108 protein-coding genes, 2 tRNA genes and 1 other RNA gene (1 of these 111 cut by a window edge) are annotated in these 115,343 nt (G+C 48.1%); 74 read left to right on the top strand and 37 right to left on the bottom strand.

Features of this window, described 5'->3' with window-relative positions; all coding sequences use genetic code 11:
- Nucleotides 1-1,427 carry the 3' portion of a 4-hydroxy-3-polyprenylbenzoate decarboxylase gene (gene ubiD / locus Q7T66_RS04215; RefSeq protein WP_304932046.1) on the top strand. It extends 58 nt beyond the left edge of the window, so only the last 1,427 of its 1,485 coding nucleotides appear in the window; its start codon lies off the left edge, out of view; the stop codon is at nt 1,425-1,427.
- A gap of 171 nt (nt 1,428-1,598) precedes the next feature.
- Nucleotides 1,599-1,697, top strand: an RNA gene (gene ffs, locus Q7T66_RS04210) — signal recognition particle sRNA small type.
- Between the two features lie 155 nt (nt 1,698-1,852).
- Here ffs and Q7T66_RS04205 read toward each other — a convergent pair.
- On the bottom strand, nt 1,853-2,308 hold the full coding sequence (locus Q7T66_RS04205) for a MarR family winged helix-turn-helix transcriptional regulator (protein ID WP_304932045.1): 456 nt from the start codon (nt 2,306-2,308) through the stop codon (nt 1,853-1,855).
- Between the two features lie 155 nt (nt 2,309-2,463).
- On the opposite strand from Q7T66_RS04205, the gene Q7T66_RS04200 reads away from it, so the two are divergent.
- The 6 genes from Q7T66_RS04200 to Q7T66_RS04175 all read left to right on the top strand — a co-directional run bounded on the left by Q7T66_RS04200 (nt 2,464) and on the right by Q7T66_RS04175 (nt 11,511).
- A complete protein-coding gene (locus Q7T66_RS04200) occupies nt 2,464-3,606 on the top strand; it encodes an efflux RND transporter periplasmic adaptor subunit (protein WP_304932044.1) in 1,143 nt (380 codons plus the stop codon).
- A gap of 113 nt (nt 3,607-3,719) precedes the next feature.
- Nucleotides 3,720-6,821, top strand: coding sequence for an efflux RND transporter permease subunit (locus Q7T66_RS04195; protein ID WP_304932043.1), 3,102 nt, complete (start codon nt 3,720-3,722; stop codon nt 6,819-6,821).
- A 250-nt stretch (nt 6,822-7,071) separates the two neighbouring features.
- Entirely contained in the window at nt 7,072-9,135 is a 2,064-nt protein-coding gene (locus Q7T66_RS04190; RefSeq protein ID WP_304932042.1) for a DNA polymerase III subunit gamma/tau, read from the top strand.
- Nucleotides 9,136-9,218: 83 nt separating this feature from the next.
- A complete protein-coding gene (locus Q7T66_RS04185; protein ID WP_304932041.1) occupies nt 9,219-9,545 on the top strand; it encodes a YbaB/EbfC family nucleoid-associated protein in 327 nt (108 codons plus the stop codon).
- Nucleotides 9,546-9,585: 40 nt separating this feature from the next.
- The gene (gene recR, locus Q7T66_RS04180; RefSeq protein WP_304932040.1) at nt 9,586-10,182 is read left to right on the top strand and encodes a recombination mediator RecR; all 597 of its coding nucleotides are present in this window, start codon (nt 9,586-9,588) and stop codon (nt 10,180-10,182) included.
- An 84-nt stretch (nt 10,183-10,266) separates the two neighbouring features.
- Nucleotides 10,267-11,511 carry a CaiB/BaiF CoA-transferase family protein gene (locus Q7T66_RS04175; RefSeq protein ID WP_304932039.1) on the top strand — a complete coding sequence of 415 codons (1,245 nt, stop codon included), beginning with the start codon at nt 10,267-10,269 and terminating at the stop codon, nt 11,509-11,511.
- Nucleotides 11,512-11,738: 227 nt separating this feature from the next.
- Here Q7T66_RS04175 and Q7T66_RS04170 read toward each other — a convergent pair whose 3' ends face one another.
- The gene (locus Q7T66_RS04170; protein WP_304932038.1) at nt 11,739-12,302 is read right to left on the bottom strand and encodes a sn-glycerol-3-phosphate transporter; all 564 of its coding nucleotides are present in this window, start codon (nt 12,300-12,302) and stop codon (nt 11,739-11,741) included.
- A 113-nt stretch (nt 12,303-12,415) separates the two neighbouring features.
- Entirely contained in the window at nt 12,416-12,676 is a 261-nt protein-coding gene (locus tag Q7T66_RS04165; protein ID WP_304932037.1) for a DUF2798 domain-containing protein, read from the bottom strand.
- Nucleotides 12,677-12,809: 133 nt separating this feature from the next.
- On the opposite strand from Q7T66_RS04165, the gene Q7T66_RS04160 reads away from it, so the two are divergent.
- Nucleotides 12,810-13,769: a LysR family transcriptional regulator gene (locus tag Q7T66_RS04160; RefSeq protein ID WP_304932036.1), complete on the top strand. Its 960-nt coding sequence runs from the start codon at nt 12,810-12,812 to the stop codon at nt 13,767-13,769.
- A gap of 59 nt (nt 13,770-13,828) precedes the next feature.
- Here Q7T66_RS04160 and tal read toward each other — a convergent pair whose 3' ends face one another.
- The 4 genes from tal to pgi form a co-directional block, all read right to left on the bottom strand.
- Complete coding sequence (tal, locus tag Q7T66_RS04155) at nt 13,829-14,767, bottom strand: transaldolase (RefSeq protein WP_304932035.1); 939 nt, start codon at nt 14,765-14,767, stop codon at nt 13,829-13,831.
- 162 nt (nt 14,768-14,929) lie between these two features.
- The gene (locus Q7T66_RS04150; protein ID WP_304932034.1) at nt 14,930-15,781 is read right to left on the bottom strand and encodes a MurR/RpiR family transcriptional regulator; all 852 of its coding nucleotides are present in this window, start codon (nt 15,779-15,781) and stop codon (nt 14,930-14,932) included.
- Nucleotides 15,782-15,793: 12 nt separating this feature from the next.
- Nucleotides 15,794-17,263, bottom strand: coding sequence for a glucose-6-phosphate dehydrogenase (gene zwf, locus Q7T66_RS04145; RefSeq protein ID WP_304932033.1), 1,470 nt, complete (start codon nt 17,261-17,263; stop codon nt 15,794-15,796).
- Between the two features lie 101 nt (nt 17,264-17,364).
- A complete protein-coding gene (pgi, locus tag Q7T66_RS04140; RefSeq protein WP_304932032.1) occupies nt 17,365-19,020 on the bottom strand; it encodes a glucose-6-phosphate isomerase in 1,656 nt (551 codons plus the stop codon).
- A 314-nt stretch (nt 19,021-19,334) separates the two neighbouring features.
- Here pgi and edd point away from each other — a divergent pair, with 314 nt between their 5' ends.
- From edd to rpiA, 5 genes are all read left to right on the top strand, one after another.
- Nucleotides 19,335-21,248, top strand: a complete 1,914-nt coding sequence (gene edd / locus Q7T66_RS04135) for a phosphogluconate dehydratase (RefSeq protein WP_304932031.1) — start codon at nt 19,335-19,337, stop codon at nt 21,246-21,248.
- Between the two features lie 20 nt (nt 21,249-21,268).
- Nucleotides 21,269-21,889 (top strand): bifunctional 4-hydroxy-2-oxoglutarate aldolase/2-dehydro-3-deoxy-phosphogluconate aldolase, encoded by a 621-nt coding sequence (gene eda, locus Q7T66_RS04130; protein ID WP_304932030.1) that lies wholly within the window; start codon nt 21,269-21,271, stop codon nt 21,887-21,889.
- A 223-nt stretch (nt 21,890-22,112) separates the two neighbouring features.
- Entirely contained in the window at nt 22,113-22,349 is a 237-nt protein-coding gene (locus tag Q7T66_RS04125) for a hypothetical protein (protein WP_304932029.1), read from the top strand.
- Between the two features lie 324 nt (nt 22,350-22,673).
- Nucleotides 22,674-24,512 (top strand): cation:proton antiporter, encoded by a 1,839-nt coding sequence (locus Q7T66_RS04120; RefSeq protein ID WP_304932028.1) that lies wholly within the window; start codon nt 22,674-22,676, stop codon nt 24,510-24,512.
- A 98-nt stretch (nt 24,513-24,610) separates the two neighbouring features.
- The gene (rpiA, locus tag Q7T66_RS04115; RefSeq protein WP_304932027.1) at nt 24,611-25,282 is read left to right on the top strand and encodes a ribose-5-phosphate isomerase RpiA; all 672 of its coding nucleotides are present in this window, start codon (nt 24,611-24,613) and stop codon (nt 25,280-25,282) included.
- Between the two features lie 54 nt (nt 25,283-25,336).
- On the opposite strand, the gene Q7T66_RS04110 is transcribed toward rpiA, so the two are convergent.
- The 3 genes from Q7T66_RS04110 to Q7T66_RS04100 form a co-directional block, all read right to left on the bottom strand.
- Nucleotides 25,337-27,439, bottom strand: a complete 2,103-nt coding sequence (locus Q7T66_RS04110) for a bifunctional diguanylate cyclase/phosphodiesterase (RefSeq protein WP_304932026.1) — start codon at nt 27,437-27,439, stop codon at nt 25,337-25,339.
- A 448-nt stretch (nt 27,440-27,887) separates the two neighbouring features.
- Nucleotides 27,888-28,058 (bottom strand): hypothetical protein, encoded by a 171-nt coding sequence (locus Q7T66_RS04105; RefSeq protein ID WP_304932024.1) that lies wholly within the window; start codon nt 28,056-28,058, stop codon nt 27,888-27,890.
- Nucleotides 28,059-28,153: 95 nt separating this feature from the next.
- Nucleotides 28,154-28,483, bottom strand: a complete 330-nt coding sequence (locus tag Q7T66_RS04100; protein WP_304932023.1) for a putative quinol monooxygenase — start codon at nt 28,481-28,483, stop codon at nt 28,154-28,156.
- Nucleotides 28,484-28,726: 243 nt separating this feature from the next.
- On the opposite strand from Q7T66_RS04100, the gene Q7T66_RS04095 reads away from it, so the two are divergent.
- The 3 genes from Q7T66_RS04095 (at nt 28,727) to Q7T66_RS04085 (ending at nt 32,515) form a co-directional block, all read left to right on the top strand.
- Nucleotides 28,727-29,977 carry an Hsp70 family protein gene (locus Q7T66_RS04095; RefSeq protein ID WP_304932022.1) on the top strand — a complete coding sequence of 417 codons (1,251 nt, stop codon included), beginning with the start codon at nt 28,727-28,729 and terminating at the stop codon, nt 29,975-29,977.
- Nucleotides 29,978-30,290: 313 nt separating this feature from the next.
- Nucleotides 30,291-31,748, top strand: a complete 1,458-nt coding sequence (locus Q7T66_RS04090; RefSeq protein WP_304932021.1) for a Ppx/GppA phosphatase family protein — start codon at nt 30,291-30,293, stop codon at nt 31,746-31,748.
- A gap of 167 nt (nt 31,749-31,915) precedes the next feature.
- Entirely contained in the window at nt 31,916-32,515 is a 600-nt protein-coding gene (locus Q7T66_RS04085; RefSeq protein ID WP_304932020.1) for a DedA family protein, read from the top strand.
- 18 nt (nt 32,516-32,533) lie between these two features.
- On the opposite strand, the gene Q7T66_RS04080 is transcribed toward Q7T66_RS04085, so the two are convergent.
- Nucleotides 32,534-33,610 (bottom strand): ABC transporter substrate-binding protein, encoded by a 1,077-nt coding sequence (locus tag Q7T66_RS04080; RefSeq protein ID WP_304932019.1) that lies wholly within the window; start codon nt 33,608-33,610, stop codon nt 32,534-32,536.
- 275 nt (nt 33,611-33,885) lie between these two features.
- Between Q7T66_RS04080 and Q7T66_RS04075 the strand changes: the two genes are divergently transcribed.
- From Q7T66_RS04075 to Q7T66_RS04060, 4 genes are all read left to right on the top strand, one after another.
- Entirely contained in the window at nt 33,886-34,575 is a 690-nt protein-coding gene (locus tag Q7T66_RS04075; protein ID WP_370691610.1) for a hypothetical protein, read from the top strand.
- Nucleotides 34,576-34,795: 220 nt separating this feature from the next.
- Nucleotides 34,796-35,587, top strand: coding sequence for a GNAT family N-acetyltransferase (locus Q7T66_RS04070; RefSeq protein ID WP_304932018.1), 792 nt, complete (start codon nt 34,796-34,798; stop codon nt 35,585-35,587).
- Nucleotides 35,584-36,468: a UDP-2,3-diacylglucosamine diphosphatase gene (locus tag Q7T66_RS04065; protein ID WP_304932017.1), complete on the top strand. Its 885-nt coding sequence runs from the start codon at nt 35,584-35,586 to the stop codon at nt 36,466-36,468. Before Q7T66_RS04070 ends, Q7T66_RS04065 begins: the two co-directional genes overlap by 4 nt.
- Nucleotides 36,450-37,487 carry a glycosyltransferase family 1 protein gene (locus Q7T66_RS04060; RefSeq protein ID WP_304932016.1) on the top strand — a complete coding sequence of 346 codons (1,038 nt, stop codon included), beginning with the start codon at nt 36,450-36,452 and terminating at the stop codon, nt 37,485-37,487. The genes Q7T66_RS04065 and Q7T66_RS04060 overlap by 19 nt, the downstream gene beginning before the upstream one ends.
- 81 nt (nt 37,488-37,568) lie before the next feature.
- Here Q7T66_RS04060 and sixA read toward each other — a convergent pair whose 3' ends face one another.
- The gene (gene sixA / locus Q7T66_RS04055) at nt 37,569-38,027 is read right to left on the bottom strand and encodes a phosphohistidine phosphatase SixA (RefSeq protein ID WP_304932015.1); all 459 of its coding nucleotides are present in this window, start codon (nt 38,025-38,027) and stop codon (nt 37,569-37,571) included.
- A 4-nt stretch (nt 38,028-38,031) separates the two neighbouring features.
- On the bottom strand, nt 38,032-40,131 hold the full coding sequence (gene ppk1, locus Q7T66_RS04050) for a polyphosphate kinase 1 (protein WP_304932327.1): 2,100 nt from the start codon (nt 40,129-40,131) through the stop codon (nt 38,032-38,034).
- Nucleotides 40,132-40,309: 178 nt separating this feature from the next.
- On the opposite strand from ppk1, the gene pstS reads away from it, so the two are divergent.
- The 7 genes from pstS (at nt 40,310) to phoR (ending at nt 46,973) form a co-directional block, all read left to right on the top strand.
- Complete coding sequence (gene pstS / locus Q7T66_RS04045; protein WP_304932014.1) at nt 40,310-41,353, top strand: phosphate ABC transporter substrate-binding protein PstS; 1,044 nt, start codon at nt 40,310-40,312, stop codon at nt 41,351-41,353.
- A gap of 113 nt (nt 41,354-41,466) precedes the next feature.
- On the top strand, nt 41,467-42,459 hold the full coding sequence (pstC, locus tag Q7T66_RS04040) for a phosphate ABC transporter permease subunit PstC (protein ID WP_304932326.1): 993 nt from the start codon (nt 41,467-41,469) through the stop codon (nt 42,457-42,459).
- Nucleotides 42,456-43,340: a phosphate ABC transporter permease PstA gene (gene pstA / locus Q7T66_RS04035; protein ID WP_304932013.1), complete on the top strand. Its 885-nt coding sequence runs from the start codon at nt 42,456-42,458 to the stop codon at nt 43,338-43,340. The genes pstC and pstA overlap by 4 nt, the downstream gene beginning before the upstream one ends.
- A gap of 19 nt (nt 43,341-43,359) precedes the next feature.
- Nucleotides 43,360-44,145, top strand: a complete 786-nt coding sequence (pstB, locus tag Q7T66_RS04030; RefSeq protein ID WP_304932012.1) for a phosphate ABC transporter ATP-binding protein PstB — start codon at nt 43,360-43,362, stop codon at nt 44,143-44,145.
- A gap of 107 nt (nt 44,146-44,252) precedes the next feature.
- Nucleotides 44,253-44,963, top strand: coding sequence for a phosphate signaling complex protein PhoU (gene phoU, locus Q7T66_RS04025; RefSeq protein ID WP_304932011.1), 711 nt, complete (start codon nt 44,253-44,255; stop codon nt 44,961-44,963).
- Nucleotides 44,964-44,967: 4 nt separating this feature from the next.
- The gene (gene phoB, locus Q7T66_RS04020; protein ID WP_304932010.1) at nt 44,968-45,657 is read left to right on the top strand and encodes a phosphate regulon transcriptional regulator PhoB; all 690 of its coding nucleotides are present in this window, start codon (nt 44,968-44,970) and stop codon (nt 45,655-45,657) included.
- A 17-nt stretch (nt 45,658-45,674) separates the two neighbouring features.
- Nucleotides 45,675-46,973 carry a phosphate regulon sensor histidine kinase PhoR gene (gene phoR, locus Q7T66_RS04015; protein ID WP_304932009.1) on the top strand — a complete coding sequence of 433 codons (1,299 nt, stop codon included), beginning with the start codon at nt 45,675-45,677 and terminating at the stop codon, nt 46,971-46,973.
- Nucleotides 46,974-46,999: 26 nt separating this feature from the next.
- Here the strand turns inward: phoR and rffA are convergent, their stop codons facing one another.
- The 14 genes from rffA to Q7T66_RS03945 form a co-directional block, all read right to left on the bottom strand.
- Nucleotides 47,000-48,142: a dTDP-4-amino-4,6-dideoxygalactose transaminase gene (gene rffA / locus Q7T66_RS04010; protein ID WP_304932325.1), complete on the bottom strand. Its 1,143-nt coding sequence runs from the start codon at nt 48,140-48,142 to the stop codon at nt 47,000-47,002.
- Nucleotides 48,143-48,220: 78 nt separating this feature from the next.
- Complete coding sequence (locus tag Q7T66_RS04005) at nt 48,221-49,087, bottom strand: trans-aconitate 2-methyltransferase (protein ID WP_304932008.1); 867 nt, start codon at nt 49,085-49,087, stop codon at nt 48,221-48,223.
- Nucleotides 49,084-49,506: a GtrA family protein gene (locus Q7T66_RS04000; protein WP_304932007.1), complete on the bottom strand. Its 423-nt coding sequence runs from the start codon at nt 49,504-49,506 to the stop codon at nt 49,084-49,086. Before Q7T66_RS04000 ends, Q7T66_RS04005 begins: the two co-directional genes overlap by 4 nt.
- Entirely contained in the window at nt 49,503-51,053 is a 1,551-nt protein-coding gene (locus Q7T66_RS03995) for an amino acid adenylation domain-containing protein (protein ID WP_304932006.1), read from the bottom strand. The genes Q7T66_RS04000 and Q7T66_RS03995 overlap by 4 nt, the downstream gene beginning before the upstream one ends.
- Nucleotide 51,054: 1 nt before the next feature.
- Nucleotides 51,055-51,930, bottom strand: a complete 876-nt coding sequence (locus Q7T66_RS03990; protein ID WP_304932005.1) for a formyltransferase family protein — start codon at nt 51,928-51,930, stop codon at nt 51,055-51,057.
- Nucleotides 51,930-52,670, bottom strand: coding sequence for an SDR family NAD(P)-dependent oxidoreductase (locus Q7T66_RS03985; RefSeq protein ID WP_304932004.1), 741 nt, complete (start codon nt 52,668-52,670; stop codon nt 51,930-51,932). Before Q7T66_RS03985 ends, Q7T66_RS03990 begins: the two co-directional genes overlap by 1 nt.
- Nucleotides 52,660-52,899: an acyl carrier protein gene (locus Q7T66_RS03980; RefSeq protein ID WP_304932003.1), complete on the bottom strand. Its 240-nt coding sequence runs from the start codon at nt 52,897-52,899 to the stop codon at nt 52,660-52,662. Before Q7T66_RS03980 ends, Q7T66_RS03985 begins: the two co-directional genes overlap by 11 nt.
- A 1-nt stretch (nt 52,900) precedes the next feature.
- Nucleotides 52,901-53,572: an acetyltransferase gene (locus Q7T66_RS03975; protein ID WP_304932002.1), complete on the bottom strand. Its 672-nt coding sequence runs from the start codon at nt 53,570-53,572 to the stop codon at nt 52,901-52,903.
- Nucleotides 53,569-54,516 carry a hypothetical protein gene (locus Q7T66_RS03970; RefSeq protein WP_304932001.1) on the bottom strand — a complete coding sequence of 316 codons (948 nt, stop codon included), beginning with the start codon at nt 54,514-54,516 and terminating at the stop codon, nt 53,569-53,571. Before Q7T66_RS03970 ends, Q7T66_RS03975 begins: the two co-directional genes overlap by 4 nt.
- Nucleotides 54,517-54,556: 40 nt before the next feature.
- The gene (locus Q7T66_RS03965; RefSeq protein ID WP_304932000.1) at nt 54,557-55,522 is read right to left on the bottom strand and encodes a class I SAM-dependent methyltransferase; all 966 of its coding nucleotides are present in this window, start codon (nt 55,520-55,522) and stop codon (nt 54,557-54,559) included.
- Between the two features lie 7 nt (nt 55,523-55,529).
- Nucleotides 55,530-56,225, bottom strand: a complete 696-nt coding sequence (locus Q7T66_RS03960) for a class I SAM-dependent methyltransferase (protein WP_304931999.1) — start codon at nt 56,223-56,225, stop codon at nt 55,530-55,532.
- Complete coding sequence (locus Q7T66_RS03955; protein ID WP_304931998.1) at nt 56,200-57,135, bottom strand: glycosyltransferase family 2 protein; 936 nt, start codon at nt 57,133-57,135, stop codon at nt 56,200-56,202. The genes Q7T66_RS03960 and Q7T66_RS03955 overlap by 26 nt, the downstream gene beginning before the upstream one ends.
- Nucleotides 57,132-57,851, bottom strand: coding sequence for a WbqC family protein (locus Q7T66_RS03950; protein ID WP_370691613.1), 720 nt, complete (start codon nt 57,849-57,851; stop codon nt 57,132-57,134). The genes Q7T66_RS03955 and Q7T66_RS03950 overlap by 4 nt, the downstream gene beginning before the upstream one ends.
- 48 nt (nt 57,852-57,899) lie before the next feature.
- Nucleotides 57,900-59,339: a hypothetical protein gene (locus Q7T66_RS03945; RefSeq protein WP_304931996.1), complete on the bottom strand. Its 1,440-nt coding sequence runs from the start codon at nt 59,337-59,339 to the stop codon at nt 57,900-57,902.
- 389 nt (nt 59,340-59,728) lie between these two features.
- Here Q7T66_RS03945 and Q7T66_RS03940 point away from each other — a divergent pair, with 389 nt between their 5' ends.
- The 31 genes from Q7T66_RS03940 (at nt 59,729) to rfbD (ending at nt 92,089) form a co-directional block, all read left to right on the top strand.
- A complete protein-coding gene (locus tag Q7T66_RS03940; protein ID WP_304931995.1) occupies nt 59,729-61,102 on the top strand; it encodes a UDP-glucose/GDP-mannose dehydrogenase family protein in 1,374 nt (457 codons plus the stop codon).
- Nucleotides 61,103-61,120: 18 nt separating this feature from the next.
- On the top strand, nt 61,121-62,179 hold the full coding sequence (locus Q7T66_RS03935; RefSeq protein WP_304931994.1) for a Gfo/Idh/MocA family protein: 1,059 nt from the start codon (nt 61,121-61,123) through the stop codon (nt 62,177-62,179).
- Nucleotides 62,179-62,646 (top strand): DapH/DapD/GlmU-related protein, encoded by a 468-nt coding sequence (locus Q7T66_RS03930; RefSeq protein ID WP_304931993.1) that lies wholly within the window; start codon nt 62,179-62,181, stop codon nt 62,644-62,646. Before Q7T66_RS03935 ends, Q7T66_RS03930 begins: the two co-directional genes overlap by 1 nt.
- A complete protein-coding gene (locus tag Q7T66_RS03925) occupies nt 62,643-63,743 on the top strand; it encodes a DegT/DnrJ/EryC1/StrS aminotransferase family protein (protein ID WP_304931992.1) in 1,101 nt (366 codons plus the stop codon). The genes Q7T66_RS03930 and Q7T66_RS03925 overlap by 4 nt, the downstream gene beginning before the upstream one ends.
- Complete coding sequence (locus Q7T66_RS03920; RefSeq protein WP_304931991.1) at nt 63,740-65,002, top strand: lipopolysaccharide biosynthesis protein; 1,263 nt, start codon at nt 63,740-63,742, stop codon at nt 65,000-65,002. Before Q7T66_RS03925 ends, Q7T66_RS03920 begins: the two co-directional genes overlap by 4 nt.
- On the top strand, nt 64,999-66,456 hold the full coding sequence (locus Q7T66_RS03915) for a hypothetical protein (protein WP_304931990.1): 1,458 nt from the start codon (nt 64,999-65,001) through the stop codon (nt 66,454-66,456). The genes Q7T66_RS03920 and Q7T66_RS03915 overlap by 4 nt, the downstream gene beginning before the upstream one ends.
- Nucleotides 66,457-66,462: 6 nt before the next feature.
- Entirely contained in the window at nt 66,463-67,077 is a 615-nt protein-coding gene (hisH, locus tag Q7T66_RS03910) for an imidazole glycerol phosphate synthase subunit HisH (protein ID WP_304931989.1), read from the top strand.
- A gap of 1 nt (nt 67,078) precedes the next feature.
- Nucleotides 67,079-67,846 carry an AglZ/HisF2 family acetamidino modification protein gene (locus tag Q7T66_RS03905; protein WP_304931988.1) on the top strand — a complete coding sequence of 256 codons (768 nt, stop codon included), beginning with the start codon at nt 67,079-67,081 and terminating at the stop codon, nt 67,844-67,846.
- On the top strand, nt 67,839-69,128 hold the full coding sequence (locus tag Q7T66_RS03900) for an O-antigen ligase family protein (protein WP_304931987.1): 1,290 nt from the start codon (nt 67,839-67,841) through the stop codon (nt 69,126-69,128). The genes Q7T66_RS03905 and Q7T66_RS03900 overlap by 8 nt, the downstream gene beginning before the upstream one ends.
- Before the next feature lie 8 nt (nt 69,129-69,136).
- On the top strand, nt 69,137-70,249 hold the full coding sequence (locus Q7T66_RS03895) for an N-acetyl sugar amidotransferase (protein ID WP_304931986.1): 1,113 nt from the start codon (nt 69,137-69,139) through the stop codon (nt 70,247-70,249).
- Nucleotides 70,249-71,472, top strand: coding sequence for a glycosyltransferase family 4 protein (locus Q7T66_RS03890; RefSeq protein ID WP_304931985.1), 1,224 nt, complete (start codon nt 70,249-70,251; stop codon nt 71,470-71,472). The genes Q7T66_RS03895 and Q7T66_RS03890 overlap by 1 nt, the downstream gene beginning before the upstream one ends.
- A gap of 56 nt (nt 71,473-71,528) precedes the next feature.
- The gene (locus Q7T66_RS03885) at nt 71,529-72,563 is read left to right on the top strand and encodes a polysaccharide biosynthesis protein (protein WP_304931984.1); all 1,035 of its coding nucleotides are present in this window, start codon (nt 71,529-71,531) and stop codon (nt 72,561-72,563) included.
- A 2-nt stretch (nt 72,564-72,565) separates the two neighbouring features.
- Nucleotides 72,566-73,687, top strand: coding sequence for an NAD-dependent epimerase/dehydratase family protein (locus Q7T66_RS03880; RefSeq protein WP_304931983.1), 1,122 nt, complete (start codon nt 72,566-72,568; stop codon nt 73,685-73,687).
- Complete coding sequence (gene wecB / locus Q7T66_RS03875) at nt 73,674-74,798, top strand: non-hydrolyzing UDP-N-acetylglucosamine 2-epimerase (RefSeq protein ID WP_304931982.1); 1,125 nt, start codon at nt 73,674-73,676, stop codon at nt 74,796-74,798. The genes Q7T66_RS03880 and wecB overlap by 14 nt, the downstream gene beginning before the upstream one ends.
- The gene (locus tag Q7T66_RS03870; RefSeq protein ID WP_304931981.1) at nt 74,783-76,033 is read left to right on the top strand and encodes a glycosyltransferase family 4 protein; all 1,251 of its coding nucleotides are present in this window, start codon (nt 74,783-74,785) and stop codon (nt 76,031-76,033) included. Before wecB ends, Q7T66_RS03870 begins: the two co-directional genes overlap by 16 nt.
- The gene (locus tag Q7T66_RS03865; RefSeq protein ID WP_370691609.1) at nt 75,999-76,988 is read left to right on the top strand and encodes a UDP-glucose 4-epimerase family protein; all 990 of its coding nucleotides are present in this window, start codon (nt 75,999-76,001) and stop codon (nt 76,986-76,988) included. The genes Q7T66_RS03870 and Q7T66_RS03865 overlap by 35 nt, the downstream gene beginning before the upstream one ends.
- A 136-nt stretch (nt 76,989-77,124) precedes the next feature.
- On the top strand, nt 77,125-78,441 hold the full coding sequence (locus Q7T66_RS03860) for an N-acetyl sugar amidotransferase (RefSeq protein WP_304931980.1): 1,317 nt from the start codon (nt 77,125-77,127) through the stop codon (nt 78,439-78,441).
- Complete coding sequence (hisF, locus tag Q7T66_RS03855; RefSeq protein ID WP_304931979.1) at nt 78,434-79,201, top strand: imidazole glycerol phosphate synthase subunit HisF; 768 nt, start codon at nt 78,434-78,436, stop codon at nt 79,199-79,201. The genes Q7T66_RS03860 and hisF overlap by 8 nt, the downstream gene beginning before the upstream one ends.
- Nucleotides 79,194-79,841: an imidazole glycerol phosphate synthase subunit HisH gene (gene hisH, locus Q7T66_RS03850; protein ID WP_304931978.1), complete on the top strand. Its 648-nt coding sequence runs from the start codon at nt 79,194-79,196 to the stop codon at nt 79,839-79,841. The genes hisF and hisH (Q7T66_RS03850) overlap by 8 nt, the downstream gene beginning before the upstream one ends.
- Complete coding sequence (locus Q7T66_RS03845) at nt 79,841-80,542, top strand: cytidylyltransferase domain-containing protein (protein WP_304931977.1); 702 nt, start codon at nt 79,841-79,843, stop codon at nt 80,540-80,542. The genes hisH (Q7T66_RS03850) and Q7T66_RS03845 overlap by 1 nt, the downstream gene beginning before the upstream one ends.
- On the top strand, nt 80,539-81,570 hold the full coding sequence (gene neuB / locus Q7T66_RS03840) for an N-acetylneuraminate synthase (RefSeq protein ID WP_304931976.1): 1,032 nt from the start codon (nt 80,539-80,541) through the stop codon (nt 81,568-81,570). The genes Q7T66_RS03845 and neuB overlap by 4 nt, the downstream gene beginning before the upstream one ends.
- Entirely contained in the window at nt 81,552-82,700 is a 1,149-nt protein-coding gene (gene neuC, locus Q7T66_RS03835) for a UDP-N-acetylglucosamine 2-epimerase (protein WP_370691608.1), read from the top strand. Before neuB ends, neuC begins: the two co-directional genes overlap by 19 nt.
- Complete coding sequence (locus tag Q7T66_RS03830; protein ID WP_304931974.1) at nt 82,690-83,322, top strand: acetyltransferase; 633 nt, start codon at nt 82,690-82,692, stop codon at nt 83,320-83,322. Before neuC ends, Q7T66_RS03830 begins: the two co-directional genes overlap by 11 nt.
- Nucleotide 83,323: 1 nt before the next feature.
- The gene (locus Q7T66_RS03825; protein ID WP_304931973.1) at nt 83,324-84,796 is read left to right on the top strand and encodes an aminotransferase class I/II-fold pyridoxal phosphate-dependent enzyme; all 1,473 of its coding nucleotides are present in this window, start codon (nt 83,324-83,326) and stop codon (nt 84,794-84,796) included.
- Between the two features lie 61 nt (nt 84,797-84,857).
- Nucleotides 84,858-85,418 carry a sugar transferase gene (locus tag Q7T66_RS03820; protein ID WP_304931972.1) on the top strand — a complete coding sequence of 187 codons (561 nt, stop codon included), beginning with the start codon at nt 84,858-84,860 and terminating at the stop codon, nt 85,416-85,418.
- 77 nt (nt 85,419-85,495) lie between these two features.
- The gene (locus Q7T66_RS03815) at nt 85,496-86,602 is read left to right on the top strand and encodes a hypothetical protein (RefSeq protein ID WP_304931971.1); all 1,107 of its coding nucleotides are present in this window, start codon (nt 85,496-85,498) and stop codon (nt 86,600-86,602) included.
- 85 nt (nt 86,603-86,687) lie between these two features.
- Nucleotides 86,688-88,613 (top strand): nucleoside-diphosphate sugar epimerase/dehydratase, encoded by a 1,926-nt coding sequence (locus Q7T66_RS03810; RefSeq protein WP_304931970.1) that lies wholly within the window; start codon nt 86,688-86,690, stop codon nt 88,611-88,613.
- Nucleotides 88,614-88,675: 62 nt separating this feature from the next.
- Nucleotides 88,676-89,764, top strand: coding sequence for a dTDP-glucose 4,6-dehydratase (rfbB, locus tag Q7T66_RS03805; RefSeq protein WP_304931969.1), 1,089 nt, complete (start codon nt 88,676-88,678; stop codon nt 89,762-89,764).
- Complete coding sequence (gene rfbA / locus Q7T66_RS03800) at nt 89,761-90,663, top strand: glucose-1-phosphate thymidylyltransferase RfbA (protein ID WP_304931968.1); 903 nt, start codon at nt 89,761-89,763, stop codon at nt 90,661-90,663. Before rfbB ends, rfbA begins: the two co-directional genes overlap by 4 nt.
- Before the next feature lie 2 nt (nt 90,664-90,665).
- Complete coding sequence (rfbC, locus tag Q7T66_RS03795; protein WP_304931967.1) at nt 90,666-91,211, top strand: dTDP-4-dehydrorhamnose 3,5-epimerase; 546 nt, start codon at nt 90,666-90,668, stop codon at nt 91,209-91,211.
- Nucleotides 91,208-92,089 carry a dTDP-4-dehydrorhamnose reductase gene (gene rfbD / locus Q7T66_RS03790; RefSeq protein ID WP_304931966.1) on the top strand — a complete coding sequence of 294 codons (882 nt, stop codon included), beginning with the start codon at nt 91,208-91,210 and terminating at the stop codon, nt 92,087-92,089. Before rfbC ends, rfbD begins: the two co-directional genes overlap by 4 nt.
- 122 nt (nt 92,090-92,211) lie before the next feature.
- On the opposite strand, the gene Q7T66_RS03785 is transcribed toward rfbD, so the two are convergent.
- A complete protein-coding gene (locus Q7T66_RS03785; protein WP_370691607.1) occupies nt 92,212-93,252 on the bottom strand; it encodes an extracellular solute-binding protein in 1,041 nt (346 codons plus the stop codon).
- Nucleotides 93,253-93,403: 151 nt separating this feature from the next.
- On the opposite strand from Q7T66_RS03785, the gene Q7T66_RS03780 reads away from it, so the two are divergent.
- Nucleotides 93,404-94,324 (top strand): patatin-like phospholipase family protein, encoded by a 921-nt coding sequence (locus tag Q7T66_RS03780; RefSeq protein WP_304931965.1) that lies wholly within the window; start codon nt 93,404-93,406, stop codon nt 94,322-94,324.
- Between the two features lie 63 nt (nt 94,325-94,387).
- Here Q7T66_RS03780 and Q7T66_RS03775 read toward each other — a convergent pair whose 3' ends face one another.
- Nucleotides 94,388-94,927: a C40 family peptidase gene (locus tag Q7T66_RS03775; RefSeq protein WP_304931964.1), complete on the bottom strand. Its 540-nt coding sequence runs from the start codon at nt 94,925-94,927 to the stop codon at nt 94,388-94,390.
- Nucleotides 94,928-95,037: 110 nt separating this feature from the next.
- Between Q7T66_RS03775 and Q7T66_RS03770 the strand changes: the two genes are divergently transcribed.
- Complete coding sequence (locus tag Q7T66_RS03770; RefSeq protein ID WP_304931963.1) at nt 95,038-96,219, top strand: response regulator; 1,182 nt, start codon at nt 95,038-95,040, stop codon at nt 96,217-96,219.
- Between the two features lie 105 nt (nt 96,220-96,324).
- Here the strand turns inward: Q7T66_RS03770 and Q7T66_RS03765 are convergent, their stop codons facing one another.
- Nucleotides 96,325-96,633 (bottom strand): hypothetical protein, encoded by a 309-nt coding sequence (locus Q7T66_RS03765; RefSeq protein ID WP_304931962.1) that lies wholly within the window; start codon nt 96,631-96,633, stop codon nt 96,325-96,327.
- Between the two features lie 366 nt (nt 96,634-96,999).
- On the opposite strand from Q7T66_RS03765, the gene Q7T66_RS03760 reads away from it, so the two are divergent.
- The 5 genes from Q7T66_RS03760 to Q7T66_RS03740 all read left to right on the top strand — a co-directional run bounded on the left by Q7T66_RS03760 (nt 97,000) and on the right by Q7T66_RS03740 (nt 103,119).
- Entirely contained in the window at nt 97,000-97,407 is a 408-nt protein-coding gene (locus tag Q7T66_RS03760) for a heme-binding protein (protein WP_304931961.1), read from the top strand.
- 305 nt (nt 97,408-97,712) lie between these two features.
- Nucleotides 97,713-98,867 (top strand): glutamine-hydrolyzing carbamoyl-phosphate synthase small subunit, encoded by a 1,155-nt coding sequence (gene carA / locus Q7T66_RS03755; RefSeq protein WP_304931960.1) that lies wholly within the window; start codon nt 97,713-97,715, stop codon nt 98,865-98,867.
- Nucleotides 98,860-102,090 carry a carbamoyl-phosphate synthase large subunit gene (carB, locus tag Q7T66_RS03750; protein WP_304931959.1) on the top strand — a complete coding sequence of 1,077 codons (3,231 nt, stop codon included), beginning with the start codon at nt 98,860-98,862 and terminating at the stop codon, nt 102,088-102,090. Before carA ends, carB begins: the two co-directional genes overlap by 8 nt.
- 97 nt (nt 102,091-102,187) lie before the next feature.
- A complete protein-coding gene (greA, locus tag Q7T66_RS03745) occupies nt 102,188-102,661 on the top strand; it encodes a transcription elongation factor GreA (protein WP_304931957.1) in 474 nt (157 codons plus the stop codon).
- 8 nt (nt 102,662-102,669) lie between these two features.
- Nucleotides 102,670-103,119 (top strand): DUF4149 domain-containing protein, encoded by a 450-nt coding sequence (locus Q7T66_RS03740; protein ID WP_370691606.1) that lies wholly within the window; start codon nt 102,670-102,672, stop codon nt 103,117-103,119.
- Nucleotides 103,120-103,136: 17 nt separating this feature from the next.
- Here the strand turns inward: Q7T66_RS03740 and Q7T66_RS03735 are convergent, their stop codons facing one another.
- Complete coding sequence (locus Q7T66_RS03735; RefSeq protein ID WP_304931954.1) at nt 103,137-103,607, bottom strand: YhbY family RNA-binding protein; 471 nt, start codon at nt 103,605-103,607, stop codon at nt 103,137-103,139.
- A 95-nt stretch (nt 103,608-103,702) separates the two neighbouring features.
- On the opposite strand from Q7T66_RS03735, the gene Q7T66_RS03730 reads away from it, so the two are divergent.
- The 7 genes from Q7T66_RS03730 (at nt 103,703) to Q7T66_RS03700 (ending at nt 109,628) form a co-directional block, all read left to right on the top strand.
- A complete protein-coding gene (locus Q7T66_RS03730; RefSeq protein WP_304931953.1) occupies nt 103,703-104,347 on the top strand; it encodes an RlmE family RNA methyltransferase in 645 nt (214 codons plus the stop codon).
- Nucleotides 104,348-104,472: 125 nt separating this feature from the next.
- Nucleotides 104,473-106,383 carry an ATP-dependent zinc metalloprotease FtsH gene (ftsH, locus tag Q7T66_RS03725; protein ID WP_304931952.1) on the top strand — a complete coding sequence of 637 codons (1,911 nt, stop codon included), beginning with the start codon at nt 104,473-104,475 and terminating at the stop codon, nt 106,381-106,383.
- 85 nt (nt 106,384-106,468) lie between these two features.
- The gene (gene folP, locus Q7T66_RS03720) at nt 106,469-107,308 is read left to right on the top strand and encodes a dihydropteroate synthase (RefSeq protein WP_304931951.1); all 840 of its coding nucleotides are present in this window, start codon (nt 106,469-106,471) and stop codon (nt 107,306-107,308) included.
- 38 nt (nt 107,309-107,346) lie between these two features.
- Nucleotides 107,347-108,693: a phosphoglucosamine mutase gene (glmM, locus tag Q7T66_RS03715; protein ID WP_304931950.1), complete on the top strand. Its 1,347-nt coding sequence runs from the start codon at nt 107,347-107,349 to the stop codon at nt 108,691-108,693.
- A gap of 76 nt (nt 108,694-108,769) precedes the next feature.
- Nucleotides 108,770-108,846, top strand: a tRNA-Pro gene (locus tag Q7T66_RS03710).
- Nucleotides 108,847-109,118: 272 nt separating this feature from the next.
- On the top strand, nt 109,119-109,310 hold the full coding sequence (locus tag Q7T66_RS03705; protein WP_304931949.1) for a hypothetical protein: 192 nt from the start codon (nt 109,119-109,121) through the stop codon (nt 109,308-109,310).
- 66 nt (nt 109,311-109,376) lie between these two features.
- The gene (locus tag Q7T66_RS03700; RefSeq protein ID WP_304931948.1) at nt 109,377-109,628 is read left to right on the top strand and encodes a hypothetical protein; all 252 of its coding nucleotides are present in this window, start codon (nt 109,377-109,379) and stop codon (nt 109,626-109,628) included.
- A 109-nt stretch (nt 109,629-109,737) separates the two neighbouring features.
- Here Q7T66_RS03700 and Q7T66_RS03695 read toward each other — a convergent pair.
- A tRNA-Arg gene (locus Q7T66_RS03695) sits at nt 109,738-109,814 on the bottom strand.
- Between the two features lie 47 nt (nt 109,815-109,861).
- Here Q7T66_RS03695 and Q7T66_RS03690 point away from each other — a divergent pair.
- Nucleotides 109,862-110,035: a hypothetical protein gene (locus Q7T66_RS03690; RefSeq protein ID WP_304931947.1), complete on the top strand. Its 174-nt coding sequence runs from the start codon at nt 109,862-109,864 to the stop codon at nt 110,033-110,035.
- A gap of 50 nt (nt 110,036-110,085) precedes the next feature.
- Here the strand turns inward: Q7T66_RS03690 and Q7T66_RS03685 are convergent, their stop codons facing one another.
- The 5 genes from Q7T66_RS03685 to Q7T66_RS03665 form a co-directional block, all read right to left on the bottom strand.
- Entirely contained in the window at nt 110,086-110,682 is a 597-nt protein-coding gene (locus Q7T66_RS03685; RefSeq protein ID WP_304931946.1) for an urea carboxylase-associated family protein, read from the bottom strand.
- Nucleotides 110,675-111,631: a guanitoxin biosynthesis heme-dependent pre-guanitoxin N-hydroxylase GntA gene (gntA, locus tag Q7T66_RS03680; protein ID WP_304931945.1), complete on the bottom strand. Its 957-nt coding sequence runs from the start codon at nt 111,629-111,631 to the stop codon at nt 110,675-110,677. The genes Q7T66_RS03685 and gntA overlap by 8 nt, the downstream gene beginning before the upstream one ends.
- Nucleotides 111,632-111,762: 131 nt before the next feature.
- Nucleotides 111,763-113,142: an MFS transporter gene (locus tag Q7T66_RS03675; RefSeq protein WP_304931944.1), complete on the bottom strand. Its 1,380-nt coding sequence runs from the start codon at nt 113,140-113,142 to the stop codon at nt 111,763-111,765.
- Between the two features lie 164 nt (nt 113,143-113,306).
- Nucleotides 113,307-114,548 (bottom strand): iron-containing alcohol dehydrogenase, encoded by a 1,242-nt coding sequence (locus tag Q7T66_RS03670; protein WP_304931943.1) that lies wholly within the window; start codon nt 114,546-114,548, stop codon nt 113,307-113,309.
- Nucleotides 114,535-115,290 (bottom strand): alpha/beta fold hydrolase, encoded by a 756-nt coding sequence (locus Q7T66_RS03665; protein ID WP_304931942.1) that lies wholly within the window; start codon nt 115,288-115,290, stop codon nt 114,535-114,537. Before Q7T66_RS03665 ends, Q7T66_RS03670 begins: the two co-directional genes overlap by 14 nt.
- Between the last annotated feature and the right edge of the window lie 53 nt (nt 115,291-115,343).

Here is a 115,343-nt window from a genome sequence, read left to right as displayed (position 1 = left end):
AGCGCATAAACATGCCAGTTTCGCCGTATTTAGAGATGACGGAGATCTGCGATCGCACTCTGCGTGCCCAAGGCCCGGCACTTTTGTTTGAGCAGCCTACCGGCCATAAAATTCCCGTACTCGGCAATCTTTTCGGTACGCCGCAGCGTGTTGCCCTCGGAATGGGGGCGACCAACGTCAGCGAATTACGCAAGATCGGTCATGTGCTGGCGATGCTGAAAGAGCCGGAACCACCGAAGGGATTCAAGGATATGTTGGGTCTTGGATCATTGGTGAAGTCGTTGTGGGATATGGCTCCCAAAGAACGTAGCAGCGGTCCATGCCAAGAAATCGTATGGGAAGGCAATGACGTTGATCTGGCGCGACTGCCAATTCAGCATTGTTGGCCCGGCGATATCGCGCCTCTTATTACATGGGGTTTGGTGATTACCAAAGGTCCGCACAAGAAGCGTCAAAATCTGGGTATATATAGACAGCAGATTATTGGCCGCAATAAAGTCATCATGCGCTGGCTGGCGCAACGCGGTGGCGCGCTGGATTTTCGCGAGCACAGTATTGTTAATCGCGGTCAGCCTTATCCGATCGCGGTCGCTCTCGGTGCCGACCCCGCTACTATATTAGGAGCAGTCACGCCGGTGCCTGACAGTTTGTCGGAATATCAATTCGCCGGTTTGCTGCGAGGCAGCCGGACCGAACTGGTCAAGGCGATTGGTAGCGAATTGCGCGTGCCAGCCACAGCAGAAATCGTGCTGGAAGGGCATATCTATCCAGATGAATCGCATCCGTCCGGCTACGAGCATGCGCTGGAAGGTCCGTATGGCGATCACACCGGCTATTACAACGAGCAGGATTCTTTCCCTGTCTTCACGATCGACCGCATCACGATGCGGCGCGATCCGATTTATCACTCTACGTATACAGGCAAGCCGCCGGATGAGCCGGCCGTATTGGGCGTGGCGCTGAATGAAGTCTTCATTCCGCTACTGCAAAAGCAGTTTTCAGAAATCCTGGATTTTTATCTGCCACCTGAAGGGTGCAGCTACCGGATGGCGGTGGTGCAGATCAAGAAAGCCTATCCCGGCCATGCCAAGCGCGTCATGTTTGGCGTCTGGAGTTTCTTACGTCAGTTCATGTACACCAAGTTCATCATCGTGGTCGATGAAGACGTGAATATCCGTGACTGGAAGGAAGTGATCTGGGCGATTACCACCCGCGTCGATCCAACTCGCGATACGACGCTGGTTGATAACACGCCTATTGATTATCTGGATTTTGCTTCGCCAGTCAGTGGCTTGGGTAGCAAGATGGGTATCGATGCAACGAATAAATGGCCGGGCGAAACCAGTCGCGAGTGGGGCACCACGATACAGATGACTGATGAGGTCAAGAAGCGCGTTGATCAGATCTGGCAAGAACTGGGAATTTAAGCGGCGATTTAATCAATGCAGTAGTAGGGCATTGTTGAAATGCCGACGAACTAAAGGGCCGCTTGAAAGAGCGGCCCTTTATATATGAATTAGTATTTTTCTGAAAAATTGCAGTGATGCAGCAGCACATTCCTGCAGCGCGCTTCTTTCTTTGCTGTTAAAATTCGTCTCGGCGGGCCCCTGCGCATTGCGGCATGGCCAACCTGGTCAGGTCGGGAACGAAGCAGCCACAGTCATTTCCTGCAAGTGCCGCAGATCAGGCTCGCCTCTTATCTTTTATATGTATAGCCAGACATCTCGTTGCTATACATTTCAAATTTCTTCTCAAAGTAACGTCTATATAGACAGTCACAAGAGTTGAGTTTTTCCAAGCTAAATGATTTAGTCGGCTCTGTGATTCTCTAATTTATACAATTCAGCTTGTACTAATCCGGCAGTAAATTACTTTTCATTCTGCGCATCACCTGCGTACTGCTTTCGATCTCGCTAATCGACAAGCCTTGCATCATCTCCGCCCGTAGTTCTTTCGATAATTTCTCGATAATTTTCAATTGCTCGTTGGCCTTGGGCGTCAATACCGCGTATTTACGTCGCTTGTCGTCGCTCGATGCGGTGCGCTGTATCCATTCTTTATCTTCCAATATGTCGAGCAGGCGAACCAGTGTAGGGCTTTCGATCCCGAGCTTGCGCGCAAGATCTCGTTGCATCAAACCTTCTGGATGTCTATGCAACTGTAATAGGACTTGGCGTGTCGAAAGGTTCAGGCCGAACGGTTTGAGGCGCTGGTTCATCTGATAACGCCAGGCGCGCGAGATGTCGCCTATGGTTTGTCCGAGTTCGGTTTGGTAATCGGTCAGATCGGCTTGAGTGTTTGCTGTCATTTGCGTCAGCCTGTTGCGATGAATGATAATTGGCATGTTAAGCTAGCAGTTAGTATAGCTAACGAATTGATGCTTGGTAACGTTGGCACTTGCGCTTATTTTCATGAATTGCTTTTTGTGCAGTTCATTTCACCTGATCACACTAAATAGTCAGCATGCAACAAACGAAAAAATATCTTTTGATAGGCTTGGCAGTCGTGGTGCTTGGTGGCGCTGCTTATCTGTCTTTGCGCGGTCCCGCAGAGAATGGCAAAAAATCTGATAACGTGCAAATCGTCAAAACGGCGATCGCCGAACAAAAGACGATTCCGATCAAGGTTTTGGCAAACGGTTATGTGACAGCGATTAATACAGTCGACGTGCGGCCTAAAGTACAGAACATCGTGCGCACCATCCACGTCAAGGAAGGGCAGTTCGTCAAAGCCGGCCAATTGCTGTTTACTCTGGATGAACGCAGCGATAAATCGAATGTGGCAAAAGCACGCGCCGAACTCGCCGCCGGCCAATCGGATTTGGCCGATGCCGAGCTGACGCTGAAACGGAATGAAGATCTGCTCGCGCGCAATTTTGTTTCCAAGGCAGTGGTTGATACTTCGCGCAACAAGGTTGAATCCTTGCGTAGCGCCGTCAAGGCAAATCAGGCAATTACAGAATCCAGCAATATCGCGCTAAGCGATAATCGCATTGAAGCGAGTATTTCTGGCCGCATCGGGATTATCAGTGTGCATCCAGGCAGTCTGGCGCAGCCTTCCGGCGAAGCGATGGTGACGATTTCTCAGCTTGATCCGATTGCTGTGAGTTTTACTTTGCCTGAGCGTGAGTTGGCCAATATCACTGCGACTTATCCGCAAGGGAATGCACCCGTTAAAGTACAAATACAGGGGCAGCCGGAAATAACCGGCAAGTTGATCTTTATCGATAACACTGCAGATACCCAAAGCGGCACGATCCGCATGAAGGCGCAATTCGATAACGCATCGCAAAAATTATGGCCGGGCACTTTCGTCGCTGTGAATATGGTTTCGCGCAATGTGACGGATGCCGTGCTGGTGCCAGCGCAAGCGGTAGTCACCGGGCCGGAATATAAATTCATCTACGTGGTGCAGCCAGATGAAACGGTCAAGGAACAAAAGATTGAAGTCGTGGCGATTGAAGATGGGCAAGCCGCGGTCCTTGGTCTGGCTGCCAATGCGCGGGTTGTGGTTGAAGGATCGCAAAATCTGCGCGCTGGTGGAAAAATCAGCGAGGCCAAAGATAAATCACCTGCTGCTGCAAACTCGTCGGTTCCAGTTCATTAATATGTCGCATCCCAAGTTCGCAGCTTGCGCCAACATTTTCTAAATGCTGGCGCATGTTTTTTACCTGCACCTTAAATTGATCAACACAGTGTTATTGCCCGGCTGATTATCCAGTGAACATTTCCGAACTTTGTATACGTCGGCCGGTCATGACCGTGCTCTTATCGATCGCAGTAGTGGTGATCGGTATCTTTTGTTATTTCAAGCTGCCGATTGCGGCCTTGCCTAGTTACGACACGCCGATTATTAACGTCACGGCATCCTTGCCCGGTGCCAGTCCGGAAGTCATGGCGTCGTCTGTCGCCACGCCGCTGGAAAAACAATTTTCCACTATTGCCGGCGTTGCCACCATCAGTTCCAGTAGCACTCTCGGCAATACGTCCATCGTGTTGGAGTTCGATCAAAATCGTGACATTGATGCCGCTGCAGTAGATGTGCAAGCAGCATTGCTGCGTGCCCAACGCAGCTTGCCGGACGAGATGAATGACTTGCCGGCATACCGCAAAGTCAATCCCGCCGATGCGGCAATTTTGTTGCTGTCGCTGACGTCGCCATCGATTTCTTTATCCGATCTGAACGACTATGCAGAAAACCTGATTTCGCCATCCTTGTCGACGATTGAAGGTGTGGCGCAGGTTCAGGTATACGGTCAACGACGCTATGCAGTGCGTATCAAGGTCAAGCCAAATGAACTTGCCGCGCGCAATATGACGCTGGATGAAATTGCTACATCGTTGCGCGCCTCGAATGCCAATTCGCCAGTCGGTGTACTGGACGGTCCGCGCCAAACGCTGACTCTGCAGGCGAATGAACAACTGAAAAATGCCGAAGCATTTAGCAATCTGGTCATCAGCAGCACTAACGGACAAACCACACGTTTGAAAGATGTCGCGATAGTCGAAGATAGTGTGGAATCGACCAAGAGCGGCAGCTGGGTTAACGGTCAACCTTCGATTGTTCTCGCTGTGCAGCGTCAGCCGAATGCAAATACGGTTGCTGTAGTCGATGGCGTCAAACGCACATTGCCCGCATTCAAATTGCAGATGCCAGCGTCCATCGAATTACAGGTTTTGAATGATCGTTCAGTCTCAATACGCGAGGCGATTCATGACGTCAAACTGACTTTGGTATTGACCATCGCATTGGTGGTGCTCGTGATCTTCCTGTTTTTGAAGCGACTGACCGCGACTCTGATTCCAGTGTTGTCATTACCGATTTCTCTGATCGGTTGTTGCGCGCTGATGTATTGGTTTGGTTACAGCCTCGACAATATCTCACTGCTCGGCATCACGATTGCCGTCGGGCTGGTGGTCGATGACGCGATCGTCATGCTGGAAAACATCGTGCGGCATATAGAAGACGGCATGGATCCTTTGGCCGCAGCATTGAAAGGTTCGCGCGAAGTCAGCTTCACGATTATTTCGATTTCAATTTCTCTGGTCGCCGTCTTTATTCCTATCTTTTTCATGCCGGGCGTAATCGGTTTGTTGTTCCATGAATTTGCCGCCGTGGTGTCATTGGCAGTGATGGTTTCGGCAGTCATGTCATTGACGCTGGTGCCGATGATGTGCAGCCGTTTGCTTAAGCATGAAAAACAGGATGGCACTGGTCACGCACCGGAAAAAGAAAACTGGTTGAGTCGCAATTTCGAGAAGGGCTTCAATCGCGTACTCGACAGCTATACACGTGCGCTTGATTGGTCGCTCGCACATAGAGTCTTCATGTTGTGGGTGGCGGCCGGGACGTTTGTGTTGACCGCGTTTTTATTCATCACGATCCCAAAAGGTTTTTTCCCATCTGAAGATATCGGCCAAATTAGCGTCACGATTGAAGGTCCGCAGGATGCGTCTTATCCGACCATGGTCAAAATAGTGACGGCAGTTTCCGACATCGTTCAAAAAGATCCGAACGTGGCAACCTCGACGGCGCGTGCGCGCGATAGCAATGTCGGCAATATGTTTATCGGCTTGAAACCGCGCTCCGAACGCGCGTCCATGGATAAAGTTTTAAGTGATTTACGTCGCAAGGTGAAAGCGGTGCCAGGCGCGACGGTTTATCTGATGCCGGTGCAGAATTTGCGATTAGGCGGGCGTAGTTCCAAGAGCCAGTTTCAATACGTTTTACAAAGCGTGCGTGCGGAAGAATTGAACACCTGGGCCGACAAAATGCAGGCGCAGATGAAGGCAGATGGTTCTTTCATTGATGTCACCAGCGATTCCCAGTTGAAGGGTTTGCAGGCAGTGGTGGAAATCAATCGCGATCGCGCGAATGAGGCGGGCGTCGGCATCGCCGATATTCGTACCGCGCTTTACAGTGCATACGGTGACCGCCAGGTTTCGACAATTTATACCAGCAGCAATAGTTACTCGGTGATCATGCAGGATGACAGCGCGGGTATGCAGGATGAATCGACGCTGGGTAAGATTTATCTACGCAGCAAAACCGGGGCGCTAGTGCCCTTGTTAAGCGTAGCGACGGTCAAGCGTACTGCGGGTCCAATCTCGGTCAACCATCAAGGCCAATTGCAGGCGATTACGCTGTCTTTCAATCTGGCACCGGGTGTACCACTTGGTGATGCAACCAAGAAGGTGGATCAGATCAAGAATGCGATTGATTTCCCTGCCAGCATTACAACCAACTATGCCGGTGATGCCGCGGTATTCCAGTCTTCACAAAGCAGTCAAATTGCCTTGGTCGTGTTGGCGCTGGTCGTGATCTATATTTTGCTCGGCGTTTTGTATGAAAGCTATATACATCCGGTCACGATTCTTGCAGGTTTGCCTTCTGCTGCAGTTGGCGCCTTGCTGACACTACGCATCTTTGGTTTTGAATTGACGATGATTGCGGTGATCGGGATTTTGCTATTGATCGGTTTGGTGAAAAAGAACGCGATCATGATGATCGACTTTGCACTGGCTGCGCAGCGCGAACAAGGTATGACGCCGGCAGAAGCAATTCGGACCGCGTGTATTTTGCGCTTCCGACCTATCATGATGACGACGCTAGCGGCCGCCGTGGGCGCGTTACCGATTGCTCTGGGTTTAGGTGCTGGCGCAGAGTTGCGTCAGCCTTTAGGTTTGGCTGTGGTTGGTGGCTTGCTGGTATCGCAAGTAATCACGCTGTTGATTACGCCGGTGATTTATCTTTATCTGGATAGATTCAGCGGCGATGGTCCGTTGCAGATTACATCTGAGCAGGAATTGGCCGCACGCTGACTGTTGGTATAAGCAGCGCTTCATACTTTCGTAGATGTGCTGCTTATACCAACGCTCGCCAAATATTTTATACACGTACGGCGAGTATTATTTTTAGTACAAGCAGGCGTGTATTTTTTCTGACTTTCAAGCAATTTTCTGAAGAATTATCAAGCTCTGGGCAAGGAAAACAGCAACACTGTAAATCTGCTGCCTTCGTCAGGTAAAATGCGGTTTGCGTCTTCATTTGCTTTTATCCAGATCGGCCCTCATGTCCTATCAAGTTCTTGCCCGTAAATATCGTCCGAAAAGCTTCGACACGCTAGTCGGGCAGGAGCACGTCGTGCGAGCCTTGACGCATGCGCTGGATAACAAGCGCTTGCACCATGCTTATCTGTTCACCGGTACGCGCGGCGTCGGCAAAACCACCTTGTCGCGGATTCTGGCGAAAGCATTCAATTGCATAGGTCCTGACGGCAACGGTGATATCACGGCGACGCCTTGTGGCGTGTGTGATGCTTGCGTGGCGATCGATGCAGGTCGTTTTGTCGACTATATCGAAATGGATGCTGCATCTAATCGTGGCGTTGATGAAATGGCGCAATTGCTGGAGCAAGCGGTCTACGCGCCATCGAATGCGCGCTTCAAGGTCTACATGATCGATGAGGTGCATATGCTCACCAATCATGCGTTCAACTCGATGTTGAAAACGCTGGAAGAGCCGCCTGAGCACGTCAAATTTATTCTCGCGACTACCGATCCGCAAAAAATTCCCGTCACCGTTTTATCGCGTTGCCTGCAATTCAATCTGAAGCAAATGCCACCCGGCCATATCGTCGCGCATCTGGAGGATATTCTTGGCCAGGAACAAATCGAATTTGAAACACCCGCATTGCGCTTGCTGGCGCAAGGCGCGCACGGCTCCATGCGTGATGCGCTGTCGCTGACTGATCAGGCGATTGCGTACGCCGCCGGCAAAGTCACGCTTGAAGCGGTGCAGGGCATGTTGGGTGCGCTGGATCAATCATTTCTGATTCGCTTGCTGGATGCCTTGGCGCAAAAAGATGGCGCTGGTTTATTGGCAGTGGCCGATGAAATGGCAACGCGTAGCTTGTCGTATAACGCAGCTTTGCAAGACTTGGGTTCGCTCTTGCATCGCGTCGCGCTGGCGCAAACAGTGCCGGCTGCATTGCCGGATGATTTGCCTGAGCGCGAAGATGTATTGCGTTTGGCAGGATTGTTCGATGCCGAAGAAATCCAACTTTTTTATCAAATCGCCGTGCATGGTCGTAATGAATTGGGATTGGCGCCGGATGAATACGCCGGCTTCTCGATGACCTTGTTGCGCATGCTGGCTTTCCGTCCGGGCTTTGGTCCGGCAGAAGCCAAGCCGATGGCACCACCTGCGCAAACAGCGCGCCCGGCCGCATCCGCTGCGATGGCTGCCGCCTCCGCTCCTACGGCTCCGGCCGCGCGTCTAAGTGCAGCACCGCAAGCAGTGACAACCAGTGCGCCGGTAGGACGTCCCGCTGGCGCCATGAGTCCGGCACGCGCCGCTTTGGAAGCAGCACGTTCTGGCATGAAAGTGCCACAGCCTGCAGCTAGTTATACTCTGGCCGCGCCGGCAGTAGCGGCACCTGCTGCTCGTGCTCCAGTTTCTGCACCAGCAGAAAAATCAGTGGCGATAGACATGCCACCTGCGCCGCCGTGGGATGATGAAATGCCGGCAGAACGCGGCAGCGCCAACGACGAATTTTCCAGCCCCGCTCAAAAAAAAACTGAACCGCAATCTGGACGCTCAATAGCGCCTGCGAATACAGCGGCGGCTGTTGCCGATTCAGCTAGCGCAAACTCGGCATCAACTCAGCAGCCAGTTCAGCAACAAGCCGCGGCAGCATCAAGTTCGCCAGTGCGTCCATTTACTTTACATCCAGTCGCGTCCTTGAATTGGGATGGCAACTGGCCTGCACTTGCTGCAATTTTGCCTGTGCGTGGTGTGGCCCAACAATTGGCTTTGCAGAGTGAGTTGCTGAAATGCGGACCAACGGCAGAGAGTGATCAGATTCAATTCGATTTGCTGGTTGCGGTGGATGTCTTGCTGGCCAACGGTAGTGCGGAAAAACTGACTGCCGTTTTGTCAGAACATTTTGGTCAAACCGTGCGTTTGCAAACCAAGATTGGGGCGGTAGAACATACCGCCAGCGCCGCTGCGATGGCTGATCGTGCCGAACGGCAGAGCGAAGCAGAACAATCGATGCACGATGATCCCTTCGTACAAAAATTAATGCGTGAATTTGGCGCAACTATTGTGCCGGGCTCGGTCAAAGCAATCTGACATTGAATATATAAACGCTATAACCGCGCGCAAGCGCAGTAAAAAATATCCATCCATTTAGAATTATTTAAAGGAGCAACATCATGATGAAAAACCAATTGGCTGGCCTGATGAAGCAGGCGCAAGCAATGCAAGACAACATGAAAAAAATGCAGGATCAATTGGCATCGATAGAAGTCGAAGGTCAATCCGGCGCCGGTCTGGTCAAGATCGTCATGTCGTGCAAACACGATGTGAAACGCGTCACCATCGATCCATCCTTGCTGGCTGATGACAAAGACATGTTGGAAGATTTGGTCGCTGCGGCATTTAACGATGCCTTGCGCAAGGCAGAAGAAACTTCGTCAGAAAAAATGGCTGGCGTGACAGCTGGCATGCCGATGCCACCCGGCTTCAAAATGCCGTTCTGATGTCACTGAGTTTGCTGTTACCTGAATTGAAAGTCGTCGTTTGAAATCAACGTCCAGTCTGGATTTTTTGACCGAAGCATTGCGTCGCCTGCCCGGCGTCGGGCCCAAGTCTGCGCAACGCATGGCGTATCACTTGATGCAGCACGACAGAGATGGCGCAGCAATGCTTGGTCGTGCTTTGTCGCAAGCTGTGGATCGCGTGCAGCACTGCGCGATGTGCAATACGTTTACAGAGCATGCAGTGTGCGAAACTTGCCTTGATGCCGAGCGTAATCCCGCTTTGTTATGCGTGGTCGAAACGCCGGGCGATCAATTGATGATCGAGCAGACGCTGACTTTCAAGGGTTTGTACTTCGTGTTGATGGGACGTTTATCGCCGCTGGATGGCATAGGCCCTAAAGATATTCATCTGGAAAAATTAATCGGTCGTGCCACCGACGGCATCGTGCAAGAAGTCGTGTTGGCGACCAACTTCACGAATGAAGGCGAAGCCACTGCGCACTACATCAGCGAAACGCTGAAAGCACGCGGTCTCAAAGTCAGTCGACTTGCACGCGGCGTGCCGGTGGGTGGCGAACTGGAATATGTGGACGCAGGCACCATCGCGCGCGCCATGCTCGATAGACGTACGACCTAAGTTTTATTTCGACTTGAAGAGTTGATCATGCGGCTTACGTTTTTAATCTCTTCCTGATTTCTTCCAAATCCCTTCCATACCGTCATGACTAAATCCACCTCGCCCGGACCGCTGGCCGGCATCAAGGTTCTTGAACTCGGTACATTGATCGCAGGTCCATTTTGCTCACGTATGCTGGCAGAGTTCGGTGCCGAGGTGATCAAGATCGAGTCGCCGGATGGCGGTGATCCGATACGTCAGTGGCGAGTGTTGAAAGACGGCACGTCTTTATGGTGGTCGGTACAGGCACGTAACAAGAAAAGTCTGACGCTGAATCTGAAAGATCCACGCGGTCAACAGATCGCGAAAAAACTCGCGCTCGAAGCAGACATCATCATCGAGAATTATCGTCCTGGCGTACTGGAAAAATGGTCGCTAGGTTACGAACAATTGAAGGCCGAGAATCCTGCCACCATCATGGTGCGCCTGTCCGGCTTTGGCCAGACCGGCCCATTGAAAGATCAACCCGGCTTTGGTGCAATCGGCGAATCGATGGGCGGCATGCGCTACGTGTCAGGTTTCCCTGATCGTCCTCCGCTACGCATAGGTATTTCCATAGGTGATTCGGTCGCGGCGATGCACGGCGTGATAGGCGCCATGATGGCCTTACGGCATCGCGATACAACCGGAGGTCGCTGGAACGGCAAGTCTGGCGATGAACAAATCGCAGGGCAGGGCCAGATGGTCGATGTCGCCTTGTATGAAGCCGTCTTCAACATGATGGAATCACTGGTGCCGGAATACGATTACGCTGGCGTAGTGCGCGAACGCACCGGCGGTGCTTTACCCGGCATCGTGCCTTCGAATACCTATACAACCGGCGACGGCGAAAACATTGTCATTGCCGGTAATGGCGATGCGATTTTCAAACGCCTGATGCTGGCGATGGGGCGCGACGATCTGGCCAATGACGCGCAACTCGCACGCAACGATGGCCGCGTGCCGCGCACCGCAGAAATTGACGAAGCAATCCAGGATTGGTGCGCGACGCAGACCATAGTCAGTGCGATGGAAATTTTGCAGGCTGCTGATGTGCCTGTTGGGAAAATCTATTCAGTGCGCGACATGATGACGGACCCGCAATTTCTCGCGCGGAAAATGTTCGAACAACATACATTCGCTGATGGCACGCCGATCAAACTGCCGGCGATTACACCGAAGTTGTCCGAGACACCAGGCGAAACAAAATGGCTGGGTCCGGCCTTGGGTGAGCATACCGATGATGTATTGAAAACGCTGGGTTATGATGAGGCTGGAATTGCAGAATTGCGGCGCGACGGTGTCGTGTAATCGAAATCGTCGCAATCGTACTAACAAGCAAAATAAAATCGAGGGGACGAAATGAATAAAAATTTCTTCAAGCAGTTTGCCATAGCCTTGGGACTTTTCCTGCTTGGCTACTGGACGTTCAACGGCTTGATCTTTAACTAGCTTCATCTTTAAAATGATAAGCAGGCTAACTAGTAGCCTGCTAAATCATTCAGTCTTCACTCAGTCTTGAGTTGGGCTTCTCTTCATCAGAATCGGACGCCCGCCGTCCACATCGCTCCCGCCGTACCAAATACGATTACTTCCGAGCAGACATGTTTGTAGCAATAACCTACCGCTGGCAAGATCGCTGGCGCAGTTCCGTATTTGTTAAACGGGATGTTGTCCTGGTATTCGCCTTTGTAACCATGGATTAAACCTGCGACGACCTTCACGTATAAATCAGGCGTTGAGTCTAGCGGTCTGAATTTCTTGCCCCAGTAAATCAACTGTGTCGGTTGCCGATACGAGTTGCGAAATGTCGCGCCACCGACGACATAATCTTTTTCATAATTCCATTCCAGATTCAGCAAATGCTGTGTGTTGTTATGGATAGGATCCGGATCGAAATGTCGGGTCGCAATGCTGGTCGCAATAAAAAGATTGTTTGGCGAGTAATCAGTAGCGGAGGAAGCGCTATCTGCTGCGTGTACCGGTAAGGCCAGCAACACAGACAGGCCTATAGTCGAGGCGCATGCCCATGTTTTTGATGAGCGCATAGTCGCCGAGATTGCAGCTGGAATTGTTTTTTTAGTATGTATGGTTTGCGACATGGAACTGAGTGCTTTCAGGAAAGCGTTGTTGACAGACTTTTCAGACTCCAGTTTACGCTATCCGTTCAAGTTTGTTCCCTCAAAGAACCTTAATTAGCTCTGTTCTCTGCAGATTACTGTCGCACCGTAGCGGCAACCAGCTTGACAACAATTGGCCGAACGATCAGCACGCAGACAAACGCAACCGGCATTGCCAGTTTATATGCGCGTAAGACCCGCATTGCGTAGTCGCCTGCCATACCCGTGCTAGCTGCAACGATCACGAGGCACATCAGCATGGCCATAATGGATGACATAAAGAAGGCGAATACAAAAGGGGTAATGCGAACCGGGATACGGATATCGCTCCAAAATGTAGGCTGCAAATTGCGCATTGATTTCTTTCGTATGTTGTTTGAGGTCTCACTATAGCGAGGGCAGTCACAAGGCGGTAGCCGTGAATCGCTAGGTATTTAATTAAGCTAAACTTATGAATGGTAAATTTATTTATAAGTGAAAGCACGGTAGATGGATAGCCTCAAAGGGATAGAAAGTTTTGTGCGAGCCGTGGAAGAGGGCAGTATTGCCGCGGCTGGCCGCAGGCTGGGGATTTCTGCTGCAGCCGTCAGCCAGAACATTGCACGGCTCGAACAGCAGTTAGGCACACGCTTGATGGTTCGTACCACGCGCCGCTTGGCGCTGACGGAAAGCGGGCAAGTGTATTTTCAGCGGGTGCAATCCATCGTTCATGAACTCGAACAGGCGCAAGCGGAATTAACCGACCTGTATGGCGAGCCTCAGGGCAAATTGCGGATTGCCTGTTCTGCGGCATTCGGGCGGACTGTGCTGGCACCGCTGATGCCCGCTTTCGCACGACGGTATCCGCGCCTGGTGGTGGAACTGGTGCTGGCCGATCATTACGTCGATCACATCGCTGAAGACACCGATATCAGCATACGTTTTGCGCAACAGCTGGAGCCGGGTCTGGTTGCAAGGCGCATAGCGCGCGTGCCCCTGCGTTTGTGTGCTGCACCCGCGTATCTGTCGCAGCATGGCACGCCGCAAGATCCTGATGAGCTGCACTTGCATCAATGCTTGCTGTTTCGCTCACCGATGGAGGGCAGATTGCTGGGCTGGGGATTTCTGCGTAATAGCGTGCGTTTCGAGCCGCGTCTCAATCCAACCATGATCAGCAACGATATCGAGACGCTGGCGCGCTTTGCGGTCGATGGAGCAGGGATTGCACGCATAGGTGCATTCATAGCCGATCCATTGATTAGCCAGGGTTTATTGCAGCCACTATTCTTGCCGGAAAGTGCAAGTGGTATGCGCATGGAAGTAGATGTGATTGAAGCAGGAAAGGCGCAAGCCGATATTGAGCCGCTGGATTTCTATGCGTGCTATCAAGATAGGCGAGCTGCGAATGGCAAGCTGCGTTTGTTTCTCGATTACTTGATAGAAAACATACCTACTGCATGGAGCTTGTGAGTGGATATTGAGCGAGCTAAAGACATGCATGCCGCGTGGTAGCGGCATGCAGAACTGATTTATTTCGCGAGAGCTTCGATCAGGCCATCCAGTTTCACTGCATCAACACAGAAAGCGCGTATGCCTTCTGCCAGTTTCTCCGTTGCCATCGCATCGTCGTTCAGCATGAAGCGGAAACTCTTTTCATCCAGATTCAATTTTTCGATTGCTGCAGATTGGGCTTCTTGCGGTGACAGCTTGCGTGCCAATGGGGCATCTGATTCGGCCAGTTTTTGCAAAAGTTCAGGGCTGATTGTCAACAGATCGCAACCTGCGAGTTCGGTGATTTGCGAAGTGTTGCGGAAGCTCGCGCCCATCACTTCTGTCTTGTAGCCGAACTTGCGGTAGTAGGTATAGATACGTTTGACGGATTGCGCGCCCGGATCATCTGCGCCTGTGTAATCAGTGCCGGTAGATTTTTTATACCAATCGTAGATGCGGCCGACAAAAGGTGAGATCAATTGCACGTTGGCCTCTGCGCAAGCAATCGCTTGCGGCAGCGAGAACAACAAGGTCAGGTTGCAATGTATGCCTTCTTTTTCCAGCACTTCAGCTGCGCGTATGCCTTCCCAGGTCGATGCGATCTTGATCAAGATACGGTCGCGTGAAATGCCTGCAGCTTCATAAAGTTTGATCAGTGTGCGACCTTTGGCAATTGAACCTTCGGTATCGAAAGACAGGCGTGCGTCGGTTTCTGTCGAGACGCGGCCAGGTATGACTTTGAGGATTTCGGTACCGAATGCAACCAGCAAATGATCGACGATCTGCTCTGTACTTTTGCCTGCATGTTCGCGCGCGATTTTTTCCATGATCGGGCGGTATTCATCCTTCTGCACGGCCTTCAAAATCAAGGAAGGATTAGTCGTCGCATCTTGCGGTGCAAATGCCTTGATCGACTGAAAATCGCCAGTGTCGGCAACGATGGTGGTGTATTGCTTGAGTTGTTCGAGTTGGTTCATGGCGAGACGTATTCGTGAGAAGGATATTTGGTTTCGATAATCTATTGTACGCAAAGTGCACGCGGTAATGCAGGTGCAAGAATATTCAATAGTTAAGTGGAAATAAATGGCTTAGAGAAATGACTGCATTGATTGAATTAAGTATCACAGGCATTTTTAAAATTAACGCAGGAACGAATCGAATTGCATCTCGATTTTTTCCAGTGCTTTCTGCGCTGTGATCATTTTTTTGCGTCGTTCAGGACTAAGGCGCAAGGCCAAACCAACTGCCAGAATATCGATAACGACAAGATGGGCGAGACGAGCTGAAATCGGCGTATACGGATCTGTATGGAAATGCAGATCAATCGGTATCAGCACTGTCGCCAGTTCCGCCAGCGGCGTGCCGCTAGGAGCAAGGATGACGACATCGGCACCGCAAGAACGAGCCAGTTGTACGCTGCGTATTAAGGCGATGCTATTGCCGCGCTGTGAAATGGCGACCACGGCATCGCCTTTTTTTAGCAGCGATGCGGCAATGCTGTGTATGTGTGGATCAACGTAGGCAACGGTAGGCACACCGGAGCGAAAGAACTTGTGCTGCGCATCGGCGGCGATAATGCCGGACGTGCCTTGTCCATAAAATTCGATTCGGCTGGCGCGCGACAATACTTGCAGGGCCTGTTCGATGGCGTTGGCATCGAGGCTGTTACGTAGATCGAGCAAGGTGTTGATGGAACGGCCGCAAATCTTGTTGACCAGATCTGCTGCCAGATCTTCGGGTGCCGGCGATTCATCTGCACCGGGTGAAAGTGCCAGACCTTGCGCCAATTTCATCTTGAATGCATGCCAACCGTCGAAACCGATGGCGCGGCAAAAGCGCACGACGGTCGGTTCCGATACATCTGCTTTTTTAGCCAATGCTGTGATGTTTTCAGCGATGGCTAATTCTGGTTGATCCAATACGGCAAGCGCGACTTTTTTTTCCGATTTGGAAAGCGAGTCGTACTGTGTGCGTATCGAATCAAGCAGCATCCAAGTTTCCGTTTATTCCGGCAGCGCTTCTTCGCGCCATTGCAAGCCGTCGCGGCCTATCAATGCGCTGGCCGCAGCCGGGCCCCAGGTGCCCGAGGCATAAGGCAAAGGTTCATTGCCTTCCTGTTCCCAGTGACGCAGGACAGGCTCTACCCATTCCCATGCCGCTTCGAGTTCGTCGCTACGCATAAACAGCGTCAGTTGACCGCGCAAAACATCCAGCAATAAACGCTCGTACGCATCCATGCGCGGTGCCTTGAAGGTTTCGGCGAAATCCAGTTCCAGCTCGACGGGCTTCAAGCGCATGCCATCGCCAGGAGTTTTTGCCATCAGATTCAATTGCAAACCATCGTCCGGTTGCAGACGAATCACCAGACAGTTCGGTTGGAAGCTATTGGTTGATTGCGCGAAGATCGAATGCGGGATCGCTTTGAAGCGCACCACGATTTCGGCCAATTGATCGGCCATGCGTTTGCCGGTACGCAGATAGAACGGCACGCCAGCCCAACGCCATGTATCAATTTCGGCTTTGACGGCGACGAAGGTTTCGGTATTCGAATCAGGATCGGCATTTTTTTCCTGACGATATGCCGGGACTGCTTTGCCTTCTACATGGCCGGCGCGATATTGGCCGCGCACGATATTCTTCGCCAAGGTGGTTGGCGTAAATGGTTTCAGCGAACGTAATACTTTCAGCTTCTCGTCGCGCACCGCATCCGGTGTGACGGACAGTGGCGGTTCCATCGCGACGATACACAGCAGTTGCAGCAAATGGTTTTGCATCATGTCGCGCAAGGCGCCAGATGTTTCGTAGTAACCCATGCGATTGCCGACGCCGATTTCTTCCGCGATCGTGATCTGTACGTCAGAAATCCATTCGCGACGCCACAGCGGTTCGAACAGCACATTGCCGAAGCGTAGCGCCAGCAAGTTTTGCACCGCTTCTTTACCGAGGTAATGGTCGATACGGAAGATCTGCGATTCCTTGAAGACTTGACCGACTTCCAGATTGATTTGCTTGGCGCTGGCGAGATCGCGGCCCAGTGGTTTTTCCAGAACGACGCGCGAGTTTTCTGTTGCCAATCCGCGCTCGGACAGGTTGTGGCAAATTTTTGCGAACAAGGTTGGTGGCGTCGCCAGATAAAACACGCGAGTCAACGCAGCATCGTTGCGCAGCACATCAGTCAGTGGCTGATAAGTAGCGGCATCGGTTGCATCCAGCGAAACGTAACGTATGCGTGCGCAAAACTTGTCCCACGATGCCTGCGCAAATACTTTTTCATTAATATGCGGTCGTGAATTTTCATTCAGTGCTTCTACGAATTCAGCATCAGTCCAGCTTTGGCGGCCTATACAGATAATTTGCGCGGTGGCTGGCAAATCCCCGGCGCGGTCGCGCGCATACATTGCAGGGATGAGTTTGCGCATCGACAAATCGCCGCCGCCGCCAAACAGTACGAGATCAAAATCGGTAAGAGCCATGATTATTTTTATTAAGTTTGTTTAGTTTGCTTGCTAAGTTGAGATGCATGCATCTGTGTTCTTCAGAACATCCATAGTAAATGACTTGTTTGACCGCTTGATTACAACGCCGCTTTGGCACGTGCGATCAAACCATTTGTCGAACTATCGTGCTGTGCCGGTTTAGCTTCTTCGCTCAGCTCGACGGCAATGTTTTTCGCCAGAATTTTGCCCAGTTCAACACCCCATTGATCAAAACTGTTGATGCCCCAGATTACGCCTTGTACAAATACTTTATTCTCATACAGCGCGATTAACGCACCAAGTGTGTTCGGGGTTAACGACTCCATCAAAATAGTATTGCTTGGGCGGTTGCCGGGGAAGGTGCGATGCGGCAGCAGTTGTTCGATTTCGTCCGCTGGCAAACCTTGCTTTTGCATATCGGCACGTACTTCTTCTGCATTTTTGCCACGCATGAATGCTTCGGATTGTGCAAAGCAGTTTGCCAGCAACAAAACTTGATGCGATTCGAGTTGATGTGATGGTTTTAATGCAGCGATAAAATCAACCGCCGCTACATCAGTGCCCTGATGCAGTAATTGGAAGTAGGCATGCTGACCATTGGTGCCGACATCGCCCCAGATTACTGGACAGGTTGCGACATCGACTTTAGAACCATCGACCTTGACGCGTTTGCCGTTGCTTTCCATTTCCAACTGTTGCAGGTAGCCGGGGAACAGGCGCAGATCTTGGTGATAAGGCGCGATCGAGATCGAATTGCCACCGACGAAGTTGCGATTCCAGATGCCTATCAAAGCCAGAATCACCGGCAGATTTTTTTCTAATGGCATTTGCTGAAAATGCTGATCCATCGTATGCGCGCCAGCCAGGAATTCCTTGAAGTTGTCTATGCCGATATAAACGACCAAGGCCAAACCGATCGCTGACCAGACTGAATAACGACCGCCCACCCAATCCCAAAACGGGAACATGTTTTCTTCTGCGATACCGAATTGGGTTACCAGATCGACTTGCGTGGACACCGCGACAAAATGTTTTGGCAGTTCTGCTGCGCTGGCACTGCGTAAAAACCATGTGCGCGCCGAACGCGCATTCGTCATCGTTTCCGATGTGCCGAAGGTTTTGGAGGCGATGATGAAAAGAGTTGTTGCCGGATCGATGCGTGATAACAAAGCATCGAGATCATGACCATCAACGTTAGAGACGAAGTGCATCACAAGTCGTGGATGACCGAATGAACGTAGCGCCTGACACGTCATTTTCGGGCCGAGGTAAGACCCGCCTATGCCGATGTTGACGACGTCGGTAATCTCGCGGCCATCGTAGCCACGCCATTCGCCTGACCGTACACGCTCGGAAAATATACCCATCCGATCCAGTACTTCATGGATATCCGGAATGATGTCTTTGCCATCTAGCAGCAACTGATCACTGCGCGGTCTGCGCAAGGCAGTATGCAAAACGGCACGGTGTTCAGTGCGGTTGATTTCCTTGCCGGCAAACATGGCATCGCGTTGTGCTTCCACTTGCGTTTCGCGTGCGAGATCGCACAGCAATTGCATTGTTTTTTCGGTGACACTATTTTTCGAGTAATCGAGAAACAGGCCTGCGCCTTCAACGGATAATTTGGAAAAGCGGGCAGGGTCTTGCGTAAACAAGTCGCGCACCTGCCAGTTCTTTGCCTCAGCGTGATGCTGTTGCAGTGACTGAAAAGCAGGCGTGTCGACGAGTGAGGGTATTGGGTTGGACGTGCGCATGGGCATTTATGCGATAGAAGTTGGATTTAACTATACATCAAATTATGGTAATTTCACTACAAATATATTCCGTGCTGGCAACGCGTTAAATCAAATGCGCGTAACTGCTTATCTGTAGCTTGCTTGTTACGGATACGCTTAAGGGACGAAAGTTCAATCCGCTAGGATGATTTGGCTGGTTTGCAGGATAATGTCGAAGAAGTGAATTTCTTGCGTGATTAAGTGTCTACGAATTTCGTAGGAAAACCAAAAAAGATGTTTGGTTGGCACGTTTTATTGTAGTAAAATTTCAAAATCGTTTTCAAGGATTTAATATGCCGCTCAATCCCGTCGTGTCTGCTGTCACCGAGCGGATCATAGAGCGCAGCCGCCCTTATCGCGCTGCTTACCTGAATCAGCTATCTGATTCCATACAACAAGGCGTGCAACGCAGCACCTTGTCCTGTACTAATCTTGCGCATGGTTTTGCCGCGTTCCCTGCGAACGACAAGCTGGTATTGAAGCAGCAAAAAAATCCATCCGTCGCGATCATCTCTGCTTACAACGATATGTTATCGGCGCATCAGCCTTACGAACATTTTCCCGCAATCATCAAGGATGCCGTGCGTCAGGTCGGTGGCGTGGCGCAATTTGGCGGCGGAGTGCCAGCTATGTGCGACGGTATTACGCAAGGTCAGCCGGGCATGGAGTTGTCGCTGTTTTCACGCGATACGATTGCGATGTCGACGGCGATTGCGTTGTCGCACAATATGTTCGATGCCGCAGTTTATCTCGGCATTTGCGACAAGATCGTGCCGGGCTTGTTGATAGGCGCTTTGCATTTCGGCCATTTGCCGGCGGTGTTTATTCCTAGCGGCCCGATGACGACCGGCATGTCGAATTCTGAAAAATCCAGAATCCGCCAGTTGTACGCGCAAGGCAAGATCGATAGAGACGCGTTGCTGGAAGCAGAATCGAAGTCTTATCACGATGCCGGCACCTGCACTTTTTACGGCACTGCCAACAGCAATCAAATGTTGATGGAAGTCATGGGCTTGCATTTGCCGGGTTCTGCTTTCGTCACGCCGAATACACCTTTGCGCAATGCCTTGACGGTACGTGCAGCACAACGTGCAATAGAAATCAGCGCGCAAGGCCAGACCTTTACGCCGGTCGGTCGTTTGGTCGATGAAAAAACCATCGTCAATGCCATCGTTGCATTACTGACGACAGGTGGTTCGACCAATCACACGATCCATTTAATCGCGATTGCAAAAGCAGCGGGCATCGTCATCGACTGGAATGACTTCGACAAATTGTCGGCGGTCATTCCTTTGCTCACACGCATTTATCCTAACGGTGAAGCCGACGTTAATCACTTCCACGCGGCGGGCGGCACTGGTTTTGTGATTCGCGAATTGCTGGATGCAGGTTTGTTGCATGACGATGTGACGACCATACTTGGCAAGGGCTTGCGTGCGCATTGCACCGAACCTTTCCTCGATGGCGAAAAAGTCGTTTGGAAACCCGCGCCAGAAGTTAGTGCCGATGAAAACGTTTTACGCCCAGCCGACAGACCGTTTGCACCTGACGGTGGTTTGCGTTTATTGACCGGCAATCTCGGTCGCGCCGTCATCAAGATTTCTGCTGTGAAGCCGCAATATCATGTGGTCGAAGCACCAGCGATGGTGTTCACCTCGCAAGAAGATTTCATGCACGCGTATCAAGCTGGCAATCTGAATCAGGACTTCGTTGCAGTTGTGCGTTTTCAAGGACCGAAGGCGAATGGCATGCCTGAGTTGCATGCATTGACACCGGCGTTAGGTAGTTTGCAGGACGCTGGCTTCCATGTTGCGCTGGTGACCGATGGCCGTATGTCTGGCGCATCCGGCAAAGTGCCAGCAGCGATTCACGTTTCGCCTGAGGTATTGGCTGGCGGCCCGTTGGGACGCATACGTGATGGCGACATTATTCGCCTTGATGCCGAGGCTGGCATCTTGCAGGCGTTGGTCGATGAAGCGGAATGGCAGCAACGTCCGCATGCTTCTGCGGATCGTTCATCAAATGTGGTGGGCATGGGTCGCGAGTTGTTTGCGATGTTCCGTTCATCGGTCAGCGTTGCAGAAGATGGCGCAGCAACTTTCGCCTTGCCACGTCTGATTGTGCCATCCGATACCGAAATCAATTTGCCGAAAGGCGACGCGGAGCCATTCAGCGATGAAGACACGCACGTTCAACAATCCATTTAAGTCAAAAGATGAGCCAGCCCATGAATCTGCTTGAAATTATGCGGTGCTCGCCGGTGATCCCGGTGATTGCAATTGACGATCTTGCGCATGCGGTACCTTTGGCGCGCGCCTTGGTAGCTGGCGGGATTCGCGTGCTGGAAGTCACTTTGCGTACCCAGCACGGGCTGGCCGCGATTCGTGCGATTGCCGAGCAAGTGCCGGAAGCGATTCTCGGCGTTGGTACGCTGACGCGACATGAAGATTTTTCTGCGGCACGTGATGCTGGTGCGATTTTTGGTGTGTCGCCAGGGTTGACGCCTGCTTTGATCGAAGGCTCGCGTTCCAGCGGTTTGCCGCTGTTACCTGGTGTGATGACGCCCTCTGAAGTGATGGTTGCGCGTGAAGCTGGCTTTCATCAGGTGAAATTGTTCCCTGCAGTTCCTGCTGGTGGTGTTGGTATGTTGAATGCGATTGCTGGTCCGTTGCCGGATATGTTGTTTTGCCCGACAGGTGGGATTTCTCAGGAGACTGCGGCGCAGTTCTTGGCTTGCAAGAATGTTGCTTGCGTGGGGGGGTCTTGGTTGACGCCTAAAGATGCGCTTGTTGCTGGGGATTGGGCGCGGGTTACCGCTTTGGCTAGAGCGGCTTCGGCGCTTAGATAGCATTTATTAATAACTCGTTTTCTCCGTCGTTGGCTTGCCGGGGGTAGCCCGGCGGCTACTCACTTTTCTTGCTTCGCCAAGAAAAGTAAGCAAAAGAAGGCGACGCAGAAGCCGTTGCCCGCTGCGCGGGTGCCCAAGTCAAACGATCATCAGTCGGGAGCACAAACAAACTCGCTGCGCTCAAACAGGTTTGCACTCTTTATCCGCCTGATGACCGTTTGCCTTGGCAACGTCAGATGCGGTTAAGGTCAACTGCAAAATCAAACCGCAACCGCAACCGCAACCGCAACCGCAACCGCAACCGCAACCGCAACCGCAAGATCAACTACCTACATACTGTTTTATCCTCAAGTTAGCTCGCAACAATGCTACGTCCACCGAACTGCCGTTGAAGTTCAACCGCTCTGACGCTGCCGTTTGTGCGGAGCAGAAAATGGAAAAAGAAGTGAACGTTGTCTGAGCGTAGCGAGTTTCGTTCGCTTCCCATTTTTTGATTTGCACAAACGGGAACCCGAAGGGCAGCGGCTTCGCGGTCGCCTTTCTTTGCCTTCTTTCTTTGGCGAAGCAAAGAAAGAAGGTGGCAGCCGGGCCACCCCCGGCATACCCACTCTCATCGAAGAGATAAACATTTCAAATGCAGCAACCCTGCGCCAACGAGCATAAAAACTCAACTACCTATGTTCGCCACCACATAGACATCCCCCCCATCTATGTGTAAGGTTTAAGCAAGTCCATCACATTCCACATCCGCCCGCATTCTTGTCGCACAACAGGGATCCGTCCTATGCATGGAGCAGAGTTCATTCAAGACCTTGCAGTGATCATGCTGATCGCTGGCTTTGTCACGATTGCTTTCAACTACTTCAAGCAGCCCGTCGTGCTCGGCTACATTCTTGCCGGCGTGATCATCGGGCCGCATACCCCACCTTTTGATTTGATTCAGGATGAGCGCACGATCAAGATCGTGTCTGAGCTCGGCGTGGTATTTCTGATGTTTTCTCTCGGCCTTGAATTCAATTTAAAAAAATTGAGTAGCGTTGGTATCACCGCTTTTATTTCGGCGATGGCAGAGATCACTTTGATGACGTGGATTGGTTACCAGATCGGTTTGTATTTCGAGTGGAATACGATGGATTCGCTGTTCCTTGGCGCGATGCTGGCGATTTCTTCGACGACGATTATCGTCAAGGCGCTGGATGAACTGGGCTTGAAGAACGAGCGCTTCGCGCAATTGATATTCGGCATTTTGATTGTCGAAGATATCCTCGCAATCGGCATGATCGCATTGCTGTCGGGGATCGCGATGAATGGTTCGGTCGATGCGGGTGATGTATTTGTTACGGTAGGCAAGCTGTCGCTTTTCATGATCGTCGCCTTGATACTGGGCTTGTTGATGGTGCCGCGTATTTTGGCGTTTGTCGCCAAATTCAAAAATACCGAAGTGTTTTTGATTACCTTGTTGGGCTTGTGTTTCGGCTTCTGTTTGCTGGTCATGCAATTGGAATACAGCATTGCCTTGGGCGCATTCATGATAGGCGCGATCATGGCGGAGGCGCGGCAACTGCATTTGATCGAAAGACTGATCGCACCTATCCGTGACATGTTCAGCGCACTGTTTTTCGTTGGTGTCGGTTTGTTGTTCAATCCATCTGTATTAATCACTTACGCATGGCCGATTGCAGTCATCACGATCGCTGTTGTGCTTGGCAAAATATTCGCATGTGGAATTGGGACTTTCGTCGCTGGTAACGACGGCAAAACTTCGTTGCGAGTCGGAATGGGACTTTCGCAGATAGGCGAATTTTCTTTCATCATTGCGTCACTCGGTTTGACCTTGCAAGTCACCAGCGAATTTCTATATCCGATCGTGGTGGCGGTATCGGCTGTAACTACTTTATTGACGCCATATTTGATCAAGCTTGCTGATCCGCTGTCGCAGCAAGCGGCAAGCGCGATGCCGTCTGTCATCAGTCGTACCGGCACGCGCTATACAGAATGGCTGCAAAGCGTACAGCTGCAAGGCGATCGCGCGATGCTTGCCAAGATCATCATGAAGATTGTCGTACAGGTCATTGCGAATTGCGCTTTGACGGCGGCGGTTTTCGTCGCCGGTATTTATTTGCTGGGCGCCGTGGAGCAGTTACTGGGGACCTCGTTTGAGGATGAGCGGATACAAAAAACCGTCGTATGGGGCGGTGCCTTGATGTGTTCTTTGCCGTTCCTGATTGCGACTTACAGAAAATTGAAAGCGCTGAGCTTGTTGCTGGCTGAAATTATTACTGGTGAAACCAGTCGACTTGCACATGGTTGGCGCCGTGTGATTGCAGAGACGATTCCGCTGGTTTCGATCGCAGTCATTCTCTTGTTGATAGGTTTGTTAAGCCGCAGCATCTTGCCGCCTTTTGAAATGCTTGCCTTGTTGTTGAGCGCGGCTGCTGTATTAACCGCATTGTCGTGGCGGCCTCTGGTTCGATTTCATACGCATTTGCAGATAGCGCTGTTTGAGACGCTGGATGAAGAGGCGGCAGAGGAGGGTAATGAATTGACTACTGAAAAAACCTTGGAAAAATCAGATCAAGCACCTGATGAATCCAAGAATATAAAAGTCAATAAAGACGCCTGACCTCAGCTCATGTATTCAGATTGCGTACCACCTGCAAGGCATCCGGTAAAATAGCGACCTGATTTGAATTTTTAACCATCAATTTTTCTGTATACGCCATGACCCAAGATGAAATGAAGCAAGCAGTTGCCCTCGCCGCAATCGACTATGTTGTTCCAGGCGAAATTATTGGGGTCGGCACCGGTTCTACAGCCAACTTCTTCATTGATGAACTGGGCAAGATCAAGGATCGTATCAAAGGTGCTGTGGCCTCGTCAGAAGCGACCGCACAACGCCTGCAATCGCACGGGATTACGGTATTCGATTTGAATGATATCGACACCATGTCGGTGTATATCGATGGCGCGGATGAGATTACAGCGACCGGCGCAATGATCAAGGGTGGTGGTGCCGCTTTGACGCGTGAAAAAATCGTGGCTTCGGTTGCCAAGCAATTTGTTTGTATTGCCGATGGGTCAAAACTGGTGAATTTGCTAGGTAACTTCCCACTACCGGTGGAAGTGATCCCGATGGCGCAAGCCGTGGTTGCTCGGAAGTTGGCAGCACTTGGCGGTGAGCCACGTTTGCGCGTCAAGGATGGCAAGCCTGTAGTGACGGATAACGGTTGTTACATTATCGATGTGCTGGGATTGCAGATTCAAAATCCGGCTGAACTGGAAGCGCAGATCAACGATATCGTCGGTGTCGTTACTGTTGGTTTGTTCGCACGACGTGCGGCTAATATCGCTTTGTTAGGTACGGCAGATGGTGTGCAACGCTTGACGTTTTAAGCAAGACTCACTGAGTCAACCTTGCTTGACTCAGTGAGTATTCAAAATAAGCAATCAAGAGTATTGCCGTATGCCTTCATGTAGTAGTTTGATGAATGCATGATTCGTAACCGGCTTGCTCATCAAATATCCCTGACCTTCGTTGCAGCCATGTTTCAGCAGGAACTGAAAGTGTTCTTCGGTTTCGATTCCTTCGGCCAGCACGGTCAAATTCAAATTATGTCCGAGTGAAATGATCGCCTTGATGATCGCTGCGCTATCCGGATTGGTGGCGATGTCGCGAACGAAGGATTGATCGATTTTCAAGGTGTCGACCGGGAAGCGTTTCAGGTAGCTCAGACTTGAATAGCCAGTGCCGAAATCATCAAGTGAAATTTTCACGCCCAGTGCACGCAAGCGTGTCAGTAGTGCAAACGATTTTTCTACATCGGTTGCCATCACGCTTTCGGTAATTTCCAACTCCAGATACTTCGCTTCCATGCCAGTTTCAGCCAAGATGCGCTCCACCAGTTCAACAATATCGCCGCGTGCAAGTTGACGTGGTGACAGGTTGACGGAAACCGGCATAGGCTGATGTCCAGCAAGTTGCCAGGTGCGATTTTGTCTGCATGCAGTACGCAACACCCATTCACCGATTTGTATGATCAAGCCGGTTTCTTCCGCCAGCGGAATAAATGCTGCTGGAGAAACCATACCTTCGTCGCTATTCCAGCGTATCAATGCTTCCGAGCCGATGATTTTGCCGCTGGCAAGATGGATCTTCGGTTGGTAATGCAAGATGAATTCATTTTTTGGAATCGCTTGGCGTAGACGATTTAACAGCGCCAATCGATCGGTAACGGTGTCATTCATTTCCGCAGCGAAGTACTGGAAATTATTGCGACCGAGTTCCTTTGCCTTGTACATCGCCGAGTCGGCATTCTTCAACAAGGTTTCCACATCGCGGCCGTCATCCGGGCACAAAGTGACGCCTATGCTGCATGTAATGCGGAACTCCAGATCGTTTGCCATCCAAGGTTGCGCGACTTCATGCAAGACGCGTTGCATGGTTTGCGTAATCGAGTCTTCATCGGTCTGGCTGGTCAGCAGCAACACAAACTCATCGCCGCCTTGACGTGCAACGGTATCGCTTTCGCGCAGGCAGGAAGTCAGACGTTGTGCCGTGATTTTCAGTAACTCATCACCGACTTGATGACCGAGACTATCGTTGATGAATTTGAATTGATCGAGATCGAGGAAAGCGATCGCAGTAATGTTGCTATAGCGTTCTGAATGCAGAACCGCTTGTTGCATCCGATCGTAGAGCAGGGTGCGATTTGGCAAGCCGGTCAGCGCATCGTGCGTCGCCTGAAACTGGATTTCGGCTTCATGCAATTTTCGCTCGGTGATTGCTTCTACCGTACCTTCATAAAATACCAGCTCTCCTGCGCTGCTGAATACGGCGCGCGCGTTTTCAGAGATCCAGATTATTTCGCCATCACGTTTGTAGATACGAGATTCAAAATTTGTGACGACGCCGTTCTTCTTCATCAACTGCATGAACTCGATGCGGCGCTTGGGCTCGACATAGACTTGATGCTCAATGTCTTTCAAGGTCGAGATCAGATCTTGCGGCGAGCTGTAACCATACATGCGTGCCAGCGCAGGATTGACGGCGAGGTAGCCGTTATCCGGTGTGGATTGGTAGATGCCTTCAATCGCGTTTTCAAAAATGCTGCGATAGCGACGTTCGGCTTCGCGTAAAGCTTCGTCAGCCTCGCGGCGTTCGGTAATGTCTTGAATAAAACCTTCGAGTACGTCCCAGGCCTTGTTGTCATGCGAAATATTGGTGCCGCGTTCCCACACCCAACGCACTTCGCCATCGGCACGGATGATCCGGTATTCGATATCAAAGCGACGATTATTTTTTACTGCGGCGAGAACGGCATTCCGTACGAGATCCCTATCATCTGGATGCGTGATGTTGTCGAAGGAAATATGGCTGTTAAATAAAATATCTTCTTCTGAATAGCCAGTCAGCTTAAGGCAACCTTCGCTGACAAATTCCATCGTCCAGTGGGCATCCAGCCGGCAGCGATAAACCATACCTTCCAGGTTGGACAGCAGCGTACCCAGCAAACGGGCTTGCAGTGCTGGATCAGTTGGATGTGAGGGCATCGAGAGCAGCATATTCAGATTTGGTGAGTTGGATCACAAGCTTTATTAAGTGGATACATCATTTCTGGTTCATGACAATCTGACTATGCATTTGCATGACAGGAATAATTACTTCCCATATAGCAATAAAGGTGCCATCACGGCGGCCAATTGCACGCACTTAATTGGTGCGATGGAATGTGAGTTGAATGCTAATGAAATTTTTTAGACCAGCGCGTCAAGACGATGATGACGGCATCTTTTTTCCTATGAGGCCGTCAATTTGCTGGCGTATTTTGCGATGAGATCTGTCTAAGCGATTGCGTTAAATCAAATCTTGGCTGAATGACAGCGATGCACTAGTAAGGGCTGTATCTGGAGTCGCGAATAGCTGGGCTGAAGTCAACTCATGCAAGATAAGCAAGGCTGCTTGTCTTTTACTTATCTGAATTGCACACGGCTATAAGAATCAACGCGGTTTATCGGCGATCTCTCGCGCCATGCGATCTTGCCGGTCGTAAAAATCCAGCGTGCCTATGTCGCCGCTATTGCGTTGTCGCGATGGCACTAAATGCTCGACGTCGAGCATCAGCTCATCATCGATTTCCATATCGTCTTCACTGCCCCAGCTGCTATTCATAGTTCCTCCGTAAGGCCTGTATTTTACGATGTTTTTTCGAAATTTTTAATACGTGCTCCGAAGTCGCGCTACGGAACACGTATTCACGTTCACGCTTAGCCTAGTGAATCGGGAACCTCACCATTGCCAGGTAATTTGGCAGCGAGTACGGCGAATTTTTCGATGTTGGGTGGCTGTGCCAACAAGTTTGCAGCTTGGGCGCCCAAGCCTTTGGCGATTTCTCCTGCTAGATGTGCCTGACTCGCATTTTCATCAGGGAATGCATCAAAGATGCCGAAAGTTTTTGCATCCAGTTTGATGGCAAACCATGCAGTGGTGCCGGGTTCGCCGACAGCGTAAGACAACTGTGCGCGCAAAAATTCTTCCAGTTCTTTTTCCTTGCCCGGTTTTGCTTCCAGGCGAACTTGCAATCCGACGTTAACCATAGTGCCTCCTGTCGATGACCATTGAGTGTGTATGTGGCGAATCAGCTCTTCGCATTTTGGAGCTGTTTTTCATTGTAATCCTCATAGGCATTTGATGCGGAATCCTGATTGAATGCAGCACTGCTGTAAGCTGTCAGACTTTTGCGCAAGCTACCCGGCAAATACTTTTGCAGCTGAGAAAATAAACACACCCCAGGGTCTATGACTTATCATCGTGGCCCGTTTCATTTACAGAGGTTTTTCATGGCGAACGCGTGCGGCGTCGATTTTGGTACGTCGAATTCGACAGTCGGTTGGATCCGTCCCGGCACTTCATCTTTATTGCAATTGGAAGATGGCAAAACAACATTGCCGTCCGTCGTCTTTTTCAATGCGGATGAAGAACAGGTTTATTACGGGCGTGCTGCACTGGCCAATTATCTGCAAGGTTATGAAGGCCGCCTGATGCGCTCGCTGAAGAGCTTGCTCGGCACCAGCCTGATCGATGATCAAACTGAGGTGATGGGCAAGGCCTTGCCATTCCGCGCTTTGCTGACGCAGTTCATAGGTGAGTTAAAGCATAGAGCCGAAACGGCAGCGGGACGCGAGTTCAGCAGCGTTGTTATGGGCCGACCTGTGCATTTCATTGATGGCGATGAAGAAGCCGATTTTATGGCTGAAGATACATTGTATGAAATCGCGCAATCCGTGGGTTTCAAGGATGTCGAGTTCCAGTTTGAGCCTATCGCGGCCGCATTCGATTACGAGTCGGGGATAACAAAGGAAGAATTGGTGCTGATCGCCGATATTGGTGGTGGTACCTCTGACTTTTCCATCGTGCGTTTGTCGCCTGAGCTCGCCAAGAAAGCGGATAGACGCGACGACATACTTGCAACCGGTGGTGTGCATATCGGCGGTACCGATTTCGATAAATATTTAAGCTTGACCAGCATCATGCCTTTGCTTGGACTCGGCACTCGTTTGAATAATAACAATGAGGTGCCGTCCAGCTATTACTTCAATCTGGCAACCTGGCACACGATCAATCTGGCGTACACGCAAAAAACCTGGTTGCAGATCAAGGATATCTACCGCGATGCCCAAGAAAAAGACAAGCTTGATACCTTGCTGGATTTGATTAAAAACCGTTCCGGCCATTGGCTCGCGATAAAAGCAGAAGAAGGCAAGATTGCCTTGTCGTCGGAACTGGAAACGCAACTAGTGCTGGAACGTCTGGTACCAGCTCACACATTGACATTGAAGCGCGACGAGTTTGACGAGGCGATCTCGAAGATGGTGACCAGTATTGAGAATACGGTTACCGATTTGTTGCGCGACGCCGACATCGATGCTGATGAAATCGATACGGTAGTATTTACCGGCGGCTCCAGCGGCGTACAGTTATTGCGCGAAAAGATAGGTTCATTGTTGCCGAATGCACGTCGTGTAGAAGGCGATTTGTTCGGCAGTATCGGTGCCGGCCTAGCTCTGGATGCAGTCAGAAAGTTTGGCTGAATACGTCAAAACATAAGCAAGAAAAAATCAAGCAATAAATTACTCATGCCAACAGTGAAGACTGCTTGGCATGACGTATTTTTAAATGGTATAAACAATTTACGCATTTATGCGTAAATTTTTTGTCGATGCTGATTTGCTTATGTGCAGACAGCACGATGTTGAGTTGTTTGACTAAGTGATCCTGCACGGGATTTGTCATGACAGCGTAATAATGCAGGCTTATCGTCACGCACTTTTCAGCCGCCGCTACGAGCCGTGATGAAACTTGATTGGTTACAAGCATGCATAAGCAGGTGATTGAGGAGATGGAATGTTTGCTGCAGTAGATCTGGGGTCCAATAGTTTCAGGTTGCATATAGGGCGACATGATGGCGAGACCATTCGCATCATCAAGAGCGCGCGCGATCCTGTACGTTTGGGCGCTGGTTTGGACAGCAAGGGTAATCTGACGCCGGCAGCAATGCAAAGCGCGATCGAATCGTTGTCCCGTTTCAATTCCATTTTAAGTACTTATCCATTGAACGCTGTACGCGTGGTCGCTACCAATGCGATGCGGATGGCAAAAAACTCTGCCGTATTTCTGCCAGCGGCGGAAGCTGCGATTGGCTATCCGATAGAAATTATTTCCGGTGAAGAAGAGGGGCGTCTGATTTACATGGGCGTCGCCAGCTCTTTGCCGTCTTTGACCGAACGTCGTCTGGTGCTCGATATAGGAGGCGGTTCGACCGAGCTGATTCTTGGCAAAGGGCAGGAAATCGAACAGGTTGAATCCTTCAGCGTAGGCACGGTGCCGCAAACCTTGTCATTTTTCCGTGATGGAAAGATTGATGCGGATACCTTTGATGCCACCATTTTGTCAGCACGTTCACGCTTTGAAGATGCTGCGCCGGTGTATCGTGCAGAGCGTTGGTCGTGTGCCTATGGCTCGTCGGGGACGATACGTGCAATTGCCGATGCGATTAGCAAAAACGGTTTGGGTGACGGCACATTGTCGCTGAAGAGTCTGGATGCACTCAAGCGTCGCCTGATTCAATTCGGGCAGGCGAGCAAAATCGATTTGATCGGAATGAAACCTGACCGTACAACCAGCATTCCAGGCGGTCTGGCGATTCTAATCGCGGTCATGCAAGAGCTCGGCATCAAAGTCATGAAGCCGATAGAAGCCGGCTTACGCATGGGCGTGCTGTGGGATCTGCAGCTGCGCGCGACCAAGCGCGATAGACGCGAACAGTCGGTACACGATTTTATGCAGCGCTTCCATGCTGATGAAAAGCGCGCTGATTTTGCCGCGCAAACTGCCAGCGATATGTTCAGTTTGTTGAAACCGACAGACGACAAGTACGCCAAGTTATTACACTGGGCAGGCTTGCTGCATGAAATCGGCTTGTCGGTATCGCATAGCGGCTATCACAAGCATGCTGCGTACATGATCGAGAATGCAGATCTTCCTGGCTTCACAACGCGCGAGCAACGTCTGATGAGTTATCTGGTGTTGGCGCAGAAGGGCAATTTGCGCAAGGTTGGCGATTCATTGGCTGATGCCGATTTTGCAAAAGCGATTCTGGCTTTGCGGCTGGCCGTGATGTTCATGCACGCACGTATAAAAGTTGATATCGATGAAGTGCGACTGAAAATCAAGAACAAGATCGAGCTCGAATTACCCAAGGCATGGGTTAACGATCATCCGACCGTTGCTTACTGGATTGAAAAAGAAAAAGATTGCTGGAGTGAAGTCGGCATCGATTTTTCCATCAAGCTGAATAGCTGAAGCAGCTAATCTGGTGGTAGCGGAGGGCGCTTGCGGCTTTGATCCGCACTATGTGCTTGAACCTTTTCCATCCTCACCCTTCTGAGTAAGCGTATTCCTCGCGCATTACAATGTGCGCTAGTAAAGTCCGCGGCCGCTTAAATAGCCCATTCATTCAGGAGCTTGCATTGTTCAACAGTATTGTCGATATCGTGTCGCAGAGCGGCTATCTGGGGATTTTTCTGCTGATGTTTGCAGAGAACGTATTCCCGCCCATCCCATCCGAGTTGATCATGCCGCTGGCTGGCTTTGTTTCTGCGCGTGGTGATTTGAATTTGCTGTTGGTGATTTTGGCTGGTACCGCAGGTTCTGTGGTGGGCGCCTTGCCCTGGTATTACGCTGGTGCGATATTCGGCAAGGATAGGCTGAAGCGCATCGCCAGCAAGCATGGTCGCTGGCTCACCTTATCGCCACGCGATATTGATGTTGCCTCGGACTGGTTTGCGCGACATGGTGCGGCGGCAGTGTTCTTTGGCCGTTTGATCCCCGCTATACGCACTTTGATTTCGGTGCCAGCTGGCATCGTTCGCATGCCTATGCTGCCGTTTCTGGCGTATTCGACGATAGGCTCGTTAATTTGGACTGCGTTGTTGGCCGCGGCAGGTTACCTGATGCAATCGCAGTACGAGCAGGTTGAACATTATGTGGAGCCGGTTTCGAAAGCGGTAGTCTTCCTGGTGATTGGGATTTATGTCTATCGCTTTGTGCGCTTCAAGCCGCATCAATAATAGTCAACAATCCCTTACTCAAAATATCAGGCCATTCTTTTTGAATAGTGCGATATCGACATAGCTGGATAGATGATTGCTCTTGCCGGAACTCATGGACAGTCCGCCCAAGTCGATGTTCGTGTCTTGCGCCATCAAATCCTGTAATACCGTGCGGGTAGAGCGCTTGGAGCGTTGTATGGTTTTGCTCAAAGCCTTGGCCACTACAAAGCCTTCCAGCGTTAACGATGACGGCGGCTCATCACGATACTTCTTCATCATTGTCAAATGTTCGAGCTGGATCGGTGTCTTGCCAGTATTCGGGTTTGGTACTACTTGCGAAAATACGGTCCATTCCACAGCACGTGCGCCTGCCACTTCACGCAGAGTTTCCAGATTAATCAACGACGTGCCGGCAACATAGGTTTGCGAAGCAAACTTGCGGAATTCTTTCAGAAAAAGGGCGCTGCTAATCGTGTCGGCAATCACGATGACGAAACCCGGTTTGGTCGCGGCGAGACGGCTGGCTTCTTGCGCATTCAGTTTTTCGTTATTCCCCAAACGTACGGTGCCGGTCAAAGTTAATCCGCGCCCGCGCAACTCGGTGGACAGACTGCGGAAGGCTTCTTGCGTCGCCGGACCATCTTGATAAACGATGCCTACATTCTTGATCCCCAGCGGCGCGAAATGCGAAAGAATATGCTGCACTTCTTGCAGATAGCCAGGACGCCAGAACAATATCCGGTTGTTGTTCAACTCGATGGCATCGACCAGCGGTGCAAATAAAACCAGATTGCTGCGCTTGAACGCAGGCGCATTCAGCACTGCTTGCGTCACATTGTCACCGACGCCACCCAGCAAAAAGTCCACTTGATCACGTTCTATCAGCTCGGTCACTGCCTTGACCGCAACGGCAGGCGTCGCCTGATCATCACGCACGACGTATCTGACTTTTTTACCGTTGATGCCGCCGGTGGAATTCAGCGCATCGAAATAGGTTTTGATACCGGCGACATAATCGCGGCCGATAGCGGCGTTCGGGCTGGAAAGATCAATCGCCTGACCAACCACGATGGTGTTGGCATCTTCCGCAGAGAACGCGGCAGAGGGCATCATGAACGCAGCCGAAGCGATGGAGAGCGAGCACAGAAATCGAAAGATCATGAATGAAAGTCGTGGTTGTCGGATCAGACCCGAATTCTGCTTGGGAATTATGACCGCACCATGAATTCACAAAGCCGGTGATGGCTGCGGACAACAATGTGATGTCACGATATACAAAAAACGCATTTGCTAATACGCTCGCAAAGCAAGTCCCAGCGCTATTCTGCTTGCATTAATGGGATAAACTATATATATTATTTATACGATTTAAATTATAGGAGCACATCTTGTCGACAGAAAATCCAGTAAAGAGCCCAGTAAGTGAAGCAGCCAAGCCGGCAGTAACGCCAGTTACTACTGCCGCACCAGCTAAAAAAGCGGTTGCGAAAAAGGTAGTGACGAAAAAAGTGAGCAAGCCTGCAGTGAAGGCAGTAGCCAAGAAAGCTGCCGCGCCTGCAAAAAAAGCAGCCCCAAAAACCGCCGCAAAGAAAGCAGCCAAACCAGTCGCTAAAAAAGCGGCTACCAAAGCAGTGAAAAAAGTTGCAACGAAAGTAGCTACCAAAGCTGCACCTAAGAAAGCAGCAACCAAGAAAGTTGCCGCTAAAAAGCCTTCGGTCAATAAGCCAGTCGCGAAGCCAGTAACCAAGTCGGCCACTAAGCCAACCGCCAAGCCTTCGACTAAAGCTAAAGCAGCAAAACCTTTGGTAAAAGCGTCGCAAGCCAAGCCGGTCGCATTGCCAAAAGAAAAAGTCAAAAAAGCCAAGCTCGTCCGCGACAGCTTCACGATGCCTGAGATCGAATATCAAGTTTTGAGCGAAGTCAAAAAAGCCTTTTTGAAAGCCGGCGTATCGGTCAAGAAAAGCGAACTTTTGCGCGCAGGTGTTGCACTGATCAAAACACTGGATCTGAGCAAATTGAATGCCGTGATTTCAGCATTGTCACCGATCAAAGCTGGCCGTCCTAAAAACGACAAGTAAGCTTTGCAGATGGTCACAAGACATGCCGCATAGTGATTTGTCTGAACAATAAAAAAGCCGATGCTGATGCATCGGCTTTTTTATTGCCGGCTCAAAAATTGAAATTCAAACCTAAATTTAAATCGCTAGTGTTGTAGTGTCATCAAAATGACATGCTCCTGTCATTTTGCTGAAGTAATCAACAGTTACGCTTTGCTCGTCACAATACAAAGGACGACACATGCGATTACTGAATGCTTCTGCCGATACGACCTCCGCTTCCCCAAGACTGACCTTGAGTATGGCCAGCACGCCGGAAGAAGTGCGAGAAGTACAGCGTTTGCGTTACAAGGTATTTATCGAAGGGATGGGTTTGACCGCATTGGCAAACGCAGAACGCCTCGATAAAGATGAATACGATGCTTATTGCGATCACTTGATCGTACGCGATTCCACCACACTGAAAGTGGTCGGCACCTACCGTGTTTTGAGCCCGCAAGCTGCGCGCAAGGCAGGTGGTTTTTACTCCGAACAAGAATTCGATCTGAGCCGACTCGATAATTTACGTGGTCGCATTGCCGAAGCAGGCCGTGCTTGCATCCACCCAAAATACCGCAGCGGTGCTGTCATCATGATGCTGTGGGCAGGGATCGCGGCTTTCATGCAAAAAGAAAAATGCGAATACCTGATCGGCTGCGCCAGCATCAGTCTGGCAGACGGTGGCCACAATGCCGCGGCGCTGTATCACGCGATTGCGGAAACCAATCTGGCACCGGCTGAATATCGCATCAAACCTCACTTGCCGTTCCCGATAGCGGAGCGCGAAGCCGGCCATAAGCCGGATATGCCAGCGTTGATCAAAGGTTACTTGCGTAGCGGTGCGTGGATTTGCGGCGAACCGGCGTGGGATCCTGACTTCCATAGCGCAGATCTTTTCATGATGCTGCCGCTAGCCAAACTCGATAGCCGTTATGCGCGTCACTATCTTAAAGATGGCGCCAAAGATAAAGCCAAAGAGGACGCGCCAGCATGAAACTACGCGACCAGTTCCTGACGAAAGATTTTCTTGGCGCGGACACTGGTCATGCGCATGAAACCAAGCGTGAAAAAGCACGAGATCCGATTCGCTTCCGTACCATCTGGATCTCAGATGTTCATCTGGGAACCACCGGTTGCCAGGCACAACGTCTGCTGGAATTTTTACGCAGAACTGAGTCAGATACCTTGTATCTGGTTGGTGACATCATCGACGGCTGGCAGCTCAAGCGTCGCTGGTACTGGGATCAATCCCATAACAACGTCGTGCAAACGGTATTGAAAAAAGCCAAGAAGGGTACGGAAGTTATTTTCGTTCCCGGCAATCATGACGAAGCGGTACGCCAATTCATCGATCTGGATTTTGGTGGCATCCGCGTACGTGATGAATTGATCCATACGACAGCGCAAGGCAAACGGATGCTGGTGCTGCATGGCGATCGCTTCGACGGCGTGATCTCTTGTGCCAAGTGGTTGGCTTACGTTGGCGACAATCTGTACACGATGATCTTGAAATGGAATCAGTGGCTCAATAGCTGGCGCGCACGCGCTGGTTTGCCTTACTGGTCGCTGTCGCAATATTTGAAACTGAAAGTGAAGAATGCAGTCAGCTACATCTCTTCATTTGAAAATGCATTGGCGGCGGAAGCCAAACGGCGTGGCCTGGATGGCGTGATTTGCGGCCACATCCACAAGCCGGAAATTCGCGAAATCGATGGCATTACGTATTGCAACGACGGTGACTGGGTCGAGAGTTTGTCGGCGCTGGTCGAAGATCATACTGGCGAATTGCGTCTGGTCACATGGCAAGAAATTGTGATGCCACAGCAAAGCGCCAATTATCAAAAGGAAGAAGAACTATGCGTATCGCCATCATAACGGATGCCTGGGCACCGCAAGTCAACGGAGTCGTCAATACCCTGAAGGCCACGCGCAAGCAATTGCGCGCCAACGGCCATGCAGTGTTGATGGTGACGCCGGAAAACATGAAGACATATTCCTGCCCTAGTTATCCGGAAATTCGCCTCGCCTATAAGCCGTATGGCAAGGTCGCAGCGGCGCTGGATGATTTCGATGCAGACTGCATACACATCGCAACTGAAGGCCCGATGGGACTGGCTGCGCGACGTTACTGCATCAATCGTGGACTGGATTTCACGACCGCATATCACACACGTTTTCCGGAATATTTACGTGCGCGTTATCACTTGCCGCTGGCTTTGACGTATCGCTGGTTGAAGTGGTTTCATAAACCATCGAAGGCTGTGATGGTGCCGACACCGCGCATGCAGGATGCGCTGGAACTGAGCGGCTTCAAGAACGTGGTGCAATGGAGTCGTGGTGTCGATACCAATTACTTCAAACCAGGTCCGCGCGAAGAAGGGACCTTGAAGCGTCCACTGTATTTGTACGTGGGCCGCATCGCAGTCGAAAAGAATATTGAAGCTTTTCTGCAGATGGAATTGCCGGGGGCTAAATGGGTCATTGGCGATGGCCCTATGCGTGACGAGCTGGAAAAGAAATATCCTGAAGTGCGTTTTCTCGGATCCAAGCCGCATGAAGCGTTGCCGGCTTATTACAACTGTGCGGATGTCTTCGTATTTCCTAGTCGTACCGATACCTTTGGTTTGGTATTGATCGAAGCGATGGCTTGCGGTGTGCCGGTGGCAGCTTATCCGGTCGAAGGACCGATAGACGTTGTGGCACATGGCAAATCCGGCGTATTGGATACGGACTTGATGCGCGCTTGTTTTGAAGCCTTGAACTTGAAGCGTTCGACGGTCAGGGAACACGCTTTATGCTATTCGTGGAGCGCTGCGACTCAACAGTTTTTGAAGCATTTGCATCCGGTACGCAAGGCGAGCCATATTCCTGTTGTGCGTTCATCGTTGGCGTAATTTAAACGTTCACACGCACCTTCAAGACAAAAAAGCCGGCAGATATTATCTGCCGGCTTTTTCTTTAACGCTTGGAATTAATTACTTTGCCAGCAAATCCGGTGCCATTACTGCGCGTACATAATTGCCGGCAGTCTCGCCCTTATCGCGTTGCACTATCCACACTACATTACCTTTGCGGATAGTCCAGTCTTGCGATGCGCCGCTAATCAATAGCGAAGCGATTTGCCCCAAGGTTGGTTGGTGACCGACAATCAACACTGGCTCACGACTATCCGGCCAATGCGCTGCTGCGAGGATTTTTTCTGCGGTGGAATCAGGAGCCAAGTCATCGACGATCTTGAACTTGCGGCCTAATGCTTCTGCGGTTTGAACGGTACGGGTCGCCGGGCTGACCAGAATTTTGCAACTATTCGGCAAATTATGGTCCAGCCATTCGGCCATTTTCCATGCTTGCTTGTGGCCTTTTGCTGTCAAGGCGCGACCCTCGTCGGGTTCGCCCATTTCTGCTTCTGCATGTCGCCACAAGATCAATTCCATGTCCTTACTCCAAGGGCGTGCCTAGAACGCTCATCAAATGTTGTTGCGCGCTGAAGGCTGCAGCTTTGCCGCGCGGTTTGCGTTTTTGATAGACGCCGTTTGAATCCAGTTCCCACGAATTCATATTGTCTTTGAGGTAAGGATCCAGGCCTTCTGCTATGACGCGTTTCTTCAGGACTGGATCCAGAACCGGGAACGCGACTTCAATACGGCGGAACAGATTGCGGTTCATCCAGTCGGCGCTGGATAGATAAATGTCATGCGCCAGATCATTGCGGAAATAATAAATGCGGCTGTGCTCGAGGAAGCGTCCAACGACGGAGCGCACGCGGATGTTTTCCGACAAGCCTGGCACGCCTGGGCGCAAGGCGCAGGCGCCACGTACGATCAAGTCGATCTTCACGCCGTCCGCTGACGCCGCATACAGCGCGCGTATGACTGACTCATCCAGCAGTGCATTCATCTTGGCGATGATGCGGCCTGGTCGACCGGCCTTGGCAATCTTTGCTTCGTTGCGGATCGCCTTGATAAATTCCTTTTGCAAGGCAAATGGCGCGAGCCACAGATGATGCAGCGTTTTTGGCTTGGTTAGGCTGGTCAAATGAATAAAGACTTCATTGACCTCGGTAGCAAGCGCAGGATTGGCCGTCAGCAAACCAAAATCGGTATAAAACTTGGTGGTGCTTGGATGATAGTTACCAGTACCCATGTGCGCGTAGTAGCGCAGCGCACCTTCTTCACGACGGATCACGAGTGCCAGTTTGGCATGTGTTTTCAAACCAACCACGCCATAAACGACTTGCGCGCCTGCGCGTTCGAGTCTATCCGCCCAGTTGATATTTGCTTCTTCATCAAAGCGCGCCATCAGTTCAACAACAACGGTGACTTCTTTGCCGCGTTGCGCGGCGATGATCAATGATTCCATCAAGTCGGAATTCATGCCGGTACGATAAATCGTCTGCTTGATCGCGACCACGGATGGATCGTGTGCCGCGCTACGGATGAAATCGAGCACTGGCTGGAATGATTGGAAGGGATGGTGCAGGAGAACATCATGCTTGCTGATCACAGCGAACAAATCTGTATTGGCCAGCTTGGCGGGATACAAAGGCGAGTAGGGTTGAAAGCGCAGTTCTGGCTTCTTGACGTGATCAATCAGCTCGGACAGACGCACCATGTTGACCGGACCATCGACCGCATACAGGCGGTTTTTATCAATCGAGAATTGTTCCAGCAGGAATTGGGAAAGATGCGGTGGGCAATTTTTCGCGACTTCCAGACGTACGGCGACGCCGAAATTACGGCTTTGCAGTTCTCCTTGCAAGGCTTGACGCAGGTTTTTGACTTCTTCTTCATCTACCCACAGATCGCTGTTACGCGTCACGCGGAATTGCGAGTAGGCCAGCACTTCGCGTCCGGTAAACAAATCGTTGATGTGTGCATGGATGACGGAAGACAGCAAGCAGAACGAGATACCGTTTTTCGAAAGCTCAGGCGGCAATTGAATCACGCGCGGCAACACACGCGGTGCTTTCAAAATCGCGATCGCCGTACCGCGACCAAAAGCATCTTTGCCCGACAACTCAACAATGAAGTTCAAACTCTTGTTGACGACTTGTGGGAAGGGATGGGCTGGGTCGAGACCGATCGGTGTTAACAGTGGACGCACTTCACGGTCGAAATAGGATTTGACCCAGGCGCGTTGTGCTTCGTTACGATCTTGATCGCGTAATAAATGGATGCCTTGTTGCGCGAGCTGCGGCAAAACGTCTTCATTCAATACGCGATATTGGCGTTCGACGATTTGATGACATTCTGTGCCGGCGATCGCCAGCGCTGCCGACAGTGCGGGCGCTTCGATGATTTCGCCATCTACATGGTTATTCGCTAACAGGCTGGCAATCCGGACTTCAAACAATTCATCCAGATTATTACTAACAATACATAAGTATTTCAGGCGTTCCAGCAAAGGGACAGCCGGGTTCTCGGCCTGCGCCAAGACCCGGCGATTGAAGGCCAGCTGGGATAATTCGCGGTTTAAATAGATCGCGCTTTTAGACGGAATCGGTGGCGGAATAACTACTGCTGCGGCTTTCTTGTGCATTTTCTTGACTTTGGCCATTGGAATCTCGCAGAGTGTAGAGGCTCATTATGACAACTTAATGACAGCTATTTTTGCGCTTTATCAAGTTTATGACATCATTTTTGGGAAGTCATAAAGCTGTCATAATTGTTCGCTAGAGTTCGCACTGTCTTATTTAGTTAACCCCTAAGGAGCAGATATGCGATTGAATCAATTTGTAAAAACCGCTGTAGTTGCTGCAGGTGCAGCAGTGGCGTTCTCGTCCGCAGTAGCTGCTGATATCACCGGCGCTGGTGCAACATTCCCATACCCAATTTATTCAAAATGGGCAGAATCCTATAAAGCAGTCACCGGCACGGGCATGAACTATCAGTCCATCGGTTCCGGCGGCGGCATCAAACAAATCAAGGCTAAAACCGTTGATTTCGGCGCATCCGACATGCCTTTGAAAGCAGAAGAACTGGAAACTGAAGGCTTGATCCAGTTCCCGGCGATCATGGGCGGCGTGGTGCCTATCGTCAATTTGGACGGTGTTACACCTGGCCAATTGAAATTTACACCTGAAGTGATCGCTGCGATCTACCTCGGCAAAGTCGTTAAATGGAACGATCCACAAATCGTTGCATTGAACCCAACTGCCAAGCTGACAGATCAAGACATCACCGTTGTTCACCGTTCGGACGGATCGGGCACCACATTCTTGTGGACCGACTTCTTGTCAAAAACTGTTCCTGAATTCCAAAAAGAAGTCGGCGCAGGCACAGCAGTTAAATGGCCAGCAGGCGTAGGCGGCAAAGGTAACGAAGGCGTTGCAGCTAACGTTCAACGTATCAAAGGTTCGATCGGCTATGTTGAATACGCATACGCTAAAAAGAACAAAATGTCGCACACACAGTTGAAAAACCGTGACGGTCAATTTGTACAACCTGACGACGACACTTTCAAAGCTGCAGCTGCAGGTGCTGACTGGGCGAAAACACCAGGCATGGGCGTGGTTCTGACCAACCAGGCTGGCAAAGCTAGCTGGCCTATCACTGGCGCATCGTTCATTCTTTTCCACAAATCGCAAGCATCGGCTGAGAAAGCTAAAGAAGTGTTGAAATTCTTTGACTGGTCTTACAAAAATGGTGGTGCGATGGCGAGTGAGTTGGACTATGTTGCGATGCCACCTGCGGTCGTCAAACTGGTTCAGGAATCCTGGAAAGCAAATATTAAAGATGCTTCCGGCAAGGCTGTTTGGTAAGAGCTGATTCAATCGCTGTCTAATGTTACACAGAGCTGCAGCCGGTTGGCTGCAGCTCTACTTAACTACCAAATATTATGAGCGCAACTCCAAACGCACTTTCTGCACACGCCATGAATATCGATAAAGAAAATAGTGAAGGCGGCATTTTCAGCAAAGCGCTGATGGCCACGATGCGCAAGCAGCGGCTTCAGGATTTCCTTTTCCATAAAATAACGTTCATCTTTGCGTTAAGCGTGTTATTCGTCCTGCTCGGCATCATCGCCTCGTTGATGATCGGTGCATGGCCTGCTTTAAAAGAATTCGGTTTGCCGTTTGTTACCAGCGTTGAGTGGGATCCAGTCAACGATAAATACGGCGCGGCGATTGCAATCGTCGGCACCTTGGTTACATCGTTTATCGCCTTGCTGATTGCTTTCCCGATCAGCTTCGGCATTGCATTATTCCTCACTGAAATATGCCCAGCCTGGCTCAAACGTCCTTTGGGTACTGCAGTTGAATTGCTGGCCGGTGTGCCGAGCATCATCTACGGTATGTGGGGTTTGTTTGTCTTTGCTCCGCTGTTCTCGGATTACATCCAGCCTGCGCTGGCTTCCACTCTTGGACACTTGCCGGTCATCGGCAACCTGTTCAAAGGCCCGCAAATGGGTATCGGTATTCTTGCCGCCGGCATCATCCTCGCCGTCATGATCATTCCGTTCATCGCATCGGTGATGCGTGATGTGTTCGAGATCGTGCCACCGGTATTGAAAGAATCCGCATACGCACTCGGCTGCACCAAGTGGGAAGTGGTTCGCAAAGTCGTATTGCCATACACCCGCATCGGCGTAGTCGGCGGCGTAATGCTCGGCCTCGGTCGCGCACTCGGCGAAACGATGGCGATTACCTTCGTGATTGGTAATGCGCACAAGCTGTCTTGGTCGCTGTTCGCCGCTGGTAACAGTATTGCATCGACACTGGCGAATGAATTTGCGGAAGCAGAATCTGTATTGCATGTGTCATCGCTGTTTGCACTCGGCCTGATCCTGTTCGTGATTACCTTTATCGTCTTGTCAGCTGCAAAAATCATGCTGATGGGTATGTCCCGCAAGGAGGGTTCGAAATGAGTGCAGTCTTGAAAGCAGAAGACCTAAAAGAAACGATGAATCCGGTTTATCGCAAACGCCTGTTGATCCATCGCGTCGGGATTGCCTTGTCTTTCCTTGCGATGATCATCGGTTTGTTCTTCCTAATGTGGATTCTGTTCACGCTGGTAATCAAAGGCGTGGGCGCAATCAACTGGGCAATTTTCACGCAAACGACACCAGCGCCAGGCAGTGAAGGCGGCGGTTTGATGAACGCGATTGTCGGCAGCTTGTTCATGGTGGGCGCAGCAGTTTTCATCAGCACGCCGATTGGTATTCTGGCGGGTATTTATCTGGCGGAATACGGCGAAGTCAGCTGGTTTGCGAAAGTCACACGTTTTGTTACCGACATCATGTTGTCGGCGCCATCGATCGTGATTGGCTTGTTCATCTACGCAATCTATGTGGCGAACGTCAAACATTTCTCTGGCTGGGCTGGCAGTTTTGCGATCTCGTTGATTGCGATCCCCGTCGTGGTGCGTACTACTGACAATATGTTGGGTCTGGTACCGACCAGTCTGCGTGAAGCTGCGTTTGCACTGGGTGCACCGCGCTGGCGTGTTGCGACATTCGTGCGTTTGCGTGCAGTCAAAGCTGGTGTGATTACCGGCGTCTTGTTGGCAGTGGCGCGCATCTCTGGTGAAACTGCACCTTTGCTGTTCACTGCATTGAATAACCAGTTTTACAGCGCGAACATGAATGCGCCTATGGCCAACTTGCCAGTGGTGATTTACCAGTTCGCGATGAGTCCTTACGACAACTGGCGCTCACTGGCATGGGGCGGCGCATTGCTGATTACCTTTAGCGTACTGGCATTGAACATTGCATCACGTACCTTGTTCAATCAAAAGATTAATAACTGATTTTTCCAAAGCGAACGCTATGACTACTCAAACGTCTTTGAATACCTCCGGCAAGAAAACGCTGGATATCAGAAACCTCAATTTTTATTACGGTGCTTTTCAAGGCCTGAAAAATATCAATTTGAGCATTGAAGATAAAAAAGTAACTGCCTTCATCGGTCCGTCCGGTTGCGGTAAATCAACGTTGCTGCGCACCTTCAATCGCATGTATGACTTGTACCCGGGTCAACGTGCGGAAGGCGAGATCATGTACCACGGCAAAAACATTCTTGAGCCGGGTCAGGACGTCAACATGTTGCGCGCCAAGGTCGGCATGGTATTCCAGAAGCCAACGCCATTCCCGATGTCGGTTTACGACAACATCGCTTTCGGTGTGCGTTTGTACGAGAACCTGCCTAAGGGCGAAATGGATGAGCGCGTCGAATGGGCTTTGAATAAAGCCGCGCTGTGGACCGAGGTCAAAGACAAGCTTCACAAAAGTGGTTTGAGTTTGTCCGGTGGTCAGCAACAACGTTTGTGTATCGCACGCGGTGTCGCGGTCAAACCTGACGTCTTGTTGCTGGATGAACCGACTTCTGCGCTGGATCCAATTTCGACTGCAAAGATCGAGGAATTGATCAGCGAATTGAAGGGTGATTACACCATCGCAATCGTTACGCATAATATGCAACAAGCGGCGCGTTGTTCGGATTACACCGCTTATATGTATCTGGGTGAGTTGGTTGAATTCGGTGAAACCGATCAGATCTTCATGAACCCAAATAAAAAAGATACACAGGATTACATCACCGGTCGCTTCGGCTGATTCGCAAAAGAATTAAAAGAAAAAACAGCTGTGTGTATGCATTTGATTTCAAGCGCTACACGCGACCATTTAATAGAATGCAGTAAATTCCAATTAGGAGAAACCTGATGCCAGGCGAACACTCTTCCAAGCAATACGACACGGATCTGGAAACCATCCGTTCCAAAGTATTGGCTATGGGCGGTCTTGTAGAAAGCCAGTTTCAAGATGCGATTTCATGCTTCAGAACCGGCAACGTGCCGCAAGCCGAACAAGTCATCAAGGCAGATGAAAACGTCAATAATCTGGAAGTGTCACTCGATGACGCTTGCAGCCACTTGATCGTCAAACGTCAACCTACCGCAAACGATTTGCGTACCGTGATGGCAACCATCAAGGTGATTACTGATCTGGAACGTATCGGTGACGAAGCGACCAAGATTGCACGCGCTGCGAAAAATATCACTGAGCGCGGCGTCACCACGATCAATCATTACGAAACGATTCGTGTGATGTCGGTTAGTGCCAGCAATATGCTGCACGATGCGCTGGACGCATTTGCCCGTCTCGACGGCAAACAAGCGATTCGTTTGATTGCACAGGATGAATTGGTCGATCACGAATTTCGCTCGATCATGCGTACGCTGATCACCTTCATGATGGAAGATCCGCGTACAATTTCCGGAGCGCTGGATACCTTGTGGGTTGCCAAGGCAATCGAACGCATCGGTGACCATGCAAAGAACATTGCTGAATACGTGATTTACATCGTCGAAGGCAAAGATATTCGCCACACCGACTACGCAGCAACGCAACTGGAAGACCGTACCACTAACTAAAACTATGGCTGCTGAAAAACCTACGATACTGATAGTTGAAGATGAACCACCGATTATTGAATTGGTGACGTTCACATTAAAGGGCGCAGGTTGGAATGTCGCTGCGGTACAAACGGCAGGCGAAGCTTGGGATTTTATCCAGCAACGCTTGCCGCAGTTGATTTTGCTGGACTGGATGTTGCCCGATCAAAGCGGCTTGCGTTTGCTGTCACGCATCCGTTCTGACCGACAGTTCAATGAACTGCCTATCATCATGCTGACTGCAAAAAGCATGGAAGAGGACAAAATTGCTGGTCTGGATAATGGCGCTGATGACTACGTCACCAAACCGTTTTCTCCACGTGAACTGACAGCGCGTATCAACGCATTGTTACGTCGCAAGACCCCAGAACATTCGCAAACCTTGATGACCGCCGGAAAAATCAGTCTCGATCCGGTCAGCTGCAGCGTCAGCATGAACGATGAAAAAATCGAGATCGGCCATGCCGAATTCAAGTTGCTGAAGTTTTTCCTCGCACATCCTGATCGCGTATTTTCCCGCAGCCAGTTGCTGGATAAAGTGTGGGGCGATCACGTCGTGATCGAAGAACGCACAGTCGATGTCCACGTTTTGCGCTTGCGCAAGGCATTGAAAGATGCAGAAAACTTGATCAAAACGGTGCGTAGTGTAGGCTATATGCTCTCAGAAAAATAAGTCAAAGCCAGCCGTCTATGAATCCTCAGTTGCTGTTCTGGATACCCGCAACACTGCGGCTGTCTTTTATCCTGATTGCCACCGGCATACTCTGGTATTTTTTCGGTCCTGTCGTCGGACTATCCGCCGGACTTGTTTGCGTCCTTATCCTGATAGTCATTCAGCTTCAATACCTCTATTTGTTAAGCGCTTGGCTTGATCACCCCGATAGCGAAAAATTGCCCGATGGCTGGGGTGCATGGACTGATATTTTCTCGCGCCTGTATCGCCTGCGTCGCGATGACGAACGTAACCGTACCGAACTGACTGAATGGCTGGCGCGCTTCCGCCAGGCGATGAGCTTGCTGCCGGATGGTGTCGTCATCATGGACGACGTACTCTTCCTTGAATGGTGCAATCCCGCAGCTGAACGCCATCTCGGCCTGAACAACGGCCGCGACAAAGGTATGCGCGTCACCAACTTGATCCGCAGTCCTGACTTCATCGACTACATCATCCTAGGTCGCTACGAACAGCCGCTGACGCTCAGCCTGAAAGATCGCAAGCTGATAGTCCAGATCATCCCATTTGAAAATCGCCGCCAGATTCTAGTCACGCATGACGCGACCGAAACCGATCGTATCGAAATGATGCGCAGAGACTTTATCGCCAACGCCTCGCACGAACTGCGCACGCCTCTGACCGTCATCAACGGCTTCCTGGAAATCGCCCAGACCCAGCCAGAGCTGGACCAGACCATCCGCATGTCGCACTTGAAGCTGATGATAGAGCAGGGCCAGCGTATGCAGAATCTTGTCGAAGATATGTTGACGCTGACCAGACTGGAATCAATCGACTACCCAGTACGGCCGGAGCACGTCAATATTCATAATCTGCTTGATCAGATCAAGCAGGAAGCTGAGGCCTTATCCGGCGGCCGACATGAAATTTCCCTGACGATAGATGGCCCGGACATCGAAGGCAGTACTGATGAATTACGCAGCGCCTTTAGCAATCTGGTCTCCAATGCGGTGCGCTATACGCCAGAAGGTGGCCGCATCGACATTAAATGGAAAAACACCGAAGCCGGCCCGCAATTTTCAGTGAAAGACAGCGGCATAGGCATTCGCGCTGAACATATTATTCGTCTGACTGAACGTTTCTATCGCGTAGACAAGAGCCGCTCCCGCGAAACCCAGGGCACCGGTTTAGGCCTGGCGATCGTCAAGCATGTGCTGCTGCGGCATGGCGCGGTGCTGGCTATTGATTCGCAGCCGGAGATGGGGAGTACGTTTATTGTGCGATTTGCTACCCCAAAGACAGCCATTTCGATGTGAAATTATAGTATGAGAAAATAGTTATGCTAAGTAAGGATACGTTTTAGCAGACTTACGATTCGCTCTTGTTGTTCAGACTCTAGCCCAACCCATAGCGGCAAACGAATCAGACGTTCTGATTGTTCATTAGTGACATTCATCGTTCCATGAATGCGGCCATAACGCTTTCCCGCAGGTGAGGAATGCAAGGGAACATAGTGAAAAACAGAATTTATACCATTAAGCTTTAGTTCTGATAAGACCTGTTGCCGATCAATATCAGACGCTAGCAATATATAAAACATATGAGCATTGTGCGTGCATGTGCCTGGAATAATTGGACATCGAAGCAAGCCTCGTTCTTCTAGCGGTTTTAACGCAGCATAGTAGCGATCCCAAATTGCGAGTCGACTATTTGTAATAGTGTTTGCTGCTTCAAGTTGAGCCCAGAGAAATGCAGCAGTCAGCTCTCCTGGTAAAAATGACGATCCAACCTCTTGCCAAGTGTATTTATCTACTTCTCCGCGAAAAAAACGACTGCGGTCGGTACCTTTTTCTCGAATGATCTCTGCCCGGGTAGCTAGAGTGGGGTCGTTTACGATCAAAGCCCCACCTTCACCTGAGATTATGTTTTTAGTTTCGTGAAAGCTGAATGCGCCAATATGCCCAATGCTTCCAAGTGCTCGTCCTTTGTAGCTAGCCATAACTCCTTGCGCCGCATCCTCAACCACTTGAAGCCCATGCTGGTTCGCGATTTGCATGATTGTATCCATCTCGCATGCAACCCCGGCGTAGTGGACCGGTACGATCGCTTTGGTACGGCTTGTGATGGCACTTTCTATCAGACGTTCATCTATATTAAGCGTGTCTTCGCGAATATCTATAAATACCGGTACGCCACCACGTAGAACAAATGCGTTAGCTGTGGAAACGAATGTGTACGAAGGCATAATAATTTCGTCACCAGGCTCGATATCTAGCAATAGCGCTGCCATTTCTAATGCAGCCGTGCATGAATGTGTTAAAAGCGCCTTACTACAACCGGTGTTGATCTCTAACCATTCATGACAAAGTTTGGTAAAGGGTCCGTCCCCAGCAAGCATGTTGTTGGATTTAGCATTCTTGATGTAAGAAATCTCTTTGCCTGTCATATAAGGCTTATTGAAAGGGATGTTCTGATTATGATCCATGGCTTTAACTTTATTTTTATAGTCGGCATCGAACAAGCTCTTCAAGACGCCACAAAATAGATTCTGACTACACAGTGATTATAATTTTCGAGCAATGATTAAACGTGAACCACCGATAGGAAATCGGATTCCGCATTTGATTAAATAACGTTCAGCATCGAGTACGGATTCCAGAATGCGATTTATCATAGGGTTGATTTGGAGACCATTTCCATTTACTTTGTTATCGTATTTCTTAGATTTAATTCGGCTAAGAAACATCAAAGGCAAAAGAAATGTAACGAAAGAGGTACTAAACAAAACTTCGAAACCAGCTTTCTTGATTTTTTCATGTATTTCTACTGAGCTATATCTTCGTTCGTGACAGGCTTCTACATCCACATGGCTCCATAACCATTGATGTTGTGGCACTGTAATAAGACATCCTCCACCAGGCTTGATAGCTTTATGTATGCAGGCAATAGCCTGCATATCTTCTTTAATATGTTCAATGACGTCAAAAGCTGCAACGACATCGAATTCTTCAAAATAGGGGAGATGCCTCGCGTCGGCTTGGACCAATTCAGCGTTTGGCAGTCGCTGACCGGCGAACTTTAATCCAGCAGTAAATATTTCACTTCCCGTTAGTCTTATTTGTGGAAAAGCCTTCGCCAATCCAGATAACACAAATCCTGTTCCGCAACCTACTTCAAGCAAGGACTGGGATTGAGGAAAATATTTTTTTAACGCCCACTGAATCACTTTATTTCTGGAGCGAAACCAAAAATAGTTTTCCTCTGCTTTTGCCAACTCGCCAAAATGATGTGATTTGAAGCCACTACCTGTCTTGGCTAGTTCTGGTGCCCAAGAAATAAATCCATCGATTTCTGCGGGCAGGAAATTACAGTTTTTACAAGCATTATGCAGATCTTTATTTATTTCGCTGCAGGCTGGGCAAATAATCATGGACTGGAAGCCTTATTGTTTTTTGTCGGTGGAAAAACAAAAAGTTTGAGTAGGACGAATAGTATTGCAGCGACAGCAAAAATAGCTAATGCTTGTACTGCTTGATGAGGGAAACCAAGTTTATCCGAAAGGATAAACAACATCATGAAGTTGATGAGGTAACCGAATATGTACACTAACAAGTATCTAAGTAATGAACTTTTTCCACTTCCGTCATAAGAAAAAGAGTACTTTGAATGCCCCCAAAATCCTATTGCGATCCCAATAGGATAAAGAATGGAAATAGTGATTTTCGGATCAACGCCTGTCCAAGTGATCAATAGATAAACAAGATACCCCAAGAGATTGTTAAGCAACCCTATTACGGCATAACGAATTAACTGGCGCAATCCAGCATTAGTCGGCAGCCACGGTTTCATGCTTGCTTCTGTGTATGAGCCAAGAGCTGTTGTCTATCTACTTTTCCGTTTGGATTTTTTGGTAGCTCCTGCAAAATCAGAATTTGACTTGGGAGCATGTACTCGGGAAGGAGCTTCGCTAAATCAGTAAGCAAAGATTTTTCATCAAGAACCATAGTGCTAGCGACGAAACCGATGAGTTTGCCATAAGCTGTATTCGTTCTTTGATAGATAACGGCAGCTTGACTTATGTGCGAGAGCTTGACCAAAGCATGCTCAATTTCTTCCAACTCAATCCGATAACCCATATGCTTTATTTGATTGTCTTTACGACCGATAAAATACAATTCTCCGTCGATCTCACGCACGAGATCTCCAGTTTTGTACATGCGTTTCATAAAACGATCTGGTTCATGCAATGTCAGGAAGGATGCGGCACTACGTTCCAGATCATTAAAGTAACCTGACGCGACATTTGGGCCAATCAAGCAAAGTTCGCCTACGTCAGAGTCCTTTTCTTCTTCGTTGAGAATACGGTAGTCAAAGTTAGGGTTCAATTTCCCTAGAGGGGGTAAACCATCAATTTCTTTGAAATCTTTTTCGCTTAAATTGTAAGCACTACATATGCAGGTGCATTCGGTTGGGCCATAAACATTTGTCACTTTTGATTGTGCAGAGAATAGGGAGTACAGCTTCTTTAATTCTATTTTGGGATAGCCCTCGCCACCAAAAACAATATAGCGGAGGCTAGGTAATACAGCCGGAGTAAAGGCCTTCATTGCCATTAGGTAAATTAACAGAGAAGGAACTGAAAACCAGATGCTGCATTGCATTTTTTCAACATAAGCAGTCAATTCGTATGGGCTGCTCATCAGTTCGCGATAGATAGGGGTGAGTGATGCGCCAGAGAAAAGCCCGACATAAAAATCAAATACCGAATTGTCGAAATACATAGGACTTAGATTCGCAAAATTGTCCTGAACGCCGACATTAAAGTACTTTTGTCCCCATGCGATAAAATGCAAAACGTTTTGGTGTGTGACGGCAACTCCTTTGGGAGTTCCCGTGGAACCTGAAGTGAACATGACATACGCTATGGATGCTCCATCCACACGAGTCATGATTGATTTTTGTTTTTCCAGATCGCTCTCAGATGCTTTCGAGAGCATTTCAAATTCCAACGCTATCGCTCTGCAATTGTTCTCCGCAGCTAGTTTTTGAATTTTTTCTGCGTATCTTTGATCATCATAAAACAGTAAAGCTGTTCCGCTCACTTTGAGAATACGCGAATTGCGCGCTAATGGAGATTCCACATCGAGATTGACATAGGCTATGCCCAGCTTTATAGCTGCCAACATCAATGCGTACGACAATGGGCGTTTGTTGTTTGCAATAGCCACTATGTCGCCATGACACAAACCTTGGTCGAGTAAGAACTGTGCCAAACTATCGACCAAAGTAGCTAATTGGGTATAGCTATATTCATGCTCTGCATAACGTAAGGCAGGCTGCGCTGCGTATTGGGTTACTACCTCAGAAAAGTACAGGGAGAGATTGTAATGTTGCATATTATAGGGAGAAGAGTTTTGTGCCGGTGGGTAATACCTCGTTGTCCAATGAGGTTATATCCATGAAGCGAAAAATGTCCCCATCTTTGCGAAAAACTATACTGTTTTCATAGCTAAAAGCAACAATGCCTTCATCAATTTCTGCCATCAATTCAACCAAAAAAGGATTCTTTATAAGCGTCGCTTGATAGAAGAGATATCTTTTGCCGTTTACTAAAAATTCACAGCCCTGAGAGCGATTACTAAATGCCTTCACCTTACGGAGGATTAGCTCATTTGATTCGCAAAAATTTATAATTCGATCTTCAGGCGCACGTTTATAGCTAATGTCATCAGGCTTATTTTTCTGTGCGATTTTTGGGGAAAAATTTAATTCCAAGGCTTCTCTGAAAGCTTTTTTTTCTGCAAAAAAACTGAGTTGATACATTAAAGAAACATCGACATCTGCAGAGTACGGGATTCGGACTTGGGAAATAATCGATCCAGTATCGATACCGTCATCCATGATGTGGCAGGTGGCTCCTGAGTCTTTGGCGTATAAAACTGAACCTATTACAGGGTCGACGCCGCGCAAATCTGGAAGGCAAGACGGGTGGATGTTGATGTAGTGCGCCGCAGGCATTTGCGATACCGGTAGGATATAAGGGCAGCCATTCGAAACTAAAACGTCGAATTGAATATTTTGGAGAATGTTTAATAATTCCTTTTTGCTGCTCACTACCAGATGGTCACGTAACCCTACTATTTCACCGTTCTTAATATCGCGCTCGAGATGAGTGCCCGATATGACAATGGCAGCTGCAATGTCAAGGCCAGCAGCAAGCATCTCCTGCAAGACAAACCGACGATTTCCGATAAATACAAAGCGCAGACCCATTAAATACTCAATCCGCCGTCAATACGTAACACTACGCCATTTATAAAATCATTTGTTACTAGAGACGCTACTCCTTGCGCTACTTCTTCAGCTTTGCCGAGGCGACGCAGCGGAGTGCTGGATTTGATATGTTTGATTATTGATTCGTTCAAGGCATCATTTGTCGAAACGGTGTCAATGAAACCCGGGGCTACGGCATTGCAACGTATGCCCAGTCTGCCCAGTTCTTTTGACCAGGTTACCGTCATCGCGTTGACTCCCGCTTTGGCGGCAGAGTAGGCTGTCTGTCCCTCATTTCCACAAGCACTGATGGAACTGATATTGACAATGCTTCCCTTGGTGCGACGCAAAACCATTTGCTCAACCACAGCAGACGTCATGATAAAAACGGAATCCAGATTTGCGGTGATAGATTTGCGAAATCTTTCATAGTCGTGCATTAATTCCGATGGCCGCATGATGTTGACCATGGGCTCACTGAATATTACGCCGGCGTTGTTGACCAACACGTCTATACGGCCATGTTGTTCGATAATGGCTTTAACTACCCCTTTTACATCGTCTGCACGTGTTACGTCCAGAAGGTGTTTTCCCATAGAGTCGGGTAAGGCAGCCAAAGCAACCGAGTCGAGGTCAGCGATCACCATAGTAGCTCCCTGATCTTCCAAATAGCTTGCAATCGCCAGTCCCAAGCCTTTAGCGCCGCCCGTTACCAATATGATTGCTCCCTCAAGCTTCAAGCTTGACTCCTTTTTCGATGAGAACCTCGTTGATATTGGCGACAGAATTTAATTTCACAATATCAGTGATTTCCAATGAAATATCAAACTCTCGTTCAAGAGACATGACGAGATCCATTTGTTTCAGAGAGTCCCAACTTCCCACCTGATCCTTAGTTAGTTCGGGAACAATTTGACTGGCGCGCAGGCCAAACACGTCCGTTAGAACAGAAATTAACTGCTTGTTCATATCAAACTCCAAAATATTTTACGTAATCCTGCGACGAATATCTAAGCTCTTCGCCTGATCTCGCCAAATGTACACTGGATGGTTTCGTGTTTTTTGTAATTAAGGCTCCAGCGCCTACTATGCAATATTCGTTAACAATAACTTCGTTAACGATGGTTGCATTAACTCCGATAAACACATTGCGCTCAACCTTCGACTGTCCTGAAATGACTGCGCCTGAGGCAATCCAGCAGTTTTCCGCAATTTTAGAGTGATGGGCAAGGGTGACGTTGGCCCACACCATACTATTGGCGCCAACTCTAACGTGCGGTTCAATTATCGTTGAAGGAAGTATCACGCAACCTTCTCCAAGCGGATGTTGCGTATAAACATTGGCATCGGGGTGGATATAAGTCTCTATGTGATATCCCATCTCCTTGATTCGATGGAACATTGATTCGCGACTACGATTCAGATCGTTGTATCCCATAGCCATAATGACTGAGCAATCTTTGACTTGGTGTACTTCTTGGAGGCGTGACAATCCGATAGTGTTCAATCCATCTATTCCACCATGCTCAAGATATTCATCGTCAACGGTCAGCGCGACAACGTTGTATCGGGCATCTTGTTTTAGATAGCTGAAAAGTATGTCGGCCGTAACTGCATTGCCAGCTAGAATGATTTTCTTCATTGCGTATCTTTCAGTACCGCTAAGCCAAAACCTGTTTTGCCGTAGCCATTCCCGTTATAAAGCATATAAAATTGCCCAAGATGTTCGAATACATATGGATAGCAAATCATTTCGCTGTCCCAGCCCTCAGGGGAGACATCGATGCCAGCAATTGCATCATTGCGATCCCATTTCAAACCATCTTGTGATGAAGCAAAGCCAATGCGATATGTTTTGATATTTTTTGTGGCTCGATGTGCGAACCACATGAAGTAAGTATTTTCACTATAATAAACAGTGGGACGGCCAAATGCATATTCATACTCGTCTGCAAATGGCAGGCACATTCCAGGATCGCAAGTCCAGTCTATTCCGTCGGGTGAATGGGCATGATGGATGCCATAGTGATGGCTCCAACCTTCCTCTGTTTTAGTCCATTTAATTCCTGAGTTGTACCAAGTATGCCAAGTGTCACCATCGACGTGAAATGCCGTCGCCGCGGCAAATAATGGATTGTGTTTGTCACGTCCGAGTACTGGCCCCAAAAAATCTTTTGTCAGGGTTAGATTTACGAAATCAAGTGTGGCTCTCCCCGTGTCGCAAATCCACATTCCTTCGGGAAGATTTTGCCAGCCGACGTAGTACAAGTAATGTTTTTCATTGTGTTTAATAAGGCATACGCTAATTGCACCATCGCAGTCAAAGCATCCTGGCGCCCCCGGCGGCATTGCAAGTTTTGGCGTTCCTGTCAGGCACATTTGTCCATTGGAAATCGTGGCGTATGACAAGAAGACATGGGACTTGCGTGCTGAATCGCGACAAGTAAATGCAACTACAAAGATATCGTCTTTGTAGTGAATGGCGCAAGGGTGTGAGCCATGGGTGAAGCCAGGTACATTAGGCTCAAAAACTACTCCTGTTTTTTCCCATTGAAATGATTCGCCACTTTGCAAGCGGTTTTTCATTTGATCTCCCAAACACAATTATTTTTACTATTCATATTCATCAAGAACAGCCTTTTTCCAGCAAACGTTCCAGTAGTTCTACACGACTAATTCCTTGTCGTTCGGCCTCTGCATACAAACGATCTTTTAAAGCGGGATTAACACCTTCCAGTTGTCCAAGGTAACGCGAACGAATGCTGCCCCCCCTTTTGCCTACGTGAGGGACGTCAATATCAATGTAAGGAGGATTTTCAGAGACGATAAAATCTATTACAAAAAAGCAATTACTTACCTCCCATGACAAATTAACCGCATGGGCAGTTTCAGGGAGCAATGTAAGTGGGGCATCAAAATCGTAAAGGGAATTATTCTTGATCAGCATTTTCCCTATTTCTGTGGATTTGAGCCACGGCGCGCAACCTTCGTCACTAATGACTATTTTTCCACCGGGTTTCACGACTCGGTTCATCTCCGCGATACCTTTTTTGATGTCGGGAAATAAATTAAGTCCGCCGAAATGATACGCGGCGTCAAAAACATTCTCTGCAAATGGTAAATTTGTCGCGTCGCTGCAGGAAAAATGAATGTCTATACCTAACTCCGCCACTTTAGGAGCGTGTCGTTCTACTCCGGCAAGCAACATTTGTTTGGCAATATCTTGAGCATATATAACACCTGATCCTCCCAAGCGTTCTGCGATGTACGGCAAATCATTGCCGGCCCCTGCGCCAGTGATGAGAATAGTTTGACCCTTAGATAGTCCTAGTCGAGCAATCAGGCTTGTCCGCAAACTATCTTCATCTGTACCAAATGTTTTAAAAACCCATCGTAAAGAGTTGTCATGAATGTTCGCAGCGTCCTTCAGCGCATATTCGTTAACATCCTCTTTCTGAAAAGCGAAAAGTGGTACTTTAGTTCCTTCTGAATAGGGAAAAAAGTGTCCGTTTGAACACTGTAAGCCACCAGTTTCTTCGCGGAGGGAGGCGTGGTTACAAGAGACCTCCGTACAGCAATAATATGCACTCATTTATTCGTTATCCTTTTTGACAAACTACCCAAAATACACGTTCTTCAATACCGTAATAATCGTTATCGGCGGAGCCAAACGAAAAATTCTTGAAAAGTGGGTAAAAATATTGTTCGATCTCTTCTTTGGCTGCAAAGCCGTGAAGACGGTACCCGTTACGATTATTGTAGGGATCGTTTTTAACCACCAAGGAGCCGTCAGACAGTTCTTCTGCATCGTTGAATATATAAGACGATTTGTTCGCTACCGATGCAACCAAAAATCCACCTGTTTTGAGAACTCGCGAATACTCTTTCAAATTATCTCGTAAAGATTGCCCTTCATCGCAGTAATAACAAGAGTGGCATGCCAAGATATAGTCGAACGATTCATCCTTATAAGGAATGCTGCTGTTCCTTCCAAGTTTCAAATTTGCATTGAACCCAAGACTAGAGAGTCGCGTTTTAGCTTGGTCCACAATTCCTTGCGTTATTTCGATTCCACTTACGTCTAAACCAAGATCGCACAGTAGCCCCGTATTTCTTCCATCTCCAAATCCCACGTCTAGAACGGAGTCTCCGGCTATTGGTTTTTTAAAATTAAGATGCGGATACTTTGCCAGAAAGGTCCTTACTACAAATTCGGTCGGATATACCTTCGAGCTAGCTCGTTCAGAATAGTGACGTTCATAACTAGAATTAATGTTGTTGTTCTGATTTTCCATATACATTCCTGACGATTACATAAGGTCGTTGTTTTGTCTCAGAAAATATCTTCGCAAGATAAATTCCAATAATTCCGATGAAAGAAATAATCATGCCCCCCAATAGCCAAACGGAAACCATAATCGATGTCCATCCGTCAACCGAACGCGACATAATAAAGTGGTTAATCACTAAAAGAAAGGTATAGAAAAGCGCGCCCAAAAATACAAAAGCTCCGATCAAAAAGATCAGTTTGAGTGGTACGTCGCTAAATGATGTGACGGCATTGACCAAGTGACTAATTTTTTTTGCAGTGCTATAGGTGGTAGCGCTCGTCATATGTTTTTTAACGGTTTGAGAGCACTGCTTGAAGCCGGTGATCACCCAAAGGCAGGAGATGACGGCTTCCACTTCCCTGTGGCTTAATAGCGCATCGACGTAGCGACGGGACATTAGCCTTGAAGTGGTGATGTTCCGGGGATGATCAATGTTAAGCAACCAATTGAGCACAGTGTAATGGATGGCGCCACTCCATCTCTCAAACCAACCGCCCTTGCGTTGTTGTTGAGTGCCATAAACCACGTCAGCATGTTCAGCATTTATTTGCTCGGAAAAACTGATCAACCATTCCGGCTCTTCTTCCAGATCTGTATCAATGAGAAAAACAAGTTCACCTTTCGATTGTTCGAGGCCGGCTCGCATAGCCTTATGGTGACCAAAATTACGTGAAAGGTCCACGACTACAACGTGCTCGTCCATTTCCGTCAGTTGTACAGCGAGGTCAAGGCTGTTATCAGGAGAGCCGTCGTTGACAAATACTATTTCGTAGTCATCGCCAACCAGTTTCTTGGCGGACGCACTGACACGTTGATAAAATTCGGCGATATATGGCGCGGATTTATAGAGGGTCGCAACGATAGAGAGCTTCACAGGCTTATTTTTTCCATATAAAGGTGAGAGTCTTCACCGCAGTTGAAAATCAGATCAAGAATTGTCACTCCGTGGCAAAACGATCCCCATAACTGGGGATACTCTCGATAATTAGAGTAATCAGCCCAGTGGACTGCGATGCCTCGATCTGCGAACACGCTGGTTTCTATGTAATCCTTGGCCGAAGGGCCTGACAAATAATGCGTCGCTCCAGCCTGAGTGCAAAGATCTGCCAATCTCTCGGATTTTCCATCTATTAACTTGTAGTCCCACGAATTAGTAATGGCCGTCTCAATTTTCAAATAAGTACAAATCGCCTGAATAAAGCTTCGATTTAATTGCGAAATATGACTATAAGAAGTCGCTACATACAATGGCTCAAGCCATGCGGCTATTTCGTGGAAGTATGGTGCACGGCGATAATTTTGAGCTAGTGCTTTCCAATGATGAAGAGCCCATTCTGCGCCGTCAATTTCGGTGTCTCTAATTTTTTGATCGTATTTTCCTTTGACAAGAACAGGCACAGTTAACCACTGCACCCCCTGAGGTGTCTTGATCTGATTGCGGTTACGCCAGTCTCGTCGGGTGTACTGCATGTCGTCGAAAAGAATGAACTCATCCACTGCAGCGATCATGTCGAAGTAGCCTTTCCAAGGAATATAGTTGGATTGGACAATGGCTACTTTTTTTTCTTTCTCTATTTGCACGGGCGATATCAATTTAGGAAATTAAAATACGTTTTGAATAGACGGTTCATCTTCGCTTTAATGTTTTAATGTCTTGAGTGTTACAGGTGTTACGCTGAACTCTATTTCTCTAAAAAGAGTACTAAGCAATGAGTGTGAATCTCTCAAATTTATCGTGATTAATATTGACGCTGCTGAATCGGTTCTCGTATGTGAGCCAGCTTTGTAGTGAGCTTGAAAGTATTTATCAAAATTTCCATGTTGATATTGAAATAATTCATTTGGTTGAATCCCAAAGTGATTTTGGTTGCCAGTTGCGTGCTCTAAAAGTCCATTCCATTCGTAGAAACGATATTCACGGCCAATAGCATTGAGGGACTTTGTTTGGTCATTAAATATCACTAAATCGGCACGGTTAATTGCAACAGCATTTTCCGTCATGAAATTTAGTAGTTGAGACTGTTTTTTCCAATCTAGGATGAACGAGTAGTACGTAGTTAAACCGTAACTGAAACAAACTGCCATCAATGTTGCGACAATTACAGTTTTTATGCGGTTCTGAAATAATTGCAATATTGCGACAATTACTAAGGCCGAACCCAGCGGAAAAAGTAATTGATGCCTAGATGACCATTCGTTGAAAGTCGGTGTCAGACCAAGTATCCAATAAGGTAAGCCAGCCAGAAATAGCGCCAAACAGCCAAGTAAAAATAAGGGCAGAGTTTTTACTTCATGTGCCAACAGATTTTGAAAACTCCATTTTTTTGCGAAAATATAAGTTATGGGTAGTAACACGAGAAAGAGATAAGGGTTAACGCGAAAGTTTACAGCGTCCTTTAACTGAGCCTTGATTGCACTACGGATGTTGTTAAAGCTGTAAAGTTGGTTATAGTTCTCGTATAAGCCCGTTGGTGAATAAAAATAGACCTTAACAAAATAAAATAGAAATGGAAGTATTAGAAAATCTGGATATTTAACTACGACTGAAAAGAAGGTTTTATGATTTTTTAAATAGCCTTGGCGGTACATTAAATCAAGCATTGGTAAAGCGTAGAAGACGAGTAAGGAATTTATGTTGAAGCTTAGAAAAAACAATCCCAATGCCAAAATGCGATTTCGATCAATCAGGTACCAAGCGTATAAAAACAAAAAAAGCCCGAAACTATAACCAAAATCAATTAGGGCTACGCGAGCCATGTTGAATGGCAGAATCAAAAAAAGAAGGACTAGAATAAATCGATTTTCCTCGGAAAAAATTGCTATTCTTTTCAGGATGGAATTGAGCAAAATTCCCGACGAAAACATCAGTAGAAAAGTTAGAACCTTATAGATCCACGGCCCGATCTTGAGCATATATACATGCATATATGCTGCCAAATTGAACATTGCGCCCGCTTGTTGCAGTGTGTCAAAAATGACGTTCGGCTCTGTCCGATAGAAAACCCAATCGTCCCAAAAAATTGCATTTGGAATTAGTAAAATTCCACCATGCATAATGACGTAAAAGATTCCTAGCAAAAAAATTTCGTTATGCTTTAAATTTGAATTTTTGAATACCATTGTCTTTTGGCTGCAAGGCTTGCTTGTAGTTTTTAAGCGTTTTTAATTTTTCTTATCGCTTAAATAACTGATTTTAATATATCGAACCACGATGGTTTTATTATTACTCGGGTGGGGAGTATGGCTGCAGCATTATACTGGTACCTCTTTCATATATGTTGCCTAGCTAATAATAATAGATCGTGCTAGAGTCGCGCAGCGTTATTTAGGTGAAAAATTGTTCAATTAATCTGAGTTCGCGGGCATCAGTTTTAATGTATGGCGAGGTGTTTGCTGAGCCTTGTCAGTGTATTAGCTGCGTCTGTTTAAAAATTCAAGATTAACCGTTTTATGATCGTCTTGTAAAAATGAAAATTACCGTTATAGGCACGGGCTATGTTGGCTTGGTCACAGGCGCTTGCTTAGCAGAACTTGGAAACAATGTTCTGTGTGTTGATGTTGATACGCACAAAATAGCTGTTTTAAATAATGGTGGAGTACCCATTCATGAGCTTGGGCTGAAGGAGCTCATTGTTCGCAATGTGAACGCTGGGAGACTTCGGTTCTCCGATGATATTGTCGCTGGCGCGAATTTTGGCGATATCCAATTTATCGCTGTTGGTACGCCTCCGGATGAGGATGGCTCGGCTGATCTTCAATATGTTTTGTCCGCAGCGCGAAATATTGGCGCACATCTCTCCGAATTTAAGGTTGTCGTTAATAAATCTACTGTCCCTGTGGGGACGGCGGATAAGGTTGGCGCTGTAATCCAGGAGGAACTGGATAAGAGAGGGGAAACGGATATACGTTTTTCGGTTGTCTCAAATCCAGAGTTTCTGAAAGAGGGCGTTGCCATCGAGGATTTTATGCGTCCAGATCGCATAGTGATCGGGACTAATATGGACGAAGCCGGGCAAAAGGCGCAGGAAATTATGAATGCGCTTTACGCTCCTTTTGTTCGTAATCACAACAGAATACTTTTTATGGATTTGCGCTCGGCCGAATTTACCAAGTATGCGGCCAATGCGATGCTGGCAACGCGTATCAGCTTTATGAATGAGTTGGCTAACTTGGCTGATGATGTTGGCGCGGATATTGAATTGGTACGCCAAGGAATAGGATCCGATCCTCGAATCGGTTATAGCTTCCTTTATGCGGGTACTGGTTATGGTGGTTCTTGTTTTCCTAAAGATGTCCAGGCATTAATTCATATTGCACAAGAAAACGGCAGTCGTTTGCATGTCCTTGAGGCGGTAGAGAAAGCCAACGAATACCAAAAAAATATACTCACAAAAAAAATTGAAGCGCGTTTGGGGCATGACCTGACGGGAATGACTTTTGCCGTTTGGGGTCTGGCGTTCAAGCCAGATACAGACGATATGCGCGCAGCCCCAAGTCGAGTCGTTGTGCGCGAACTACTTGCCCGAGGCGCTGCTGTACGTGCTTATGATCCGGTCGCCATTGATGAGGCCAAGCGTGTTTTTGCTATGGATTTAGAGGATGAACCAGCCTTGCTTGCGCGTCTGGAATATTCGACGGATGCTCTTGACGCAGTGGCTGGCGCGGACGGTTTGGTAATCATGACCGAGTGGAAGGCTTTCCGCAGTCCGGATCTGAAACAACTGAAAACCCTGCTGAAAACGCCTTATATTTTTGATGGCCGTAATTTGTATGACCCTGCATTATGCAAATCCGTAGGTATCGAATACTTCGGCGTGGGCCGAGGTCATATCAAGTCATAATTTTTAAATGGTAAGAATATGTTGAATTTTGCGTTAGTGGGTTGCGGTCGAATTGCTAAAAGACATTCTGAACTTTTAGGTCATGGACAAATTGCGGGAGCACGACTTGTTGCGGTCTGCGATGTAATCGCAGATAAGGCTCAACGAATTGGGCAAGAGTTCTCGGTTCCACATTTTGCGGATATGCATGAAATGATGCGTTCAGCAGATATTGATGTGATCGTTGTTTTGACTGAAAGTGGCCTTCATGCGGAGCATGTCATGGCACTCGCACCCTATGGTAAGCATATCGTTGTAGAGAAGCCTATGGCTTTGGCATTAAGCGATGCAGACGCAATGATTGCTGCTTGTGATCAAGCTGGAGTCAAGCTGTTTGTTGTAAAGCAAAACCGTTTTAATGTCCCGATAGTCAAGTTGCGGGAAGCACTTGAGCAAAAGCGGTTTGGGAAGTTGGTTATGGGGACGGTTCGTGTGAGATGGTGTAGACCTCAAGCTTACTATGATCAAGATTCCTGGCGTGGTACGTGGGCTTTGGATGGTGGGGTTTTAACGAATCAGGCTAGCCATCATGTCGATTTGCTCGAGTGGATGATGGGGGAAGTCGATAGTGTATGTGCCATGAGCAATACGGCTTTAGTCGATATTGAAGCAGAAGATACGGCAGTCGTCATTTTACGTTTCAAGAATGGTGCGCTCGGAGTTATTGAGGCAACTACTGCTGTTCGCCCTTCTGATCTGGAAGGTTCTCTCTCCATTTTGGGCGCGGGCGGCACAGTAGAGGTCGCAGGATTTGCAGTTAATAAAATGAAGACCTGGAATTTTGTTGAGCCTATTCCAGGCGATGAAGATGTCATGGAGACGTATTCAGTCAATCCGCCAAATGTATATGGTTTTGGGCACCACGCTTACTATGAGCATGTTGTTGATTGCTTGACGAATGACAAAAAACATATGGTTGATGGGCTCGAAGGACGCAAGAGTTTAGAGCTGATCAATGCAATTTACGAGTCTGTCGAAACTGGTCGCGAAGTTGCGTTGCGATATCGTGCAAAACATTCCAAGCTCGGTGTGCGCTGATGTCTGATCCGATAGTCAAACATGCCAGCATCGTAAATGTGCAGTTTGGCGATAATGTAACCGTTGTACAGCCCGTGAATCTTTACGGCTGTAAATTGGGCAATGGTGTGTTCATCGGACCTTTTGTCGAAATTCAGAAAACGGCATCAGTGGGTGCGCGTACAAAAGTCCAATCGCATGCCTTTATATGTGAGTTAGTCACGATTGGCGATGATTGTTTCATAGGCCATGGGGTCATGTTTATTAATGATACGTTTGCAACGGGTGGCCCGGCAAACGGGAATAAATCGCTTTGGCAGTCGACAAGCGTAGGAAACCGAGTCTCCATAGGGAGCAATGCTTCTATATTGCCAGTTTCGATTTGCGATGATGTGGTAATTGGTGCAGGTGCTGTGGTTGTTAAAAATATTACGGAGCCGGGGGTGTATGTCGGTAATCCCGTTAGAAAAATCAGGGATATAGAATGATCAAGTTTCTTGATTTGGCCGCTCAATACGAGACCATCAAGCCGGAAATTGATGCTGCGATTGCAAGCGTTATACGAGAGTCCGCTTTTATTGGGGGTAAGCACCTTACGGATTTTGAGCGTAAATTCGCCGAGTATGCTCAAGTGAAGCATTGCGTTGGGGTTGCGAACGGCACGGATGCTTTGGAAATTGCTATTGAAGCGGCTAACCTTCCATCAGGTTCGGAAATTATCGTACCCGGCAATAGTTTTATCGCCAGTAGTGAAGCGGTAACACGATGTGGCCATACAGTAGTTTTCGCTGATGTCGATCATGGAAGCTATACAATTTCGGCAGACACTGTTCGAGCCAAAATTACCGCGCGAACAAAAGCAATTATTGCAGTACACATTTATGGACATCCGTGTGAGATGGACGGCCTGTTGTCCTTATGCGAAGAGTTTGGTCTAACCTTGATAGAAGATTGCGCGCAGGCGCATGGTGCCGAGTATAAAGGTCGTCGTGTGGGCGGAATCGGGCATCTGGCGGCTTTTAGTTTTTATCCAGGAAAAAATCTGGGCGCCTACGGGGATGCTGGTGCCGTTACTACCCAGGATGATGCACTTGCTATACGTGTTCGCATGATCGCTAATCATGGCCGCATTGCTAAATATGATCACCAATTTGAAGGCCGTAACTCACGTTTGGACGGCATGCAAGCGGCGATTCTTGGTGTCAAATTGACGCACATCGATCATTGGACGAAGCGACGCATTGAGATCGCTGATTACTATCTGCAAAATTTGCCTGACAATATCGATTTGATTTTGCCAGAGCGCAAGTCTTGGGCTCGTCAGGTTTATCATCTGTTTGTCCTGCGGACAACACGCAGGGATCAAATGAAGGCTTTTCTGAATGCGCGCGGAATAGAAACTGGTGTGCACTATCCGATTGCGTTGCCAAAACTTAATGCATATAAGTATTTAGGCGAGCCTGACGCCAATGCCTTTTATAACCAAACAGACTCCACCTTGCTGAGCTTGCCTATAGGAGAACACTTGACTCTGGAAGATGCTGAGCAGGTGACGTTGGCGGTTCGGGAATTTTTTGCCCAATGATCATTCGGGGAAATTTTGTTGGCCCCGCATTGATTTATACCCTTACCAATGCTTTAAGTGCTGCCATTCCCTTTTTTCTCTTGCCGATACTCACGCGAGTTTTGACGCCTGAGCAGTACGGAATTGTTGCCATGTTTTCGGTAGTCGTGACTGTCTTTGGAGCTTTCACGGGCTTGAGCGTGCATGGTGCGATTGGTATTCGCTATTTTGAGCAAGATAGGTTTGAGCTTCGACGTTATATCGGTACGTGTTTAGTCATCCTTCTCATTAGTACGATGGTTGTTTTTGCTGCCGTTTTGCTCGGAATGCCTGTATTGGAACGATTTACGAAAATTCCCGGAACATGGCTGTTAATTGCCGTACTGGTTTCTGGAGCGCAATTCGTTATTCAGATTCAGTTGGTAATTTGGCAGTCGAGTCGCAAACCATGGCAATTTGGCTTTTTCCGCATTGGGCAAACGGCATGTGATGCCACTAGCTCCCTGATTTTCATACTTGGTTTGGGAATGGCTTGGGAGGGGCGCGTTGGTGGTATTGCACTGGCTACCATTGGGTTTATGGCGTTTGCTTTATACCGATTGAATGCAATGCAATTGCTGGCAATGCCTGATCGCGGTTACGCAAAGGATGCGTTGGCGTTTGGCGTGCCACTCATACCGCATGTGATTGGTGGCATGTTGATAGTCATGGTAGATCGATTCTTGATCAGTAACGTGCTTGACGTCGCTGCGACCGGTATCTACATGGTCGCCATGCAAATAGGTATGGCGCTTGGCTTACTTACCGATTCCTTTAATCGTGCGTTTTCTCCCTGGTTAATTGAGTCATTGAGACAAGATGATGCGGTTCGTGATCAGGTGATCGTGAAATACACTTATCTTTATTTCTTGATTGTGTGCGGCATCGCATTGTCGCTTGGTCTATCAGCGCCGTTCTTGCTGAGTATATTTATAGGCGATCAATATCAATCTGCTGCAAGTATCGTGATCTATATCGCGATGGGATTTGCTTTTGGCGGGATGTACTATATGGTGACAAACTATATATTTTATGCAGGCAAAACTCCGATGTTGGCAGTTGTTACGCTCGTCAGCGGCCTATTTAATATTGCAATTACCTATTATCTGCTTCAAAAAAATGGTCTGATCGGAGCAGCTCAGGGCTTTATGCTTTCGCAAGCGCTTACCTTTTTGGGCGCATGGTGGCTTGCGCAGAAAGCTAGGCCAATGCCGTGGCGTTTGGCGGTCAAGCCGGCATGAATAAAAAATCAGAAAAATTTTTGAGTTTAAAAGACATTCTGCAAGTCGAAAACGATCAAAGAATTCTTGACGTGCGCTGCACGCAAACGGGCATTCCTCTATGGACCATGATACGTGTGCCTTTTATTCGTATGATTATGTCCGATATGCTGTACGGGACACCATTAAATGGGTATGGCGCAATCGGATCGAAGTTCAACGCGGCCACTTCTTTAAGCAAAGCATTACTTCATAACATCCGTTTTGGCAAAGACAGTAAAAAAGCTGATATTTTATTGATGTCCCATGGCTTGGGAAACCAATTAAAGGATGGTCTTTGGTTTAATCGTTTAGGTGATCATTTTGCACTCGCTCACTCAAATCAAACCTTGTTAGTTGAAGATTTCTTTAAATGGCAATGGCCATTTCCGCGTCATAATCAAAACATACTTTTACATGCACCGACTCAGGCATTTGCTGCTTTTGCTGGAAAAATTTCTAGTGGCCGCAAGCATCGTGAGCAGGCACATCATCTGGTTTCCATAATTCAGGACAACGCACGTCAATTGCTCGGTTGGGAATTGGGTGCAAAACGTTTCGACTGGCTTGTCACTTCATTGGCGCGGAAATCAGCTGCGATTCCATGGCTTTACGCTCATTATCAACGTCTGCTTACACAGGTACACCCCAAAATATTGATCAAAGAGGAGGCATGTTATGGGCCTTCTTCTGTATTGATTCGTGCTGCCCGCGACTTGGGCATACATACTGCCGAGTATCAGCACGGTTCGGTATCTGCTGGACACGACGCCTATAATTTCGCCGATCTTATCTGTAAGGATGATGAATATCGAAAAACTCTCCCTGACTATTTTTTGAGTTACGGACGTTGGTGGGGGGGGCAGATTAATGCTCCGATCAAAAAGGTTGATATCGGAAATCCACACAGAACTGCACGATTAGAAGAATATTGCGATTATCAGCAACAAGAGCGTATCGACATTCTGATTTTAGGGGACGGTATTGAAACGGATCTATATATTCGTTTGGCACAACAACTCGCCGATACTGTAGATGAAAGATTCCAAGTAGTTTTTCGACCGCATCCTATAGAGAAAAACGCTGTCTTGGAACGGTTTCCTGAAGGGAGAATTGATAAAATAAGGATAGACCTAAATTCGGATATTTATCAAAGCTTCTTCAGTGCGCATGCCGTTGTGAGTGAGCTTTCAACTGGCCTGTTTGAAGCTGTTGGTTTAGTAGGCAATATTTTCATTTGGGATACGGCTAAAGCACGGTTTTGTTATCCGCAACATCCATTTAGCACGTTTAGCGATTCGAATGATTTGGTAAGTCAACTTAGTGGTCGCGCACAAAAATATATAAAAGCGGTGCAAGAGAGTGATATATGGCAGCCGGATTGGCGTAAAAATTATGACGGCTTTCTTGCAGGACTTGGAATACATGCGAACTGAAAAATTATGATTACTATTGTTGACTACGGTATGGGAAATCTCGGCTCCATAAAGAACATGCTGAAAAAGGTGGGATTTCAATGTGAAATCACATCGAGCCCAGACAAAATAATGAGTGCCTCGAAACTAATCTTGCCTGGTGTAGGCGCATTTGATGCGGGCATGGCGCGATTAAATGATTCGGGTCTTATTCCCGCCTTGAATGAGCAGGTTTTATTAAACAAAATACCTGTTTTAGGAATTTGTCTTGGGATGCAGTTGATGACTCATTCTAGTGAGGAAGGTCATCTTCCGGGTTTGGGTTGGGTTGATGCAAAAACTATTCGTTTTAGCTTTCCGGAGAACTCGCACCTCAAAGTTCCACATATGGGCTGGAACATTGTGACGTTCCCAAAATCGTCTAATTTAATAAACGCGGCGGAGATCGAAGAGCGCTTTTATTTTGTTCATTCCTATTACGTCAAATGCGAAAATAATCATGATGTCTTGATGCGCGCAAAATACGGCCATGAATTTGATGCTGGATTTGAGGTAGGGAACGTAATGGGTGTGCAATTCCATCCTGAAAAAAGCCACAAATTTGGAATGCGACTTTTACGTAACTTTGCGGAGTTTTGCTGATATGTTGAGAACTCGCGTCATTCCATGTTTGTTGTTGAAAGACCAGGGTTTGGTCAAGACAATCAAATATAAAGATCCTAAATATGTAGGCGATCCAATTAACGCGATCAGGATATTCAATGACAAGGCGGTTGATGAGTTGATGTTGCTAGACATTACTGCGACAGTGAATGGACGGGGACCGTCATTTGACACCATTGAAAGTGTTGCTAGTGAATGTTTCATGCCGTTGGCCTATGGTGGTGGGATTCGTGACTTGGAGGATATTCGGCGCATTTTGGCGATGGGTGTTGAAAAAGTTGTCATCAATACGCTCGCTCTGGATTTTGAATTTATTTCCAAGGCAGCCAAAGAGTTTGGATCGCAAGCGATAGTCGCGTCTATTGATGTGAAGAAGAAGCTGTTTGGAGGATACGAAGTTGTAACTGCGAGAGCTACAAAAAAGACCGGTTTGGATCCAGTTTCTTTTGCTAAATCACTTGAGCGTTCTGGTGCGGGTGAAATCTTACTCAGTGTTGTGGACTTGGATGGAACGCAACAAGGTTATGACGTCGGATTGATTACCCAGGTAGCAGATTCGGTAGGGATCCCTGTGATTGCAATTGGCGGCGCTGGGAAAATTGATGATTTTGAATTAGTAATTCGCTCCACAAGAGCATCTGCAGTTGCTGCGGGAAGCATGTTTGTTTTTAAGGGGGTGCACAAAGCAGTTCTCATTAGCTTCCCCACCCAGGAACAACTAATTAATGTACGGAAGGTCGATGATTAGCAGTAGTGTCTATCCTGACTACAGGTCAGAATTTCAGCGCCGCTATGCATTAAAAATTGGTATTCCTGTTTTTAATTTTGCATTGTTGTACTCATGGTCGTATTTATATTTTAGGATTTTTTTGGAAGATACGAAGTTATCTTCTGTGTCCTATATTTTGGCTATTTTTCCAGCCGTTTTAATTGTCGTTACATGTATTCCCATGTACTTGAATAGCATAAAAAAAATGAGCATTGGCGTCATTTTTCTTTATGTTTTTATTGCAGCTAGCACAATCGTCTCTTTTGTACGATCAGACTGGTCGACACTACAAAGCGCAGGACTTTTAGCTTCAACATTGGCAGCTGTTGTATTAATCAGACCTACTATTACGCTTCAAAAACTAAACTTACTTTTCACCTTATCTATCTTCTTCAGCATATTTTTTTACATGCTGGGATGGAGTGATTACGGGTTTTTACCTGGGCAGTTTCTAGATGGAATCGGACGTGGAATTGAGTGGAGAATATCTCTGTTTCCGTTTGTCCCCGAAAGCGGATTTTTTGCGCTCGTTGTGATTGTAATGAATCAAATATTGGGACGGGGCGTAGAAAAATATGTATGGATGATTGGCGGCTTGTATTTTCTTTTGTTTAGCGGCGTTAGATCTGCCCTGATAATTTTCTTGCTCATTCAGCTTTATTTCTTGTTTAATTACTATTTTTTGCTGTTTAAGACCCCTAGAGCGCGATTAGTTTTGTTTGTTTTAGGCGTCACCATTTTGATGGCATCTCTTTTACTCACGCCAATTTTGGGATATGTAAGGATGCTGGCTGACGGGGGGGTAGGTTCCTACCTATTTAGAGAGAATGCTGCGGATTTAACTGAGCAAAATCTCATACAATCAGCATATCGCGGTTGGCTTTGGCAGCAGCATTGGCGGCTTTTTCTAGATAGTCCTTTAGTTGGGCAGGGAACTTTCGTTTTTTCGGAACTCGTAAGTAATAATTTTTATAATGGCGAACGAGCGACGGGGTCAGAGTCGTACTTAACATCTTGGCTTGCGAGATTGGGATCAATCTGGTTTTTTATAGTTATGTTTTTTGTTTGGCTTTTAGGCAAGGTCGTGTGGAGTAAGTCGCATACTGCTTGGGCCATATTCTTTACGTTTTTTATCGCAATGCTTACCTATGGCAGTTTTATTACGCCATATGGATTCATGTTTTTACTTTTTCTTGGCTTGTTGGATACTGCATCGCCCTACGATGAGAGTACTCAAAGTCATTATCCTTCAAAGCTTTAATTAGATTTATGACTAAGACAATTTGCAGCAACTGCATAATGGATTTCACAGATCCAGATATTAAGTTTGACGATCAGGGGGTTTGTAATCATTGCCGCCGGTACGAAGTTGTCGCACGAACGCGCCTTATTCCGATTGCGGACAGGGAAAGTAAATTACAAAATTTAGTCGATGAAATTAAAAGCATTGGAGTTGGCAAAGAATATGACTGTGTAATCGGTGTCAGCGGTGGCGTCGACAGCACTTATGTCGCTTATTTAGTAAAAAATTTAGGGCTGCGTCCGCTAGCTATTCATCTCGATAATGGGTGGAACTCTGAATTAGCAGTCTCAAATATTGAAAAGACACTCGAGACGCTTGGGATTGATCTGTACACGCATGTTATTGATTGGCAGGAGTTCAAACAACTTCAGGTGTCTTTTCTTCAAGCTAGTACTCCGGATGGCGAGGTCCCTACTGATCATGCTATTTTTGCCTTGCTCTACAAGCTTGCAGCACAGCATGGTTTGAAGCACGTCATTTTGGGTACCAATGTCGTTAGCGAGGCGATCCTCCCAGAAAAATGGGGCTATGGTTATTTTGACTGGCGTTATATCAAGTCGGTGCACAAGCAGTTTGTGCACAGCAAGTTGAGCACCTATCCACATTTTTCTCTTTTTAAGTTGTTCTACTATGTATTCTTGCGACGAATTCGTATGGTCGCGATACTAAATTATGTGGAATACGATAAAAAAGAAGCAATGGACGTTCTGCAGAATAAGCTGGGCTGGGTGTACTACGGGGGGAAACATTATGAGTCTATTTATACCCGGTTTTATCAAGCCTACATTCTCCCGAGAAAATTCAATATTGATAAACGTAAAGCTCATTACTCTAATCTGATTTGTTCTGGACAGATGACGCGCGAAGAGGCGCTAACGCTGATGGAAGAACCGGTTTATCCAGAAAACCTGCTTCAAGAAGACAAGGAATACACAATTAAGAAGCTGGGTTTAACAGAAGCGAGTTTCGAGAGCATCATGAATGCTCCAACGAAGACATTTTTGGACTACAAAACGAGCTACGGCATATTTGAGTACGCGAAAAAAATTGTCAATGCGTCTCGACGTTGGATTGGATAATGGCTATTAAGGTTTTATATATCCATTTGATCGGTGCATTTGGTGGATCTTCCCGTAGCTTGTTTGAGGCGATTAGGGCTCTGCCCAAGGATGAGGTAGACGCCTACTTTGTCACGCAAAGAGGCTCGGTGGAAGAATTCTTTGGGCAGATTGCGAATGACGTGATTCAAACACGTGGCCTGACTCAATTTGATAATACTCGGTACAGTTATTATCGCGGAGTGCGATGGTTAGTTGCATTTCGCGAAATTTTGTATTTGCCAGGAACAATCTTCACTTTATTTCAGGCACGCCGTCGGTGGGGACGCATGGACTTAATTCATTTAAATGAATTTACCGGTTTGATTCCCATGTTAATTGCACGCTGCTTGTTCTCTGCACCAGTCGTGGTTCATGTCCGATCTTTGGCAAGAAAAGACCTGTCACTCCAGACGAAATGGGTGAATGCAGTTTTAGAAAATAAGGTCACGGCTGTTATTGCCATTGACGAGAACGTAAAAGCAAGTCTGCCTGATAATTTGCAGGTTGACGTTATTCACAATGCATTTACTCCCGCAGTTGAAGTTGTTTTGGATCAAGATTTGGATGTGCGCTTAAAGTCTTTACGAAAAACATCCTATAAAGTTGGGTTCGTAGGTAACTTGTTGCGTGTCAAAGGCTTGTACGAGTTGGTCGAAGCCGCCAAATTAATAAAGCAGTCTGGCGCTGATGTCGAATTTATTATCATTGGTGAAAATGCGCGGCAGCTTCGCGGTATTTACGGATATTTTTTGAAAAAACTTGGACTTGCCCAAGACGTAAGAGCTGACTTGGAGCGTTTGATTCAGGAATATGATTTAACGGATCGTTTCCATTTAATGGGATCGACTACAGATATTCAGCGCGTGTACCAGAATATGGATCTGCTTTGCTTCCCGTCACATTACGATGCGCCGGGGAGACCAATATTTGAAGCTGCTTATTCGGGCATTCCTAGCGTGGTCGCTGTCCAAGAACCCAAACCAGATACCTTGATAAATGGAGTAACCGGATTGGCTGTCCCTCCGAGGGATCCGATTAAATTAGCTGAGGCTCTAATGTTTCTGGCGAACAACCGTAACATTTCAAGTAATTATGGGGCTGCTGCACGTTTGATGGCGCATCAAAATTTTGATGCGGCTCGTAATTCTGAAAAACTGCTTTCGTTATATCGTCGTTGCATAAATGCTTTTGTAAAAAAATAATCCCTGCGGTTCATGGTTAATATCTCGACCAGAGCGCTCATCTAGCTAGAAAAACTATGTTTGATAAAAAAATATTATTGATAACCGGTGGAACAGGTTCGTTTGGTAACGCTGTGTTGACACGTTTCCTGGATACCGATATTGCAGAAATAAGAATATTCAGCCGAGACGAGAAGAAGCAGGATGACATGCGCAAGAAGTTCAATAATCCAAAATTGAAATTCTATATCGGTGATGTCAGGGATTACGGTAGCGTGATGAATGCAATGCGGGGCGTGGATTATGTTTTCCACGCAGCTGCGTTAAAGCAGGTACCTTCGTGTGAGTTTCATCCTATGGAGGCTGTAAAGACAAACATCATTGGAACGGAAAGCGTACTCGAAGCTGCGATCGTTTCAAAGGTGGCGCGTGTAGTTTGTTTGAGTACTGACAAGGCGGTATATCCAATTAATGCAATGGGAATATCCAAGGCAATGATGGAGAAGGTGATGGTTGCAAAATCACGGAATCTCGAAGGAACTGAAACGGTGGTTTGCGGGACCCGATACGGTAATGTGATGGCGTCGCGAGGGTCTGTAATTCCTTTGTTTGTCGAACAGTTGCAGGCAGGTAAAGCTTTGACGATTACCGATCCTGCCATGACGCGATTTATGATGACGTTGGAAGATGCCGTTGATTTGGTTTTGTATGCCTTCCAGAATGGTAAGAATGGCGATATTTTTGTGCAAAAGGCACCAGCAGCAACCATTGAAGTACTTGCGAGTGCACTGCTTGGTTTGCTTCAAAAAACTACACACAGCATTGACGTGATTGGGACGCGGCACGGAGAAAAATTATTTGAAACATTGCTCAGTCGTGAAGAAATGGCTGCGGCAGAAGATCGCGGAGATTATTATCGAATTCCTCCTGATCTACGTGATTTGAATTACGGAAAGTATGTGGAGCAAGGCGAGTCTCGCATATCTAATAGTGAAGACTATAACTCTCACAATACCGAGAGATTAGATGAAGTAGGAATGACCCAATTGTTGCTCAAACTTGATTTCATTCAGGATTTATTAGCAGGCAGAACTGCGCAGGCGATCGATTAATCATGCGGATATTGATTACGGGTGCCAGTGGATTTATTGGGAAGAATCTTGTAGCGAGATTGAGCGAACGTGCAAGCGTGGAGATTATACAATTCACGCGTGAGTCCACGAGGGATCAATTAGCTCAATATGTTGAGGCCGCCGATTGTATCTTTCATTTGGCCGGTATTAATCGTCCACTTGATGAGGCAGAATTCATTTCTGGGAATGTAGAGTTAACTTCGGAGTTATGCCAACTGATTTTGAAATCAGGTAGGCATCCAAAGGTGGTGTACACCTCTTCGATTCAGGCCGAAAAAGACAATGCTTACGGGAGCAGTAAATTAGCCGCTGAAAATGCGTTGGCTGAATTAAATAGAAATAACGCAGGAAGCGTACATATTTTTCGATTGCCCAATGTATTTGGAAAATGGTGCAAACCAAACTATAACTCGGCTGTTGCGACCTTTTGTCACAACATCAGTCGGGGTTTGGATATCCAGATTAACGACCCGAATGCGAACATAAGTTTGGTGTATATCGATGATGTCATCGATAAATTTTTAGAAATTATTGATGGCGTTGAGAATGGTGGACTTTATGTAAATGTCCCAACTCAGTATGAAAGCACTGTAGGCAAACTTGCCGAACAAATTTATTTGTTTAAGAACAGTCGTCAAACGTTAGTGACAGAGCGCGTGGGAACCGGACTTGTAAGGGCGCTTTACGCAACCTACGTCAGTTATTTGAGGCCCGAAGATTTTTCCTATGGGGTGCCCCAGCATGGAGATCCGCGCGGTGTATTTGTCGAAATGCTTAAGACCCCTGACTCTGGGCAGTTTTCGTATTTCACCGCCCATCCCGGTATTACGCGCGGAGGACACTATCATCATTCAAAAACCGAAAAATTCTTGGTAATCAGAGGAACGGCTAAATTCGGCTTTCGTCACATTCAAACAAATCAATATTATGTTCTCCATACTTCGGGAGATAAGCCTGAAATTGTGGAAACAGTTCCTGGATGGACGCATGACATTACAAATGTTGGTGACGAAGAGATGATCGTCATGCTTTGGGCTAATGAAATTTTCGATCGTGATCACCCAGATACTTATGCACGTCCAGTAAATCATGAAAAAACTTAAAGTCTTGACCGTTGTCGGTACTCGTCCCGAAATCATTAGATTGTCCCGGGTACTCTGCGCTTTGGATCGTTATTGCGACCATACCTTGGTTCACACAGGCCAGAATTATGATTACGAACTAAATGAGATATTTTTCCAAGATCTGGAAGTGCGTAAACCCGATTATTTTCTTAATGCGGCAGGAGCAAATGCCGCACAGACGATCGGCAACGTCATTATTGAAGTCGACAAGGTACTGGAAGAAGTGTGTCCCGACGCAGTGTTAGTGCTGGGCGACACCAATAGTTGTCTCGCGGCGCTTCCGGCAAAAAGAAGAAAAATACCAATTTTTCACATGGAAGCGGGGAACAGGTGCTTTGACCAACGTGTTCCCGAAGAGACAAATCGTAAGATCGTCGATCACATTGCCGATATTAACCTTACGTATAGTGATATCGCTCGCGAGTATTTATTGCGGGAGGGCTTGCCAGCCGACCGCATAATAAAAACGGGTAGCCCAATGTTTGAGGTTTTGAATCATTACAAAAAAGGTATTGATAACTCGGATGTTCTGGTTAAATTAAATCTCGAAGCGGGAAATTATTTTGTGGTGAGCGCTCACAGAGAAGAGAATGTGGATTCTGATCGTCTTCTTGACGGACTGGTCAATACGCTCAATGAACTGGCATTACGTTTTGATTGTCCGGTCATCATGTCGACTCATCCTCGCACCAAGAAACGTATTGATGCTAAAGGTATTCAGTTTCATCCTCATGTACGGCTGCTTAAACCGATGGGATTTAAAGATTACGTAAAGCTGCAGCAATGTTCACGCGCGGTGCTTTCCGACAGTGGCACAATCAGCGAAGAGTCTTCAATTCTTGATTTTCGCGCAATTAACATTCGTGAAGCGCATGAACGTCCTGAGGCGATGGAAGAGGCTGCTGTGATGATGACAGGTTTGAATACGGAGCGTGTTTTGCAAGCATTGGCCGTTCTAGATCAGCAAAATACACGCTTCATCCGGCGCCCGGTTGCGGATTACAGCATGCCCAATGTTTCCGAAAAAGTAGTGCGCATTATCTTGAGCTATACGGATTACATAAATCGCGTTGTATGGCAGCGTCCCTGACGAGATATCCATTGAAGATCCTTGTTGTTAGTCAGTATTTCTGGCCTGAAAATTTTCGCATTAACGATCTAGCCTCTGAGTTAAAAAAGAAGGGGCATGAAGTGACGGTGCTCACTGGCTACCCAAATTATCCAGATGGCAAAGTATTTGAAGATTTCACAAGAAATCCGCACTTGTACAGTCTGTATGACGGCGTGGAAGTAGTCAGGGTTCCTTTGTTTCCACGAGGGCAGGGTGCCTTCCGTCTAGCGCTGAACTATGCAAGTTTTGCGTTGAGTGCTTGTTTTTTTGGGGTACTGAAATTACGGAAAAAAAAGTTTGATCGGATCTTTGTTTTTGAGCCATCGCCAGTCACTGTAGGACTTCCAGCTATCTTGTTGAGATGGCTCAAAAAGGCTCCTGTTGCATTTTGGGTTCTTGATCTTTGGCCTGATAGCCTGAAGGCGGTTGGTGTCGTTAAATCAAGGGTTGTCTTGCGTTTGGTCGGCTACCTGGTGTCTTTTATATATAGCCGATGCGACGTCCTTCTTGCGCAATCAAAATCATTCGTTATACATATTCAAAAATACTGCCGTAAAGATCAAAAAATAGAATTTTTTCCAAATTGGGCAGAGGATATTTTTTCTGATCAGATATCAGTGGAGCCTGCCGAAGAATTGATGCAATTCGAGGGCACTTTCAAAATTCTATTTGCAGGTAATATCGGCGACGCTCAGGATTTTCCGGCGGTTCTTGCTGCTGCCGAATTGACGGCGCAACAAAAAGATATTCAATGGATTATTGTGGGTGATGGGCGTGCTGCTGAATGGGTCAAGCAGGAAATTGTTCGTCTTGGTCTTTCCAATACTGTGACTATGCTGGGCAGATTTCCTCTAGAGCGCATGCCTTCCTTTTATACGGCTGCAGACGCGTTGCTGGTGTCTTTGAAAGCAGACGAAATTTTCTCTCTGACAATTCCCGGAAAGGTTCAGTCTTACCTTGCTGCGGGCAAACCGTTGTTGGCAATGTTGGATGGAGAAGGTGCCTCGGTCATTCTTGATGCTGAGGCTGGCTTGGTTTCTCAAGCAGGTGCCGCAGCGGATTTAGCCAAAGCTGCATCTGAGTTGGCCGCGATGAAACCTGAGCAAAGATATGTAATGGGCGAGTCAGGGTATCGTTACTATATGGCAGAATTTAGACGAGATGCTTTGATTTGCCGACTTGAGCAGTTATTACTTCATCTTCACATTAAGTAAACCGATGACATTCAGAGTTTTAGTGACGGGCGCGAATGGATTTGTTGGACAGGCGGTAATCAAGCGCTTGAAGCAGGAGACGCACATTGATGTCCGGCAAGCTTTACGTTTGATCAATAGCTCAGGTAATGATTTGGTTGCAGTCGGAGATATTCATTCGGCTACTGATTGGACTAATGCCTTGGGGGGTGTTGATGTAGTCGTACATTGCGCAGCGCGTGTTCATGTCATGAACGAGACTGCGGAGCAGCCTCTAGCCTTATTCCGTTCGGTAAACGTTGAGGGCACGAAAAACTTGGCAATTCAAGCCGCGAATGCTGGTGTCAAACGATTTGTTTTTGTGAGTTCGGTTAAAGTTAATGGTGAAAAAACTACTACGCCGTTTAACCACATGAGCACACCGGCGCCTGCGGATCCATATGGAATTTCCAAGGCTGAGGCGGAAGCTGAGTTGTGGAAAATCGCAAAAAAAACCGGTATGGAGGGGGTCATCGTGAGGCCGCCATTAGTATATGGGCCAATGGTGAAAGCAAATTTTCAGAGGCTGATGCGAATAGTTGAAAAACAAATTCCTCTGCCGTTTGGAGCAGTAAACAATCGCCGAAGCATGATATTTGTCGATAATCTTGCGGATTTGATTTTTCAATGTGTGGTTCATCCAGCTGCGCCGTCGCAGACTTTTCTAGCTTCTGATGGCAGCGATTTGAGTACGCCTGAGCTTATCCGGCAACTGGCTTCTGCGATGGGACGCAAGCCTAGACTTTTAAATGTTCCGACTAACTGGATGACTGCAGTGGCCGCATTATTAGGGAAGGCTGAGTTTGCAGATAGGTTACTGGGTTCTTTGGAAGTAGATATTTCCCGGACTTGCCAAATTTTGGATTGGCACCCCCCTTTTAGTGTCGAGGTAGGAATGAAGACAACGGTAAATAGTGCAAATTCTTGTTGCCAGTAAGATATTGAGATTGAGGATGAGAGAATAGTCTTTATAATCTCGGCAATTTACTTTCTGGATAAATCTCTAAGTTCAGTATGTTTGCTTTTAAAGTTTGAAATTAAATAGTGGTTTTTATTAATATTAAGGAGTTGTGATGGATCGCATACCTGCGCCGCAGGCAATAGATAAGGGAGATTTTGCTCCGGAGCGTAAGAAGCTAGAGGCAAAGTATGGGCTGCCGGAAGAAGTTATTTATTGCAAAAAATGCGTGATCTCGAATCAGCGTCCGAATTCTGCGGTTGAGTATTCGCACACCAAAGAGTCGAAGAAGAAAACCATTCATTTTGACGAAAATGGTGTGTGTGACGCGTGTAATTTTGCTGAGCGGAAGAAAGCCACGATTGATTGGGACGAGCGCGAGCGTGGCTTGCGTGAACTGTGCGACCGTCATCGCAGCAAAGATGGCAATTACGATTGCATCGTGCCTGGTTCTGGAGGTAAAGATAGTTTTTATGCTTCGCACATACTTCGTACGAAGTATGGAATGCATCCACTCACCGTGACGTGGGCGCCACATGTCTATACAGAATGGGGCTGGAAAAACTTTCAGAGCTGGATTCATGCCGGTCACGACAATCTGTTGATGACACCGAATGGACGCGTACATCGGCTGCTGACGCGTTTGGCTGTTGATAATCTGTTTCACCCGTTTCAAGCCTTCATGTTTGGCCAGAAGGCATTGGCGCCTAAAATGGCATTGCTGCACAAGATTCCACTTGTTTTTTACGGGGAAAATGAAGCGGAATATGGTAATCCTATCGGCGACACAGACAGTGCAAAACGTGACTGGTCATACTTTACTGCTGAAGATCAATCCAAAGTCAGTTTGGGTGGGGTTAGCATAGCGGATCTGAAAAAACATTTTGGTGTGGAGCATCAAGACTTGTTGCCATATTTGCCGGCAAATCCTCATCAAATTGAAGAGCAAAAGGTTGAAGTTCATTACCTGGGTTATTACTTGAAATGGCATCCGCAAAGTTGTTATTACTATGCGGTGGAGCATGGTGGTTTTGAGGCGTCGCCGGAGCGCACACCAGGAACATATAGCAAGTACAACAGTATCGATGATCGGATTGATGATTTTCATTACTTCACGACTGGAACCAAGTTTGGTATTGGTCGCGCAAGTTACGACGCTGCGCAGGAAATTCGTTCCGGTGATATCGATAGGGAAGAAGGCGTCGCTCTAGTCAAACGCTTCGATCATGAATTTCCGGAGCGATTTGCTGATGAAATCTTTCGCTATTTGAGTATTCCGCAAAATGAATTTCCAGAAGCAAGCAAAATGTTTGAACAATCCATAATGGATAGAGAATATTTTATGAAGCTGACGGATACATTCCGCTCTCCGCATCTTTGGAAATGGGAAGATAACCAGTGGAAGTTGCGTCACGCGGTGTGGGATGAGTAACATCCGTCTGATTCCAAGATTGGATATCAAAGGTTCCAATCTGATCAAAGGCATCAGATTGGAAGGCTTGCGGGTAATGGGTGATCCTCAGGAGTTTGCACTCAGATACTATGAGGCCGGGGCAGATGAGCTTATTTACATGGATATTGTGGCCAGTTTGTATGGACGTAATAATTTGAGCGATATCGTCCGGCGTGCAGCAGAAAATGTTTACATCCCGATTACAGTTGGTGGCGGTATTCGCTCGGTGGATGATGCAAGACATCTTTTGCGTTCTGGTGCCGATAAAGTTGCGGTCAATACAGCGGCTATCGCGAAACCTGAATTAATTTCTGAGATCGCGCACCGCTTTGGCACACAGGCAATGGTGCTATCTATCGAGGCAAAGCAGGTAGCCCCCGGACGGTGGGAAGCCTATACGGATAACGGTCGTGAACGTACAGGTATTGATGTAGTTGAATGGGCGGGACGAGGGGTATCTCTTGGTGCCGGAGAAATTCTATTAACATCAGTGGATCGTGAGGGAACACGTAAAGGGTTTGATGTGGATTTGGTAAAAGCCGTATCCACGACGGTTTCGGTTCCTGTGATTGCCAGTGGTGGAATGGGAAGCGCGAATGACATGTTGAACGTTGTTTCTGAAGGTCGCGCAGATGCCGTGGCAATGGCGGACATTCTGCACTATAACCGAGCTTCATTGAACGAACTTCGTCAATCTGCTCTCGATTCAAATTTGGCAGTTAGAAAACTCAATGTCTAAAAAAATAGTTTTAATCGACTATGGGATGTGCAACCTATTGAACGTCGTTCGCGCTTTCGAACATTGTGGTGCAGAAGTCCATGTCACGGAAGACCCCAAGGATTTATTGCATGCAGACAAAGTAGTGGTGCCTGGAGTTGGTTCTTTTAGCGAATGTATTCGTGAGATTGAAAGCAGGGGTTTTGGAGAGGCTGTGCGTCTTTTCTCCGAAACGGATCGTCCCTTGCTTGGAATATGTGTTGGCATGCAAATGTTTTTTGAGTCGAGCGAGGAATTCGGACTTCATGCTGGATTGGGCATACTCAATGGACATGTTCGAGCTGTACCTGGTATTACAACTGAAGGTGAACCTCAGCGCGTCCCTCATATTGGCTGGAGTCATCTAACAAGGCCTGAAACAGGTAGAGAATGGGGCGGTACGCTGCTTGACGACTTTCAACAGCATCAGCCGGCTGTTTACTTTGTACATTCATTTGCAGCTGTCCCGGCAGACGACACGATGCGGCTTGCTGATACGGTTTATGGTGGACACAGAATTTGCGCCGCGATTCAAAAAAATAATTTGATGGCAACTCAATTTCATCCAGAGCGAAGCGGGCCAATAGGTTTGGCGATTGCAAAGCGTTTCGTGAATTTGTAATGCGCACTCTAGCCATTATTCCTGCTAGGGGTGGATCCAAACGCTTACCGGGAAAAAATATACGATCGTTGCATGGCAAACCTTTGATTCAGTGGTCTATCGATTTTGCACGCTCGATTCAATGGTTCGACGCAATCGAAGTAAGTACAGATAGTCGAGAAATTCAACAATGCTGCAACTCTGTGGGGCAAGCCGTAGAACGTTTTCGCCCTGAGGATCTAGCGAAGGATGAGGCTAGCTCAGTTGATGTGGTGCTTGATGTCTTGCGTTGGAAAGAGTCGCAAGGCGAATATTTTGATTTGATCGCGTTGCTACAGCCGACAACTCCGGTTCGTCATCGAAGTCACTGGGATGATGCTTTGGATTTATTGAAAGACGGGGGTAACGATGCTGTTATTGGCGTCGGGCCAGTACAAACTCATCCGCATTTAGTTTTTAAATGGGATGAAGCACAAGCTTTGGTTCCTTGGGATAAAAATCGCCCTCTTGCTTTAAGAGCGCAGGATTTGGAGCCAGCAGTCTCGGTTAATGGGTCGCTCTATCTTATTCGGACCAGTGCCTTAAAAAAGGAAAGATCATTCATGCCCCCTTTAACGGCGGGAATTTTAATGAGCGAACCTTTGGATAACTTGGATATTGACACTGAGTTTGATTGGCTTGTTGCAGAACAAGCCATTCGATATTTTCATAAACAACAATGAAAACTTTCATAATTGCTGAAGCGGGCGTAAACCATAATGGTGACCCTAGGCTAGCGTTTGAGCTGGTTGATACGGCTGCTCGTTGTGGTGCCGACGCAGTAAAATTTCAAACTTTTACTGCCGAAAAACTGGTTGTCCCCGGTGCGGAAAAAGCAGAATACCAAAAGCAGGCAACAGGTAGTGGCGATCAATATGCGATGTTAAAAGCGTTGGAAATTTCTGAGCCTTTGCATCGTGAACTATTTGAAAGATGCGCTGAAGTCGGAATCGAATTTATGTCGACCCCATTCGATAACGACGCTGCAGATTTTTTGCTGTCTCTCGGTATGAAGCGGATCAAGGTACCATCCGGCGAGATAACCAACGAACCTTTCATCACTTTTCTTGCTAGCAAGGGTGTGCCGTTGATCGTGTCCACGGGCATGGCTAGCATGGATGAAATTCAGCGCGCAGTGTTAGTGATTGAGCGTGCGCGGATTGCTGCAGGTTTCACGGAGCCTTTGACAGAGGTCCTTACCATTCTTCATTGCACCTCGAATTACCCTGCTGACTATAGCGACGTAAATTTGCGCGCGATGCAGAGTATTGCTGATGCTACAGGTTTGCCAGTTGGTTACTCTGATCACACAATGGGATTGGCAGTTTCAACCGCTGCAGTAGCGATGGGCGCCTCTGTAATTGAAAAACACTTTACCTTAGATCGTTCGATGTCGGGACCTGACCATCAAGCTTCATTGTCCCCTGAAGAATTGACTGCTATGGTGCGACAAATAAGGGATGTGGAGCAGGCGTTGGGTTCATCCATTAAGCAGCCTACAGCCTCGGAGTTGCCAGTAAGATTACTTGTTCGTCGCAGTGTTACGGTGGCCAGGCGGATTGCCGCGGGAAGCACCGTTTGTGAGGCTGATTTGGTTTTGCTGCGGCCAGGTACTGGAATTGCGCCTTCGCAAATGGAGGGCATCATTGGAAAGCGTGCTGCTCGCGACATTGAAATAGGTACTATATTGCAGTGGCAGGATATTCAGTGAAGCGAAAAATATGTTACGTGTCGGGAACCCGAGCGGATTTTGGTTTGATGTCCGAGACCTTAACTGCCGTACATAAGTCTCCATCGCTATCGCTGTCTGTCATCGTAACTGGCATGCATCTGTCGAAAAAATATGGCAACACTGTGAATGACATTGAGGCTGTTGGCTTGCCTATTGATGCTCGTGTACATGTTGATGTCGACACGACAAACGGCGCAGCGATGGCTAGAAATCTGGGCAAAATGTTGACAGGTTTTGTCGATGCACTGCTTCATTTGCAGCCTGATCTTTTAATGGTATTAGGCGATCGGGGGGAGATGCTGGCAGCTGCATTGGCTGCCGTTCATTTGAATATTCCCGTCGTCCATATTCATGGCGGAGAGCGATCCGGCACGATAGATGAATCGATTCGTCATGCCATCTCTAAATTGGCACATTTCCATTTTGTGGCAACCCTTGAGGCAAGGGAACGTTTAGTGCGCATGGGTGAGCAAGCAGAGAATGTTCATATAACTGGTGCCCCTGGATTAGATGGCATTGAAGCCTTGGTCACAAAAAACAGACAGCAACTTTCATTAGAGATCGGCTTCAATCCGGAACGCCCTGTGGCTTTGATGATTTATCATCCTGTAATGCAGGAAGCTGAGTCAGCATCTGATGGAGCTTTTAATATCCTCAGTGCTTTAAAAAAGCGCGGAGTGCAAACAATAGCGATCAAGCCTAATTCAGATGCAGGTAGCGACGGTATTAGAACGTTACTGGAATCACGTGCAAATAGCGCGGACCTCCATGTCTTGACACATTTTCCTAGAGCCTCTTTCGTATCTTGGATGGCAGCTGCCGATATGATGATTGGCAATTCTAGTGCGGGTATTATCGAGGCGGCTTCGTTTGGTACACCTGTGGTGAATGTTGGTACAAGGCAGAATTTGCGGGAACGCAATAAGAATGTAATAGATACTGGCATCGATGAGGCTTCTATTTCAAGTGCGATTGAGCAAGCACTGAGATTTGGCCGAATGGCTTTCGATAACATTTATGGCGATGGCAAGACCGCAGTACGTATAGTCTCTTTGCTTGAATCACTTGTACTACATCCAAACATTTTGATGAAATCCAATGCATATTGACGCCATCTATCTGATCGGGGCAGGAGGACATGGAAAAGTAGTATTGGACTCTTTGCTGAAACTTGGCGAAAAAATTGCTGAAATACATGTCTGCGATGGTGACTCATCCCGTCAAGATCTAGAATTCCTGAACTATCGAATTAGGTATTTAGGTGACTTTGCAGAGGTGAATGGGCATGCGTTTCATGTTTCTATCGGCGATTGTGCTATCCGAAGGAATATCTACCAAGATGTATTGGCTGCGAATGGCCTTCCCTTCACAATTGTTCATCCGCGAGCCAATGTTTCTGATTTTTCAAACGTGGGTAAGGGATCATTTTTGGCTGCGCAATCCGTTTTGGCGCCAGCGGCGAAAATCGGAGTAGGCGTCATCGTTAATCATGGAAGTGTAGTGGATCATGATTGCGTGGTTGGCGACTTTTCCCATATTGCCCCCAATGCGACATTAGGAGGCTGTGTAACGATAGGCGCGGGTGTTTTAGTAGGTGCCGGCGCGAACATTCTTCCAGGGATCGTGGTCGGTGATTATGCGGTGATAGGTGCTGGAGCTGTAGTAACAAGAGATGTAGAGGCCGGCGAAACGTTGGCCGGAATTCCTGCCAAAATTACGAAGAGGTTTTGAGGTGACGGCTATTTTAGATATTTCGATTACGCGCAAAACAGAATTGCGGCAAGCCTTGCTTACTCTAGATCAAGTTGGGCTTGGAATGCTGGTACTTGTAGATGAACACGGGCTGTTTGAACGCACAGTAACTGACGGTGATCTTCGTCGCCTTATATTGGCAGGTGCTGTCCTTGGGGATACTGTAGAAAATTTACCCAAAATACAATCACAAACCATCGGTATGACGGCGACCCGTCGCGATGCTTTAGATCTAATGAATAAGCATGCGATCAATCATCTGCCTGTTATAGATGCAGCAGGAAAAGTATTGGAAATACTGGATCGCAAGGTTATAGATGAGCAGATTTTGTTGTCTACACCGCATATGGGTAGCGCAGAACGCGAATATGTTGAGGAAGCCTTTCGTACAAACTGGATTGCGCCCTTGGGGCCAAACGTTGATGGTTTTGAACGCGAAATTGCGGAACTTGTAGGAGTAAAACATGCCGCAGCCTTGTCGTCTGGAACGGCCGCTCTGCATCTCGGATTAATTCTGCTTAATGTAACGCGCGGTGACAAGGTGTTTTGTTCTACGCTGACATTTTCCGCTAGTGCTAACCCTATCGTCTATCAGGGAGCAGAGCCGGTTTTTATCGATTCAGATGAGCAAAGCTGGAACATGTCGCCACAGGCCTTGGAAAAAGCCTTTCTTGCGGCACAGAAAGAGGGGTGGATGCCGAAAGCCGTCATCATCGTTAATTTATATGGGCAGAGCGCTGATATGGATGTGTTATTAGCGCTCTGCGATAAATATGGCGTCCCAGTGCTGGAGGACGCGGCAGAATCCCTAGGCGCATCTTACAAGGGGAAGGCGAGCGGTACATTCGGCAAGCTTGGCGTTTATTCCTTTAACGGTAATAAAATCATCACGACATCTGGTGGTGGCATGCTTGTGTCGGACGATCAAGACTTGATTCAAAAAGCCCGCTTTCTAGCGACTCAAGCACGTGATCCGGCACCTCATTATGAGCATAGCCAGATCGGCTACAACTATAGAATGAGTAATATTTTGGCCGGCGTGGGGCGCGGTCAACTCAAAGTTTTGAAAGAGCGAGTGGAGTCGCGGCGGGCTGTATTTGAGTCGTATCGGTCTGCGTTTTCCGATATGCCGCAGATTACCTGGATGCCGGAGCCTGACTGGAGTTATTCCACGCATTGGTTGACGGCCTGCACAATTAGTCCTGCACTCGGGGTGAATAGCGCAGAGTTAATCCGTCGTTTGGCAACGGAATTAATTGAGGCGCGGCCACTTTGGAAGCCTATGCATATGCAGCCTGTGTTTCGCACGGCACGATCATTCAATCACGGCGACGAATCGGTATCGCAATCTCTTTTTGAAAACGGCATCTGCTTACCTTCCGGCTCAAATATGAGTGCTGGACAGCAAGATCGTATTATCAATACGATGAAAAAAGTATTGAGAACACTTTAAATGATATGGAATGCTCAAATTTGATTGAGAAACCGAAAACCTGCGATGTAGTGTATTTATGATGAAACGCTTTATTGATTTGTGTTTGGCGCTCGTCGCTATTTTTATATTATTAATTCCAATAGTATTTCTAGCGATTTTGGTAAAGCTTACATCGAAAGGGCCAGTTGTTTATTGGTCAGATCGTGTCGGTAAACACAGCAAGATTTTTAAAATGCCAAAGTTTCGGACTATGCGTGTGGATACGCCTGCCGTAGCGACGCATTTACTGCCAGATCCTCAACAGTTCCTAACATCAATCGGTCCTTTTTTGCGTCGATCAAGTCTTGATGAACTCCCGCAATTGTGGAGCATTTTAAAAGGTGACATGAGTTTTGTGGGACCACGACCAGCGCTATTTAATCAGGACGACCTGATTGGACTTCGAGTAGTTCATGGGGTTGATCAAATTCCTCCAGGCTTAACTGGATGGGCGCAAGTGAATGGACGAGATGAGCTCCCGATTCCAGAGAAAGTAAAGTTGGATGAGTATTATTTGAAAAATCAATCCATATCAATGGATATAAAAATTATCGCGTTAACATTTATAAAAGTAGTGCGTCGCGACGATGTTGCTCATTAGCCCATTTAAAACTTCAGCGCAGGTATTGTGCTGCGCTACGAGTTGGATTTATCTATATTTATGTATGTCCGCGCAGAATGACAAATAAAGATTTATTTTCTAAAAATCAGTCGAACGGGTTATCACTACTGGAGGCATACAGACTGATCCAAAATTCATATTTGTTGGTCGTTGGGGTTATGTTGCTCGTCGTATTTTGCGGGATTTTTTGGCTACTAACCAAGGGCAAAATTTACGAAAATAAAACGGACGTTGAACTCATGGATAAAAACGTGGTTCACGATCGAGGTTTTACATCTGACTTTCTTGGCATGTCGATGATGGATAGAAAAATAGCAGATTACCTTCAAATAAAAAAAATAGATTCACTATTGGTAACCAATGCGGTTGAATTAATACACTTTGTCAAAACCTCCCCTGGGGAACTGAAGTATCTAATTACTGCAACAGGAAGTGATCCAGTCGTTACCAATGAAATTACAGATGTATTGAGTGAGTATTTAGTTGATGGATTAATTTACACTTTCTATGTTGATGAGGCTTTTTTTCAAGAAAAATTAATTCTTGAGGCATTGTCGAGATTCAATAAAAGACTAATCCGCGATTCAAATACCTCGATATACCAGCATCAAGAATTAGTAAATTTAAGCGATATTATTCAGAACCATCTTAAAAGTCCGTCTCCATTAATATCCAACGCCAAGTTTCGTGAAGAAGCTTTATTGAAGAACTCTCCGCTTAATAAACAGCTAATAGATCGATTGCTAACAGGTTTTGATGAGCAGCAAGTAGTGCTTCCCGCTGACCTTGATGAACAAAAGATTTTTTTACTTATAGCCTATATAAATGAGCTGGGATTGTTTTTGGATCAAACAAAATCTGGGCGTGATGTATTAGAGCATTTGTTATCGACTCAAAAAAAGATGTCTGAAGATGAAACTGTCAGTAGTGATTTAAATGCTCTTTACAAATTAATCAATCAGAGAAATGCAGAATTTTTAAAGGATTTTGGATCACCATCTCTTTTCGTGGTTAAAAAAGAAAGTGGTACGCAGGATCGTTCGGTACCTTTAAGTTTTGTATTTATTGTTTGTTCTGCTATTGGATTCTTTCTCTCGTTGATGGTTTTGTTTTGCTTAAGTTGGAGATTCAGAGCGAAATCATTAGATGCTGTTCCTGTTTGATCTGGCGCGCGTGTTGTGTAATACAGTCTCTCAATAGAGATATAAATATAAAAATTACTTCATCTACAAGAATTGCCTCACATAAATGAAATCATTTCTGGAATTGCCTCGTATATACAAGCAGCTGATCGCTGCAACGGCAGACTTGTTTCTATTGCCATTGACTTTTTATCTGTCAGTTCTTTTGCGCTACGACAATAGTACGCCACAGCTTTTTCAGACATATTTTTGGATAATAGTGGCCGCGCCGCTGATTTCCATTCCCATATTTCTCAGGCTCGGATTGTATCGTGCTGTCATTCGTTTCATAGACCAAAAAATCGTTTATGTGGTTGTGTTGGGTGTGACACTGTCCGTAATTTTCATGGCTGCATTCGCCACATTTACACATACGTCATCTTTGTCGCGTGGTGTATTCGGTATTTATTGGGTCAGCGCGATTTTGTATGTTGTCGCGAGTCGCTTTCTAGCCCGTGGTTATTTGCTTAGGATGAATGATAAGAGTAGAGCGATTCGTGTCGTGATTTACGGAGCGGGGCATTCAGGTATGCAACTGGCAAGCGCCCTACGCGCTGGCAGTGAGTATTTGCCGATTGCGTTGGTTGATGACAAAAAGGAATTGCATGGTGCGACCATTGCTGGTGTGAAGGTATGGTCCCCGGATCAATTATCCCGTCTTGTTACAGAAAAAGAAATCAAGGAAATTCTGCTGGCCATGCCTTCTTTGCGCAAGGCAGAGCAAAAGGTCATTCTTGATAAATTGGAACCCCTCAAGATAAAGATCAAGGTAACTCCGCCGATTGCCAGTCTGGTTAATGGAGAGATGCGACTGCAGGACATACGAGATATTGAAATTGAGGATTTGTTAGGTAGAGACCCGGTAGAGCCAGATTTACAACTACTTTCCACCTGTATTACAGGAAAGACTGTCATGGTGACGGGGGCCGGTGGCTCTATTGGTTCAGAGTTGTGCCGTCAGATTATTTGTTTGGCGCCGCAGCGCTTGTTGTTACTGGATATGTCCGAGTTTGCGCTGTATTCAATTGAGCAAAATTTGCAGGAGATAAAAAAGACGCATCAAATGGAAATTGAAGTGTTGCCTTTTCTCGGTTCCGTGCTGGAAGCTCAAAAATGTGAACGCATACTTCGTACTTTTGCCGTGGATACGATTTACCACGCGGCTGCTTATAAGCACGTACCCTTGGTCGAACACAATCCGATTCAGGGCGTGCGTAACAATGCATTCGGTACCTTGCTATTGGCGCAGGCAGCGATTGCAGCTCGGGTTAGCTGCTTTGTGCTGATTTCTACCGACAAGGCGGTACGACCAACGAATGTAATGGGTGCGACCAAACGGCTGTCTGAACTAATTTTGCAAGCCTTTGCTGGAACACAAAGCAAGACGCGTTTTTGCATGGTGCGATTTGGGAATGTTTTAGGTTCATCTGGTTCAGTTGTTCCTCTTTTTCGTAAGCAGATTATGGCTGGCGGTCCGATTACACTGACGCATCCGGAAATTACCCGCTACTTCATGACTATTCCTGAAGCCGCACAACTTGTGCTGCAAGCCGGCGCGATGGGTGAGGGGGGAGATGTATTTGTGCTAGACATGGGTGAGCCAGTGAAGATTCTTGATCTCGCTAAACGTATGGTGCATCTAAGCGGTTTGGAGGTTCTAGGTGATGCGAATGCAGAGGCTGACGGTGCGATTGAAATCGAACATGTTGGTCTACGTCCGGGTGAAAAGTTGTACGAGGAACTTCTGATTGGCAGCAATGTTGAAGGTACGAGGCATCCTCTTATTATGCGGGCACAAGAAACCGAGATTCCTTGGCTCGTCTTGCAGGAGTTGTTAGCAACGCTCGAAGGCGCATGCGAGCGGTTTGATTACGAAAATGTACGTGCTTTGCTTTTGCAGGCGGTTGTTGAGTACGCACCACAGTGCGGCATTGAAGACTTTATCTGGCGTGAGACAGATAAAGTCCCTACTCGTACTGATTCCGTTCATTGAATATGCGACATCGATGGCTCCACTGATGGAGCAGTCAACAAGCAATAAAACAGGGTAAATCGATGATTTTAGTAACAGGCGGTGCCGGTTTTATCGGCTCTAATTTTGTTCTTGATTGGCTGGTGCAGCATGAGGAGCCTGTGCTAAATGTTGACAAGCTGACGTATGCCGGTAACTTGAATAATCTCGCTCGCTTGCAAAACGATGTACGTCACCAGTTTGTGCATGCGGATATTTGCGATACCGAGGCCATGTTGTCTTTGTTGAATAAACATCAGCCCACGGCTATCGTGCATTTTGCTGCGGAAAGTCATGTTGACCGCTCTATACATGGGCCTGCGGAATTTGTTCGGACTAATATAAATGGTACATTTAGCTTGTTGGAAGCGACACGAACATACTGGTCGTTACTGCAGGAAAATGAAAAACAAGTTTTTCGTTTTTTGCATGTTTCTACTGACGAAGTATATGGTTCACTAGGGCTGAAAGATGCGCCCTTTGTTGAAACAACCGCGTATGCACCAAACAGTCCTTATTCTGCTTCAAAGGCGGCATCTGATCACTTGGTTCGCTCTTATCATCACACCTATGGTCTGCCGACACTAACTACTAATTGTTCCAATAATTACGGCCCATATCATTTTCCTGAAAAATTGATTCCCTTGGTAATCGCTAACGCGCTTTGTGGGAAGCCGCTGCCCATCTATGGCGATGGGCAGCAGGTTCGAGACTGGCTATACGTAGGTGATCATTGCACCGCGATTCGCAGGGTGCTGGAGAAGGGGAAACCTGGAGAAACTTATAATATCGGAGGCTGGAATGAACAAACTAATCTGGATGTAGTTCATGCCCTCTGCGATATGCTGGATACATTACGGCCTCTTGCAAACGACTGTAGTTACAGGGCGCAGATCACGTATGTCACTGATCGTCCCGGCCATGATCGTCGCTATGCGATCGATGCGAGCAAGATAGAACGGGAGTTGTGTTGGAAACCAGCGGAGACTTTTAATACAGGTATTAAAAAAACTGTGCAGTGGTATCTCGACAATCAGGCATGGGTCGCGGATGTGCAATCTGGTGCATACATGAATTGGCTCGAAAAAAACTACAACCAGCGTGATGGTGCTATGGATACACACATAATATGACACTTCCGCTCCCTCAGCCGGTACGCAAAGGCATCATTCTCGCAGGTGGTTCCGGAACCCGCTTGTATCCAGTAACCTTGGCTTTATCGAAGCAGTTGTTACCGGTATACGACAAGCCGATGATTTACTATCCACTCACTACGCTGATGCTAGCCGGTATTAGAGAGATATTGTTGATATCAACTCCTCACGATATACCTCGCTTTCAGGAACTCTTGGGCGATGGCAGCAAGTGGGGTATAAATTTGAGCTATGCGGTACAACCGTCACCGGATGGTTTAGCACAGGCTTTCATAATAGGACGTAGCTTTATCGAAAAGGGTCCTTCAGCATTGATATTGGGGGACAATATTTTTTATGGAAATGCTTTTGAGAGACAATTATTAGATGCTACAGAAAAGAACAAGGGAGCAACTGTTTTTGCCTACCACGTACAAGATCCAGAACGCTATGGCGTCGTTGAGTTTGGTGATAACCGACGTGCTGTCAGCATTGAGGAAAAGCCTACAAAGCCAAAATCCAATTATGCAGTAACAGGTTTGTATTTCTACGACCAACAAGTTTGCGATATTGCTGCATCTATCAAACCATCGCCACGTGGCGAACTTGAAATTACCGATATCAATAGAACCTACCTCGAACGCAATCAATTGAATGTGGAATTTATGGGACGTGGTATGGCTTGGCTCGATACTGGAACACATGAGTCATTACTTGAGGCGGGGCAGTTCATTGCCACTATCGAAAATAGGCAAGGACTTAAGATCGCTTGTCCTGAAGAAATCGCATTTCGCAAGGGGTATATCGATATCGCACAGTTAGAAAAGCTTGCTGAGCCTTTGAAAAAAAATGGTTACGGGCGCTATTTACTGCAGATTATTAATGAAAAATCCTTTTAAAAATGCGGCTGACTAGTTTAAGCATTCCCGATGTTTTGTTGTTAGAGCATGAGATATTCGAAGATGAGCGGGGTTTCTTTTTTGAAAGCTTTAATGAGAAACGCTTCGCGAACGTAGCAGGTGTTAAACCACAATTCGTTCAAGACAATCATTCCAAATCAATGCGAAACGTTTTACACGGTTTGCATTATCAAATTCAGCATACCCAAGCAAAATTGGTACGAGTTATTGTCGGTGAGGTTTTTGATGTAGCGGTCGACATTCGCAGAAACTCTCCAACCTTCGGACACTGGGTAGGCGCCGTCCTATCAGCTGAAAACAAGAAACAAATGTGGATTCCAGAAGGTTTTGCACATGGGTTTGTCGTCACTAGCGACTCTGCAGAATTTCTCTATAAGACTACCGATTACTGGGCGCCTGAGCACGAACGTTGTATCGCGTGGAATGATCCGGCTATTGGCATTAAGTGGCCGCTTGATGTGCCGCCTGTTCTGTCCGCAAAGGATCAGCAGGGCGTGCTTCTCGCGGACGCAGAGGTCTTCCCTTGAAGATCCTGCTCACAGGGAAAACAGGGCAGCTTGGCTACGAGCTTGAGCGTACTCTGCAAGGCCTTGGCGAGATCGTGGCTCTTGATCGGCAGCAAATGGATTTGGCTAACGTTGATCAGATTCGCGATGTGATTCGTACCGTCAAACCACAACTAATTATTAATCCAGCGGCTTATACGGCGGTTGATCTGGCAGAAAGCAATCCTGATATTGCAATGCGTATCAATGCTGAAGCGCCCGAAGTGATGGCAAATGAAGCGCGCAAATTAGGTGCGGCAATAATTCATTATTCGACCGATTATGTCTTCGATGGTGAAAAATCGGGAAGCTATATGGAAGCAGATATTCCGAATCCGCAAAGCGTATATGGTCGCAGCAAGCTCGCCGGCGAACAGGCGATCCAGGCGGCCGGTATTCCGCATTTGATTTTGCGTACGAGCTGGATTTACGGTTTGCGTGGCAAGAATTTTCTGTTGACGATAAAACGTCTGGCGGAAGAACGTGATGAGTTGCGTATCGTTGCCGATCAGTTTGGGGCGCCGACCTGGTGTCGGACTATCGCAGAAGCTACGTCGTATTGTGTGGGCCGCTTGCAATCGGATGTGGCCAGCACAGAGATCAATCGCGAAGCTTGGGAAGCTCATTCCGGTTTGTACCATTTGAGCGCGCAAGGACAAACCAGCTGGCATGGTTTTACGCAAGCGATCGTCGCGCATCCCACTATTTCAAAAAAGCCTAAAGTGACTCCCATCTCAACGCAGGAATATCCGCTCCCCGCCAAGCGCCCTCAAAACTCTGTGTTGTCTTCAGAGAAGTTCATACAGACGTTTTGTGGTTTGCCGAATTGGGATGCGGCATTAAAACTTTGCATGGATTGAGTACTGTAAATAGTCTTTGTTGCTTGACCCGAGGAAATAAAAAAAACAGTCAGTAATCGTATAGATTGCTGGCTGCTTTTTTGTCGGCTTCATATCATGAAGCGCGCTACTTTCTCTGTAATTTACTTATAACCCACGCGATCCAGAATGCGTTGCGCAGCGATCTGGTTTTTACCTATGGATGCAATCGATATATTTTCCATCTTGTAATTGCCTAAGGATTCCAGCGCTTCGTTTTTAACTTTTGCTGTTTTAACGGCAGGCCATTCATTATTTCCATCCGCGAAATAAGCTTGTGCTTGGTCGCTCGCCAGATACTCCAAAAACTTCACTGCAGCTTCACGATGCGGCGCATTTTTTGCGATACCGCCACCAGCGATATTGAAGTGCGTGCCGCTGGTTTTTGCATTCGGCCAGATGAAGCCTACGTTTTTCATGGCGGCGATATCTTCAGGTTTGGTCGAGCGCAATAAGCGAACGTAGTAGTAAGAGTTTGCGATTGCTACGCCGCATTCACCGGACGCCACGCCTTTGATTTGGTCCGTATCGCCGCCACGTGGTGGACGCGCGAAATTGGCAACCATGCCTTTGGCCCATTGTTCAGTCGCTTTTTCTCCGTTGCGTTCGATCATGGAGCCGATCAGCGACAGATTGTATGGATGCGAGCCGGAGCGTGTGCAGACTTTGCCTTTGTTGACTGGATCTGCCAGTGATTCGTATGTTGCTACGTCGGCGGGATTAACCGTCGCCTTGTTGTACACGATGACGCGTGCACGGGTTGAGAAGCCAAACCATTCAGGGCCTTGTCCGTCGTCCTTGCCGCGTAAATTGGCTGGAATGCGGGTGTTGAGAATTTTTGACTGTACTGGCTGGAAGAAGCCTTCAATCTCTGCGCGCCAGATACGTGCGGCATCGACCATGACGATTACATCGGCCTGGCTATTTTTACCTTCGGTCTTGAGACGTTCAAACAAGGCATTGTCATCCGCTTCAATACGGTTGATTTTGATGCCGGTTTGTTTTGTGAAGTTGGCATACAGAACTTCATCGGTTTGGTAATGACGAGCTGAATACAGGTTCAGGACTTTTTCCTGCGCATGAACCAAAGACGCTGATGACGTCATCAGGAGTGCGGTTAGGGCAACGGCGATACCTTGTCTCATGAATTTTCCTTGTTTGATGTTGTTAGGAGAACGTTAAATTATAGCCAGCTTTCTCTTAAACAGGAATAATTCTCAACAAAGATGCATCCGCAATAACGCAGATAGAGTTAAAAACGGGTACGCTTCGTTCTTTGCTAAAAATTGAACAATCATGGGTTTGGCATATCGACTTTCTTCCTTAGTTGCAGTCAGCGCAGTTCTATTGCTTTCTGCGTGCGCATCGCTTTCTCCGTTTAAATCCGATCCTGTTCTGCCTGCTGTAATCCAGGCCAAGCCCGTTGAGCCGATTAAAGTGGCTTTGGTACTCGGTGGCGGTGCGGCTCGGGGGTTTGCGCATATTGGCGTGATTAAGGCCCTGGAGTCGCAAGGCATCGTGCCAGATTTGGTCGTTGGTACCAGTGCCGGCAGTTTGGTCGGCGCTTTATATGCGGCTGGTAACAATGGTTTCGCGCTGCATAAAATGGCATTGGAAATGGATGAGGCGACTATCTCGGATTGGTCAGTGCCTTTCTTTTCCAAATCTAGCGGCGTTTTAAAAGGTGATGCATTGCAAAATTACGTCAATAAGTCTGTGCGCAATGTGCCGATCGAAAAGATGAAAATTCCGTTTGCCGCAGTTGCTACAGATTTAAATAGTGGCCAGCCGATTCTATTTCAACGTGGGAATGCTGGACTCGCCGTGCGTGCGTCGTCAGCGGTGCCTGGCCTCTTTCAGCCGGTGAAAATCGGCGACCGCATGTACGTCGATGGTGGCTTGGTCGCACCTGTACCCGTACATTTCGCGAAAGAGTTGGGCGCGGACTTCATCATTGCGGTCAATATATCTACGCAGCCCGATGTGCAACTAGCCTCAAGTTCTGTCGACGTCGTGCTGCAAACCTTTGCCATCATGGGGCAAAGCATTAATCGCTATGAATTGAAAGAAGCCGATATTGTGATTCGTCCCAGCCTAGGCATGATGAAAGGCAATGACTTCAATGGTCGGAATCTGGCCGTGCTCGCAGGTGAGCAAGCGACGATGGCATTAATGCCGGAAATAAAACGCAAGTTGAAAGCCAGACGCGAACAATAAGAGTCAGCGCAGAAATAAAAAACCGCACGGTACGTGCGGTTTTTTTATGGGTGACGGCGACGATTACTTAACTTCTGGCTCGCTGATGCGTCGACCGCCGTTAAAGCGTTTTTGCCAATAGCCGACGTCCATACTTTCAATGCGTACTTCGCCGCCAGCGGATGGCGAGTGTATGAATTTGCGATCGCCGAGATAAATGCCAACGTGAGAGAAACCGCGTTTCAAGGTGTTATAGAAAACCAGATCGCCGGGTTGTAAATCATTTTTGTCGACATGCTGGCCGACTTTGCTGATTTCGACTGAAGTGCGTGGTAAATCCTTGCCCCACGCCTCCTTGAATATATGTTGAACCAGTCCGCTGCAATCGAGGCCGCTTTCCGGCGTGGTGCCGCCGTACTTGTAACGTATGCCCAGCATGCCCATCGCCTGCAGTGCAAGTTCTGATGCGCGATTGGTCAAGTCCTGCAGTTTGCTGATCGGCTTGCCAGCTTCTGGCGGCGGAGTATCTGCGCTCCAGACAGCCGAAGTCGCCATCAAGCTGAGCGCTAATACGGCTGAGCGCGCCAGTTTGTGAGTGCGAGTGGATCGTTGAAAAACTGTCATCAATTGAAATTTCGTTCATTAGGACTGATGGAATGTAAGGCAATCTGGAAGTGCTGTCAAAATTTATTCGCTAGCGTTATGCTGTTACCAACATTAAAAAGGTTGATTGCATGCTGACTGATTCACATCGCGATATCTCGTTAAAGCCTCGTATTTTGATTGCTGACGATTCACGGATCGTCCGCGCGACGCTGATAAAGCGCATCGAGGGCATGTTCGAATTTCGTGAAGCGCTCGATGGTGAGCAAGCCTGGGAAATGTTATTGATAGATCCCAGCATACGCGTCGTGATCTCTGATTTGACGATGCCGAAGCTGGATGGCTACGGACTGTTGAAACGTATCCGCTCATCAAAAATTGCTCGTATAAGAAATATGCCGGTTGTGGTGGTTTCCGGCAGCGACGAGCAAGCTGAGCGGGATCGTGCCAAAGCAGCCGGTGCCACCGATCTAATTACCAAAGGCATAGGTACCGGGCAATTATTGTCACGGCTGGATATTCTCTCTAAGCTGATCAGCACCCAGAATGAATTTGAGCGTGGGCTCGAAGCATTGGTGCAGCACGTTGACAGCGGCGGGGAGCATGTTGCTTTGCAGCCCGTTGAGGAATGGGAAGAGCAGGCAGAAACAATGCGTACCAACGCAATGCGTCAGAACCGTAATTTTGTGGTCCTGACTGCCTGTATCGGTTTGAAGCACATCGAACTCGACGCTTATCCGGCTTTGCCACCACCTAGCGTCGTCAACGCGATCGGCCAGTTGTTGCATCGCACGGTGCGACAAACAGATTGCGTCGCCCGCACTGGCGATATTGAATTCACGATTGCTACCGGCAGCATTCATTTTGATTCTGCGCGTAATTTTGCCGAACGCGTTTGCCGTGCCATTGCGCATGCCAATCTGATCAAGGATGGGCAGATGGCCTTGATCGCGAGTTGTGGCGTCGTCTCGATCAGCGAGTACGCAGGTGAAGCTGCAGAAACTGAAGGCTCGCTTGTCGCCATGCGTGTAGTGGCCAAAGAGCGGGCTTTGCTGGGTTTGCACAATGCAATTACAGGTGTGATTGGTACCCAAGAAGAATTGCTGTTGAAGCAGGGCGGTCGTTTGTCCAATATCGATGTCAATACGGTTGCGCCAGCGCAGAACGGTGAAATTGATTTATCGATAGATTTGGCGACTTTGCTACGCTGGATCAAGGAAGGTAAAGAAGATCAGGTGCTGGCGCACATTGGAAAACTGTCGACCGAACTACAACCTTTGGTTGATTTGCTACTGAAGCAATACAAAGTTTAGTGTTTCGATTTTTTCGGATGCGGAATGATGTATCTGCTAGCTGATTAGTTTCTGCTTCTATAAGCTAGAGTTGCCTATTCAGCTTATGACACCCATGCCTGAAGCTTATTTCTCAGGTTCGTCCCGTGAATGTTCGCCCCGACGGTCTATCAGTGTCGCCCGGACACTCTTGGCGTGATATTCCATCAACAAAATTTTAAAGCTACCCGGCATAGACGGATCGTGGGTCAGCGCATGTAATAGCTGCGATTGCACATACATGGTTTGCTTTTTCAGCATTTCGCAATCGGTAGTGATTACGCCTTGATTCATTTTGGCAACTAGGCTGAGTACATCGCGTTTGAATTGATACAAGGGCGATTGCAGCAGTATGTTGTCCACTTGGCGCGATGATTTTTTTACTACTGATGTCACGGGCTGCGGTTCTTTTTCAGCTTCGATGGGAGGTAGTGCATGCTGTAGCACTGAGCGTTTAAAAAACATATTTCCCCCCTTCTCGTTACTCTTTAAAGATGTTGCCCATGTAGATTTTTGTTCTGCTGGGTATTATTTGCTTTTAATTAACTGCCGCACAGTACTTGTTTAAGGGCGCTCAGATTACAGATGAGCCATCAAAATCTTAGGTACAGATTTTCAAACTTCAGTTAATTTTTTGTTATTTAATAATACTCTTATTGAGGAAAAGAAACGTTAACTCATGTTAACTAATCGACATTGCTCTTGCCCCAATATGAGGCGTCATGCCTTACAATTCAATTTTGTTTAACCGGAGCTAACGACATGCAATCAAAACAAATCCTGACGCTTGAAGATGTGAAAAAAATCGCAGCGGCAGCGGAGACAGAAGCAACTTTGCATAAATGGTGTGTGACGATTGCGATCGTTGACGATGGTGGTCACTTGCTTTGGTTGCAACGTTTGGATGGCGCAGCGCCGATTTCCTCGCATATCGCGCCAGCCAAAGCGAAAACTGCCGCTTTGGGTCGCCGTGAATCCAAGGTTTACGAGGACATCATCAATAACGGTCGCTTCTCCTTCATCACGGCTCCTACATTGGAAGGCATGCTGGAAGGCGGCGTACCTATCATCATTAATGGTCAATGCTTGGGCGCAGTTGGTGTTTCCGGCGTGAAATCGACTGAAGATGTGCAAATTGCCAAGGCTGGCTTGCTTGCGATTGGCGCCTGATTTCTTGCTGTGATCGTTTTAACAGACTGACATCGTGATGGTTCGCGAGATGCGTCACGATAATCTGAACTAAACACCCTCGAAGCGCCGGATCTGGTTGCCAGGCGAGGGTGTTTTGCACTATAATTCGGCGGTTTAGCTAATTTTACTCCGCCGTAGCGCATACCCATTTCCCATCGTCTAAATACGACTACACAAACCTTTGATCAAGCGAATCGTCTTGGTCAAAAAGCGCGCAAGCTGCGCGGGTTTCGACGGTCAATCTGGCGCAGCGCAGCGGCGGTAACCTCATCAGGAGTTACCCCTTGCCGCCATTCTTTTCTGGCCCTACAGTTCCGGCCATCCTTGCGCTAGCAGACGGGTCGATTTTCACAGGTATTTCGATAGGCGCGTCGGGTCATACGATCGGCGAAGTCGTGTTCAACACATCGATGACCGGTTATCAGGAAATCCTCACCGATCCGAGCTACAACAGCCAGATCGTTACGCTGACTTATCCCCATATCGGTAATACCGGCGTTAATGCCGAGGATGTCGAATCGACCAGGATTCATGCGGCCGGTTTGATCATCAAGGATTTGCCGATTCTGGTTTCCAATTTCCGCTCGACACAGACGCTGTCCGATTATCTCAAGTCCGAGAATATCGTCGGCATCGCAGGAATCGATACGCGCAAATTGACGCGTATCCTGCGTGAAAAGGGTGCGCAAAGCGGCGCGATCCTGGCCGGTGAAGATGCGACACCAGAAAAAGCGCTGGCGCTGGCGAAAACCTTTGGCGGCTTGGCTGGTCTGGATCTGGCGAAAGTGGTCTCGACCAAAGCATCCTACCCATGGACCGAAACCGAGTGGAAGCTTGGCAAAGGTTATGGCCAGCAAACCGCGCCCAAGCATCATGTCGTCGCATTCGATTACGGCGTCAAGTTCAACATCTTGCGCATGCTCGCAGAACGTGGCTGCAAAGTGACTGTATTGCCGGCGCAAGCAACTGCTGCTGATGCATTGGCGCTGAATCCGGACGGCATCTTCCTGTCGAATGGTCCTGGCGATCCGGAGCCATGCGATTACGCCATCGCGGCTTCGAAGGAATTGATCGAACGTGGCATTCCAACTTTTGGTATTTGCCTCGGTCATCAAATCATGGCGATGGCATCTGGTGCTAAAACCTTGAAGATGAAGTTTGGCCATCACGGTGCCAACCATCCGGTACAAGATTTAGATAGCAAAAAAGTGTTGATCACATCGCAAAATCACGGTTTTGCCGTTGATGCCGCGACTTTGCCGGCTAATTGCCGCGTGACACACGTTTCCTTATTTGACGGTTCGCTGCAAGGTTTTGAGCGCACCGACAAGCCGGCGTTCTGCTTCCAGGGTCATCCTGAAGCGTCGCCAGGCCCGCATGACATCGCCCCCTTGTTTGATCGCTTCGTGGCGATGATGGAGAAAAATAAAAATGCCTAAACGCAGCGACATTAAAAGCATCCTGATTATTGGTGCTGGCCCGATCGTTATCGGTCAGGCATGTGAATTCGATTACTCCGGCGCGCAAGCATGTAAAGCACTGCGCGAAGAAGGTTACAAAGTCATTCTGGTCAACAGCAATCCTGCGACCATCATGACCGACCCTGAGATGGCCGATGTGACATACATCGAGCCTATTACATGGCAAGCGGTTGAACGCATCATCGACAAAGAACGTCCTGATGCGATCTTGCCAACCATGGGTGGACAGACCGCGCTGAACTGTGCGCTGGATTTGCATCACCACGGCATCCTGACCAAATACGATTGCGAATTGATCGGCGCTTCGCCGGAAGCAATCGACAAGGCAGAAGATCGCTCGAAATTTAAAGATGCGATGACCAAAATCGGTCTCGGCTCAGCACGCTCAGGCGTGGCACACACCCTGGAAGAATCGTGGGCTGTGCAAAAGGATCTTGGCTTCCCATGCATCATTCGTCCTTCGTTCACGATGGGTGGTAGTGGTGGTGGTATTGCATACAACGCCGAAGAATTCGACGCGATCTGCAAACGCGGCCTGGAAGCATCGCCAACCAGCGAATTGCTGATTGAAGAATCGCTGATCGGCTGGAAAGAATTCGAGATGGAAGTCGTGCGCGATAAAGCGGACAACTGCATCATCGTTTGCTCGATCGAAAATCTGGATCCGATGGGCGTGCACACCGGCGACTCGATCACGGTGGCACCAGCGCAAACGCTGACCGACAAGGAATACCAGATCATGCGTAATGCATCGATCGCGGTTCTACGCGAAATCGGTGTTGATACTGGTGGCTCCAACGTGCAGTTCTCGATCAATCCAGAAGATGGCCGCATGATCGTCATCGAGATGAATCCACGCGTATCGCGTTCATCCGCATTGGCATCGAAAGCAACCGGTTTCCCTATCGCGAAAATCGCGGCCAAATTGGCAGTCGGCTTTACGCTTGACGAACTGCGCAACGAAATCACCGGCGGTGCAACGCCGGCATCGTTCGAACCATCGATCGATTACGTCGTTACCAAGATTCCACGTTTTGCATTCGAAAAATTCCCGCAAGCTGATAGCCATCTGACGACTCAGATGAAATCGGTAGGCGAAGTGATGGCCATCGGTCGTACCTTCCAGGAATCATTCCAAAAAGCCTTGCGCGGACTTGAAGTCGGCGTTGATGGCATGAATGAAAAAACCACCGACCGCGAAACCATCGAAGAAGAACTCGGTGAGCCAGGACCAGAACGTATCTGGTACGTCGGCGATGCATTCGCTCAAGGTTTCTCATTGGAAGAAGTGCATCAACTGACGCACATCGATCCGTGGTTCCTCGCGCAGATCAAGGAAATTATTGATATCGAATTGTGGCTGGAAACGCAATCGTTGAGCGCAATCGATAAAGCCACGCTGTTCAAGCTGAAGCAAAAAGGTTTCGCTGATCGTCGTTTGGCTAAATTGCTGAAGACTACTGACAAGGCAGTGCGCGAACAGCGCCATGCAATGAATATTCGTCCGGTCTACAAACGCGTCGATACTTGCGCCGGTGAATTCGCAACCAACACTGCGTACATGTATTCGACGTACGAAGAAGAGTGCGAATCGAAACCGACCAACAAGAAAAAAATCATGGTGCTGGGCGGCGGTCCTAACCGTATCGGTCAAGGTATCGAGTTTGATTATTGCTGCGTCCACGCCGCGATCGCGATGCGCGAAGATGGGTACGAAACTATCATGGTCAACTGCAATCCAGAAACCGTTTCGACCGATTACGACACATCAGATCGCTTGTATTTTGAGCCGTTGACACTGGAAGACGTGCTCGAAATCGTCGCACTGGAAAAACCATTCGGCGTTATCGTGCAGTATGGCGGCCAGACTCCATTGAAACTCGCACTCGATCTGGAAGCGAATGGCGTGCCTATCATCGGTACGTCGCCAGACATGATCGATGCTGCAGAAGATCGCGAACGTTTCCAAAAAATGTTGCAGGACTTGAAGCTGCGTCAGCCGCCAAATCGTACGGCACGTACTGAAGAAGATGCATTGCGTCTGGCGCAGGAAATCGGTTATCCGCTGGTGGTTCGTCCATCGTATGTTCTCGGTGGCCGTGCGATGGAAATCGTGCACGAACAACGCGATCTTGAGCGTTACATGCGTGAAGCCGTCAAGGTTTCGCATGATTCGCCAGTGCTGCTGGATCGCTTCTTGAACGATGCGATTGAAGTTGACGTAGACTGTTTGTCAGACGGCGTACGCACCTTCATTGGCGGCGTGATGGAGCATATCGAACAAGCTGGTGTGCACTCAGGTGACTCCGCATGTTCATTGCCACCGTATTCGCTGTCACAAGAAACCATCGACGAATTGAAACGCCAAACATCATTGATGGCCAAAGGCTTGAACGTTATCGGCTTGATGAACGTACAATTTGCGATTCAACAGCAAGAGATCGACGGCAAGTTGCAAGACGTCGTGTTCGTGCTGGAAGTCAACCCACGCGCTTCACGTACCGTGCCGTACGTGTCGAAAGCCACCGGTTTGCAACTCGCTAAAATTGCAGCACGTTGCATGGCCGGTCAATCGCTGGACAGCCAGGGTATTTTCAACGAAGTGATTCCACCGTATTTCAGCGTCAAGGAAGCGGTGTTCCCATTCGTTAAATTCCCGGGTGTTGATACGATTCTCGGACCAGAGATGAAATCGACCGGTGAAGTGATGGGCGTCGGCAAAACCTTTGGTGAAGCCTTCGTCAAATCGCAACTTGGTGCCAGCATCAAATTGCCGCGTTCCGGCAAAGTGTTCCTGAGCGTCAAGGGCGGTGACAAACCACGCGCGGTTCAGGTTGCAAAAGATCTGGTTGAAATCGGCTTCTCTGTGGTCGCGACCAAAGGTACGGCAGCGGCAATCAGCGCAGCGGGTATCGAAGTTCAATCAGTCAACAAAGTGGCAGAAGGTCGTCCACACATTGTCGACATGATCAAGAACAACGAAATCGCATTGGTCATCAATACCGTTGAAGAGAAACGCAGCGCGATTGTTGATTCACGCACGATTCGTACTTCAGCATTGGCGGCACGTGTCACAACGTACACAACGATTGCCGGAGCAGAAGCTGCAGTGGAAGGCATGGCCCATCTGGACGAGTTACACGTCTACGATTTACAAGGCCTGCATAAAACTTTACACTAAGCTCAGAGTCAACACTTAACCACAGAGGTCACAGAGGGTGCCGGATGCCGGTGCCGTTTGCGGCCTCTGTGGTTTTCCACTTTTAAAGATATAAGCTATGACCACACCTATTACTCCTTATGGCGCAAACCTCATGAAAGAGGAATTGCATCGTCTGAAAACCAAAGAGCGACCATGGGTGATCAACGCCATTGCAGAAGCGCGTGCGCAAGGTGATCTGTCGGAAAATGCAGATTACGATGCGGCTAAAGAACGCCAGAGTTTTATCGAAGGCCGTATTGCTGATTTGGAAGGCAAGCTGAGCACGTCGCAAATCATTGATCCAACCACGCTGGAAGCGGATGGCCGCATTGTTTTCGCTGCGACTGTTGATCTGGAAGATCTGGATTCCGGCGATAAAGTAACGTATCAAATCGTCGGTATCGACGAGGCCGACTTGAAGGAAAAGAAAGTATCCATTACGTCGCCTATCGCTCGCGCAATGATCGGTAAATTTGTTGGCGACGTCGTTGCTGTTGAAGCGCCAGCTGGCATTCGTGAATACGAAGTTCTGCAAGTACGGTACATCTAAAAATGTTCATGTCACGTGCACGATTGCTGATTGCGACCTTTTGGGTTGGAACGTTGTGGGCGATAGGTTTTGTCGCTGCGCCGACTTTGTTCTCTACGCTAAGCGATCGCGCACTGGCTGGAACAATTGCTGGCAGCCTTTTTAATATCGTCGCGTGGTTGAGTATTTTTTGCGCTGCTGCTTTGCTTGCGCTGTTATTTCAGGCAAATCGTAGCGAACAGAATAAGCCGGCTAAGACGCTGACTTATTTGATCCTGGGAATGGTTGCGTGCACGCTACTTGGCTACTTCGCCTTGCAGCCACACATGGCTGAATTGCGTCTAATCTTGCACAGTATTACCGACGCAGACGCAATTGCAGATGCCAAAAAACAATTTGGCATCTTGCATAGTCTTTCTACGGGGATTTATGTGGTGCAGAGCCTGCTGGGCGCTGCACTAATCGTTAAACTTCGCTGAAGTTTAACGACATAGATTTATCGTCCGAGCGACGATTTCTTCGGGCTGGTTTGACGCGTTTTGGCGCGTTTAATATTGCCACCTTGCGTGACACGTTCATTCCCTTTGACCATCACTTTTGTCACTGACGGACGTTTGGTGCCGCTAGGGCTAGGCTTGACGATAGTCACTTCGCGCATGCCCCTACCACGCGTTTCAGTTGGCCCTTGAACAGCATCTTTTTTGGGACGATAAATCACCAGCAATTTACCGATTTGTTGAATCGGCGCTGCATTGAGTTGTTCGCAAATCGTTTCGTAGATGGTGACACGCGCTTCGCGGTCATCGCCGAATACACGGACTTTGATCAGACCGTGTGAATTAAGGCTGTTATCGATTTCTTTGAGAACGCTAGGTTTCAAACCGTCTTCACTAATGATGACGACAGGGCTGAGAGCATGCGCTTCAGCGCGTAAAGAACTGCGCTCGGCCGGGGTAAGTTTCAACATAAATGGCAATGGTGACGGGGATAATTTTGCCGCGGCACGCATTGCGAACCTGACAAACTTTGTCCCACAGTATTTAAAACTAGTATTCTACGCGAATGGCAAAGAAGAAATTAAACAAAAACTGGCTACACGACCATATTAACGACCCATATGTGAAGTTGGCGCAGAAAGAAGGCTATCGCGCGCGCGCGGTCTACAAGCTGAAAGAAATCGACGAATCTGAAAAGCTGATCAAGCCAGGACAGGTCATTGTCGATCTTGGTTGTACGCCGGGCAGCTGGTCGCAATACGTGCGCAATAAATTATCAGGCAGCGTAGGCGGCGGCATTAACGGCACCATCATTGGTCTGGACATGTTACCGATGGAGTCGATTGCCGACGTGCATTTTATTCAAGGCGATTTTCGTGAGCAAGAAGTGTTGGAGCAACTGGAGCAATTAGTCGCAGGGCGAAAAGTTGATCTTGTGTTATCGGACATGGCGCCCAATTTGTCAGGGATTGCCGTTGCAGACGCTGCGCGCATGATGGATATTATTGATTTGGCCATCGATTTTTCTAAACAGCACATGAAACCTAGTGGCTCCTTGCTGGTAAAGTGCTTTAACGGCACCGGTTTCAATGAAATTGTCCAAAAATTCCGCTTGGAATTCAAGACAGTGATGCAAAAGAAGCCAAAAGCCAGTCGGGATAAATCATCTGAAATCTTTTTACTCGGAAAAGGTTTGAAAAATCCGCTTTAAATACAGATTTAGCCCTTGTTTATGCCTGTATTAACCCGATATCAGATACTGCAAGCCTTGATGTTTACGAGTAGAATCGAAGCTACATTTTAGAAAAAGACGCTATACGCGTCCAAGGAGTCTTAGTGAACAATATGTTTTCCAAGGTCGCCATATGGGTGGTCATCGGGATGGTCCTTTTCACCGTCTTCAAGCAGTTCGACGGACGCACAACAGCTGGTGCGGCAGCGGCGATTCCTTATTCAGATTTCCTGGACGAAGTAAAAAGTAAACGCATCAAAGAAGCCACGATTGAAGATCGCACTATTGTCGCGACTACTACCGATGGCAAAAAAATCAAAACGGCTATTACCTATCTTGATCGCGGTCTGGTCGGCGATCTGGTGAATAACGGCGTGAAATTCGACGTCAAACAGCCTGAAGAACAATCATTCCTTTCACAAATTTTCATTTCCTGGTTCCCGATGCTGTTGCTGATCGGCGTCTGGGTCTTCTTCATGCGTCAAATGCAGGGCGGCGGCAAGGGCGGGGCATTCTCGTTCGGCAAATCCAAAGCGCGTTTGCTGGATGACACCGCTAATACCGTCACTTTCGCCGACGTCGCAGGTTGCGATGAAGCCAAAGAAGAAGTGACTGAATTGGTTGAATTTTTGCGCGATCCAACTCGCTTCCAAAAACTCGGTGGTCGTATTCCACGCGGCGTCTTGCTGGTGGGTCCTCCAGGTACTGGTAAGACGTTGTTGGCTCGTGCGATTGCCGGCGAAGCCAAGGTTCCTTTCTTTTCCATCTCAGGTTCGGATTTCGTTGAGATGTTTGTCGGCGTAGGCGCATCGCGCGTACGCGACATGTTCGATAACGCTAAAAAACACGCTCCTTGCATTATCTTTATCGATGAGATCGATGCAGTTGGTCGTCATCGCGGTGCTGGTATGGGCGGCGGTAATGATGAGCGCGAACAAACCTTGAATCAAATGCTGGTCGAGATGGACGGCTTTGAGCCGAACGCTGGCGTCATCGTAGTTGCTGCAACTAACCGTGCTGACGTGCTGGATAAAGCGCTGTTGCGTCCAGGTCGTTTCGATCGCCAAGTGATTGTCGGTTTGCCTGATATTCGCGGTCGCGAACAGATCTTGATGGTGCACATGCGCAAGGTGCCTATCGCGACTGACGTTAAAGCTGATATTTTGGCGCGTGGTACACCAGGTTTTTCCGGTGCGGATTTGGCCAACTTGGTCAACGAAGCAGCCTTGTTTGCGGCACGTCGTAACAAACGTTTGGTCGAGATGCAGGATTTTGAGGATGCCAAAGACAAGATCGTGATGGGTCCTGAGCGCAAGTCTGCGGTCATGCGTGAAGAAGAACGTCGCAATACGGCTTTCCATGAATCTGGTCACGCGGTGGTCGCGAAGCTTCTGCCCAAGGCTGATCCTGTGCATAAAGTGACGATCATGCCGCGCGGTTTTGCGCTCGGTTTGACGTGGCAGTTGCCGGAACATGATCGCGTCAATATGTACAAAGACAAGATGCTGGAAGAGATTTCCATCCTATTCGGCGGACGTATTGCGGAAGAAGTTTTCATGCATCAAATGTCGACAGGCGCATCTAACGATTTTGAACGTGCAACCAAATTGGCGCGTGCCATGGTGACGCGTTACGGTATGTCAGAAAGCCTGGGCACCATGGTCTACGAAGATACCGAGCAAGACGCTTACTTTGGTCGTTCGTCGGCGAAAACGGTTTCTGAAGCGACGCAGCAAAAAGTCGACAATGAAATCCGCACGATTCTGGATACGCAATATGCGTTGTCGCGCAAGTTGATTGAAGACAATCGCGACAAGGTTGAGTTGATGGCGAAAACCCTGCTCGATTGGGAAACCATCGACTCCGACCAGATTAACGACATCATGGAAGGCCGTGATCCGCGTCAACCTAAGTACGGTATTCCAGTCAAGCGTGCAACGTCTGATACGCCTTCGAGTGGCTTGCCACCGACGGCAACTGCACCGGATGCGCCAGCAGCGCCAGCCGCACAATAAGCGTTCAGCATATTGCTTGAAGGTGGGATGATTTAATGCAGGGTGAGGAGCAATCCTCACCCTTTTTATTTTTTCAGTGAGATTTATGCAAACTCATTTGCAATGTGGTCGTTATCGTCTTCGTGTGGATGCGACTTCGCGTCCGCTGGTCATGGGTATTTTGAATATCACACCCGACTCTTTTTCTGACGCCGGCAAATACCATGCGCTGGATTCAGCGATTTCGTATGCAGAAGAAATGATTGCGGCTGGTGTCGACATCATTGACATCGGCGGTGAATCAACCCGTCCTGGTTCACAGCCTGTTTCATTGATGGATGAGCTCGCGCGCGTCATGCCTTTGGTGTACGCCTTGCGCGACTGCGGCAAGCCGCTATCCATCGATACCTACAAGCCAGAAGTAATGCGTGAAGCGATTGCTGCTGGCGCGGATATGATTAACGATATCAACGGCTTCCGTGCACCCGGCGCGTTGGAAGCAGTGGCAGAACTTGATTGCGCATTATGCGTGATGCACATGCAAAAAGATCCGCAAAGCATGCAGTTAAAACCCGAGTATCAAGACGTGGTCGCCGATGTCAGCGCGTTCTTGAGTGAGCGTATAGCGGCGATGGAACAAATAGGTATCGCGCGTGATCGAATCTGCATCGATCCTGGATTCGGTTTTGGAAAATCGCTTGCGCATAACATCGCCTTGCTAAAAAATATCGAACACTTGCAAACGACTCTTGATTTGCCTTTGCTCGCAGGTTTATCGCGTAAGTCTATGATAGGCGCGATTCTGGATAAACCGGTCGCGCAGCGGATGGCAGGTAGTCTTGCTGGCGCTCTCGCTTCAGTGGCAAACGGTGCGCGCATAGTGCGTGTGCATGATGTGGCAGAAACCGTGGATGCACTGACGGTTTGGCATGCGGTCAATCAGTGAAAAATAAATAAAACTAAACAAGAAATTAAAACTAAAAAATGACCAGAAAATATTTCGGTACCGATGGTATCCGCGGCAAAGTTGGTGTGACTCCGATTACTCCTGATTTCGTCATGCGACTTGGCTACGCAGCCGGCACTGTCCTCACTAAATCAAGTACATCAAAAGTGTCCGGTAGCAGACCGGTTGTCTTGATCGGCAAGGACACGCGAATTTCTGGCTATATGCTCGAAGCAGCACTGGAAGCAGGTTTCTCCGCTGCAGGTGTGGACGTCATGCTGGCCGGCCCGATGCCGACACCCGCCGTGGCTTATTTGACGCGCGCATTGCGTTTATCCGCTGGCGTTGTCATCTCTGCGTCGCATAATCCTTACGACGATAACGGCATCAAGTTTTTCTCGGCATCAGGTAATAAATTACCCGATGCGACAGAGCTTGAAATTGAAGCCGCACTGGATAAACCGATGGCTTGCGTCGTCTCGGAAAAACTTGGTCGTGCCAAGCGACTCGATGATGCACGCGGTCGCTATATCGAATTTTGCAAAAGCACATTCCCTAACGAACTCGATTTGCGCGGTACAAAAATCGTCGTCGATTGCGCGCATGGTGCGGCTTACCATATCGCGCCGGATGTATTCCACGAGCTCGGTGCAGAAGTCATTGCGATCGGCAATCAACCTAGTGGTTTCAACATCAATGACAAAGTCGGCGCGACTGCACCGCAAGCTTTGGTGGAAGCGGTAAAAGCGAATAAGGCAGATATCGGGATTGCGCTGGATGGCGATGCCGATCGTCTAATTGTGGTCGATTCATCTGGCCGGATTTTCAATGGCGATGAACTGCTTTACATCATGGTCAAGGATCGCATGAGCGTCGCACCCATCGCAGGCGCGGTTGGTACGCTGATGACGAATATGGCACTGGAAGTCGCCTTCAAAAAAATGGGCATAGGATTTGTCCGTGCCAATGTAGGCGATCGTTACGTGCTGGAAGCACTCCAGGAACACGGCTGGTTACTCGGTGGCGAAGGATCTGGTCACATGCTGTGCCTGGATAAACACACCACTGGTGACGGCATCATTTCTGCCTTGCAAATTTTGTCTGCATTAAAACGCAGCGGCAAAACATTGGCACAATTGACTGAAGATATTGCGATGTTCCCGCAGACCTTGATCAACGTAAAAGTCACACCGGGTTTTGACTGGAAGAAAAACGCCGCTTTGTTGGCCGAAAAAGAACAGGTTGAATCCGAGTTGGGCGAAGAAGGCCGTGTCCTGATTCGTGCCTCCGGAACCGAGCCTTTGATCCGCGTGATGGTGGAAGCAAAAGATGCCGAAATGGCCGATAAAATGGCGCGCCGAATCGCGGAAAAATTAAACACTTAATTTTCTGCAAAATCTTGGTGCCCAAAGCACTTTAGTCGTTGACCGAAGTCGCATATTGCAGTATTATTTCGTTCTTCGGAGTGTAGCGCAGCCCGGTAGCGCACCTGGTTTGGGACCAGGGGGTCCAAGGTTCGAATCCTTGTACTCCGACCAGAATTTAAAGGACTAGCTTAATAGCTAGTCCTTTTTTTCGTCCATAATTTTGTCTGTTATTTCCAGTGCTTCCGATTCCGGAACATTCGGCCAACATCATGCTCTGATACATACGAGCCACGTTTTGTAATTTGATTATCTCTATTGTTCTTCAGGTAACTCGATTCGGCGCAAGCCGATTTCTAGATTGGTGCTTGTGCTATTGCGCGCACCGAATTCAAATGCATGGCGTGGTATTGTTGTTCGAGATTACATAGACAAGGTGAAGCCAAATGAATTTATCCGTAGCGAATGTTCAGGAATATTCGAAGTTCTTTGCGATGTTCGGTTTTGCGTCGGATATACAGGCGCACAGAGCACCAGTGCCTGAGCCGATTGAAGATCCTTTGCCGGGTGAGCATCCGGTGCCACAGGAAGATCCAGTGCCTTCACCAAATCCAGAAGTGGAAGATCCAAGACATTAGTGTCCAGAATTTCTGTTTCGTAAAAATTCAGTCTGTCAGTTTGTAAATATTGATTAAGGACGCGCCATGGAACAACAGCAAAACTGGAGTACCGAGCTCTACAAAGGGATGGAAGTTCACGTCACGACTTTGCAGAAGGAAGACGCTAAGCATCAGTGGGACTACTCGGTCAGAATTTGCGAACCCGGTGTTGATGCGACAGCAGAAAGTGAATTGGCTGCGGAGTCGGGTGACGATGCTGATTATCGTTCGGCGAATGAGGCTTTGGCGGCAGGTTTTTCCAAAGGCTATGCAATGGTGAACGAGCTGAAGGAGTAGGACGTTTGTGATTTTTATGCGCTACGTTTTTGATTCGTGGCAAGGCAAAACATAGCGCGACGCAGTACTCGCAACTCACAGATAAAAATACAAGAATGGAGTAGGTTTTTGGTCTGCCCAACAGGAATCGAACCTGTGACCCTCAGCTTAGAAGGCTGATGCTCTATCCAACTGAGCTATGGGCAGAAAATTTTTAGCAGAAGAAACGCAGTGCGGTTCCATCGAAGACAAATATGACAGCGGGTCGCTTAGGTGCTGCATTATGCCTTTTTTATCATCAGGTTTCAATGGCGCCGCTGGGTAAAGGATGGCGACGCGCTGCTCATGAAAATCCTTCTGAAAAAACGTATCAATCGGCCATCGATAAAATCAGGCCGATAGCAAATCCTGCTTGGAAAATTGAATAATCTCCAAAGCTAAAATTAGCCGCAGAACGGTTGAAATTTCTTACTGGAATTTAGCCGTATATCTGAATATCAATCGGCTTGAACGAATAGTTGTTCGACATCTCTGCTGAGCATGCCGTCACTCCAACCACCATATCCATCTCTGCACGCAGCTCTATATATTGTCCCGCCTTTGATAGAGGTGGATCTATAGTCAGCTCGCCATTCTCTCCAATTTTTACATTCATGAAGATATTGAATGTCGTCGGAATGCTATCCGGCGCAATGCCATACGGCGCCAAATTTTGCGCCAGATTGGCGAAGCAACTTGGGTGATGCGCGTGATTGTTATAGATGATTTTGAATGTCTCCGGACTGCATGGCGTCAATAAAAAGTCATGACGACCGACCTGATCATTCAAGATCGTAAACATTGGATTACTACGATTCGAATAGAGAATATGTCCACTCGTGACGTAGATCGTATTTGCATAATCGATGGTGCGGCCTGAGGATAAATACTCATCCAGATCTTCTTCTCGATACGCCATCAAGTCGGACACTTGCTCACCCATAGGATCAATGACGCGCAGAATTTGTCCTCGTTTCAATTTGAATGCAGTCCCGCTTTGCGGATCAATATGGCGATATTCCATCAGTTCAGTCATCTTTCTTGGTGGAGAAGGGGCACTGCCAATCATCACTGACTGGTCGCCCGGAATATTGACGCGCGTCGGATTTAGAACCGTAGTCGGTCAGATTTTCGTTGAGTGAACCTTGTAATGCAGTTTCTCGCGAACGGATCACTTCCTGCATGCGTTCAAAGCGTCCTTCTTCACGCAATTGCTCGAATTGCGCATGCAGATTAAATACCAGCGTAGGCCATGCAAATCGACGCGTGTAACGAGATGCTGCAGGATGCAAACCGACGACAAAAAAACTCTGCGTCGCAAAGCTGAATGCAAAGTGTGGATTGTCAGGATCGTCGCTGACTTGCGAATCCCACGCATGTAGCGGTGCATCGACTTCATATAATTTCTGTAATTGCTGCCACAGTAATTTTTCGAACTGATCTTCTGAATGAATGATCGGATTTGAAAATGTCGCGACAAAAGTCGAAAACTCACCTTTCAACATGGGCTGTTCTTGCAGGAAGCGGAAAAGATCACGTGCCAATCCGGCAGTCGCTTCTGTACTCGCCAGCTCGTCATAGTGGCCAAAGCGATAGCCGCCTTGTTGTATCGCGGACTTCGCACCCACGCAGGAAAATTGCGGATTCAATACCAGAGATCGAAACGAATCATGGATGAAGCCGAGTAAAGGATCAGGCTTTTCACTCAAGTCCTCACCCGCCACCAGCTTCTTGTCGATGAAGCCCGCATAGTTGCTGCTCTCAAGCGCTTGCTTGCTATCGAAAGGATTTGCATCCGGGTTGATTGCAGTGTTTTGCGTTGGCAGATTGATCGTTTTATCCATCGCGTAAACATAATGAATAACGCTTGCTGCGTGTATCAGAGAACTACGCGAATGAATGTAGGTGATCAGGAAATGCAATAAGGCAACCTTGGTTCTAGGTCGAGGTAGTGTTGGCAGGTCGAGAATCAGGTCATCAACCATTCATGAAAAATTCATAGACAGCAGGCGTAAAAAAGCCCGGAATAATTGAATTGTCCCGGGCTTTTTATAGATGCAATTTAAGCGTTTTTTAAGCGTTTCACTTTTCGCTTAACTACTCTAGTATTTATTCCTCAAGCAGAAACTTCTTCCAGCGATTTCCCTTTGGTTTCTATTCCCAGCGTGATGACGATCAACGCTGCCGCACAGAATGAAATTGCGCCCAGAGTAAAGACGCCGGTGTGACCGGTAAATGGCAGGATCACACCAACTGCGAATGGGCCGAGTAATGAGCCAAGACGCCCGACTGATGATGCAAAGCCGGCACCAGTTGCACGGGAGCGCGTAGGGTAGAGCTCCGGTGTATAGGCGTAGAGCACGGACCACATGCCGAACATGAAGAACTGCATGCAAAGGCCAGATCCTATCAATTGTGCAACCGGCGCTTGTGCCGTTGCCACTTGACCGTACACGTAAGCGGAGCACGCGCTACCGAGCAGCATCAAGACGCAAGTTGGTTTTCTTCCCCAGGCTTCCAGCAGCCATGCAGAGAAGATGAAGCCGGGAATACCTGCCAATGAAATATAGATGGTGTAGGTAACCGATTTGGTGACTTCATAACCTGCTTGTTGCAGCAAAGCTCCCAGCCATGTGGTGAGGCCGTAGTAGCCGAGCAAAGCAAAGAACCAGAGCGACCACAACATGATTGTGCGCTTGGCATACACGCCATGCCAGAGTTCGGCGAACAATGCGCGCTTGTTCACTTTTTCTGGAATTGCGATCGCAGCTGTTGGTGCAGGCAAGGGCTGGCCCTTGTTTGCCGCAATCACGTGTTGTTCAATATTGGTCGTGACGCGATCTGCTTCTTCAATGCGGCCGACTTCTTCCAGCCAGCGTGGCGACTCAGGCACATAACGACGAATCACAAATACAAATACTGCAGGAACTGACAAGGCGATGAAGATACCGCGCCAACCTATTAGTGGCAGCGTCAGGTAGGCGACGATGCCGGCCGCGATAAAGCCGAGTGGCCAGAAACCTTCCAGAATCGCGACATATCGACCGCGACTTTTGGCGGGGACAATTTCTGAAACCATAGATAAGCCGATTGGAAACTCCATCCCCATGCCGAAGCCGAGCAGTACACGGAACATCATCAACTGATCGACGTTTTGAGCGAAGCCGCACAACAAGCTGCCGACACCCCAGAACACCATGCTCCACTGGAAAACCGGCTTGCGGCCGAACTTATCTGCCAGCATCCCGGCCGTGGCTGCACCGAGAAACATGCCGAGAAAGCTGGAACTGGCCAGCAAGCCGGCTTGCGTCGTACTCAGACCGAACTCCGCTTTGATGGAGCCGAGCACGAAGGTCATGATGCCGAGATCCATCGAATCGAAAAACCACGCAGTTGCGATGATGCCGAACAAGGTGCGTTGATAGCGTGTCATCGGTAGCCGTTCCAGGCGTGCCGCGACATTGGAAAGGAGCTGGGCTCCAGGCGTTGCGTTCATTTTTTGTCTCCGGTAATGCCGCATCATTCGCGCGGCTTTTTATTGGATTTATGTTTGTTGCTAACTAATATATTACATGAATCTTAGTGATATTCAGTGAAAATTAAAGAAGACTTTTACCACGTTAAAAACTTTCAACTGAGTGCATCATTTTTACGACGCTTTCACGTCGTTCCTAACCCTCCGGCCCATGCGCGCTGAACAATTTTTGCGTAAGTACCAGCTACGTCTGCGACGGGAAATGCCTTTGCAAGGCGAGTAACGGCCAGTGCGTCTTCGACTAAAGCGGGTAATTGTTCTTGTGCAATCCCAAAGTCTTTTAACGTGGTTGGAATCCCTAGTTGAGCAATCAGATCTCGCAACAGAGCGGGCAATTGCTGCACGACTTGCTGTTCATCTTTGCCATCCAGGCCGAACAGGCGTGCGACTTCAACAAGTTCTTTATGGCGCGTCACACGCAAGGCATCGATGACGTAAGGCAGCATGACGGCGTTGGTACTGCCGTGCGATTGATGCGTCAGTCCGGCGACTGCATACGCAATGCCGTGTACTGCGTTCAAGCCAGCGCCGCCATAAGACAAGGCCGCGTAATGACTCGCGTAAGCCATGCCTATGCGTGCTTCGGTGTCGCTGCCATCGTGATAAGTGCGCATCAAAAACCGCGCGCAGAGGTCAATAGCTTGATGCGCGAATAACATGGTTAGCGACGAGCGACCGCTATAGCCAGGATCGGGATGGCCGCTGCGATCGAATTCGAATGAGTCCAGTGTTACGTACGATTCCAGCGCATGCGTTAGTGCATCCACGCCGGAGTCGGCCGTGACGCGCGGTGGGCAGGTGTAGGTGAATTCTGGATCGATCAGTGCGATCACTGGACGCAATACGTTATCCATTACCGCAACTTTGGTCGCATTGCTGGGATCAATCAGGATCGCGCCCGGTGTCGCTTCAGAACCTGTGCCAGCGGTGGTCGGCAAGGCAATCAAGGGTAATGCGTGAGGCGCTGCTGGGAGGGCGCCTATGAATTGTTTGACTGGTTTGCCGTCGGGAAGCGTGACGCACAAAGCTTTCGCCAGATCGATGTTGCTGCCGCCGCCGAGAGCGATGACGTGATCGAGTTTTTTGCCACTTAGCTTGCTGCGGATTTCTTGCGTTGCATCGTCGCATAGCGTGGTGGTTGGATCTGGTTTGCCACCTTCAAAGACGACGGTTTCTATGCCGAGCGCAGTGGCGGCGTCTATGTATTCTTTTACCCAGGGAGTTTGTTTGCTGAAGAATGTATCGGTGACGAGTACGCCAGATTTATAGCCCAGGCGTGCGAGCAAAGCTGGCAACTGGGCACGACTGCCGCAACCTAAAATGACGCGCGCAGGTGGGCAAAAATGGATCTGGTCATTGGTGCGCATGGGTAACTCCAAAAGTCGGAATGGTAGAAAGAAAGCTGCGCATTTCATCTGCAACGCGCGCGGTGTTTTGAGTAAGAATGCTGTGCTTGCCGCCATCGATGATGCGCAAGTCAGCATGTGGCAAACCTTGTGCGAGTAAATGCGCATGCGCCAAAGGCGAGTCTTCGTCATCGCTGCCGTGCACAATTAATGTTGGGATATCAATCGCTGGCAGCAAGGTACGTTGATCGGTCGTACTGATGGCTTGCCAGATCCACGCAACTGCATCGCGATCAGCAGCTTCACGCAAGCCTAATCGAATTTCACGCGCTTCAATTTCTTGCAATAGCGCTGCGTAATCGGTTTGTTGAAACCACTTTGTTTGCTGCAAGGCAGGGCTGCCTGACATCAAGATCAAAGCTCTTGGTAATGGAAAATTTTCTCGTTGCAGCAAGGCGATCGTGGCGAGCGTGACGGAGACGCCCATGCTCCAGCCCGCCAATACAAAGTTTGGCGTGGTGACGTATTCAGCTATTACTTCGGCGATGTCTTCGGCGAATTTTTCCAGTGTGTAGTCGCTGGCTTGTGTGCCGCGAAATGCCTGTGTGCGACCGCGCAAGTTGGGTGTTATCCAGCGCGCGTCGTCCTGCATCAGTTTTGCGACTGGCTCCCAACTGCTGCGCGTTCCCTGTATGCCGTGAATCGCAACAATGCTTAACTCGCTTGCATCGTTGTCTCTGATGTCGACATCAAATTTTTTCATTATTACTCCACGTTTTACTTGGATATTCTTCGTATATAAGATATATCTTTAAC

This window comes from Herminiimonas sp., assembly GCF_030655415.1.
The sequence above is the reverse complement of the archived record's forward strand: the minus strand, read 5'-3'. Positions and strand labels throughout refer to the sequence as shown.

Coding starts and splice junctions, on each gene's coding strand:
- Q7T66_RS04205 (WP_304932045.1), bottom strand. CDS start 2,308: ATGACAGCAAACACTCAAGCCGATCTGACCGATTACCAAACCGAACTC.
- Q7T66_RS04200 (WP_304932044.1), top strand. CDS start 2,464: ATGCAACAAACGAAAAAATATCTTTTGATAGGCTTGGCAGTCGTGGTG.
- Q7T66_RS04190 (WP_304932042.1), top strand. CDS start 7,072: ATGTCCTATCAAGTTCTTGCCCGTAAATATCGTCCGAAAAGCTTCGAC.
- Q7T66_RS04185 (WP_304932041.1), top strand. CDS start 9,219: ATGATGAAAAACCAATTGGCTGGCCTGATGAAGCAGGCGCAAGCAATG.
- Q7T66_RS04175 (WP_304932039.1), top strand. CDS start 10,267: ATGACTAAATCCACCTCGCCCGGACCGCTGGCCGGCATCAAGGTTCTT.
- Q7T66_RS04170 (WP_304932038.1), bottom strand. CDS start 12,302: ATGTCGCAAACCATACATACTAAAAAAACAATTCCAGCTGCAATCTCG.
- Q7T66_RS04165 (WP_304932037.1), bottom strand. CDS start 12,676: ATGCGCAATTTGCAGCCTACATTTTGGAGCGATATCCGTATCCCGGTT.
- Q7T66_RS04160 (WP_304932036.1), top strand. CDS start 12,810: ATGGATAGCCTCAAAGGGATAGAAAGTTTTGTGCGAGCCGTGGAAGAG.
- tal (WP_304932035.1), bottom strand. CDS start 14,767: ATGAACCAACTCGAACAACTCAAGCAATACACCACCATCGTTGCCGAC.
- Q7T66_RS04150 (WP_304932034.1), bottom strand. CDS start 15,781: ATGCTGCTTGATTCGATACGCACACAGTACGACTCGCTTTCCAAATCG.
- zwf (WP_304932033.1), bottom strand. CDS start 17,263: ATGGCTCTTACCGATTTTGATCTCGTACTGTTTGGCGGCGGCGGCGAT.
- pgi (WP_304932032.1), bottom strand. CDS start 19,020: ATGCGCACGTCCAACCCAATACCCTCACTCGTCGACACGCCTGCTTTT.
- edd (WP_304932031.1), top strand. CDS start 19,335: ATGCCGCTCAATCCCGTCGTGTCTGCTGTCACCGAGCGGATCATAGAG.
- eda (WP_304932030.1), top strand. CDS start 21,269: ATGAATCTGCTTGAAATTATGCGGTGCTCGCCGGTGATCCCGGTGATT.
- Q7T66_RS04120 (WP_304932028.1), top strand. CDS start 22,674: ATGCATGGAGCAGAGTTCATTCAAGACCTTGCAGTGATCATGCTGATC.
- rpiA (WP_304932027.1), top strand. CDS start 24,611: ATGACCCAAGATGAAATGAAGCAAGCAGTTGCCCTCGCCGCAATCGAC.
- Q7T66_RS04110 (WP_304932026.1), bottom strand. CDS start 27,439: ATGCCCTCACATCCAACTGATCCAGCACTGCAAGCCCGTTTGCTGGGT.
- Q7T66_RS04105 (WP_304932024.1), bottom strand. CDS start 28,058: ATGAATAGCAGCTGGGGCAGTGAAGACGATATGGAAATCGATGATGAG.
- Q7T66_RS04100 (WP_304932023.1), bottom strand. CDS start 28,483: ATGGTTAACGTCGGATTGCAAGTTCGCCTGGAAGCAAAACCGGGCAAG.
- Q7T66_RS04095 (WP_304932022.1), top strand. CDS start 28,727: ATGGCGAACGCGTGCGGCGTCGATTTTGGTACGTCGAATTCGACAGTC.
- Q7T66_RS04090 (WP_304932021.1), top strand. CDS start 30,291: ATGTTTGCTGCAGTAGATCTGGGGTCCAATAGTTTCAGGTTGCATATA.
- Q7T66_RS04080 (WP_304932019.1), bottom strand. CDS start 33,610: ATGATGCCCTCTGCCGCGTTCTCTGCGGAAGATGCCAACACCATCGTG.
- Q7T66_RS04070 (WP_304932018.1), top strand. CDS start 34,796: ATGCGATTACTGAATGCTTCTGCCGATACGACCTCCGCTTCCCCAAGA.
- Q7T66_RS04065 (WP_304932017.1), top strand. CDS start 35,584: ATGAAACTACGCGACCAGTTCCTGACGAAAGATTTTCTTGGCGCGGAC.
- Q7T66_RS04060 (WP_304932016.1), top strand. CDS start 36,450: ATGCGTATCGCCATCATAACGGATGCCTGGGCACCGCAAGTCAACGGA.
- sixA (WP_304932015.1), bottom strand. CDS start 38,027: ATGGAATTGATCTTGTGGCGACATGCAGAAGCAGAAATGGGCGAACCC.
- ppk1 (WP_304932327.1), bottom strand. CDS start 40,131: ATGCACAAGAAAGCCGCAGCAGTAGTTATTCCGCCACCGATTCCGTCT.
- pstS (WP_304932014.1), top strand. CDS start 40,310: ATGCGATTGAATCAATTTGTAAAAACCGCTGTAGTTGCTGCAGGTGCA.
- pstC (WP_304932326.1), top strand. CDS start 41,467: ATGAATATCGATAAAGAAAATAGTGAAGGCGGCATTTTCAGCAAAGCG.
- pstA (WP_304932013.1), top strand. CDS start 42,456: ATGAGTGCAGTCTTGAAAGCAGAAGACCTAAAAGAAACGATGAATCCG.
- pstB (WP_304932012.1), top strand. CDS start 43,360: ATGACTACTCAAACGTCTTTGAATACCTCCGGCAAGAAAACGCTGGAT.
- phoU (WP_304932011.1), top strand. CDS start 44,253: ATGCCAGGCGAACACTCTTCCAAGCAATACGACACGGATCTGGAAACC.
- phoB (WP_304932010.1), top strand. CDS start 44,968: ATGGCTGCTGAAAAACCTACGATACTGATAGTTGAAGATGAACCACCG.
- phoR (WP_304932009.1), top strand. CDS start 45,675: ATGAATCCTCAGTTGCTGTTCTGGATACCCGCAACACTGCGGCTGTCT.
- rffA (WP_304932325.1), bottom strand. CDS start 48,142: ATGGATCATAATCAGAACATCCCTTTCAATAAGCCTTATATGACAGGC.
- Q7T66_RS04005 (WP_304932008.1), bottom strand. CDS start 49,087: ATGATTATTTGCCCAGCCTGCAGCGAAATAAATAAAGATCTGCATAAT.
- Q7T66_RS04000 (WP_304932007.1), bottom strand. CDS start 49,506: ATGAAACCGTGGCTGCCGACTAATGCTGGATTGCGCCAGTTAATTCGT.
- Q7T66_RS03995 (WP_304932006.1), bottom strand. CDS start 51,053: ATGCAACATTACAATCTCTCCCTGTACTTTTCTGAGGTAGTAACCCAA.
- Q7T66_RS03990 (WP_304932005.1), bottom strand. CDS start 51,930: ATGGGTCTGCGCTTTGTATTTATCGGAAATCGTCGGTTTGTCTTGCAG.
- Q7T66_RS03980 (WP_304932003.1), bottom strand. CDS start 52,899: ATGAACAAGCAGTTAATTTCTGTTCTAACGGACGTGTTTGGCCTGCGC.
- Q7T66_RS03975 (WP_304932002.1), bottom strand. CDS start 53,572: ATGAAGAAAATCATTCTAGCTGGCAATGCAGTTACGGCCGACATACTT.
- Q7T66_RS03970 (WP_304932001.1), bottom strand. CDS start 54,516: ATGAAAAACCGCTTGCAAAGTGGCGAATCATTTCAATGGGAAAAAACA.
- Q7T66_RS03965 (WP_304932000.1), bottom strand. CDS start 55,522: ATGAGTGCATATTATTGCTGTACGGAGGTCTCTTGTAACCACGCCTCC.
- Q7T66_RS03960 (WP_304931999.1), bottom strand. CDS start 56,225: ATGGAAAATCAGAACAACAACATTAATTCTAGTTATGAACGTCACTAT.
- Q7T66_RS03940 (WP_304931995.1), top strand. CDS start 59,729: ATGAAAATTACCGTTATAGGCACGGGCTATGTTGGCTTGGTCACAGGC.
- Q7T66_RS03935 (WP_304931994.1), top strand. CDS start 61,121: ATGTTGAATTTTGCGTTAGTGGGTTGCGGTCGAATTGCTAAAAGACAT.
- Q7T66_RS03930 (WP_304931993.1), top strand. CDS start 62,179: ATGTCTGATCCGATAGTCAAACATGCCAGCATCGTAAATGTGCAGTTT.
- Q7T66_RS03925 (WP_304931992.1), top strand. CDS start 62,643: ATGATCAAGTTTCTTGATTTGGCCGCTCAATACGAGACCATCAAGCCG.
- Q7T66_RS03920 (WP_304931991.1), top strand. CDS start 63,740: ATGATCATTCGGGGAAATTTTGTTGGCCCCGCATTGATTTATACCCTT.
- Q7T66_RS03915 (WP_304931990.1), top strand. CDS start 64,999: ATGAATAAAAAATCAGAAAAATTTTTGAGTTTAAAAGACATTCTGCAA.
- hisH (WP_304931989.1), top strand. CDS start 66,463: ATGATTACTATTGTTGACTACGGTATGGGAAATCTCGGCTCCATAAAG.
- Q7T66_RS03905 (WP_304931988.1), top strand. CDS start 67,079: ATGTTGAGAACTCGCGTCATTCCATGTTTGTTGTTGAAAGACCAGGGT.
- Q7T66_RS03900 (WP_304931987.1), top strand. CDS start 67,839: ATGATTAGCAGTAGTGTCTATCCTGACTACAGGTCAGAATTTCAGCGC.
- Q7T66_RS03895 (WP_304931986.1), top strand. CDS start 69,137: ATGACTAAGACAATTTGCAGCAACTGCATAATGGATTTCACAGATCCA.
- Q7T66_RS03890 (WP_304931985.1), top strand. CDS start 70,249: ATGGCTATTAAGGTTTTATATATCCATTTGATCGGTGCATTTGGTGGA.
- Q7T66_RS03885 (WP_304931984.1), top strand. CDS start 71,529: ATGTTTGATAAAAAAATATTATTGATAACCGGTGGAACAGGTTCGTTT.
- Q7T66_RS03880 (WP_304931983.1), top strand. CDS start 72,566: ATGCGGATATTGATTACGGGTGCCAGTGGATTTATTGGGAAGAATCTT.
- wecB (WP_304931982.1), top strand. CDS start 73,674: ATGAAAAAACTTAAAGTCTTGACCGTTGTCGGTACTCGTCCCGAAATC.
- Q7T66_RS03870 (WP_304931981.1), top strand. CDS start 74,783: ATGGCAGCGTCCCTGACGAGATATCCATTGAAGATCCTTGTTGTTAGT.
- Q7T66_RS03860 (WP_304931980.1), top strand. CDS start 77,125: ATGGATCGCATACCTGCGCCGCAGGCAATAGATAAGGGAGATTTTGCT.
- hisF (WP_304931979.1), top strand. CDS start 78,434: ATGAGTAACATCCGTCTGATTCCAAGATTGGATATCAAAGGTTCCAAT.
- hisH (WP_304931978.1), top strand. CDS start 79,194: ATGTCTAAAAAAATAGTTTTAATCGACTATGGGATGTGCAACCTATTG.
- Q7T66_RS03845 (WP_304931977.1), top strand. CDS start 79,841: ATGCGCACTCTAGCCATTATTCCTGCTAGGGGTGGATCCAAACGCTTA.
- neuB (WP_304931976.1), top strand. CDS start 80,539: ATGAAAACTTTCATAATTGCTGAAGCGGGCGTAAACCATAATGGTGAC.
- Q7T66_RS03830 (WP_304931974.1), top strand. CDS start 82,690: ATGCATATTGACGCCATCTATCTGATCGGGGCAGGAGGACATGGAAAA.
- Q7T66_RS03820 (WP_304931972.1), top strand. CDS start 84,858: ATGAAACGCTTTATTGATTTGTGTTTGGCGCTCGTCGCTATTTTTATA.
- Q7T66_RS03815 (WP_304931971.1), top strand. CDS start 85,496: ATGACAAATAAAGATTTATTTTCTAAAAATCAGTCGAACGGGTTATCA.
- Q7T66_RS03810 (WP_304931970.1), top strand. CDS start 86,688: ATGAAATCATTTCTGGAATTGCCTCGTATATACAAGCAGCTGATCGCT.
- rfbB (WP_304931969.1), top strand. CDS start 88,676: ATGATTTTAGTAACAGGCGGTGCCGGTTTTATCGGCTCTAATTTTGTT.
- rfbA (WP_304931968.1), top strand. CDS start 89,761: ATGACACTTCCGCTCCCTCAGCCGGTACGCAAAGGCATCATTCTCGCA.
- rfbC (WP_304931967.1), top strand. CDS start 90,666: ATGCGGCTGACTAGTTTAAGCATTCCCGATGTTTTGTTGTTAGAGCAT.
- Q7T66_RS03785 (WP_370691607.1), bottom strand. CDS start 93,252: ATGAGACAAGGTATCGCCGTTGCCCTAACCGCACTCCTGATGACGTCA.
- Q7T66_RS03780 (WP_304931965.1), top strand. CDS start 93,404: ATGGGTTTGGCATATCGACTTTCTTCCTTAGTTGCAGTCAGCGCAGTT.
- Q7T66_RS03775 (WP_304931964.1), bottom strand. CDS start 94,927: ATGACAGTTTTTCAACGATCCACTCGCACTCACAAACTGGCGCGCTCA.
- Q7T66_RS03770 (WP_304931963.1), top strand. CDS start 95,038: ATGCTGACTGATTCACATCGCGATATCTCGTTAAAGCCTCGTATTTTG.
- Q7T66_RS03760 (WP_304931961.1), top strand. CDS start 97,000: ATGCAATCAAAACAAATCCTGACGCTTGAAGATGTGAAAAAAATCGCA.
- carB (WP_304931959.1), top strand. CDS start 98,860: ATGCCTAAACGCAGCGACATTAAAAGCATCCTGATTATTGGTGCTGGC.
- greA (WP_304931957.1), top strand. CDS start 102,188: ATGACCACACCTATTACTCCTTATGGCGCAAACCTCATGAAAGAGGAA.
- Q7T66_RS03740 (WP_370691606.1), top strand. CDS start 102,670: ATGTCACGTGCACGATTGCTGATTGCGACCTTTTGGGTTGGAACGTTG.
- Q7T66_RS03735 (WP_304931954.1), bottom strand. CDS start 103,607: ATGTTGAAACTTACCCCGGCCGAGCGCAGTTCTTTACGCGCTGAAGCG.
- Q7T66_RS03730 (WP_304931953.1), top strand. CDS start 103,703: ATGGCAAAGAAGAAATTAAACAAAAACTGGCTACACGACCATATTAAC.
- folP (WP_304931951.1), top strand. CDS start 106,469: ATGCAAACTCATTTGCAATGTGGTCGTTATCGTCTTCGTGTGGATGCG.
- glmM (WP_304931950.1), top strand. CDS start 107,347: ATGACCAGAAAATATTTCGGTACCGATGGTATCCGCGGCAAAGTTGGT.
- Q7T66_RS03705 (WP_304931949.1), top strand. CDS start 109,119: ATGAATTTATCCGTAGCGAATGTTCAGGAATATTCGAAGTTCTTTGCG.
- Q7T66_RS03700 (WP_304931948.1), top strand. CDS start 109,377: ATGGAACAACAGCAAAACTGGAGTACCGAGCTCTACAAAGGGATGGAA.
- Q7T66_RS03690 (WP_304931947.1), top strand. CDS start 109,862: ATGACAGCGGGTCGCTTAGGTGCTGCATTATGCCTTTTTTATCATCAG.
- Q7T66_RS03685 (WP_304931946.1), bottom strand. CDS start 110,682: ATGACTGAACTGATGGAATATCGCCATATTGATCCGCAAAGCGGGACT.
- gntA (WP_304931945.1), bottom strand. CDS start 111,631: ATGGTTGATGACCTGATTCTCGACCTGCCAACACTACCTCGACCTAGA.
- Q7T66_RS03675 (WP_304931944.1), bottom strand. CDS start 113,142: ATGAACGCAACGCCTGGAGCCCAGCTCCTTTCCAATGTCGCGGCACGC.
- Q7T66_RS03670 (WP_304931943.1), bottom strand. CDS start 114,548: ATGCGCACCAATGACCAGATCCATTTTTGCCCACCTGCGCGCGTCATT.
- Q7T66_RS03665 (WP_304931942.1), bottom strand. CDS start 115,290: ATGAAAAAATTTGATGTCGACATCAGAGACAACGATGCAAGCGAGTTA.